General features: G+C 72.8%; 100 protein-coding genes (1 of these 100 running past the window's edge). 38 read left to right on the top strand and 62 right to left on the bottom strand.

The features are described from left to right. From ACZ4XJ_RS18025 to ACZ4XJ_RS18015, 3 genes are all read right to left on the bottom strand, one after another. Positions 1-530, bottom strand: the start of a protein-coding gene (locus ACZ4XJ_RS18025; protein WP_468496765.1) for a UvrD-helicase domain-containing protein. 3,487 nt of this gene lie to the left of the window's left edge; the window shows 530 of its 4,017 coding nt (coding positions 1-530); the start codon lies at positions 528-530; its stop codon lies off the left edge, out of view. Positions 531-713: 183 nt separating this feature from the next. Continuing rightward, a complete protein-coding gene (locus tag ACZ4XJ_RS18020) occupies positions 714-4,127 on the bottom strand; it encodes an ATP-dependent helicase (protein WP_468496716.1) in 3,414 nt (1,137 codons plus the stop codon). A 234-nt stretch (positions 4,128-4,361) separates the two neighbouring features. Beyond that, positions 4,362-4,718, bottom strand: coding sequence for an MGMT family protein (locus ACZ4XJ_RS18015; protein ID WP_468496764.1), 357 nt, complete (start codon positions 4,716-4,718; stop codon positions 4,362-4,364). A gap of 110 nt (positions 4,719-4,828) precedes the next feature. On the opposite strand from ACZ4XJ_RS18015, the gene ACZ4XJ_RS18010 reads away from it, so the two are divergent. Next, entirely contained in the window at positions 4,829-7,804 is a 2,976-nt protein-coding gene (locus ACZ4XJ_RS18010) for a lysylphosphatidylglycerol synthase transmembrane domain-containing protein (RefSeq protein WP_468496715.1), read from the top strand. 47 nt (positions 7,805-7,851) lie between these two features. On the opposite strand, the gene ACZ4XJ_RS18005 is transcribed toward ACZ4XJ_RS18010, so the two are convergent. Beyond that, positions 7,852-8,589, bottom strand: a complete 738-nt coding sequence (locus ACZ4XJ_RS18005; RefSeq protein WP_468496714.1) for a YwiC-like family protein — start codon at positions 8,587-8,589, stop codon at positions 7,852-7,854. A gap of 213 nt (positions 8,590-8,802) precedes the next feature. Here ACZ4XJ_RS18005 and ACZ4XJ_RS18000 point away from each other — a divergent pair, with 213 nt between their 5' ends. The 7 genes from ACZ4XJ_RS18000 to ACZ4XJ_RS17970 all read left to right on the top strand — a co-directional run bounded on the left by ACZ4XJ_RS18000 (position 8,803) and on the right by ACZ4XJ_RS17970 (position 19,833). Continuing rightward, complete coding sequence (locus ACZ4XJ_RS18000; protein ID WP_468496713.1) at positions 8,803-12,549, top strand: nitrate reductase subunit alpha; 3,747 nt, start codon at positions 8,803-8,805, stop codon at positions 12,547-12,549. Between the two features lie 5 nt (positions 12,550-12,554). Then, on the top strand, positions 12,555-14,084 hold the full coding sequence (gene narH, locus ACZ4XJ_RS17995; RefSeq protein WP_468496712.1) for a nitrate reductase subunit beta: 1,530 nt from the start codon (positions 12,555-12,557) through the stop codon (positions 14,082-14,084). Beyond that, positions 14,081-14,797 carry a nitrate reductase molybdenum cofactor assembly chaperone gene (gene narJ, locus ACZ4XJ_RS17990; protein WP_468496711.1) on the top strand — a complete coding sequence of 239 codons (717 nt, stop codon included), beginning with the start codon at positions 14,081-14,083 and terminating at the stop codon, positions 14,795-14,797. The genes narH and narJ overlap by 4 nt, the downstream gene beginning before the upstream one ends. Beyond that, entirely contained in the window at positions 14,797-15,522 is a 726-nt protein-coding gene (gene narI, locus ACZ4XJ_RS17985) for a respiratory nitrate reductase subunit gamma (protein WP_468496710.1), read from the top strand. Before narJ ends, narI begins: the two co-directional genes overlap by 1 nt. Continuing rightward, positions 15,519-16,736 carry a TIGR04053 family radical SAM/SPASM domain-containing protein gene (locus tag ACZ4XJ_RS17980; RefSeq protein WP_468496709.1) on the top strand — a complete coding sequence of 406 codons (1,218 nt, stop codon included), beginning with the start codon at positions 15,519-15,521 and terminating at the stop codon, positions 16,734-16,736. Before narI ends, ACZ4XJ_RS17980 begins: the two co-directional genes overlap by 4 nt. Positions 16,737-16,770: 34 nt before the next feature. Next, positions 16,771-18,150 carry a protoporphyrinogen oxidase gene (gene hemG, locus ACZ4XJ_RS17975; protein WP_468496708.1) on the top strand — a complete coding sequence of 460 codons (1,380 nt, stop codon included), beginning with the start codon at positions 16,771-16,773 and terminating at the stop codon, positions 18,148-18,150. 87 nt (positions 18,151-18,237) lie between these two features. After that, positions 18,238-19,833 carry an alpha/beta hydrolase gene (locus ACZ4XJ_RS17970; RefSeq protein ID WP_362877495.1) on the top strand — a complete coding sequence of 532 codons (1,596 nt, stop codon included), beginning with the start codon at positions 18,238-18,240 and terminating at the stop codon, positions 19,831-19,833. A gap of 98 nt (positions 19,834-19,931) precedes the next feature. On the opposite strand, the gene moeZ is transcribed toward ACZ4XJ_RS17970, so the two are convergent. From moeZ to ACZ4XJ_RS17910, 12 genes are all read right to left on the bottom strand, one after another. Beyond that, entirely contained in the window at positions 19,932-21,110 is a 1,179-nt protein-coding gene (gene moeZ / locus ACZ4XJ_RS17965) for an adenylyltransferase/sulfurtransferase MoeZ (RefSeq protein WP_281209676.1), read from the bottom strand. Positions 21,111-21,191: 81 nt separating this feature from the next. Further along, a complete protein-coding gene (locus tag ACZ4XJ_RS17960; protein WP_468496707.1) occupies positions 21,192-21,956 on the bottom strand; it encodes a spherulation-specific family 4 protein in 765 nt (254 codons plus the stop codon). Beyond that, positions 21,944-22,936, bottom strand: coding sequence for an NAD-dependent epimerase/dehydratase family protein (locus ACZ4XJ_RS17955; protein ID WP_362877493.1), 993 nt, complete (start codon positions 22,934-22,936; stop codon positions 21,944-21,946). The genes ACZ4XJ_RS17960 and ACZ4XJ_RS17955 overlap by 13 nt, the downstream gene beginning before the upstream one ends. 98 nt (positions 22,937-23,034) lie before the next feature. Next, positions 23,035-24,108: a hypothetical protein gene (locus ACZ4XJ_RS17950; RefSeq protein ID WP_468496706.1), complete on the bottom strand. Its 1,074-nt coding sequence runs from the start codon at positions 24,106-24,108 to the stop codon at positions 23,035-23,037. Further along, on the bottom strand, positions 24,105-25,733 hold the full coding sequence (pelF, locus tag ACZ4XJ_RS17945; RefSeq protein ID WP_468496705.1) for a GT4 family glycosyltransferase PelF: 1,629 nt from the start codon (positions 25,731-25,733) through the stop codon (positions 24,105-24,107). Before pelF ends, ACZ4XJ_RS17950 begins: the two co-directional genes overlap by 4 nt. Before the next feature lie 240 nt (positions 25,734-25,973). Continuing rightward, a complete protein-coding gene (locus tag ACZ4XJ_RS17940; protein ID WP_362877490.1) occupies positions 25,974-27,599 on the bottom strand; it encodes an ABC transporter ATP-binding protein in 1,626 nt (541 codons plus the stop codon). Continuing rightward, positions 27,596-28,588: an ABC transporter permease gene (locus tag ACZ4XJ_RS17935; RefSeq protein WP_362877489.1), complete on the bottom strand. Its 993-nt coding sequence runs from the start codon at positions 28,586-28,588 to the stop codon at positions 27,596-27,598. Before ACZ4XJ_RS17935 ends, ACZ4XJ_RS17940 begins: the two co-directional genes overlap by 4 nt. Further along, positions 28,585-29,568: an ABC transporter permease gene (locus ACZ4XJ_RS17930; protein WP_468496704.1), complete on the bottom strand. Its 984-nt coding sequence runs from the start codon at positions 29,566-29,568 to the stop codon at positions 28,585-28,587. Before ACZ4XJ_RS17930 ends, ACZ4XJ_RS17935 begins: the two co-directional genes overlap by 4 nt. Next, the gene (locus ACZ4XJ_RS17925; RefSeq protein ID WP_468496703.1) at positions 29,565-31,319 is read right to left on the bottom strand and encodes an ABC transporter substrate-binding protein; all 1,755 of its coding nucleotides are present in this window, start codon (positions 31,317-31,319) and stop codon (positions 29,565-29,567) included. The genes ACZ4XJ_RS17930 and ACZ4XJ_RS17925 overlap by 4 nt, the downstream gene beginning before the upstream one ends. A gap of 174 nt (positions 31,320-31,493) precedes the next feature. Continuing rightward, positions 31,494-31,589: an Ms4533A family Cys-rich leader peptide gene (locus ACZ4XJ_RS17920; RefSeq protein WP_319189154.1), complete on the bottom strand. Its 96-nt coding sequence runs from the start codon at positions 31,587-31,589 to the stop codon at positions 31,494-31,496. 70 nt (positions 31,590-31,659) lie between these two features. Beyond that, positions 31,660-33,105, bottom strand: a complete 1,446-nt coding sequence (locus ACZ4XJ_RS17915) for a DUF3152 domain-containing protein (protein ID WP_468496702.1) — start codon at positions 33,103-33,105, stop codon at positions 31,660-31,662. Between the two features lie 5 nt (positions 33,106-33,110). After that, on the bottom strand, positions 33,111-34,091 hold the full coding sequence (locus tag ACZ4XJ_RS17910; RefSeq protein WP_362877485.1) for an alpha/beta fold hydrolase: 981 nt from the start codon (positions 34,089-34,091) through the stop codon (positions 33,111-33,113). 134 nt (positions 34,092-34,225) lie between these two features. On the opposite strand from ACZ4XJ_RS17910, the gene ACZ4XJ_RS17905 reads away from it, so the two are divergent. The 4 genes from ACZ4XJ_RS17905 to ACZ4XJ_RS17890 all read left to right on the top strand — a co-directional run bounded on the left by ACZ4XJ_RS17905 (position 34,226) and on the right by ACZ4XJ_RS17890 (position 36,017). Next, on the top strand, positions 34,226-34,441 hold the full coding sequence (locus ACZ4XJ_RS17905; protein WP_362877484.1) for a hypothetical protein: 216 nt from the start codon (positions 34,226-34,228) through the stop codon (positions 34,439-34,441). A 168-nt stretch (positions 34,442-34,609) separates the two neighbouring features. Beyond that, entirely contained in the window at positions 34,610-35,248 is a 639-nt protein-coding gene (locus ACZ4XJ_RS17900; RefSeq protein WP_362877483.1) for a TetR/AcrR family transcriptional regulator, read from the top strand. A gap of 120 nt (positions 35,249-35,368) precedes the next feature. Beyond that, the gene (locus tag ACZ4XJ_RS17895) at positions 35,369-35,599 is read left to right on the top strand and encodes a DUF3107 domain-containing protein (RefSeq protein WP_362877482.1); all 231 of its coding nucleotides are present in this window, start codon (positions 35,369-35,371) and stop codon (positions 35,597-35,599) included. A 115-nt stretch (positions 35,600-35,714) separates the two neighbouring features. Continuing rightward, complete coding sequence (locus ACZ4XJ_RS17890; RefSeq protein WP_468496701.1) at positions 35,715-36,017, top strand: hypothetical protein; 303 nt, start codon at positions 35,715-35,717, stop codon at positions 36,015-36,017. Between the two features lie 145 nt (positions 36,018-36,162). Here ACZ4XJ_RS17890 and ACZ4XJ_RS17885 read toward each other — a convergent pair whose 3' ends face one another. After that, positions 36,163-36,921: a ferritin-like fold-containing protein gene (locus tag ACZ4XJ_RS17885; protein ID WP_362877480.1), complete on the bottom strand. Its 759-nt coding sequence runs from the start codon at positions 36,919-36,921 to the stop codon at positions 36,163-36,165. Positions 36,922-37,370: 449 nt separating this feature from the next. On the opposite strand from ACZ4XJ_RS17885, the gene ACZ4XJ_RS17880 reads away from it, so the two are divergent. The 3 genes from ACZ4XJ_RS17880 (at position 37,371) to ACZ4XJ_RS17870 (ending at position 40,663) form a co-directional block, all read left to right on the top strand. Beyond that, entirely contained in the window at positions 37,371-39,449 is a 2,079-nt protein-coding gene (locus ACZ4XJ_RS17880) for a DEAD/DEAH box helicase (RefSeq protein ID WP_468496700.1), read from the top strand. 89 nt (positions 39,450-39,538) lie between these two features. Beyond that, a complete protein-coding gene (locus tag ACZ4XJ_RS17875; protein ID WP_468496699.1) occupies positions 39,539-40,414 on the top strand; it encodes an alpha/beta fold hydrolase in 876 nt (291 codons plus the stop codon). 96 nt (positions 40,415-40,510) lie between these two features. Next, positions 40,511-40,663 carry a hypothetical protein gene (locus ACZ4XJ_RS17870; protein ID WP_362877477.1) on the top strand — a complete coding sequence of 51 codons (153 nt, stop codon included), beginning with the start codon at positions 40,511-40,513 and terminating at the stop codon, positions 40,661-40,663. Positions 40,664-40,748: 85 nt separating this feature from the next. Here ACZ4XJ_RS17870 and ACZ4XJ_RS17865 read toward each other — a convergent pair whose 3' ends face one another. The 4 genes from ACZ4XJ_RS17865 to ACZ4XJ_RS17850 form a co-directional block, all read right to left on the bottom strand. Continuing rightward, the gene (locus ACZ4XJ_RS17865; RefSeq protein ID WP_362877476.1) at positions 40,749-41,354 is read right to left on the bottom strand and encodes a MarC family protein; all 606 of its coding nucleotides are present in this window, start codon (positions 41,352-41,354) and stop codon (positions 40,749-40,751) included. A 62-nt stretch (positions 41,355-41,416) separates the two neighbouring features. Further along, positions 41,417-42,283, bottom strand: coding sequence for a PHP domain-containing protein (locus tag ACZ4XJ_RS17860; RefSeq protein ID WP_468496698.1), 867 nt, complete (start codon positions 42,281-42,283; stop codon positions 41,417-41,419). A gap of 109 nt (positions 42,284-42,392) precedes the next feature. Beyond that, a complete protein-coding gene (locus ACZ4XJ_RS17855) occupies positions 42,393-43,034 on the bottom strand; it encodes a DUF6758 family protein (RefSeq protein ID WP_362877474.1) in 642 nt (213 codons plus the stop codon). Between the two features lie 83 nt (positions 43,035-43,117). Continuing rightward, positions 43,118-43,702, bottom strand: a complete 585-nt coding sequence (locus tag ACZ4XJ_RS17850; protein WP_468496697.1) for a suppressor of fused domain protein — start codon at positions 43,700-43,702, stop codon at positions 43,118-43,120. Positions 43,703-44,073: 371 nt separating this feature from the next. On the opposite strand from ACZ4XJ_RS17850, the gene ACZ4XJ_RS17845 reads away from it, so the two are divergent. Both ACZ4XJ_RS17845 and ACZ4XJ_RS17840 read left to right on the top strand, forming a co-directional pair. Continuing rightward, on the top strand, positions 44,074-45,198 hold the full coding sequence (locus tag ACZ4XJ_RS17845) for a magnesium and cobalt transport protein CorA (protein ID WP_362877472.1): 1,125 nt from the start codon (positions 44,074-44,076) through the stop codon (positions 45,196-45,198). A gap of 31 nt (positions 45,199-45,229) precedes the next feature. Beyond that, on the top strand, positions 45,230-45,745 hold the full coding sequence (locus tag ACZ4XJ_RS17840; RefSeq protein ID WP_362877471.1) for a hypothetical protein: 516 nt from the start codon (positions 45,230-45,232) through the stop codon (positions 45,743-45,745). 10 nt (positions 45,746-45,755) lie between these two features. Here ACZ4XJ_RS17840 and ACZ4XJ_RS17835 read toward each other — a convergent pair whose 3' ends face one another. Then, positions 45,756-46,562 carry a hypothetical protein gene (locus ACZ4XJ_RS17835; protein ID WP_362877470.1) on the bottom strand — a complete coding sequence of 269 codons (807 nt, stop codon included), beginning with the start codon at positions 46,560-46,562 and terminating at the stop codon, positions 45,756-45,758. A gap of 168 nt (positions 46,563-46,730) precedes the next feature. On the opposite strand from ACZ4XJ_RS17835, the gene ACZ4XJ_RS17830 reads away from it, so the two are divergent. From ACZ4XJ_RS17830 to ACZ4XJ_RS17820, 3 genes are all read left to right on the top strand, one after another. Then, entirely contained in the window at positions 46,731-48,002 is a 1,272-nt protein-coding gene (locus ACZ4XJ_RS17830) for a magnesium transporter MgtE N-terminal domain-containing protein (RefSeq protein ID WP_362877469.1), read from the top strand. Between the two features lie 97 nt (positions 48,003-48,099). Beyond that, entirely contained in the window at positions 48,100-48,675 is a 576-nt protein-coding gene (locus tag ACZ4XJ_RS17825; RefSeq protein ID WP_468496763.1) for a DUF1003 domain-containing protein, read from the top strand. A 42-nt stretch (positions 48,676-48,717) separates the two neighbouring features. Then, a complete protein-coding gene (locus ACZ4XJ_RS17820; protein ID WP_453434737.1) occupies positions 48,718-49,878 on the top strand; it encodes an Mrp/NBP35 family ATP-binding protein in 1,161 nt (386 codons plus the stop codon). 118 nt (positions 49,879-49,996) lie between these two features. Here ACZ4XJ_RS17820 and ACZ4XJ_RS17815 read toward each other — a convergent pair whose 3' ends face one another. The 5 genes from ACZ4XJ_RS17815 to sigE form a co-directional block, all read right to left on the bottom strand. Continuing rightward, positions 49,997-50,731 carry a hypothetical protein gene (locus ACZ4XJ_RS17815; RefSeq protein ID WP_468496696.1) on the bottom strand — a complete coding sequence of 245 codons (735 nt, stop codon included), beginning with the start codon at positions 50,729-50,731 and terminating at the stop codon, positions 49,997-49,999. Positions 50,732-50,869: 138 nt separating this feature from the next. Next, positions 50,870-51,319, bottom strand: a complete 450-nt coding sequence (locus ACZ4XJ_RS17810; protein ID WP_362877467.1) for a sec-independent translocase — start codon at positions 51,317-51,319, stop codon at positions 50,870-50,872. Positions 51,320-51,441: 122 nt separating this feature from the next. Continuing rightward, positions 51,442-53,052, bottom strand: coding sequence for a S1C family serine protease (locus ACZ4XJ_RS17805; protein WP_468496695.1), 1,611 nt, complete (start codon positions 53,050-53,052; stop codon positions 51,442-51,444). A 104-nt stretch (positions 53,053-53,156) separates the two neighbouring features. Next, positions 53,157-53,816 carry a zf-HC2 domain-containing protein gene (locus ACZ4XJ_RS17800; RefSeq protein WP_468496694.1) on the bottom strand — a complete coding sequence of 220 codons (660 nt, stop codon included), beginning with the start codon at positions 53,814-53,816 and terminating at the stop codon, positions 53,157-53,159. Next, on the bottom strand, positions 53,813-54,592 hold the full coding sequence (gene sigE, locus ACZ4XJ_RS17795; RefSeq protein ID WP_362877464.1) for an RNA polymerase sigma factor SigE: 780 nt from the start codon (positions 54,590-54,592) through the stop codon (positions 53,813-53,815). Before sigE ends, ACZ4XJ_RS17800 begins: the two co-directional genes overlap by 4 nt. Positions 54,593-54,758: 166 nt before the next feature. Between sigE and ACZ4XJ_RS17790 the strand changes: the two genes are divergently transcribed. Further along, entirely contained in the window at positions 54,759-55,421 is a 663-nt protein-coding gene (locus ACZ4XJ_RS17790; protein WP_319189129.1) for an O-methyltransferase, read from the top strand. Positions 55,422-55,659: 238 nt separating this feature from the next. Here the strand turns inward: ACZ4XJ_RS17790 and ACZ4XJ_RS17785 are convergent, their stop codons facing one another. Then, the gene (locus ACZ4XJ_RS17785) at positions 55,660-55,827 is read right to left on the bottom strand and encodes a DUF3117 domain-containing protein (protein WP_009997451.1); all 168 of its coding nucleotides are present in this window, start codon (positions 55,825-55,827) and stop codon (positions 55,660-55,662) included. Positions 55,828-56,159: 332 nt separating this feature from the next. Here ACZ4XJ_RS17785 and chcB point away from each other — a divergent pair, with 332 nt between their 5' ends. Beyond that, positions 56,160-56,963 carry a 2-cyclohexenylcarbonyl CoA isomerase gene (chcB, locus tag ACZ4XJ_RS17780; RefSeq protein WP_468496693.1) on the top strand — a complete coding sequence of 268 codons (804 nt, stop codon included), beginning with the start codon at positions 56,160-56,162 and terminating at the stop codon, positions 56,961-56,963. A 65-nt stretch (positions 56,964-57,028) separates the two neighbouring features. On the opposite strand, the gene ACZ4XJ_RS17775 is transcribed toward chcB, so the two are convergent. Then, positions 57,029-57,610: a DNA-3-methyladenine glycosylase I gene (locus ACZ4XJ_RS17775; protein WP_362877462.1), complete on the bottom strand. Its 582-nt coding sequence runs from the start codon at positions 57,608-57,610 to the stop codon at positions 57,029-57,031. Then, positions 57,607-57,960, bottom strand: a complete 354-nt coding sequence (locus ACZ4XJ_RS17770; protein WP_362877461.1) for a DivIVA domain-containing protein — start codon at positions 57,958-57,960, stop codon at positions 57,607-57,609. The genes ACZ4XJ_RS17775 and ACZ4XJ_RS17770 overlap by 4 nt, the downstream gene beginning before the upstream one ends. A 76-nt stretch (positions 57,961-58,036) precedes the next feature. On the opposite strand from ACZ4XJ_RS17770, the gene folP reads away from it, so the two are divergent. After that, entirely contained in the window at positions 58,037-58,897 is an 861-nt protein-coding gene (folP, locus tag ACZ4XJ_RS17765; RefSeq protein ID WP_362877460.1) for a dihydropteroate synthase, read from the top strand. An 88-nt stretch (positions 58,898-58,985) separates the two neighbouring features. Here the strand turns inward: folP and ACZ4XJ_RS17760 are convergent, their stop codons facing one another. Both ACZ4XJ_RS17760 and dapE read right to left on the bottom strand, forming a co-directional pair. Further along, positions 58,986-59,753 carry an LOG family protein gene (locus ACZ4XJ_RS17760; protein ID WP_362877459.1) on the bottom strand — a complete coding sequence of 256 codons (768 nt, stop codon included), beginning with the start codon at positions 59,751-59,753 and terminating at the stop codon, positions 58,986-58,988. 64 nt (positions 59,754-59,817) lie between these two features. Then, positions 59,818-60,897: a succinyl-diaminopimelate desuccinylase gene (gene dapE / locus ACZ4XJ_RS17755; RefSeq protein ID WP_362877458.1), complete on the bottom strand. Its 1,080-nt coding sequence runs from the start codon at positions 60,895-60,897 to the stop codon at positions 59,818-59,820. An 86-nt stretch (positions 60,898-60,983) separates the two neighbouring features. Here dapE and ACZ4XJ_RS17750 point away from each other — a divergent pair, with 86 nt between their 5' ends. After that, a complete protein-coding gene (locus tag ACZ4XJ_RS17750; RefSeq protein ID WP_362877457.1) occupies positions 60,984-61,931 on the top strand; it encodes a hypothetical protein in 948 nt (315 codons plus the stop codon). 255 nt (positions 61,932-62,186) lie between these two features. Then, positions 62,187-62,510, top strand: a complete 324-nt coding sequence (locus tag ACZ4XJ_RS17745; protein ID WP_362877456.1) for an ATP-binding protein — start codon at positions 62,187-62,189, stop codon at positions 62,508-62,510. An 85-nt stretch (positions 62,511-62,595) separates the two neighbouring features. Here ACZ4XJ_RS17745 and dapC read toward each other — a convergent pair whose 3' ends face one another. Beyond that, on the bottom strand, positions 62,596-63,690 hold the full coding sequence (gene dapC / locus ACZ4XJ_RS17740; RefSeq protein WP_468496692.1) for a succinyldiaminopimelate transaminase: 1,095 nt from the start codon (positions 63,688-63,690) through the stop codon (positions 62,596-62,598). A 106-nt stretch (positions 63,691-63,796) separates the two neighbouring features. Further along, a complete protein-coding gene (fdxA, locus tag ACZ4XJ_RS17735; RefSeq protein ID WP_362877454.1) occupies positions 63,797-64,126 on the bottom strand; it encodes a ferredoxin in 330 nt (109 codons plus the stop codon). A gap of 116 nt (positions 64,127-64,242) precedes the next feature. Between fdxA and ACZ4XJ_RS17730 the strand changes: the two genes are divergently transcribed. Together ACZ4XJ_RS17730 and ACZ4XJ_RS17725 are read left to right on the top strand one after the other, a co-directional pair. Continuing rightward, positions 64,243-65,232, top strand: a complete 990-nt coding sequence (locus ACZ4XJ_RS17730; RefSeq protein ID WP_362877453.1) for a GNAT family N-acetyltransferase — start codon at positions 64,243-64,245, stop codon at positions 65,230-65,232. Then, positions 65,229-66,020 carry a transglutaminase-like domain-containing protein gene (locus ACZ4XJ_RS17725; protein WP_468496691.1) on the top strand — a complete coding sequence of 264 codons (792 nt, stop codon included), beginning with the start codon at positions 65,229-65,231 and terminating at the stop codon, positions 66,018-66,020. Before ACZ4XJ_RS17730 ends, ACZ4XJ_RS17725 begins: the two co-directional genes overlap by 4 nt. A 69-nt stretch (positions 66,021-66,089) precedes the next feature. Here ACZ4XJ_RS17725 and ACZ4XJ_RS17720 read toward each other — a convergent pair whose 3' ends face one another. From ACZ4XJ_RS17720 to ACZ4XJ_RS17640, 17 genes are all read right to left on the bottom strand, one after another. Beyond that, the gene (locus ACZ4XJ_RS17720; protein ID WP_468496690.1) at positions 66,090-68,036 is read right to left on the bottom strand and encodes a hypothetical protein; all 1,947 of its coding nucleotides are present in this window, start codon (positions 68,034-68,036) and stop codon (positions 66,090-66,092) included. A gap of 205 nt (positions 68,037-68,241) precedes the next feature. Further along, positions 68,242-68,625, bottom strand: a complete 384-nt coding sequence (locus ACZ4XJ_RS17715) for a DUF6113 family protein (RefSeq protein ID WP_468496689.1) — start codon at positions 68,623-68,625, stop codon at positions 68,242-68,244. Continuing rightward, positions 68,622-69,524, bottom strand: a complete 903-nt coding sequence (mshB, locus tag ACZ4XJ_RS17710; RefSeq protein WP_468496688.1) for an N-acetyl-1-D-myo-inositol-2-amino-2-deoxy-alpha-D-glucopyranoside deacetylase — start codon at positions 69,522-69,524, stop codon at positions 68,622-68,624. The genes ACZ4XJ_RS17715 and mshB overlap by 4 nt, the downstream gene beginning before the upstream one ends. Positions 69,525-69,546: 22 nt before the next feature. Next, positions 69,547-69,741: a hypothetical protein gene (locus tag ACZ4XJ_RS17705; protein ID WP_136213899.1), complete on the bottom strand. Its 195-nt coding sequence runs from the start codon at positions 69,739-69,741 to the stop codon at positions 69,547-69,549. Between the two features lie 417 nt (positions 69,742-70,158). Then, positions 70,159-71,217, bottom strand: a complete 1,059-nt coding sequence (locus tag ACZ4XJ_RS17700; protein WP_468496687.1) for an ABC transporter ATP-binding protein — start codon at positions 71,215-71,217, stop codon at positions 70,159-70,161. Further along, on the bottom strand, positions 71,210-72,184 hold the full coding sequence (locus ACZ4XJ_RS17695; protein WP_468496686.1) for an ABC transporter ATP-binding protein: 975 nt from the start codon (positions 72,182-72,184) through the stop codon (positions 71,210-71,212). The genes ACZ4XJ_RS17700 and ACZ4XJ_RS17695 overlap by 8 nt, the downstream gene beginning before the upstream one ends. A 15-nt stretch (positions 72,185-72,199) precedes the next feature. After that, on the bottom strand, positions 72,200-73,216 hold the full coding sequence (locus ACZ4XJ_RS17690; protein WP_468496685.1) for an ABC transporter permease: 1,017 nt from the start codon (positions 73,214-73,216) through the stop codon (positions 72,200-72,202). Next, positions 73,209-74,132: an ABC transporter permease gene (locus tag ACZ4XJ_RS17685; protein ID WP_468496684.1), complete on the bottom strand. Its 924-nt coding sequence runs from the start codon at positions 74,130-74,132 to the stop codon at positions 73,209-73,211. The genes ACZ4XJ_RS17690 and ACZ4XJ_RS17685 overlap by 8 nt, the downstream gene beginning before the upstream one ends. 85 nt (positions 74,133-74,217) lie before the next feature. Further along, entirely contained in the window at positions 74,218-75,849 is a 1,632-nt protein-coding gene (locus tag ACZ4XJ_RS17680; RefSeq protein WP_362877444.1) for a peptide ABC transporter substrate-binding protein, read from the bottom strand. 105 nt (positions 75,850-75,954) lie between these two features. After that, positions 75,955-76,923, bottom strand: a complete 969-nt coding sequence (locus ACZ4XJ_RS17675; RefSeq protein WP_468496683.1) for a GNAT family N-acetyltransferase — start codon at positions 76,921-76,923, stop codon at positions 75,955-75,957. A gap of 162 nt (positions 76,924-77,085) precedes the next feature. Further along, positions 77,086-78,132, bottom strand: a complete 1,047-nt coding sequence (locus ACZ4XJ_RS17670; RefSeq protein WP_362877436.1) for an ABC transporter ATP-binding protein — start codon at positions 78,130-78,132, stop codon at positions 77,086-77,088. Beyond that, positions 78,125-79,183, bottom strand: a complete 1,059-nt coding sequence (locus tag ACZ4XJ_RS17665; RefSeq protein ID WP_468496682.1) for an ABC transporter ATP-binding protein — start codon at positions 79,181-79,183, stop codon at positions 78,125-78,127. The genes ACZ4XJ_RS17670 and ACZ4XJ_RS17665 overlap by 8 nt, the downstream gene beginning before the upstream one ends. A 13-nt stretch (positions 79,184-79,196) precedes the next feature. Next, entirely contained in the window at positions 79,197-80,165 is a 969-nt protein-coding gene (locus ACZ4XJ_RS17660) for an ABC transporter permease (protein ID WP_468496681.1), read from the bottom strand. Further along, entirely contained in the window at positions 80,158-81,102 is a 945-nt protein-coding gene (locus ACZ4XJ_RS17655; RefSeq protein ID WP_468496680.1) for an ABC transporter permease, read from the bottom strand. The genes ACZ4XJ_RS17660 and ACZ4XJ_RS17655 overlap by 8 nt, the downstream gene beginning before the upstream one ends. Before the next feature lie 92 nt (positions 81,103-81,194). Further along, on the bottom strand, positions 81,195-82,814 hold the full coding sequence (locus tag ACZ4XJ_RS17650) for a peptide ABC transporter substrate-binding protein (RefSeq protein WP_468496679.1): 1,620 nt from the start codon (positions 82,812-82,814) through the stop codon (positions 81,195-81,197). Positions 82,815-83,347: 533 nt separating this feature from the next. Beyond that, a complete protein-coding gene (gene typA / locus ACZ4XJ_RS17645) occupies positions 83,348-85,252 on the bottom strand; it encodes a translational GTPase TypA (protein ID WP_362877431.1) in 1,905 nt (634 codons plus the stop codon). 353 nt (positions 85,253-85,605) lie between these two features. Beyond that, the gene (locus ACZ4XJ_RS17640; RefSeq protein ID WP_468496678.1) at positions 85,606-88,062 is read right to left on the bottom strand and encodes an ABC transporter family substrate-binding protein; all 2,457 of its coding nucleotides are present in this window, start codon (positions 88,060-88,062) and stop codon (positions 85,606-85,608) included. A 353-nt stretch (positions 88,063-88,415) separates the two neighbouring features. Between ACZ4XJ_RS17640 and ACZ4XJ_RS17635 the strand changes: the two genes are divergently transcribed. From ACZ4XJ_RS17635 to ACZ4XJ_RS17605, 7 genes are all read left to right on the top strand, one after another. Beyond that, complete coding sequence (locus ACZ4XJ_RS17635) at positions 88,416-88,640, top strand: hypothetical protein (protein WP_362877429.1); 225 nt, start codon at positions 88,416-88,418, stop codon at positions 88,638-88,640. A gap of 96 nt (positions 88,641-88,736) precedes the next feature. Then, complete coding sequence (locus tag ACZ4XJ_RS17630; RefSeq protein WP_468496677.1) at positions 88,737-89,561, top strand: hypothetical protein; 825 nt, start codon at positions 88,737-88,739, stop codon at positions 89,559-89,561. Position 89,562: 1 nt separating this feature from the next. Then, the gene (locus ACZ4XJ_RS17625; protein WP_468496676.1) at positions 89,563-91,473 is read left to right on the top strand and encodes a fumarate reductase/succinate dehydrogenase flavoprotein subunit; all 1,911 of its coding nucleotides are present in this window, start codon (positions 89,563-89,565) and stop codon (positions 91,471-91,473) included. Continuing rightward, complete coding sequence (locus ACZ4XJ_RS17620; RefSeq protein ID WP_362877426.1) at positions 91,470-92,243, top strand: succinate dehydrogenase/fumarate reductase iron-sulfur subunit; 774 nt, start codon at positions 91,470-91,472, stop codon at positions 92,241-92,243. The genes ACZ4XJ_RS17625 and ACZ4XJ_RS17620 overlap by 4 nt, the downstream gene beginning before the upstream one ends. A gap of 103 nt (positions 92,244-92,346) precedes the next feature. Continuing rightward, the gene (locus tag ACZ4XJ_RS17615) at positions 92,347-94,503 is read left to right on the top strand and encodes a protein kinase domain-containing protein (protein WP_468496675.1); all 2,157 of its coding nucleotides are present in this window, start codon (positions 92,347-92,349) and stop codon (positions 94,501-94,503) included. A 110-nt stretch (positions 94,504-94,613) separates the two neighbouring features. Further along, complete coding sequence (locus ACZ4XJ_RS17610; RefSeq protein WP_468496674.1) at positions 94,614-96,737, top strand: TPM domain-containing protein; 2,124 nt, start codon at positions 94,614-94,616, stop codon at positions 96,735-96,737. 70 nt (positions 96,738-96,807) lie between these two features. Next, the gene (locus ACZ4XJ_RS17605) at positions 96,808-97,536 is read left to right on the top strand and encodes a PspA/IM30 family protein (protein ID WP_468496673.1); all 729 of its coding nucleotides are present in this window, start codon (positions 96,808-96,810) and stop codon (positions 97,534-97,536) included. A gap of 95 nt (positions 97,537-97,631) precedes the next feature. On the opposite strand, the gene ACZ4XJ_RS17600 is transcribed toward ACZ4XJ_RS17605, so the two are convergent. From ACZ4XJ_RS17600 to ACZ4XJ_RS17570, 7 genes are all read right to left on the bottom strand, one after another. Next, positions 97,632-100,256 (bottom strand): SpoIIE family protein phosphatase, encoded by a 2,625-nt coding sequence (locus ACZ4XJ_RS17600; protein ID WP_468496672.1) that lies wholly within the window; start codon positions 100,254-100,256, stop codon positions 97,632-97,634. Positions 100,257-100,405: 149 nt separating this feature from the next. Further along, positions 100,406-100,834, bottom strand: a complete 429-nt coding sequence (locus ACZ4XJ_RS17595) for an ATP-binding protein (protein ID WP_362877423.1) — start codon at positions 100,832-100,834, stop codon at positions 100,406-100,408. A gap of 154 nt (positions 100,835-100,988) precedes the next feature. After that, positions 100,989-101,423, bottom strand: a complete 435-nt coding sequence (locus tag ACZ4XJ_RS17590) for a (deoxy)nucleoside triphosphate pyrophosphohydrolase (protein WP_468496671.1) — start codon at positions 101,421-101,423, stop codon at positions 100,989-100,991. Between the two features lie 40 nt (positions 101,424-101,463). After that, positions 101,464-101,658, bottom strand: a complete 195-nt coding sequence (locus ACZ4XJ_RS17585) for an SPOR domain-containing protein (protein ID WP_362877421.1) — start codon at positions 101,656-101,658, stop codon at positions 101,464-101,466. A 620-nt stretch (positions 101,659-102,278) separates the two neighbouring features. Next, positions 102,279-103,031: a GntR family transcriptional regulator gene (locus tag ACZ4XJ_RS17580; RefSeq protein ID WP_362877420.1), complete on the bottom strand. Its 753-nt coding sequence runs from the start codon at positions 103,029-103,031 to the stop codon at positions 102,279-102,281. Positions 103,032-103,239: 208 nt separating this feature from the next. Further along, positions 103,240-104,397, bottom strand: coding sequence for a DUF4190 domain-containing protein (locus ACZ4XJ_RS17575; protein ID WP_362877419.1), 1,158 nt, complete (start codon positions 104,395-104,397; stop codon positions 103,240-103,242). Between the two features lie 146 nt (positions 104,398-104,543). Continuing rightward, complete coding sequence (locus ACZ4XJ_RS17570) at positions 104,544-106,118, bottom strand: S8 family peptidase (RefSeq protein ID WP_468496670.1); 1,575 nt, start codon at positions 106,116-106,118, stop codon at positions 104,544-104,546. Positions 106,119-106,327: 209 nt separating this feature from the next. Between ACZ4XJ_RS17570 and ACZ4XJ_RS17565 the strand changes: the two genes are divergently transcribed. From ACZ4XJ_RS17565 to ACZ4XJ_RS17555, 3 genes are all read left to right on the top strand, one after another. Beyond that, complete coding sequence (locus tag ACZ4XJ_RS17565; RefSeq protein ID WP_468496669.1) at positions 106,328-107,440, top strand: pyridoxal-phosphate dependent enzyme; 1,113 nt, start codon at positions 106,328-106,330, stop codon at positions 107,438-107,440. A 96-nt stretch (positions 107,441-107,536) separates the two neighbouring features. Beyond that, on the top strand, positions 107,537-108,370 hold the full coding sequence (locus ACZ4XJ_RS17560; protein ID WP_468496668.1) for an isocitrate lyase/PEP mutase family protein: 834 nt from the start codon (positions 107,537-107,539) through the stop codon (positions 108,368-108,370). Between the two features lie 44 nt (positions 108,371-108,414). Further along, the gene (locus ACZ4XJ_RS17555) at positions 108,415-109,350 is read left to right on the top strand and encodes an EamA family transporter (RefSeq protein WP_362877415.1); all 936 of its coding nucleotides are present in this window, start codon (positions 108,415-108,417) and stop codon (positions 109,348-109,350) included. Between the two features lie 16 nt (positions 109,351-109,366). Here ACZ4XJ_RS17555 and ACZ4XJ_RS17550 read toward each other — a convergent pair whose 3' ends face one another. The 4 genes from ACZ4XJ_RS17550 to ACZ4XJ_RS17535 all read right to left on the bottom strand — a co-directional run bounded on the left by ACZ4XJ_RS17550 (position 109,367) and on the right by ACZ4XJ_RS17535 (position 113,138). Further along, positions 109,367-110,134 (bottom strand): trypsin-like serine peptidase, encoded by a 768-nt coding sequence (locus ACZ4XJ_RS17550; protein WP_468496667.1) that lies wholly within the window; start codon positions 110,132-110,134, stop codon positions 109,367-109,369. Between the two features lie 17 nt (positions 110,135-110,151). Next, the gene (locus tag ACZ4XJ_RS17545) at positions 110,152-111,246 is read right to left on the bottom strand and encodes an alpha/beta hydrolase (RefSeq protein ID WP_468496666.1); all 1,095 of its coding nucleotides are present in this window, start codon (positions 111,244-111,246) and stop codon (positions 110,152-110,154) included. A gap of 193 nt (positions 111,247-111,439) precedes the next feature. Next, positions 111,440-112,564: an alpha/beta hydrolase gene (locus tag ACZ4XJ_RS17540; RefSeq protein ID WP_362877412.1), complete on the bottom strand. Its 1,125-nt coding sequence runs from the start codon at positions 112,562-112,564 to the stop codon at positions 111,440-111,442. Between the two features lie 136 nt (positions 112,565-112,700). Beyond that, the gene (locus ACZ4XJ_RS17535) at positions 112,701-113,138 is read right to left on the bottom strand and encodes a MarR family winged helix-turn-helix transcriptional regulator (protein ID WP_362877411.1); all 438 of its coding nucleotides are present in this window, start codon (positions 113,136-113,138) and stop codon (positions 112,701-112,703) included. A 77-nt stretch (positions 113,139-113,215) separates the two neighbouring features. Between ACZ4XJ_RS17535 and ACZ4XJ_RS17530 the strand changes: the two genes are divergently transcribed. Then, positions 113,216-114,244, top strand: coding sequence for an SMP-30/gluconolactonase/LRE family protein (locus tag ACZ4XJ_RS17530; RefSeq protein ID WP_468496665.1), 1,029 nt, complete (start codon positions 113,216-113,218; stop codon positions 114,242-114,244). Positions 114,245-114,322: the final 78 nt, after the last annotated feature.

Raw genomic sequence — 114,322 nt, 5'->3', positions numbered from 1 at the left:
TCGAGCAGGGCGGTGTCGTACGCGCGGAGCCGGGCGGGGTCGACGAGGTGCTCGGAGAGTTCCCCGTCGAGCGCGAGGAGGTCCCCGACCAGGTCGGGAAGGGACTTGGTGAGGGACGGGTACGGGCCGGGGGCCTCGCGGAGCACCTTCGCGGCGAGCTGGAAGCGGGTGGCGTCGGCGAGGAGGCGGGCGCTCGGTTCCAGGCCGATGCGCAGGCCGTGGTCCTTGAGGAGCTGCCCCGCGAAGGCGTGGTAGGTGGAGATCCGGGGCTCGCCGCCGGCCGTGCCGGCCTCGACGTCGGCCGGGGAGGGGTCCGGGTCGCTGATGCCGGCGCGGGCGAGGGCCTTGCGGACGCGTTCGGCGAGTTCGCCGGCTGCCTTGTTGGTGAAGGTGAGTCCGAGGACCTGTTCGGGGGCGACCGCTCCGGTGCCGACGAGCCACACGACGCGGGCGGCCATGACGGTCGTCTTGCCCGAGCCGGCGCCCGCGACGACGACCTGGGGGGCGGGCGGGGCGGTGACGCAGGCCATCTGTTCGGGCGTGAAGGGGATCCCGAGGAGCTCCTTGAGCTGCTCGGGATCGGTGAGGACGGGCGGGCGCCCGGACTCGTACGCGGTCACCTCGAAAGGCTAGCCGCCCGCACCGACAGTCCTCGCCGCCGGCCGCCGGCCGGCCCTCGGGGTGGGCCCGTCCCGGCGGCTCGTTCCGGCGGCTCATTCCACGGTCTGGCGGCCCTCCGGGCGGGCGCTGCACGCGCTGCGGAAGGAGCAGCGGACGCAGTGTTCGCCGGTGGCGGGGGCGAAGCGTTCGTCGAGGACCCGGCCGGCGGCGGTGGCGAGCAGGTCGCCGACCCACTCGCCGGAGGTCCCGTCCTGGAGGGGCTGCTGCGCCTGGATCTTCGGGACCTCGTCGCCGCCGTCCTTCTTGCCGGCGCCCTGGCGCAGCTGGACGAGTTCGGCGCCGCCCGGTTCGGGGCGCAGGCCGTCGAAGACCTCGTCGACGGCGCCCTCGCGGACGGCGAGCTGGTAGACGGCGAGCTGGGGGTGGCGGGCGACCTCGTCCTTGGTCGGCGCGCCCTTGCCGGTCTTGAAGTCGACGACGTACGCGCGGCCCTGCGGGTCGGCCTCGACGCGGTCCATGGAGCCGCGGATCCGTACGGCGTACTCGCCCGCGTCGAGGGTGACGTCGAAGTCGTGCTCGGTGGCGACGGAGGCGCGGCCGCCGCGGTCGGTGGTGTGCCAGCGCAGGAAGCGTTCCAGGGCGGCGCGGGCGTTGTCCTTCTCCTGGCGGGACTTCCAGGGGGCGTCGAAGGCGAGGGCGTCCCAGACGGAGTCGAGGCGTTCCATCAGGACGGCGAGGTCGGCGGGGGTGCGGCCGGAGGCGACCTCGTCGGCGAGGACGTGGACGACGTTGCCGAAGCCCTGGGCGGCGGTGGAGGGGGCGTCGGCCTTGACCTCGCGGCCGAGGAACCATTGGAGGGAGCAGGTGTTGGCGAGCTGGTCCAGGGCGCTGCCGGACAGGGCGACGGGCCGGTCCCGGTCGCGGAGCGGGACGGTGCTCAGGGTGGGTTCGTACAGGCCCCACCAGCGCTGCGGGTGCGCGGCGGGGACCAGGGGCCGGTCGTCGTCGTCGGTGAGCGCGGCGAGCCGGGCGAGGCGGCGGGCGGCGGCGTCGCGCAGGGCCTCGGAGGCGTCGGGGTCGACGGTGGTGGCGCGCAGCTCGGCGACGAGGGCGGGTACGGCGAGGGGCCGGCGGGGGCGGCCGGTGACGTCCTTGGGGGTGACGCCGAGTTCGGTGAGGAAGCGGGAGGGTTGGTCGCCGTCCTCGGCGGGGGCCTTGACGGCGGTGACGACGAGGCGGTGGCGGGCGCGGGTGGCGGCGACGTAGAAGAGCCGCCGTTCCTCTGCGAGGAGCGCGCCGGGGGTGAGGGGTTCGGCGAGGCCGTCACGGCCGATGCGGTCGGCTTCGAGGAGGGAGCCGCGGCGGCGCAGGTCGGGCCAGAGTCCTTCCTGTACCCCGGCGATGACGACGAGGCCCCATTCGAGGCCCTTGGAGCGGTGGGCGGTCGTCAGGGTGACGGCGTCGCGACGTACGGCCCGGGTGGTGAGGGTGTCGGCGGCGATGTCCTCGGCTTCGAGCTGTTCGAGGAAGTTGAGCGCGCCGCGGCCGCCCGTACGTTCCTCCGCGCGGGCGGCGTTGTCGAAGAGGGCGCAGACGGCGTCGAGGTCGCGGTCGGCGTTGCGGCCGGCGGCGCCGCCGCGGCGGGCGCCGCGTTCCAGGCGCTGCGGCCAGGGGGTGCCGTCCCACAGGGCCCACAGGGCCTCTTCGGCGGTGCCGCCGCCCTGGAGGAGTTCGCGGGCCTTGCGCAGGAGCAGGCCGAGGCGCTGCGCGCCGCGGGCGTAGGCGGGGTCGTGGGCGGTGAGCCGCTCGGGTTCGGCGAGGGCGCGGGCCAGCAGGACGTCGGAGGGCGCGGGAGCGGTGACGCCGGCGGCCCGCTCCTCGTCGCGCAGCGCCCGACCGAGCCGCCGCAGGTCGGCGGCGTCCATCCCACCGAGCGGCGACCCGAGCAACGTGAGCGCGTCCTCGACCCCGACCCAGCCGTCGCCCCCGGTGGGCGGGGCGGCGACGTCGACCCCGTCGCCGGCAGCGGCACCGTCCGCTTGTGCGGCGGCCGGGCCCCCCGCCCGCGTCGGCGCATCCGGGTCGGAGTCCGGGCCCCCCGCCCGCGTCGGCGCATCCGGGTCGGAGTCCGGGCCCCCGGCCAGGTCGGCGGGGGGAGGCGTCGTGGCCGCCGTGGCGGCGAGGCGGAGGGCCGTCAGGAGGGGGGCCACGGCCGGTTCGTGGCGGAGCGCGGTCGCGGAGGCGTCGGTTTCGGCCGGGACGCCCGCCGCGATGAGCGCGCGCCGCATCGCCGGGAGGGTGCGGCCGCCGGCGCGGACGAGGACTGCCATGTCCTGCCAGGGCACCCCGTCCTCCAAGTGGGCGCGGCGCAGGACATCGGCGATGTTGTCCAGCTCGGACCCGGCCGTCGGGTACGTGCACACCTCCACGCGCCCGCCCTCCCGTACCGGCTGGAGCGCCCGGTGGGCCTTGACGGCGGCGGACGGCAGGCGCGGCACCGGCATGCGGGTGGTGAGCAGTCGGGTCGCGGCGAGCAGGGCGGAGCCCGAGCGGCGGCCGACGGTGAGGGCCCGCACGGCCGCGCCGGGGAAGGCGGACTCGAAGTCCAGGACGTTGTTGATGTCGGCGCCGCGGAAGGCGTAGATCGACTGGTCGGGGTCGCCGAAGGCGACGAGCGTGCCGGCGGGGCCGTTCAGGGCGCGCAGCAGCCGCAGCTGGGAGGCGTCGGTGTCCTGGTACTCGTCGACGAGGATCACGTCGTACGCGGAGGCGAGGGCCGGGGTGCCCTCGGCGAGCAGCACGGCCCGGTGCAGGAGTTCCGCGTAGTCGAGGGCGCCTTGGAGGTCGAGGACGTCGAGGTACTCCGAGAGGAAGGCGGCGGCGGCCTTCCAGTCGGGGCGGCCGAGCCGGGTCGCGAAGGAGTCGAGCGCGGTCGGGCCGAGGCCGAGTTCGCGGGCGCGGGCGAGCACGGCGCGGACCTCGTCGGCGAAGCCGCGGGTGGTGAGCGCGGCCCGCAGGTCGTCGGGCCAGCGGATGGACCGCGACCGGCGCTGGCCTTCGAGCAGGGTGCGGACCATGACGTCCTGCTCGGGGCCGGACAGCAGCCGCAGCGGGTCGGCGAAGAGTTCGTGGTCCTGGTGGGCGCGGACGAGGCCGTAGCAGAAGGAGTGGAAGGTGGTGGCCTGCGGGGCGCGGGCGCCGCCGAGGCGCAGGGCGGCGCGGTCGCGCAGTTCCACGGCGGCCTTGCGGCTGAAGGTGAGGATCAGGACGCGGGAAGGGTCGGTCCCGGCCTCGACGCGGGCGGCGGCGGCCTCGACGAGGGTGGTGGTCTTGCCGGTGCCCGGTCCGGCCAGGACCAGCAACGGTCCGGCGGTGTGATCAACCACCGCGCGCTGGGCTGCGTCCAGCACAGGGGGAGCCACCTGTTCCGGCCCGGTGCGCACCAGGCGGTACGCGTCGGCAGCCCGCGTACGCCGCTCTGAGCGGCCGGAGGAAGAGGTGATCACGTGAGGTGCCGGTCCTGGTGGGTCTGCGGTTGCTGCGGTCGCTGCGGTGGTGTCGGCGGCGACGAGGACTGCGGTGGCCGCACCCGTCGCGTGAGCCGAAGGGGCCACGCTACGCCAATCGCGTCGGCCGCCGCAGTCCCCCGGCCGGGGGTGGGACGTCGCCCCGGAGGCCTTGGATGTCGTCCCCCGTACGGGCCTTCGACCGCCCGTCGGCGCTCCGCATGGCCGAAGCTGTCAGATGTGAGCCTCGTCGCCTCCGCCCCGCTCGTCACTCCCGTCCCAACGGGCCCGCCGCATGGCCAGCCGCGGTTCCCCGGCGGGCGTCTCGCGCAGCGGAGTGCCCTCGGTGCGGTAGCGCTCCAGGGCCCGCCGCTCGCTGCCGGGCAGGGGTCGGCCGTCCGCGCGCACGACCCGCCACCAGGGGACGGCCCCTCCGTACAGGGCCATGACGCGCCCGACTTGGCGGGGTCCGCCTTCGCCGAGCCACTCCGCGACGTCCCCGTACGTCATCACCCGGCCGGGCGGAATCCGTTCGGCCGCTTCCAGCACCCGCTCCGCGTAGTCGGGCAGCTCCTCGCTCATCCGGCCCATGCTGCCCGATGCCACCGACATCCGGACGGAAGCTTCGGTTCCATACCGGCGCGCACCCTGCTGCCCCGGCCGACCGCCGGTCCGTGCCACCATCTTCCGGGCGGTGACTGGTGATACGTGATCAAGAAGAGACGGATGTGACGGCGAAGGAGCAGGGTGTGAGCCCTCCGGACGGCAGTACGCCGGGCGCGGGCCGGGGCGGCCGCAAGGGCCGCGGCAAGGGCCGTCGTCGCGGCGGTCGCGCCGGTGACGGCGGGGACGCGGGCACAGGCCCCGCCCCCGGTCCGGACACCGCCGCCCCCGCCGAAGCGCGCCCCGGCACGCCCGCGGACGCGGGCGCCGGCGCGGCGTCGGGCACGGAACCCGGAACGGAACCCCACGCGGGCCCCGACAGCGCCGCGGTGCGCCCGGCCGGTGCCGCGCACCCCGCCGACGCCGGCCCCAGGGCCGACACCGACGACGACACCGACGACGACGCCCACCCCGACGACCCGCCCGGTCACCACCCCACCGCCGCCGACCGCGTCGAGGTGGACGAGCCGCTGCTCGCCGCCCGCGTGCACCGGCCCTCCGACCTCGTACGCCTCCTCGCCGGCATCCTCGGCATCGCCGTCGTCCTCGGCATCGCCGCCTTCGCGCACGCCACCACCGCGGGCCTGGAGCAGGACATCACCAAGGGCACCGGTCAGGCGCCCGACCTGTTGATCAAGGTCGCGGGCCTGGTGTCCTCGATCGCCGTGCTGCTGGTCCCGGTGGCCTTCGCCATCGAGCGGCTGATCAAACGCGACGGGCTGCGGATCGCCGACGGCGTCCTCGCGGCCGTCCTCGCGCACGGCGTCACCCTCGCCACCGACCTGTGGGTCTCGCAGGCGGCCTCCGCCACCGTCCAGGACGCCCTCACCCGGCCGACCGGGGTCGCCGGGGCCCTGACCGATCCGGTGCACGGCTACCTCGCGCCGGTGATCGCGTACATGACGGCCGTCGGGATGACCCGGCGGCCGCGCTGGCGGGTCGCGCTGTGGGTGGTCCTGCTGTTGGACGCCTTCGCGATGCTGGTCAGCGGCTACACCACGCCGTTCTCGATCATCCTGACCGTGCTGATCGGCTGGAGCGTCGCGTACGGCACCCTGTACGCGGTCGGCTCGCCGAACGTGCGGCCCACCGGGCAGAACCTCCTCGCCGGACTGCGCCGCGTCGGCTTCCAGCCGGTCAGCGCGATGCGCGCGGAGGCCCCCGACGGGGACGGCGCCGAAGCCGGTGACCGGGGGCGGCGCTACCACGTCACCCTGGAGGACGGGCCCGCCCTGGACGTCACCGTCGTGGACCGCGAACAGCAGGCGCAGGGCTTCTTCTACCGGGTGTGGCGCCGGCTGACCCTGCGCGGGATCACCACGCGGCGCAGCATCCAGTCCCTGCGCCAGGCGCTGGAGCAGGAGGCCCTGCTCGCGTACGCGGCCATCGCGGCCGGGGCGAACGCGCAGAAGCTGATCGCCACCTCCGAGTTGGGGCCGGACGCCGTGATGCTCGTCTACGAGCACCTGGGCGGGCGGAGCCTGGACGCGCTGTCCGACGAGGAGATCACCGACGAGCTGTCCCGCAACGCGTGGGAGCAGGTACGGGCCCTCCAGTCGCGGCGCATCGCGCACCGCCGGCTCACCGGGGACGCGTTGGTGGTGGATCGTTCCGGCAAGGTCATCCTCACCGACCTGCGGGGCGGCGAGATCGCGGCCGGTGACCTGGTGCTGCGGATGGACATCGCGCAGCTGCTGACGACGTTGGGCCTGCGGGTCGGGCCGGAGCGGTCGGTGGCCTCGGCGGTCTCGGTGCTCGGCCCCGACGCGGTGGCGGACTGTCTGCCGCTGCTCCAGCCGATCGCGCTGAGCCGCTCCACCCGCTCGACGCTGCGCAGGCTCGCCCGGGAACGGGCGGCCCGGGAGCGGGAGGCCGTACTGGAGTCCTCGCGGGCGGCGAAGGCCGAGCGCGAGGCGGGCGCCGAGCAGGCGGCCGCGTCGACCAGCCCGGCGGCCGAGCGCAAGGCGGAGAAGCGGGCGCTGGACGAGGCGTTGGAAGAGGCGCGGGAGGAGGACCTCCTCAGCCAGATCCGCCGGCAGGTGCTGCTCATCCGCCCGCAGGCGCCGGTGGAGCCGGCCCGGCTGGAGCGGATCAGACCGCGCACGCTGGTGTCGTTCATCGCGGCGGCGTTCGCGGCGTACTTCCTGTTGTCGCAGATCGCCGACCTGCAGCTCGGGACCATCATCTCGAACGCCCAGTGGGGCTGGGTCGGGGCGGCGCTGGCGTTCTCCGTGCTCAGCTACTTCGCCGCCGCGATGAGCCTGCTGGGCTTCGTACCCGAGCGGGTGCCGTTCCTGCGGACGGTGGTCGCCCAGGTGGCGGGCTCCTTCGTGAAGCTGGTGGCGCCGGCCGCGATCGGCGGCGTCGCGCTGAACACCCGCTTCCTCCAGCGGGCCGGGATCCGGCCGGGGCTGGCGGTGGCGAGCGTCGGCGCCTCGCAGCTGTTCGGACTGGCCAGCCACGTCCTGCTGCTGCTCGCGTTCGGCTACCTGACGGGCACCGAGAAGACCCCGGAGATGACGCCGTCCCGGGCGGTCATCGCGGGGCTGTTGACGGTCGCGGTGCTGGTGCTGGTGGTGACGGCGGTCCCGTTCCTGCGGAAGTTCGTCGTGACCCGGGTACGGGCCCTGTTCGCGGGCGTCGTCCCGCGCATGCTCGATGTCCTCCAGCGGCCCCAGAAGCTGCTGACCGGCATCGGCGGCATGCTGCTGCTGACCGGCTGCTTCGTCCTGTGCCTGGACGCCTCGATCCGGGCCGTCGGCGGCGGCGAGGACATCAGCTACGCGAGCATCGCGGTGGTCTTCCTCGCCGGCAACGCCCTGGGCTCGGCGGCCCCGACCCCGGGCGGCATCGGCGCGGTGGAGGCCGCGCTCGTGGTCGGCCTGGTCGCGGCCGGCCTGGACCGCGACATCGCCATCTCGGCGGTGCTCCTGTTCCGCACGATGACCTTCTGGCTCCCGGTCCTCCCGGGCTGGATCTCGTTCAACTTCCTGACCCGCAAGGAAGCCATCTAGCCCCCGGGCAGCCGGGCCGGCCCGGCCGGAACGGCCCGTACCGCCCCTCAGAACGCCAGGAACAGGGTGGTCAGGAGGGCTGCCGAGAGGGTGAGTTCGACCGCGCCGACCAGCGGGGGCTTCAGGCCTCGGCTCGGGAGGGCGGTCGCGCGGGCGAGGCAGGCCGCGAAGGGGAGGGCCAGCCAGGGGGACAGGGCGCTCGCCGCCGCCAGGGCCACCGCGTGGTGGGCGATCGAGCCGCGCCGGTACGCCCGGGAGCGGCGTTCGCGGATCATCGTCTTCACGTACGGCACGGTCCCCGCGAAGTACAGCAGGCAGGCCAGGGCCGGCCGCCACACCGCCCCGGGGTCCGCGCCGCCGAGCCGGGCCGCGACCAGCAGCATCCCGCAGGCCGGTACCACCGCGACCAGGCCGTTGACCAGCGCCCGCTCCCGGCCCCGCACCGCGTAGCGGGTGTTCACCGCGACGCAGGGCGCAGCCGCCGCGCCCGCGAGCAGCAGCCAGGGGTGGAGCGCCACCAGGGGTAGGCCCGCAGCCCCGGCGGCGGTGCCCAGGACCACCGCCGGACGGCCGTGCCGGGCGGCCGAGCGCAGGCCGCGCGCCCTGAGGCGCAGCCACTGTTGGGCGTGGAAGACGGCGGCGTACCCGAGGAGCCAGCCGACGAGGAGCAGGACGTGTGCGGCGCCGGGTCGGGGCGCGAGGAAGGTGCCCGCGAGGAAGGGCACCGCCAGCATCGCCCAGGCCCCGTGCTGGTCCGGGATCCAGCGGTATCCGTCGGCTGCCACCGCCGCGCCCTCCTCCTGGTGCCTGGTGCTGTGGCCGATCGCCGCGCGACCCCGCGCAGTTGAGGCCCCTACCAGGGTGGACCCGCTCGGCCCGCGAAAGTGTGGAAGGAGGTCACGGGTGGACGGGACCTTTGTCACCGGGTTGGCGCGCACGGCGGGCGTAGCGTCGATTCGGGGCCCGTTCCGTCCCGTTTCCCGCCCTGGAGGATCGTTGTGCACGAGCGTCGGAAGAGCTGGGGCAGCCAGGAGAACCAGGGTCGTCCCGAGGACCGGGCGCGGCCCGACCACCCGGACCGGGCGCGGCCCGAATACCGGGAACAGGCGCGGCCGAACGCCGTCGAGTCGCTCCTCCGGGCGGGCAGCTTCTTCACCCGCGCCGAAGTGTCCGACGACCTGCGTACGGTGCACCGGACGGGCGGCCGGGCCGCCGAGGCCTTCTACCGGGACCGGTGGAGCCACGACAAGGTCGTGCACTCCACGCACGGCGTGAACTGCACGGGTTCCTGCCGCTGGAAGGTGTTCGTCAAGGACGGGATCATCACCTGGGAGACCCAGGCGACCGACTACCCGTCCGTCGGTCCGGACCGCCCCGAGTACGAGCCGCGCGGCTGCCCGCGCGGTGCCTCGTTCTCCTGGTACTCCTACTCCCCCACCCGGGTCCGCTACCCGCTCGTGCGCGGCACGCTGCTGGAGATGTACCGCGAGGCCAAGGCCCGTCTGGGCGATCCGGTCGCCGCGTGGGCGGACGTCCAGGGCGATCCGGAGCGCCGCCGGGCGTACCAGCGGGCGCGCGGCAAGGGCGGTCTGGTGCGCGCCACGTGGGAGGAGGCGACCGAGATCATCGCCGCCGCGCACGTGCACACCATCGCGGAGCACGGCCCGGACCGGGTCGCCGGCTTCTCGCCGATCCCCGCGATGTCGATGGCCTCGCACGCGGCGGGCGCCCGCTTCCACTCGCTCATCGGCGCCCCGATGCTGAGCTTCTACGACTGGTACGCGGACCTCCCGGTGGCGTCGCCGCAGGTGTTCGGCGACCAGACGGACGTGCCCGAGTCGGGCGACTGGTGGGACGCGGCGTACCTGATGATGTGGGGCTCGAACGTCCCGGTGACCCGTACTCCGGACGCGCACTGGATGACGGAGGCCCGCTACCGGGGCCAGAAGGTCGTCACCGTCTCCCCGGACTTCGCGGACAACACGAAGTTCGCCGACGAGTGGATGCACCCGCACCCCGGCACGGACGGGGCGTTGGCCCTGGCGATGGGGCACGTCATCCTCAAGGAGTTCTTCGTGGAGAGGGAGACCCCCTTCTTCACCGACTACGTCCGCACGTACACGGACCTGCCGTTCCTGGTCTCGTTGACGGAAACCGAACGGGGCCTGGTGCCGGGCAAGTTCGTCACCGCGGCCGACCTCGGGCAGGACACCGAGAACGCCGAGTGGAAGACCGTGCTCGTCGACGACGCCACCGGTGAGCCGGTGGTGCCGAACGGCACGCTCGGGCACCGCTGGGGCAAGAACGAGACGCCCGAGTGGAACCTGGACCTCGGGGACACCGTGCCCCGGTTGTCCCTCCTCGGGGAGGGCGCGAGCGCCGAGATCGTCCTGCCGCGCTTCGAGGACGACGAGCGGGGCGCCGCCGTCCGTCGCGGGGTGCCGGTGCGGCGGCTCGGCGACCGGCTCGTGACCACCGTCTTCGACCTGATGCTGGCCCAGTACGGGGTCGGCCGCCCGGGCCTGCCCGGCGAGTGGCCCACCGGGTACGAGGACGCCTCGCAGCCCGGCACCCCCGGTTGGCAGGAGTCGCTGACCTCGGTGCCGGCCGCCCAGGCGGCGCGCGTGGCAAGGGAGTTCGCGGAGACGGCCGAGCGCTCCGGGGGCCGCTGCATGATCCTGATGGGGGCGGGCACCAACCACTGGTTCCACTCCGAGACCATCTACCGGTCCTTCCTGGCGCTGCTCACCCTCACAGGCTGCCAGGGCCGCAACGGCGGCGGTTGGGGGCACTACGTCGGGCAGGAGAAGTGCCGTCCGGTCACCGGCTGGGCCACCCTCGCGGCGGCCTCCGACTGGTCGCGGCCGCCGCGCCAGATGATCGGCGCGGCGTGGTTCTACCTGCACACCGACCAGTGGCGCTACGACACCCTGCCCGCCGAGGCGTTGGCCTCGCCGCTGGCGTCGGGGGCGTTCGCGGGGATGACGGGCGCGGACTGCCTGGCGGCGAGCGCCCGCATGGGGTGGATGCCCTCGTACCCGACCTTCGACCGCAACCCGTTGGAGCTGGCGGAGGCCGAGGACCCGGTCGGCGAAGCGGTGCGCCGGCTCCAGGACGGCACCCTGGGGTTCGCCGGCGAGGACCCGGACGCCCCGCGCAACTGGCCGCGGGTGCTCAACGTGTGGCGGGCCAACCTCCTCGGCTCCAGCTCCAAGGGCAACGAGTACTTCCTCAAGCACCTGCTGGGCACCCACTCCAACCTCCCGCAGGACGGCCCGCGTTGCGAGCCGAAGGACGTCACCTACCGGGAGGCGGACGTCGAGGGGAAGCTGGACCTGCTGATGTCCATGGACTTCCGGATGACGTCCACGACGCTGCTCTCCGACGTGGTCCTCCCGGCGGCCACCTGGTACGAGAAGCACGACCTGTCCTCGACGGACATGCACCCCTTCCTGCACGCGTTCACCCCGGCCGTGGACCCGCCCTGGCAGGCCCGTTCCGACTACGACGCCTTCCTCGCGATCGCCCGCCGCTTCGGCGAGCTGGCCGGGCCCCGGCTCGGCGTCCGCAAGGACCTCGTCGCGACCGCGCTCCAACACGACACGGCGGGCGGCGAGATGGCCCAGCCGGGCGGGGTGGCCCTGGACTGGTCGAAGGGCGAGTGCCCGCCCGTACCGGGGCGGACCATGTACGACCTGACGGTCGTCGAGCGGGACTACGGGGCGGTCGGCGAGAAGTTCGCCGCGCTCGGCCCGCTCGTGGAGCGGCTCGGCGTGACGACGAAGGCCATCACCTACGACGTCGCCGAGGAGGTCACCTACCTCGGCGAGAAGAACGGCCTGGTCAGGGGTGGGGTGGCGGACGGCCGCCCGCGTCTGGACACGGCCCGGCGGGCCTGCGAGGCGATCCTCTCCCTGTCCGGCACGTCCAACGGGCGGCTGGCGACCCAGGGGTTCGAGACGCTGGAGAGGAAGGTCGGCACGCACATGGCGCACCTGGCCGCCGAGGCCGAGGGCAAGCGGATCACCTTCGCGGACACCCAGGCCCGGCCCGTCCCGGTGATCACCTCGCCCGAGTGGTCGGGTTCGGAGGCCGGCGGGCGCCGCTACACGGCCTTCACCGTGAACACCGAGCACCTCAAGCCCTGGCACACCCTCACCGGCCGCCAGCACTTCTTCCTCGACCACGACTGGCTGCACGAGGTCGGCGAGTCCCTCCCCGTCTACAAGCCGCCGCTGAACATGCACACCCTCTACGGGGAGCCCGAGTTGGGCGTCGTCGACGGCAAGACCGTCGCCGTCCGCTACCTGACCCCGCACAACAAGTGGGCGATCCACAGCCAGTACCAGGACAACCTGTACATGATGACGCTCGGTCGGGGCGGTCAGACGGTGTGGATGTCCCCGCAGGACGCCGAGGCGATCGGGGTCGCGGACAACGACTGGATCGAGGCGGTCAACCGCAACGGGGTGGTCACCGCCCGCGCGATCGTCTCCCACAAGATGCCGCCCGGCACGGTCTACATGAACCACGCGCAGGAGCGGACGGTCGGCGTCCCGAAGACGGAGAGGACCGGCCGTCGCGGCGGCATCCACAACTCGCTGACCCGGGTGATGCTCAAGCCCACCCACCTGATCGGCGGCTACGCCCAGCTGACCTGGGCCTTCAACTACCTCGGCCCGACCGGGAACCAGCGCGACGAGGTGACGGTCATCCGCCGCCGCGACCAGAACGTGGAGTACTGATCCGCATGCGCGTCATGGCACAGATCGCGATGGTGATGAACCTCGACAAGTGCATCGGCTGTCACACCTGTTCGGTCACCTGCAAGCAGGCGTGGACCAATCGGCAGGGCACCGAGTACGTCTGGTTCAACAACGTGGAGACCCTCCCCGGCCAGGGCTACCCGCGCCGCTGGGAGGACCAGGAGAAGTGGAAGGGCGGCTGGGAGCGCACCCGTTCCGGCCGGCTGCGGCTGCGGGCGGGCGGCCGGCTCGCCAAGCTCGGCAAGATCTTCGCGAACCCGGACCTGCCGGGGATCGACGACTACTACCAGCCGTGGACCTACGAGTACAAGAACCTCACCGAGGCCCCCGCCGGCGACGACATGCCCACGGCCCGGCCCGTCTCCCAGCTCACGGGCGAGCCCATCGACACGATCGAATGGGGTCCGAACTGGGACGACAACCTCGGCGGCGCCCCCGCGCACGCGCCGAAGGACCCCATGGTGGAGAAGATCCGCGACGAGGTCGGCGAGAAGATCCGCTTCGAGTTCGAACAGAGCTTCATGTTCTACCTCCCGCGGATCTGCGAGCACTGCCTGAACCCGGCGTGCGTCTCCTCCTGCCCCTCGGGCGCGATGTACAAGCGCGAGGAGGACGGCATCGTCCTCGTCGACCAGGACCGCTGCCGCGGCTGGCGGATGTGCGTGACGGGCTGCCCGTACAAGAAGGTGTACTTCAACCACCACACCGGCAAGGCCGAGAAGTGCACGTTCTGCTTCCCGCGCATCGAGGTCGGCATGCCCACCGTGTGCTCCGAGACCTGCGTGGGCCGGATGCGCTACCTCGGCGTGATGCTCTACGACGCCGACGCGGTGGCGCGGGCCGCGGCCGTCGAGGACGAGCACGACCTGTACCCCGCCCAGCTGGACTGCTTCCTGGACCCCCACGACCCGGCCGTGGCCGCGGCCGCCCGGGCGGCCGGCATCACGGACGAGTGGCTGGAGGCGGCCCGCCGGTCCCCCGTGTACGACCTGATCGCCGGCTACCAGGTCGCCCTGCCCCTGCATCCGGAGTACCGCACCCTCCCGATGGTCTGGTACGTCCCCCCGCTGTCCCCCGTCGTCGAGGCGGTCGCCGCCACCGGCAGCGACGGCGAGGACGCGGGCAACCTGTTCGGGGCGATCGACGCGCTGCGCATCCCCGTCGCGTACCTGGCGGCGATCCTCACGGCGGGCGACACGTACGCCGTCGAGGCGGTGTTGCGCCGGATGGCGGCCATGCGGGCCCACATGCGGAAGATCAACCTCGGCGAGCCGAAGGACGAGTCGATCGCCGCCGCGGTCGGGCTGACCGGCCGCGAGATGGAGGACATGTTCCGGCTGCTGGCCATCGCCAAGATCGAGGACCGGTACGTGGTCCCCACGGCCGCCCGCCCCGACGCCGACGCGCTCGCCGACACCCACCCGCTCGACGCCGGCTGCCCCGTGGCCGGGCCCGCCGAACCCGCCGAGCGCCGCGTGATGCTCAACCTCAGCCCCACCAGGAGGAGTTCGTGAACCCCCATGGCCTGGTACGCCTGGTCGCCGGCCGCGCCCTGCAGTACCCGGGCGAGCACTTCCACGACGAGCTCCCCCGGCTCCGGGCGGCCCTCGCCGGGGCACCCGCCCAACCGGCCGCGCTGCTCGGCGCGTTCCTCGACCACACCGAGCGGCTCGGCCCGATCGAGCTGTGCGCCGAGTACACCGCCACGTTCGACACCCGCAACCGGCGCTGCCTCTACCTGACCTGGTGGACCGACGGCGACACGCGCCGGCGCGGCCTGTCCCTCGTCCGCCTGAAGCGGATCTACCGGGACTTCGGGCTGGAGTTCGCCGGCGAGGAGCTGCCCGACTTCCTCCCGGTGGCGCTGGAGTTCGCGGCGCTGCGGGAGGAGGCCGGCACCGAGCTGCTCCAGGAGCACCGGGCCGGGCTGGAGCTGCTGCGCCTGGCGCTCACCGAGTCCGGGTCCCCGTACGCCCGGGTCCTGGAGGCCGTCTGCGCCGCGCTGCCCGGCACCTCGCCGCGGACCCGGGCGGCGGCCAGGGCGCTGGCGCGCAACGGGCCGCCGCAGGAGCTGGTGGGCGCGGGTTCGGCCCTCGAACCCTTCGGCCCGGGCATCGACCCGCCACAGGAGCTGCCGGCGGACTTCCCCGCGGTGCTCGCGGGCGGCCTTCCCGCGGGTCGGACCGCCGACCTGCCCTGGCCCACCACCGGAAGGAGGACGGCCTGATGGACCTCCTGCTGTGGGGCGTGCTGCCGTACGTCTCGATCGCCCTGCTCGTCGCGGGCACCGCCTGGCGGGCCCGGTACGACCAGTTCGGCTGGACCACCCGCTCCTCCCAGTCGCACGAGTCCCGGCTGCTGCGGATCGGCTCCCCGCTGTTCCACTTCGGCATGCTGTTCGTCGTCGTGGGCCACGTCGTCGGCCTGCTGATCCCGATGGACTGGACCGACGCCCTCGGGCTGAGCGACCACGCCTACCACCTCCTCGCCGTCTCCACCGGCGCCGTCGCGGGCGTCGCGGCCGCCGCGGGCATCGGGATCCTGGTGTACCGCCGGTTCACGGTCCCGGCGGTCCGCCGGGCGACCCTGCGCGGCGACCACCTGATGTACACCTTCCTGCTCGGCGCGATGGCCCTGGGGCTGACCGCCACCCTCCTCAACTCGACCGGGCAGACCGGCGGTTACAACTACCGCGAGGGCATCTCGATCTGGTTCCGCAGCCTGTTCACCCTCACGCCCGACTACGCGTTGATGGCCGGCGCCCCGCTGGTCTTCAAACTGCACGTCCTGTTCGGCCTCACCCTGTTCGCGCTGATCCCGTACTCGCGGCTGGTGCACATGTTCTCCGCGCCGCTGAAGTACCTGGTCCGGCCCTACGTGGTCTACCGGCGGCGCGATCCCCGACAGCAGGCGAACCGGCCGCCGAGGCGGGGCTGGGAGCGACTGTCGTGAAGCGGCCCACCGTCGTGCGCCGGCCCCGGCACGCGGTCGCCGAGCGTCCCTTCCTCGTCATCTGGGAGGCCACCCGGGCCTGCCCGCTGGCCTGCCAGCACTGCCGGGCCGAGGCCCTGACGGCCCGCGACCCCCGGGAGCTGGACGGGGCGGACGCCCGGCGGGTGATGGAGCAGAGCGCCGCCTTCGGCCGGCCCGGTCCGCTGTTCGTGATCACCGGCGGGGACCCCTTCCAGCGCGCCGACCTCACGGACCTGATCGCGTACGGGACCTCGCTCGGGCTGCGGGTCGCCGTCTCCCCCTCCGGGACCCCGACCCTGACCCGGGAGAACCTCGAAGCCGTCCGGGACGCCGGCGCGGTGGCCCTGTCGCTGTCCCTGGACGCCTCCACCGCCGCCCGGCACGACGCCTTCCGGGGCGTCCCCGGCGTGTACGAGCGGACCCTCCAGGGCTGGCGAACCGCCCGCGAGCTGGGCTTGAAGGTGCAGGTCAACACCACGGTCACGCGCGCGGGCCTGGAGGACCTCGCCGACATCGCGGCCCTCGTCCGGCGCGAGGGCGCGATGCTGTGGTCGGGGTTCCTGCTGGTGCCGACCGGGCGGGCGCGGAGCATGGACCCGCTGGCCCCGGCGGAGATCGAGGACGTCCTGCACTTCCTGTACGACTGCGGCGCGGTGATGGCCACCAAGACCACCGAGGGCCACCACTTCCGCCGGGTCGCGCTCCAGCGGAGCGTGCTCGACGCGCGCGGCGAGCGCCCCGCCCTCGGTCCGCTGTACGAGCGGCTGCGCGCCCGCGCCGACGACCTCGGGCTCTTCGCGGGCGCGCGACGGGCCGTGCGGCGGGCCCCGATGGACGTCTCCTCGGGGCGCGGCTTCGTCTTCGTCTCGCACACCGGCGAGGTGCACCCGAGCGGTTTCCTGCCGCTGTCCGGCGGCAACGTCAAGGACCGCGCGCTGGCCTCGGTCTACCGGGAGTCGGAGCTGTTCACCTCGCTGCGCGATCCGGCGCTGCTGCGCGGCCGGTGCGGGGCGTGCGAGTACAAGGCGGTGTGCGGGGGCTCGCGGTCGCGGGCGTACGGCGCCACCGGGGACGTGCTGGCGGCGGATCCGTACTGCGCGTACGAGCCGGGCAGCTTCCCGTACCCGCGGGACGTGGCGGCCCTGACCGAAAGCACGATGCGCCGCACCCCACCCGTCCCATATGTTCAATGAGGGAACATATCGCCCACGGCCGCAGGAGAAGACAATGCGTTCAGCGATCGTCGTCGGTGGCGGCATCAGCGGTCTCGCGGCCGCCTGGCAACTGCGCGGCCGCGCGGACGTCACCGTGCTGGAGGGCCAGGCCCGGGTCGGCGGCAAGCTGCGTACGGGCACCCTCGCCGGCGTCACCGTCGACGAGGGCGCCGAATCGTTGATGGCGCTGCGACCGGAGGCCGTGGAACTGGCCGCGGCCGTCGGCCTCGGCAACGCCCTGTGCGACCCGGCGCGGTCTCCCACCACCGTCTGGACCCACGGCGCCCTGCGCCCGCTGCCCGCCGGGCACGTCATGGGCATCCCCACCGACCCCGGCGCCCTGACCGGCACCGGCCTGCTCTCCCCGGAGGGCGTCCGGCGGGCCGAGGCGGAGGAGACCCTGCCGGCCGCCCCGCTCACCGCGGACTGCTCCGTCGGCGCCTACCTCGGCGCCCGCCTCGGCCGGGAGGCCGTCGACCGCCTGGTCGAACCCCTGCTGGGCGGGGTCTACGCCGGCCGCGCCGACCGCCTCTCGCTGCGCGCGGCCATGCCCCGCGTCGCCGCCCTCGCCGAACAGGGCACCCCGCTGCTGCCCGCCCTGCGCCGGATGCGGGCCGCGGGCGCCCCCCGCTCGGCCGCGGTGGCCGTACAGGGCGTGGCCGGCGGCACGGGCCGCTTCCCGCAGGCCGTGGCGCGGGCCTGCGGCGCGCGCATCCTCACCTCCACCACGGCCCGCTCGCTGCACCGGCTGCCGGGCGGCGGCTGGCGCGTCCACGCGATGACCTCCGACGGCCCGCTGACCATGGACGCCGACGCCGTGATCCTCGCGCTCCCCGCCTTCGCCGCCGCCAAACTGCTGCGCCCCCATTCCCCCCTCGCCGAGGAGGAGCTCGCGGGCATCGCGCACGCCTCCACCGCCGTCGTCACCATGGCCTTCTCCCGGGCGCGGTCCCACTTCCTGCCCGAGGGCAACGGCTTCCTCGTCCCGCCCGTGGACGGCCACGCCCTCAAGGCCGCCTCGTTCCTCTCCAACAAGTGGGCGTGGCCGCACGACTCGGCCCCCTCGGTGTTCGTGCTCCGCGCCTCCATCGGCCGGATCGGCGAGGACGAGGTGCTGGACCGGCCCGACCGACACCTGGTGCGCACCGCCATCGCCGAACTCCACCACGCGGTGGGCCCCATGGGCGAACCCCTGGCCGCCCGCGTCACCCGCTGGGACCGGGGCCTGCCGCAGTACGGCGTCGGCCACCGGGAGCGGGTGACGCGCATCCGCGAGGCCGTCGGCAAGCTCCCCGGCCTCACGGTGTGCGGAGCGGCGTACGAGGGCGTGGGCGTCGCGGCCTGCGTGGCGACGGGCCGCAACGCCGCGAAGGAGATCCTGGCCGACGACTGACCCCGACACGGGCAGGGCGGGGCCGTCGGACCCCCGAACGGCCCACGGCGCGGGCGGAGCCGCCACGGCCCCCGCAGGATGGGGAACATGCCGAGAAACGCCCTGCGGAACGCCGCTGCCGCCGCCCTCGCCGCCGCGCTGCTCACCACCGCCGCCTGTTCCGACGGGGGCGACGCGAAGAAACCGGGGGCCGACGGCTCCGGCGACGTGAAGCCCCTCAAGTGGGGCGAGTGCGACGCCCCCACCGCGCTCCAGGGCGGCGGTCCGACGCCCGGCAAGGACTGGCAGTGCGCCACCCTCGACGTGCCCCTGGACTACGCGGATCCCGGGGGCGAGACGATCCCGATCGCGCTGATCCGCGCCAAGGCCCGGGACCCGAAGAACCGGATCGGCTCGCTCGTCTTCAACTTCGGCGGCCCGGGCGGCTCCGGCATCGCGACGCTGCCCGGCGCGGCCAAGGAGTTCGACGCCCTGCGCGACCGCTACGACCTGGTCAGCTTCGACCCCCGGGGCGTGGGCGCCAGCGCCCCCGTCAAGTGCGAGACCGACAAGCAACTGGACGCGTACTACGCCCAGGACTCCTCCCCGGTCACCCCGGCGCAGGAGACGGCGTACCTGGACGGCATCAAGAAGTACCAGAAGGCCTGCCGGACGAACTCGGGCCAGGTCCTGCCGTACGTCGGTACCGAGAACGCCGCCCGCGACCTGGACCGGATCCGCCAGGCCCTCGGCGACGAGAAGCTGAACTACTTCGGCATCTCCTACGGCACCGAACTCGGCGGGGTCTACGCCCACCTCTTCCCCAAGAACGTCGGCCGGGCCGTCTTCGACGCCGTGGTGGACCCGACGCAGACCTCCGAGCAGGGCTCCCTCGGCCAGGCCAAGGGCTTCCAGCTCGCCCTCGGCAACTTCGCGCAGGACTGCGTGGACCGGGGCGACGCCTGCGCGCTCCAGGGCAGCACCGCCAAGGAGATCGAGGACAACGTCATCAAGCTGCAGAAGTCGCTGGCCGCCAAGCCCATCGCCGGCATCGGCGACCGGCAGCTCACGGAGAGCGCCGCGACCAACGGCATCGCGCAGGCCCTGTACTCCAAGGAGCTGTGGCCGCTGCTGGAACAGGGCCTCGACGAGGCGGAGGGCGGCCAGGGCCAGCTGCTGATGGCCCTGTCCGATTCCCTCAACGGGCGTGATCAGGAAGGGCGTTACAGCAACATCATGGCCGCCAACACGGCCATCAACTGCGCCGACTCCAAGGAGCGCCACACCCTGGAGCAGACCAGGGCCAAGCTCCCCGAGTTCCGCGCGGCCTCGCCCGTCTTCGGGGACTTCCTCGGCTGGGCCATGCTGAGCTGCACCGACTGGCCCGTGGCGGGCGCCTGGGACACCCCGGACGTCTCCGCCCCCGGCTCCGCCCCGATCCTGGTGATCGGCAACACCGGCGACCCGGCGACCCCGTACGAGGGCGCCCGCAAGATGGTGGAGCGCCTCGGTGCGGGCGTGGGCGTGGAGCTGACGTACAAGGGCGAGGGGCACGGCGCGTACAACAGCGGCGACCCCTGCGTGCAGAAGGCGGTGAACGGCTACCTGTTGGACGGGAAGGTACCGACCGCCAACTCGGTCTGCACGGCGGCCCCGGACGCCACGAAGACCCCGGACGGACCGCAGGCCTCGGAGAGCACCTGAGCCGGTGACCCCGCCGCCTCCCGGGAACCCGAACGGGGCCGTACCGCGCGGACGCGGTACGACCCCGTCGGGGCGTTCGGGGGACCGGGGGGGTCGCCCTAGTAGATCGGCTTCTCCGGCTCGATCTGGTGGACCCAGCCGATGACGCCGCCACCGACGTGCACCGCGTCCGCGAAGCCCGCGGACTTCAGGACGGCGAGGACCTCCGCACTGCGGACACCCGTCTTGCAGTGCAGGACGATGCGCTTGTCCTGGGGCAGGTCCTGGAGGGCCGTGCCCATCAGGAACTCGCCCTTGGGGATCAGCTTCGCGCCGGGGATCGAGACGATCTCGTACTCGTTGATCTCACGGACGTCGATGATCTCGATCGGCTCGTCGTTGTCGATCCACTCCTTGAGCTGCTTGGGAGTGATCGTCGAACCCGCGGCGGCCTCCTGGGCCTCCTCCGACACGACGCCGCAGAAGGCCTCGTAGTCGATGAGCTCCTTGACGGTCGCGTTCGGACCGCACACCGCGCAGTCGGGGTCCTTGCGGACCTTGACCTGGCGGTACTGCATCTCCAGGGCGTCGTAGATCATCAGGCGGCCGACCAGCGGCTCGCCCACGCCCGTGAGGACCTTGATGGCCTCGGTGACCTGGATGGACCCGATGGACGCGCAGAGCACGCCCAGCACGCCGCCCTCGGCGCAGCTCGGGACCATGCCCGGCGGCGGCGGCTCCGGGTACAGGCAGCGGTAGCACGGCCCGTGCTCGGACCAGAAGACCGAGGCCTGACCGTCGAAGCGGTAGATCGAACCCCACACGTACGGCTTGTTCAGCAGCACGCAGGCGTCGTTGACCAGGTAACGGGTGGCGAAGTTGTCCGTGCCGTCGACGATGAGGTCGTACTGGCTGAAGATCTCCATCACGTTCTCGGCTTCGAGCCGCTCTTCGTGAAGGACCACGTTGACGTACGGGTTGATGCCCAGCACGCTGTCGCGCGCCGACGCGGCCTTGGAACGGCCGATGTCCGCCTGGCTGTGGATGATCTGGCGCTGCAGGTTCGACTCGTCGACCTCGTCGAACTCCACGATGCCCAGCGTGCCGACGCCGGCCGCGGCCAGGTACATGAGGGCGGGCGAGCCGAGACCGCCGGCGCCCACCGCGAGCACCTTGGCGTTCTTCAGGCGCTTCTGCCCGTCCATCCCGACATCGGGAATGATCAGGTGACGGGAGTACCGACGGACCTCGTCAACGGTGAGCTCAGCAGCTGGCTCTACCAGGGGTGGCAGCGACACGGGGGCTCCAGGCGGGTCATCCCCGCGGTCACGGGGAGCATCAAAGGCTAGTTATGTCCCGTAACACTGCCACGCTCCACTTCATTCCGAGACACTCGTCCCGATCCGCGAGACGATTTCGTCCCAGTACCCGGGCATCGAGGCCCACGGGTCCCGGTCCCCGGCGCCCCGCCGGTCGGTGAGCCACACCGTGCCGGCGCCCTGCCAGCGGGCGATCCGGACGGCCTCCTCCAGGTGGGTGCGGGGCACCCCGTGGACGAGGTGGCAGAACCGCTCCGGCGGGTGCTCGGCCGTCCACTCCGCCACCTGCGACCACCGGTAGTCGGCCCAGGCCCCGGAGAAGGTGACCAGCTGGTCGGCGGCCTCCGCGTAGCCCGCGTACGGATGCGTGCCGTGCCCGAGGACGATCAGCAGCTGCTCGCCGAGCCCGCGCAGCGCGTGCACGACCCGGCGGACGAAGGCCAGTTCCGACCGGTCGGCGGGCGCGTCGGCGAGGTAGAAGCCGCCGACCCCGTACCAGTCGCGGAACCGGTGCGCGTCGGCGACCAGCTCCGCGAGGGGCCGCGTTCCGTCCCGCATGGCGAGATGGCCGAGCAGCCGGGGACCGCCGGCGCCGGGCGTGCGAAGCTTCGCGGCCGCGTCGCCGCAGTGCGGGTCCGGGCGGCCGCCCGGGCCCTCCGTGACGTTGAGGACCGCCCAGTGCAGGGGGGTGCCGGGCCGGGTCAGTTCGGCCCACTCCACGGGGGCGAGCAGGGGGTGGGCGTAGCCGGGGGCGCCGAGACCGAGGCGGCCGGCCTCGGTCGCGGCGGCCGCCGGGCTTCCGGGCGGCGTGGTCAGATGCGGCACGCCGCCTCCATCCAGATGTCCGCCAGGGATTCCTCCAGGTTGATCCGCGGCCGCCAGCCGAGCCGGTCGCGGGCGGTGCGTACGTCGGCCTGCTGCCAGGGGCCGCAGCCGTCCGGGTACGGATAGGGCTGCGGTGCGGTCCCGGCGATCTGCTCGGGGGTGGCCTCGGAGCGCGGCGAGCCGATGGCGGCGAGGCCCGGCGGCCGGCCGGGGTGCCCGTGCTGGGGCAGGTCCAGTTCGTGCAGGGCTCCTCCGTACCCGGCGACCCGGGCGAGGACGGCGGCGGCGTCGCGCAGCCGGACGGCGCGGCCGGTGCCGATGTTGACGACGCCCTGGGCGGCGGACAGCGAGGCGGCGTGCACGGCCCGCGCGACGTCCCGTACGTCGACGAAGTCGCGCTGCACGCCGAGGCCGCTCAGCTTGAGTTCGCCGTCCCCGGACTGCATGGCCCGCCGCATGGCCTCGGCGAGCCGGCCGAGCGGGGAGCCGGCGGGGGTGCCGGGACCGACGGGCGAGAAGATCCGCAGGACGACGGCGTCCAACCCCGACCCGAGGACGAGCTCGGTGGCGGCCAACTTGCTGACGCCGTACGGCCCCCCGGGTCTCGGCACGGCGTCCTCGGCCGTGGACGAACCGGGCTGGCTGGGCCCGTACTCGGCGGCGCAGCCGAGCTGGACGAGCCGGGCCCCGCAGCCGCTGCGGCGCAGCGACTCGCAGATGGTGGCGACGGCGACGGTGTTGTGCCGGGTCAGTTCCCGGGCGCCGCCGCGGGTGGCGCCCGCGCAGTTGATGACGACGCCCGGGTGGACGGCGTCGAGGAAGCGGGTGAGCGCGCCGGGGCTGCCCGTGGCGAGGTCGAAGCGGACGTCGGCGTCGTCCCCGCGGCCGAGCGCGGTGAGCTGGACGGCGGGGTCGGCGAGCAACCGGTCCGCGACGTAGCGGCCGAGGTACCCGTTGGCTCCGATCAGCAGCACCCTCATCGCGCCGCCCCTTGGTTGTTTGGCTGGCCGGTCATCCTGTTGCTCCTTGGTGGTGGGGTTCGGTAGGGGGTACGGCGCTCCGGCGTCGGCTCCGAAGCTCAGGGACGCGCGTGGGCCGAGGCCCGGGACAGCGCGAGGAAGGCGTGGACGAGGAGTCCCGCGGCGGCGGCCGTCACCACCGCCGGGACCGGGACCAGGGCCAGGGCCAGGGCCACGGCCGGCGGAGCGCCGCGGCTGCCGTGGCCGAGCAGCAGGCGGGCCAGGAACAGCAGCACCGCGAGCGGCACCGCCGTGGCGAGGGCGGCTCCGGTCACCGCGGCCGCCCCCGTGGCGGCCGCGGTGAACAGCAGGAGGGTCCCGGCGAGCAGGGGCCGCGCCCCGTCGGCGAAGTCCTCCAGGGCCCGGCTGGCGGCGAGCCGGCGCCGGGCCCCGGCGGCGAACAGGACCGCGGCGAGGTGCCCCGGGGCGACGGCCAGGGCGAGGGCGGCGCCGAGGGCTGGTCCGTGTCGGTGCACGGCCCAGCCGACGGCGGCGGCGCCGAGCAGGTGGGCGAGCCGGGGGAACCTGCCCCCGGCGACCCGCCCGGGCCACACCAGGGCCCCGGCGGTGACGAGCACCGCGAGGGGGCCTGCCCACGGCGTCCCGGTGGCGGCCGCACCGAGCGCGAGGGCGCCGGGCAGCAGGGAGTACCCGACGCGGCGCAGTGCCGGCCCGCTCGCCGCCCGGCCGGCCGGCGCCGGGGCGGCGGGAACGGGGCGGGCGGCCTCGTCCCGGGGGGCACGGGCGTACAGCTCCTCCGCGAGGGAGAAGACGTCGCGGTGCCGGAACCGGGCGGCGGTGCGGTCGGTGATGCCGTGCGCTTCGAGTCCGGCGGCGATCTCCAGCGGGTCGACGGCCCGCTCGCAGAGCTCCCGGTGCCGGTACAGCAGCGACTTGACGGGGTCCCCGCCGGCGGTCCGCCGCCGGGGGGCCTGCGGGGCGGTCCCGTCGGAACCCGCACCCGGGCCGGGGCCGATCCCGGGCCCGGGATCGGCGGGAGCCGGCCCGGCCGAGGCGACCGGTACGGCCGACGCGACGGAGACGACCGGCCCGACCGGGGCGACGGGTACGGCCGCCGGCCCGCCGGGGCCGTGCGCGTCGCCCGCGAGGGGGCCGTGGTCGAGGGTGGTCACGCGGTGGCCTCCGTGATCCCGGAGGCGCCGCCGGTGGGGCCGGGGGTCGCCCAGGTGGGGGTGGTCCAGTGGCCCGGGACCCGGGCTTCGGCGGGCTGCTCGAACGGGATCTCCCCGTCGGGCCGGGCGGAGCCGCGGGCCAGCAGCCGCAGGTAGATCTCCTGGAAGGCACCGACGTTCTGCTCGACGGTGAACAGTTCGAGGGCCCGGGCCCGGGCGGCCGCGCCGAGCCGCTGGGCCCGTTCGGGTTCCCCGAGCAGGGCGAGGCAGGCGTCGGCGAGGGCGCGGGGGTTGCGGGGCGGGACGACGAGCCCGGTGCCGCCGATGACCTCGCGGACGGCGCCGACGTCGGTGGAGACGGTGGCCCGGCCGCAGAACATGGCTTCGGCGAGGGTGAGGGGGAAGCCCTCGATCACCGAGGACAGCACCACGATCCGCCCCGCTCCGTACGCGTCGGCCGGCGAGGGCACCTCGGGGCCGCCGACCTCCTCGAAGGTGACCGGGCTCTCCCCCACCGTGCGGGCGTCGGCGGCCTCGTAGGGGAAGAGCTGCGCGGCCAACGAGCGGCAGTCGGCGAGGTAGTTCACGGCGGTGGCGCCGGGCGCGACGGCCGTGGCGAGGATCCGCAGCCGGGCGCGCGGGGCGGCCCTGCGGACCTCGGCGAAGGCGTGCAGCAGGGCGATCAGGTCCTTGGCCGGGTCGATCCTGCCGACCCACACCAGGGTGTCGGGGTCGCCGCGGTCCGGCTCCTCCCCGACGGCGGCGAATCGGTCCGCCTCCATTCCCGGGTAGACGGTCCGCAGCCGGTCGCGGGGGGCGCCGCAGCGCTCCTGCCAACGGCGGGCGTGGGCGTTGCCGGGGGTCAGCAGGTCGGCCCGGGCGTAGATCTCGCCGGCGAGGCGGGTCTGGAAGGCGGCGAGCAGGGCGCGCAGCGCGGGCCGGGTGTCGTCGGTGTCGGCCAGGTAGTGGGAGCGCAGTTGCACCCCGTACTCGGTGACCAGCAGCGGGACCCCGAAGAAGCGTTTGGCCAGGAGTCCGGGGAGCGCGGCGATCCCACCGGCGGCGGCGTGGCAGACGTCGACCGCGCCGAGGCCGTCGGCGCCGTCCTCGTACCAGTCCAGGGACAGCGGGCGCAGCGCCCGTTCCAGTTCGTCGACGAACTCCAGCAGGTCCGGTACCTGCGCCGTGCGCACGGCGCGGCCCGCGCCCGCGGCCCGGCAGGCGGACTCGACCGTGCGCACGGCCGTCTCGGAGCGCAGGGCGGCGTACATCCCGCCCTGTTCGCGGGCGAGTTCGGCGAGGCCGTAGAGGCCGGCGGCGAAGGGGTCGCCCTGGCCGGCGCAGACGCCCCGGACCAGGTCCCCGAAGGCTTCGGTGAAGCGGCGGCGCTCGCGGCGGGAGTGGGTGCGCCCGTCGTCGGCGGGGGCCCACAGCGGGGCGGTCCGTACGCGGGTGACGTGGTCGGGGAGCGGGACGCGGCCCGCGCTCTCCTGACCGGCGCTGCGGCTCAGCGCGTAGAGCTCGAACTCGTGCTGCGGGAGCCCGCGCACGAGCCGGTCGCACCACAGCCTCGCCTCTCCGGCCGCATACGGATATCCGCCTTCCGTGAGCAGTGCGATCCGCACGGGTGGTACCCCCGATCTCCCTTTCAGGGGGTCGCCGTTGGCCCGGCGACCCGCCGCGGAAGAACTCAAGCGGATATGCCGAAGGCGCGACGGACGGTTGTCCGTCGCGCCACCGGAAGGGGTGAAGAGTCGTAACTTTCCCGTACGGTTCGCGTTCGAGCACGCTAGGAAAGGGTGTCTCAACGGCTGCCCGCGCACTCCCCCGAACGCGCCCCGACTTCCCGGGAGCGCCCCCCACGACTACGCGATGGCCTCCTGTCGCGCGGAGCGCCGGTCGGCGGCCAGCGCGGGGTCGAGGGCCGGTACGGCGTCGAGCAGCCGGCGGGTGTACGGGTGCTCGGGCCGGTCGTAGACCCGGTCGACGGGGCCCTCCTCGACGATCAGTCCGCCGCGCATGACGGCGACCCGGTCGCTGACCTGTCGGACCACCGCGAGGTCGTGCGCGATGAAGACCAGCGCGATGCCGAGCTCCCGCTGGAGTTCCGCGAGCAGGGCCGTGACCTGGGCCTGGGTGGTGACGTCGAGGGCGGAGACCGGTTCGTCGCAGACGATGAGGCGGGGCCGGGGGGCGAGCGCGCGGGCGATGCCGACGCGCTGGCGCTGGCCGCCGCTGAACTCGTGCGGGTAGCGGTCGTGGTGCCCGGCCTCCAGTCCGACGCGGACGAGGAGTTCCCCGACCCGGGAGCGGATGGCGTCCTCGTCGCGTTCCCCGGCGGCGCGCAGCGGGTCGGCGATGGACTCCCCGACGGAGCGGCGCGGGTTGAGGGAGGACACCGGGTCCTGGAAGACCATCTGGGCCCCGGCGGAGATGCCCTTGACCTCGGCGCCCGCGCGGCGGACCTGCCCGGAGGTGGGCGCCAGCAGGCCGACGAGCATCCGGCCGAGGGTGCTCTTGCCGCTGCCGCTCTCCCCGACGATGCCCAGCGTCTCGCCTTCCCGTACGGCGAGGGACACGCCTGCGACGGCGGTGGTCCGGCGCCCGCCCCGGCCGAACTCGCGGCGCAGGTCGAGGGCCTCGACGGCGGGCGCGGACTCGGCGGGGGCGGCCCGCAGTCGGGGCGGGCGAGGGGTGTCGAGCCGGGGCACGGCGGCCAGCAGGGTCCGGGTGTACGCGGCTCGCGGCGCGGTGAGGACCTCGGCGACGGGTCCCCGTTCGACGGCGGCGCCGTCCCGCATGACGAGCAGGTCGTCGACGCTCTCCGCGGCCACGCCCACGTCGTGGGTGACGAGCAGCAGGCCGAGGCCGCGTTCCTCGCGCAGTCCGTGCAGCAGGTCGAGGATCTGCGCCTGGACGGTGACGTCGAGGGCGGTGGTCGGTTCGTCGGCGATCAGCAGGCGCGGTTCGCAGGCCAGGGCCATCGCGATGAGGGCGCGCTGACGCATGCCGCCGCTGAACTCGTGGGGTCGGGACCGGGAGCGTCGTACGGCGTCGGCGATGCCGACCCGGTCCAGGACCTGGACGGCCCGGGCCCGGGCGGCCCGGCGGGTGCCGCCCGCGTGGACCCGGTACACCTCGGCGATCTGGTCGCCCACGGCCTGGTACGGGTCCAGCGCGCTCAGCGGGTCCTGGAAGACCATCGCGGCGGTCGAGCCGCGCAGCCGGCGCAGGTCGGCGGCGGAGGCCGCGTCCACGTCGGTGCCGGCGACGCGGACGGTGCCGCCGAGGCGGGCGCCCGTACCGCGGTGCAGCCCCAACAGCGCGGCGGCGACGGTGGACTTGCCGCTGCCGGACTCGCCGACGATGGCCAGCGCGCGGCCGTGTTCCAGGGTGAACGAGACGCCGTCGACGGCCCGTAGGCGCCGGCCGGGCCCGCCGATCGGGAAGTCGACGACGAGGTCGTCGACCTCCACCAGGAGTTCCGTCATGCGAGGGCCACCCTTCGGTCGGCGACGGCATGGAGCAGGTCGGCGACGGCGCCGGCGATGACGACCGCCGCTCCGATGGTGAGGACGACGCCCACGACCACGGGCAGGTCGACGACGCGCACGCCGTCGATCAGGGTCTTGCCGAGGCCGGGGATGCCGAAGAGGGACTCGGTGAGGACCGCGCCGCCGATCATGGTGCCGAAGTCCACGGCGCTGAGCGCGATCACGGGGGCGACGGCGCCGCGCACGGCGTGCCGGGTGATGAGGGCGCGCTCGCCGACGCCGTAGGCGCGGAAGGTGCGGATGTGGTCCTCCGCGAGCGTCTCCAGCGTCGAACTGCGGCTCAGTCGGGCGTACTTGGCGCTTTCGAACAGGCCGAGGGTGAGCCAGGGCAGCAGCAGGTTCCAGGCCCATTGCTCGGGGTCCTCGCTCAGCGGGACGTACGTCGGGAAGGGCAGCCACTGGAGGTGGGCGCAGACCGTCATGAGCAGCAGCAGGCCGAGGATGAAGACGGGCGTGCCCGTTCCGGCGAGGGTCAGGACGGTCAGGGCCCGCTCGGTGAGGCCGCCGCGGCGCAGCGCGGAGAGCAGTCCGGTGCCGACGCCGACGACGAGCCAGACGACGAGCGCGCCGACGGCGAGCGAGAAGGTCGCGGGCAGCCGTTCCAGGAGCAGCTCGGTGACCTGTCGGTCGTTCTGGTAGGAGAAGCCGAGGCAGGGCGCGTCGCAGTGCAGCAGCAGTCCGGCGCCGCCGGAGTAGTCCCGACCGACCAGGATCCCTTGGACGAAGCGCAGGTACTGCACGGTCACGGAGTCGTTCAGGCCGAGTTGTTCGCGGACCTGGGCGATCTGTTGCGGGTTGCAGCGCTCGCCGCAGGCGAGGCGGGCGGGATCGCCGGGGGCGACGTAGAAGAGGGCGTAGATGACGACGGACAGGGCGAGCATGACGAGCAGGGCGCCGCCGGTCCGTTTGAGCGCGAAGGAGGTCACGCCGTGCGTTCCTTCCTGGTGCCGACCCGCAGGCGCGAGCCCTCGCGCGGGTCGAGGGCCGTGCGGACGGCGTCGCCGAGGACGGTGAAGGCCAGCACGGTGGCGAAGAGCAGCCCGGCGGGGAGCAGGACGTAGGCGGGATCGGCGCGGAACCAGGTCTGCGCGCCGGAGAGCATCTGCCCCCACGAGGGGGTCGGCGGTTTGACCCCGACGCCGAGGAAGGACAGCGAGGCCTCGGCCACCATGGCGGTGGGGACCTTGATCGCGGCGAGGGTGATGACGGGCGCGGCCAGCGCGGGCAGCAGTTCGCGGCGGGCGATCCGCAGCGTGCCGTTCCCGGAGAGCCGGGCGGACTGGACGAAGTCGAGGCCGGTCAGGGCGAGCGTCTGGGCGCGCACCATGCGGGCGGTGCCGCCCCAGTCGAACAGTCCGATGAGCAGGATCAGCAGCAGTTCGCGGGGGAAGTCGGACGGGACGACGGCGGTGAGGGCGATGCCGATGACCAGCATGGGCAGCGCGATCATCACGTCGGTGAACCGGCCGATGAACTGTCCGACGAAGCGGTTGCCGAGGGCCGCGGCGAGTCCGACGGCCACGCCGACGGCGATCTGTACGGCGGTGGCCCCGAGGGCGACGAGCAGCGAGACCCGCGCTCCGTACAGGAGGCGGGTGAAGAGGTCGCGGCCGGTGCCCGGTTCGACGCCGAGCCAGTGGTCGGCGGAGACGCCGCCGAAGGAGCCGAGGGGGACGCCGCCGCGCGCGGAGTCGACGAGGTCGTCATGGTAGGCGTTCGGGTCCTGGCCGGTGAGCTGGGCGAACAGCGGTGCGGTGAGGGCGAGCAGGACGAGCAGGGCCAGGGTCGTGGCGGCGGCGATCGCCGAGGGGCGGCGCAGCACCCGGCGCAGGACCTGGCGCGCGGCGCCCGCCGCCGGGGGGACGGCCCCGGCGGCGGAGACCGGCTTGTCGATCAGGACGCTCACTTGACGGAGACCTGCGAGATGTCGAGGACGCCGGTCCAGTCGCTGATGACGACGTTCTTGACGTCCTTGCCGACGAGGCGCTTGTACACCGGGTGGAAGAGCGGAACGTCGAGGGCCTGCTCGCCGATCTTCTTGTCGAGGGCGCCCCAGCGCTTGCCCGCGGCGGCGAGGTCGGTGAGCTTGGCGATCTCGTCGATCTCGGTGTTCACGGCCGGGTCGTCGAGTTGCGCGTGGTTGTAGTTGGAGCCGTTGGTGACGATCTGCCGGCCGTCGAAGATCGGGGCGAGGAAGGGGGCGCCGGAGGGCCAGTCGGCGCCCCAGCGGGAGAGGAAGAAGCCGGGCGTGTTCTTGACGTCCCAGCGCTTCTCGTTGAAGGCGTTGTTCTCCAGGCCCTCCAGCTTGACGGTGATGCCGGCGGCGGCGAGGGCCTGCTGGACGGCGGTGGCGACCTCGGGGCTGGTCTGCCGGTTCTGCGCGGTGGAGTGGGTCAGGGTGATGGTGAGGCCGTCGGGGTGGCCGGCTTCCCTGAGGAGCTGCTTGGCCTTCTCCGGGTTGCCGGTCTTTCCCGCCGGGAAGTGGTCGTAGGCGGTGAAGCCGAAGGCCTCGCGTTCGGGCAGGAAGGTGGTGGCGGGCTCGGCGAGGGCGGAGCCGCCGGCCGCGTTGATGACGCTGGTGCGGTTGATCGCGTACGAGATGGCCTGGCGGACCTTCGGGTTGTCGAAGGGGGCGACCTTCGGGTTGAAGGCCAGGTAGTTGATGTAGCCGAAGTGGCCGGTACCGACGCGGGAGGCCAGTTCCTCGTTGCCACCGATCTGGGCGAGTTCCGCGGGACCGAGGTTGGTATCAGTGGTGACGGCGGCCGCGTCGGGACCGGAACTGGTGGTCAGGCGCTGGTTGATGACGGCGGCGTCGAGTCCGGAGCGGACGTCGATCCTGTCCGGGTAGGCCTTGCGCTCCTCGTCGGTCTTCTCGTCCCAGTGCTCGTTGCGCTCCAGGGTGAGGTGTTCGCCGTCGCCGTCGTTCTTGACGACCTTGTACGGGCCGGAGGAGACCGGGTGTTCCTCGTACTTGACTCCGGCGTCCTTGGACTTGGGCACGGGGGCGAACTGGGTCTGGGTGGCGAGGAAGGGGAACTCGCCCTCGGGCTTGCGGAGTTTGAAGACGATCGTCCTCGCGTCCGGCACGACGATGGAGTCGAGGCCCTTCCCGCCGTCCTTGTAGGGACCCTCGTAGCTCTCCCCGCCGACCAGCCAGTCCCTCAAGTAGGGCGCGCCACCAGAGAGTTCGGCGGCGAAGGACCGTTCGATGCCGTACTTGATGTCGGCGGTGGTGATCGGGGAGCCGTCCTCGTACTTCAGCCCGTCCTTGAGGGTGTACGTCCACTCGGTGGCGTCGGCGTTGGGCTTGCCGAGGTCGGTGGCGAGGTCGGGGACGACCTTCGCGCCGGCCGGTCCGTCCTCGCGGTTGCGGGTGGTCAGGGTGCGGAAGACCAGCGAGGGAACGTTTCCGCCGCCCGAGGTGTAGAGCCGGGCGGGGTCGAAGTCGCTCTGCGGCTCGTTGTTGAGGACGGTCAGGGTGCCGCCCTTCTGCGGGGCGGCCCCGGCGGTGCCCGGCTTGCCCTCGGCGGCGGCCTTGCCGGTGGCGTCCTCGGGTCCGCACGCCGCGGCTCCCCCGGCCAGTACGAGGCTGACGGCGACCGCGGCGACGCGGCGCGCTCGGTGGGACTGACGGGCTGGACCGACGGAATGCATGGGAAATGGGACCTCTCGGCACGGAGCGGGATGCGGAAAAGGCCGCGCGAGGGGCAGCTGTCGCCGGTCGGCGAACGGAAGGGACCGTCAAGAACAGGGCAGCCGCGCCCGCGGGCAGGAAGGGCCCGGGCGCGGCGAGGCAGTCGGTGAGGAAGTCGCGCGCTCAGGCAGGCGTCAGCGACAGGAGATGTCGGCCACGCTGTGCGCGGCCACACCGAGGAGCGCCAGCTCGATGGCGGCGCTCGCGAAGAGGGTGTGGCGGTGCGACATGCGGAGAACAATGACCGATGAGCGGACGCGTTGTCAACGAAACGGCTATTGCCCGCTCCGCGCCTTTGCGTCAACTCCCGGGATATACCCAGGGATTGGGCTTGCATTGAATATTGTTGATGTTGAGGGATTTCGTCTGCTGCTGCATGATCGGCGCGAGCGCACCCGGCGTCTGGCAGTTGACGTGCCCGTGTCCGAGTCGGTGTCCGACCTCGTGGTTGATGAGCATCTGGCGGTAGGCCACCATCTGGTCCGGCCCGAAGGTCGTCGAGCCCTGAGCCCAGCGGAACGCGTTGATCATCACGCGTTCGGTGGAGGCGGAGTCGCAGGAGACGTTGTCGACGGTGGTGTCCAGCGAGGACTTGGCGCACCACACGCCGGTCGTCCCGGGACTGGCCAGGGTGATCACGAACAGCACCTCGCCGGCCGGGACCCGCTCGAAGGTCATCTGCCCGCCGTGCGCCCAGCTGCGCGGGTCGTTGAGGGTGCGCTGCACGGCTTCCGCGAAGAGCTTCTGGTCCATGCCGAGCCCCTGCTCGACGTCGACCCGGTAGCGCACCACCGTGCCCTTGCCGGGCGCCTTCTCCACGCCGGGCACGGTGTCGAAGGTGCCGGGGCCCTTCAGTTGGGCGTCGATGGGCAGTCGCAGGGCCATCTGTTGTTCGTACGTCAACGGCTGCGCGGGCGCGGCCACGACCGGCGGGGAGTCGGGGGTCGGGCGGCCCTCGGAGCGGTCCGTACGGCCGCTCATGGCCCGTTCGCCGCCGTCACCGCCGGCGACCGCCGTCCCGGCGCCGGAGTCCCCGTCGAGCGCCACCTGACCCGCGACGACGACGGCCAGCACGGTGGTGACGGCGGCGGCGGCCATCCCGGTGTACGTACGGAACTTCGCGCCGCGCCCGGAACCGGTGCGCTCGTCGGGGCCGACCGGCTCGGACTCCCGCGGCCCGGGCACCAGCGGCGCCGCCGACGGGTCGTCGGCGGCGGGCCGGCCGGTCACGAAGGGGTCGTCGGCGAAGGGGCCGGAGGGGCGGGAACCGGTGCCGAAGCGGTCGGCCGGGAACGGGTCGGCGACGGGCGGAGCGGGGGCGGGCGGCGCGGCCGAGCGCGCCGACGCAGAGGCGTACGCGGACGTTCGGGGGACGCCCCGCCGGTCCCCGTGAACGGCCTGGGCCCCGGTCTCCGTCAGCGGGTTCGCGCCCCAGGCGCCGCCCGGTTCGTGCTGCTCGGGCCGGCCGCCGGGCCGCGCGGCGGGGCCGGAGCGGGCCGGCGGTACGTACCCCTGGTGGATGACGGTGGGCTCCGGCGTCCGGAGCGGGCCGCGCGCGTCCTCGTGGGGGGCGGCGGGCCCCGCCGCGAACGCGGGGGCCGCGGACGCCTCGTGGGGCGCCGGTTCGTACAGGTCGCCGGGGAAGGATCCCCAGGGATCCTCGTACGGCGCGGGCTCCGGCCGCGGCGGGCCGTCCGCCGGAGCGGGTCCGGCGGGTGCGGCGGCCTTGCGACTATGTCGTCCCACGGTCCTCAGCCCTTGCCGTCTTCGGTATCTCGATCGGTGTCGTGCAGCAGCTCCCGGAACGCGGTGGCGACCACGTCCGGGTACTCCATCATCGCCACGTGCCCGGCCTCGGGCAGACACAGCAACCGCGAACCCCGGAAGGCGGCGGCGGCCTTGCGCGCCATACGGTACGAGACCAATTGGTCCCGGCCACCGTAGACCAACAGGGTCGGTGCGAGCACCCGCTGGGCCTGACGCCACAATCCGTGCTGCCCGCCGAGGGTGTAGGCGTCGACGATCCCCCGCGACGAGCGGGCCAACGCGTCCCAGAAGTACGGCAGCGCCATCCGCCGCTCCATCTCCTCGACGGCCCAGCCGAAGCCCTCCGGCGTCACCCGTGCGGGGTCCCCGTAACAGAGCGCCGTCACCCCCCGGGTGCGCTGCTCGGCGGTCAATCCGCGGCTCAGGCGCGTGCACAGCGCGGCCATGCCGGGCAGCGCCAGCAGGGCGGTGGGGACGGCCGACCGCTGCACGCGCAGTTCCGGCAGCGCCGGCGACACCAGCGTCAACGTGCGCACCAGGTCGGGCCGGACGGCCGCGATCCGGGTGCAGACCGCGCCGCCGAGGGAGTTCCCGAACAGGTGGACGGGACCGCGCCCGGCGGCGTCGAGGTGGCGGATGACGGCGCGGGCGAGCGCGCTCAGCGAGTAGTCCCGGTCGGCGGGGGGTGGCGACCAGCCGAAGCCGGGGAGGTCCACGGCCTCGGCGTCGACGCTGTCGGCCAGCTGCTCCATGAGCGCCGACCAGTTCTGGGAGGAACCGCCGAGTCCGTGCACGAACAGCACGGGCGGCAGACCCTCCCGTACGGGTGGCCGGAAACGTACGTTCAGCTCCAGGCCTGGCAGCGTGACGGTGCGCAGCTGCTCCCCCTCGGCCACTCGTACCGCCCCCACCTGGGGGTTCGGCTCGACGGTGGACCGCACACCCGGCAGCTCGGTCGAAGACATGCGGCAATGTTACGAGAGGATCACGCCCACCCCCCGGACTTCCCTTGTGTTGGCGGTCACAGGACCACCTGGCGGCGCATCGCCGATCCTCCTAGGCTCGTAGATGAGGTACGAGCGAAGGCGAGGGGAGCGCGATGACAGCCGACCCCGCGGAACCGGACACCTTCCGGGAAAGCGTTCCGGACATCACCGACCCCGAGGCGCCCGAGGCCGACGCCGCGGAGCAACGGACCGAACTCCAGCCGCAGGAGGACGACCCCCTGTCCGGCCTGGAGCCGGGCGAGGCACCCGAGGCGGACGCCGCCGAGCAGGCCCGCGTCGTCCCGCTCGACGAGGAGGACTACCGCTGACCGGCCCCCGGCGGCCCGCCCACGGCCCGCGCCCGCCGCTGACCAGCGTGTCCGGCCGGTCCGTACCGCGAGAAAACTCGGCTTGAACCCACCAGATCGGGTTACCGAAAAGTACGATGGCGGCGCGGCGCAGAGCGCACTGTGTACTGAAAGAAAGTGGGAGGCGGCGTGACAGCCATCGAGCAGACCGAGGCAGCGCGTCCGCGGGGCACGCGACTGCCGCGTCGCGCCCGGCGCAACCAGCTCCTGGGCGCGGCCCAGGAGGTCTTCGTCGCACAGGGTTACCACGCCGCCGCGATGGACGACATCGCGGAGCGCGCCGGAGTCAGCAAGCCGGTGCTCTACCAGCACTTCCCCGGCAAGCTCGACCTCTACCTGGCGCTGCTGGACCAGCACTGCGAGTCCCTGCTGGTCGCCGTGCGCACGGCGCTGGAGTCGACCACCGACAACAAGCTGCGCGTGGCCGCGACGATGGACGCCTACTTCGCGTACGTCCAGGACGAGGGCGGCGCCTTCCGCCTGGTCTTCGAGTCGGACCTGACGAACGAGCCGGCGGTGCGCGAGCGCGTCGACCGGGTCTCGCTCCAGTGCGCCGAGGCGATCTCCGACGTCATCGCCGAGGACACCGGCCTGTCGAAGGACGAGTCGATGCTCCTGGCCGTGGGCCTGGGCGGGGTCTCCCAGGTGGTGGCCCGCTACTGGCTGTCCAGCGCGAGCCCGGTCGCCCGGGACACCGCCGTGGACCTGCTGACGTCGCTGGCCTGGCGCGGCATCGCCGGCTTCCCGCTGCACGGTACGGACGTCTGACCGGCGCCTGTTCGCTGCGAGCGTGTCCGCCGCGAGCCGATCGTGTCCCCTCACCGGGCTAATGTGGACCGGGTACGGCGCGGCTGATCGCGCGAACCGGACCGTCGGAGGGACAAGGCCGTGGAGGTCAAGATCGGCGTGCAGCACGCACCCCGGGAGATCGTGCTGGAGAGCGACCTGAGCGCCGAGGAGCTGGAGAGCATCGTCTCCGCCGCGCTGTCGGGCACGGCGCCGCTGCTCAGCCTCACCGACATCAAGGGCCGCAAGGTCCTGGTGCCGTCGGACCGCCTGTCGTACGTCGACCTGGGCGAGCCGAGCGTGCGCAAGGTCGGCTTCGGAGCCGCGCTCTGAGGCACCGAGAACTGAGAGGAACGGCCCGGTGGTTGACTCCGCCGGGCCGTTTCCCATTGTTCCGCTTCGGGTAGGACCGCAGTGACCGCTTGCCCCGACGCATGGGAGTGACCAGATGCTGCTGATGGAGGCGCTCGGATCCGGTCTACTGGGTCTCGCCCTGGCCGGCGCGGCCGTCCGGGTGCTCGCCCCCCGGCTGCCGTCTCCCGGAACCGTCCTGGTCAGTGGCGCGGCGGGCGCGCTCTTCGGGGCCTACCTCACGCACACCGCGCTGGGCCCCGGGCACAACACCCTGGCCTACACCTTCCTCGGCGCCGCCCTGGTCTCAGCCGTCGTGCTGTCCTTGCTGCTGCGCCCCGCCCCGCAGGCGGGGAGGCAGCGCCGCCGGGCTCCGTTTTCGCTCCCGTCGCAGGGCTGAGCGGCCGCCGCCGGCCTCAGGGCCCGGTACCGGGCCCTGAGGCCGCGAGGGGCCGCGAGGGGCTGCCGGGGCTACGTGGGGATCCGGAACAGCCGAACGGGGGCCCTGCGGGCAGGACCCCCGTTCTTGCGCGCCCGGGCCGCCGTCAGGCGGCCAGGCCCAGTGCGGCCATCCGCTTGGTGTGCGCCTTGGTGATCCGGGCGAACATCTCGCCGACCGCCGCCAGGTCGAAGCCGGCCGCCATTCCGTCGACGCCGCCGACCAGCATCGTGGACAGCGCGTCGCGCTCGGCGACCACCCGCTGGGCTTGCGAGAGCGCCTCGCCCATCAGCCGGCGGGCCCACAGTGCGAGCCGGCCGCCGCAGCGCGGGTCGGCCTCGATCGCGGCGCGGACCTTCTCCACCGCGAAGCCGCCGTGGCCGGTGTCGTCGAGGACGCCGACGACGAGCGCGCGGGTGTCGGTGTCCAGGTGGGTGGCGACCTCGCGGTAGAAGTCGCTGGCGATCGAGTCGCCGACGTACGCCTTGACCAGGCCCTCCAACCAGTCCGAAGGGGCCGTCTGGCGGTGGAAGTCGTCGACGCCCTTCGCGAAGGGCTCCATCGCTGACGTCGGCTCCACGTCGATGGCCGCGAGCCGCTCGCGCAGCCGCTCGAAGTGGTGGAACTCGGCGGAGGCCATCTTCGCGAGTTCGGCCTTGTCGTCGAGAGTGGGTGCGAGCTTCGCGTCCTCCGCGAGCCGCTCGAACGCGGCGAGCTCACCGTAGGCCAGCGCGCCGAGGAGGTCCACGACGGCGGCCCGGTACTGGGGCGACGCCGAAGCCGTCGCCCAGTCCTGGGCGGCGATTCCGTGCACCTCGGCGGGGGCGCTGTCGTCGGCGGGAGATGCGTTTTCTACGGTCGACATGCTCCGCACAATAGCCGCCCGAAAGGCCGCACAAGTCACCACACCTGCACACTGTCGGTCCGTGTAAACGCGCCTACCCGGTGAATTCACCCGACACAGCTGCGCGATTCCGAGGTACAGTGGTAATGCGCCTGCCGAACACTCGGCGGGCCATCCGAATGAGGATGCCCGGTCGGTGGCCCGATCGGCTCCAACCCGACCGCCCTCGGTGTGGTGCGTACGTCCATGCGTACCGCCTCCGCACGAGGGGCCCCCTCAGCGGCAGATGCGCTTGAGCGAAGGCTAGTGGTCCCGCGCAGCTTCGTACGTAGCAGTACTGCAAGCACGGCACGGTACGACCCCCCTCGCCGCCTCGCGCCGCGTCTCACAGAAGAGGCAGCACCCTGACTACGTTCCGAGACCTCGGGATCTATCCCGAGACGGCCGAGGCCCTTGAGGCCGTCGGCATCGTGTCCCCCTTCCCGATCCAGGAGATGACCCTCCCCGTCGCCCTCTCCGGCTCGGACGTCATCGGCCAGGCGAAGACCGGCACCGGCAAGACGCTGGGCTTCGGCCTCCCCCTGCTGGAGCGCGTCACCGTTCCCGCCGACGTCGAGGCCGGCCGCGCCCGCCCCGACCAGCTGACGGACGCCCCGCAGGCCCTCGTGGTGGTTCCCACCCGCGAGCTGTGCACCCAGGTCACCAACGACCTCCTCACCGCGGGCAAGGTCCGCAACGTCCGCGTCCTCGCCATATACGGCGGCCGCGCGTACGAGCCGCAGGTCGAGGCGCTCAAGAAGGGCGTCGACATCATCGTCGGCACCCCGGGCCGCCTGCTCGACCTGGCCGGCCAGAAGAAGCTCGACCTGTCGCACGTGCGCGCCCTGGTGCTGGACGAGGCCGACGAGATGCTCGACCTGGGCTTCCTGCCCGATGTCGAGCGCATCATGAGCTACCTGCCGCCCAAGCGTCAGACGATGCTGTTCTCGGCGACCATGCCGGGCGCGGTCATCGGCCTGGCCCGCCGGTACATGACGCAGCCGACGCACATCCGCGCCGTCTCCGAGGACGGTGAGGGCGCGACCGTCGCCAACACCACGCAGCACGTCTTCCGTGCGCACAACATGGACAAGCCGGAGCTCGTCTCCCGCATCCTGCAGGCCGAGGGCCGTGGCCTCGCCATGATCTTCTGCCGCACCAAGCGCACGGCGGCCGACATCGCCGAGCAGCTGGAGAAGCGCGGCTTCGCCTCGGGCGCCGTCCACGGCGACCTGGGCCAGGGCGCCCGCGAGCAGGCGCTGCGGGCCTTCCGCAACGGCAAGGTCGACGTACTGGTCTGCACCGACGTCGCCGCCCGCGGCATCGATGTCGAGGGTGTGACCCACGTCATCAACTACCAGACGCCGGAGGACGAGAAGACCTTCCTGCACCGTGTGGGCCGCACCGGCCGCGCGGGCAAGAAGGGCATCGCCGTCACCCTGGTCGACTGGGACGACATCCCGCGCTGGCAGCTGATCAACAAGGCGCTGGAGCTGGACTTCCACGACCCGGTCGAGACGTACTCCACGTCCCCGCACCTGTACGAGCAGATGAACATCCCGGCCGGCACCAAGGGCATCCTGCCCCGCGCCGATCGCACCCGGGCCGGTCTGAAGGCCGAGAACGTCGAAGACCTCGGCGAGACCGGTGGGCGCGGTGGCCGTGGCGGTCGCGGCCCCGCCGCCGCCGCTCCCGTGGTGACCGAGGAGCGGCCCGCCCGCACCCGTACGCCGCGTCAGCGGCGCCGTACCCGCGGTGGGTCGGACCTCGGCCCCGAGGCCGTGGACGCGCCGGTGACCCCGGCCCCCGAGGCGGCCGAGGCCGCTCCGGGCGTCGACGAGCCGCGCAGGCCGCGCCGCCGCCGCACCCGGGTGGCCGCCACGGCGGCCGCCGCCGCGGTGGCCGAGGCCGCCGTCGTCGAGGCGCCGTTCGCCGAGGCCCCGGCCGTCGTCGAGGCTCCCGTCGCGACCGAGGCTCCGGCCGTGGTCGACGAGGCCCCGGTCAAGGCGCGTCGGACCCGCACCCGCAAGGCCGTGGCGTCCGCCGACGAGGTCGTCGCCGAAGCCGCCGTCATCCCGGCCCCGGCGGAGGAGGCCCCGGCCGCGCCGCGGCGCAGCCGGGCCCGCAAGGCCGTGGCGCCCGTGGCCGAGGCCGTCGTCGTCCCGGCTCCGGCCGTGGCCGAGGAGGCCCCGGTCGCCCCGCGCCGTCCCCGCGTCCGTAAGGTCGTGGCGCCGGCCGCCGACGAGCCCGACTTCCAGATGGCTCCGATGGTGGAGCCGCCGGTGAAGGTCCGCCGGACCCGGCAGCCCCGCAAGGTCGTCGAGGCCGCGCCGGTCGTCGAGGCGGCCGCGCCGGCCGAGGAGGCCGCCGCGAAGCCGAAGCGCACCCGGACCCGCAAGGCGGCCCCGGCCGCCGAGGTCGCCACCGCGGCGGCCGTCGCCGAGGAGGCCCCGGCCAAGCCGCGGCGCAGCCGCGCCCGCAAGGTCGCGGAGAGCGCCCCGGAGGCGTAGGCACCCGCCTGGAACGGCCCCGGCCCCCTTTCACGAGGGGGCCGGGGCCGTTCGCGCACCCGGGGGCTACGGGCCGGTAGCCTCGGGCCATGAGCAAGCCCTCGCGCCTCACCCTGCCGTCCGTCGCCCGCGCGTACCGCCTGAGCACCGCGCGCGGCGCGTTCGCCGTGCACGAGGCCGGGCAGCCCGTACGGGGCACCGCCCTGCTGGTCCCCGGGTACACGGGCAGCAAGGAGGACTTCGTCGGCCTGCTGGAGCCGCTTGCCGGCGCCGGGTACCGGGTCGTCGCCGTCGACGGGCGCGGCCAGTACGAGAGCCCCGGCCCGCGCGACGAGGCGGCGTACGGGCTGGAGGAGCTGGCCCGCGACGTGCTGGCCCAGGCCGCCGCGCTGGGCGGCGGCCCGCTGCACCTGGTCGGCCACTCCCTCGGTGGCCTGATCGCCCGCGCGGCGGTCCTGCGCGACGCCGCGCCGTTCACCTCGCTCACCTTGATGAGCAGCGGGCCGGGAGCGATCACCGAGGTCCAGCAGGCCCGTACGAAGCTGCTGGTCGCCGGCCTGGAGGCGCTGCGGGACGACATGCCGGCGCTGTGGGCGGCGATGCGGGCCCAGGACCCCCAGAACCCCGAGGACCCGGACGACACGGTCCCGGACGGCCCGGCGATGACGGAATTCCTGCGGGAGCGCTGGCTGGCGACCGTGCCCGAGCAGTTGATCGCGACCGGCCGGGCGCTGATCGGTGAGCCGGACCGGGTGGCGGAGCTGGCCCTGGTGCCGCTGCCCAAGCTGGTTCTGTCCGGAAAGGTCGACTACGCCTGGCCCGTCCCGTTGCTGGACGACATGGCCGTCCGCTTGAGCGCGACACGAGTGGTGGTCGAGGATGCCGAACACTCCCCCAACGCCGAGAACCCGCAGGTCACAGCAGATGCGCTGGCCTCCTTCTGGGGAACCGTCCCACAGAGGTAGTTAGCGAGGGAAAAAATTTCGTTAGCGTAGGGAATGTTTGCCGCTTACACTTCGTTAACCCTGTGCAAGGAGAAACACCGACGAAGGGAGAAGCCCATGCGCTTCGAGATTCTGCGCCTGAACGACGTCAACGGATCCGCCGTGGACAGCACCGTCGTGGACGCGGCCTCCGTCAACCGGATCGTGCAGCAGGCCGCCTCTGTGGGCCAGCGCATTCTGATCCGACCGGCCGGACCGGCGTCCTCCTGAACTTCGCGCAACGCCCCCGCACCGGGATCCGGTGCGGGGGCGTTCGTGTGTCCGGGGGCGTGCGCGCGGCCCGGCCCGCGTTTCGTCAGGCGCCGCGGACGACCTGGAGCACGCCGTTGATGATCTGCTGGACGGCGATGGCGGAGAGCATCATGCCCGCGAGCCGGGTCACGAGCACCACGCCGCCGTCCTTGATGACCCGGATGATCACCAGCGAGTAGCGCATGGTCAGCCACAGCACCACGTGCATGGCGATGATGGCGCACCACACCGAAACCTGCCCGGTCACCCCGTCGGCCTTCTGGACGGCCAGGATGACGGACACGATGGCACCGGGGCCCGCCAGCAGCGGCATGCCCAGCGGGACGAGGGCGACGTTCACGTCCTTGGTCTGCTGGGGTTCGTCGGTCTTGCCGGTGAGCAGGTCGAGCGCGATCAGCAGGAGCAGCAGACCACCCGCGATCATCAGCGCGGGCACGGAGACGTGCAGGTAGTCCAGGATCTGCTGACCGCAGATCCCGAAGACGGCGATGACGCCGAAGGCCACGCAGACGGCCTGCCAGGCCATGCGGCGCTGCACCTTGGCGGGACGCCCGGAGGTCAGCGCGAGGAAGATCGGCGTGATTCCCGGGGGGTCCATAATCACGAAAAGCGTGAGAAAGAGGGATCCGAAGACGGCGAAGTCGAGCACAGTGATGCCTTGCAGGTGAGGGGTGTGACGAAAAGGGGGAAGGGCAGCGCGGGACGCGGCGCTTACGCGCGGGGGGCTCCGCCGGCGCCGGGCACGGGGAAGGCGCCGGTCGCCCGGCGCGTGATCTCGCCGTAGATCTCGGGGTCGGTCGTGTGGTCGCCGAGCCGGCAGGTCTTGCGGCTGCCGTGGTAGTCGCTGGACCCGGTCGTCAGCAGACCGAGGTCGGCGGCCAGGCCGCGCAGCCGGACCCGGGTGTCCGGGTCGTGGTCCATGTGGTCCACCTCGACGCCGTCCAGGCCGGCGGCCGCCATCGCGGCCATCGAGGCCTCGGACACGCAGGCGCCGCGCTTGGCGGCGCCGGGGTGCGCGAGGACGGTGACCCCGCCGGCCGCCTTGACCAGGCGTATGGCGTCGAAGGGGTCGAACTCGTGTTTCTGCGCGTACGCCCGGCCGCCGTCGGCGAGCCACTCGGGCGTGAACGCGTCGGAGACCGTGGGGACCACACCCAGCTCGACGAGGGCGGTGGCGACGTGCGGGCGGCCGACCGAGCCGTCACCGGCGATCCGCGCCACCTGCTCCCAGGTGATGTCCACGCCGAGCGCCCGCAACTTGCCGATCATGGCCTGGGCCCGGGGGGTGCGGTCGTCGCGGACGAGCTCCCGCTCCCGGAAGAGCGCGGGCTCCCGCGGGTCGAAGAGGTACGCCAGCATGTGCAGGTTCACGCCGCCGAGGCGGCACGACAGCTCGGCCCCGGTGATCAGGGTCAGCCCGGCGGGGAGGGCGGCGATCGCCTCCGCGTATCCGCCGACGGTGTCGTGGTCCGTCAGCGCGACCACGTCGAGACCCGCGGCGGCGGCGTTGCGCACCAGCTCGGCGGGGGTGTCCGTACCGTCGGAGGCGGTGGAGTGGGCGTGCAGATCGATGCGCACAGCCGAACTCCAGGGCTCGCGGGGACGGGGGGACACTCCAGGATAACCGTGTCGGCCCGGTGCCCTTTACCCTGCCGGGCGCCCACTGGCAAGCCCCCGCCGGCCGCCGCTACGGAGTCAGGATGCGGGGGCTCAGGGCGCCGCAGGGCAGGAGCTCGACCTCGGAGCCCGCGTCGCGGAGGTCGGTGAGGACCAGCTCGTCGTACATGAGGAGGCCGGACTGTTCCGGCCAGACGATGGCCCACAGCCACAGTCCCCGCGCCTCGCCCGCGAAGACGGCGCGGTCGTCGGGGACCCCCTTGAGGTGCCACAGCGGCGCCGGTCGCCCCGCCGCGACGACCTTCGCGTCCGGCGGGCCCGATACGTCGATGTGCGGGCCGGGGTCCGGGCCGTCGATGCCCGCGAAGCGCGCGCCGAGTCCGACGCCGAGTTCCTCCGCGACCAGCAGCAGCTCCCCGAGGCCGCCCAGCGGCCCGGGTCCCGAACAGGCGACGGCGGTGGCGCGGCCGCCGCTGCGGTCGTCGCCGGCGGAGACGATCCCGGTGAACAGCCACCCCACCGGCAGGGGCCACGGCATCCACACCGGCACCCGCGCCCGGTGGACGACCACGCCGAGTCCCTCGACGCTGGGCGGGATGACGGGCTGCAACGGGTGGACGGCGCCGTGCGCGGCGCACTGCCAGGAGTCGGCGAAAAGACCGGGCGCACGCACCCGGCCACCGCACTTCGGGCAACTCGGTTCGCCCCTCATAGGAAGCACGCTCCTCCCCGCCCGGCGCCCCGTCAAGGCACGCTCACCCGTCCGGATGTCATCCGTACCCGCGAGCGCGGCGCTCAGTCCAGTGCGACGGCCGTACGCAGAGGGTCCCGCAGATCGGTGCCGCGCGCGAGCCAGCGCTCTTGGAGGGCGGCGGCGCCGTGGACGCGCTTCCAGGCGGCCTCGTTCGCGGTCATCGGCAGCAGGGGCAGGAAGCGGACCGGGTCCAGGGGTTCGTCCAGGTCGAGGTCCTCGACGAGGCCGCCGGACTCGGCGACCAGGACGGAGGTGAACGGGGCTCCGCCCCAGAGCGGTGCGCCCACGTCGAGGGAGACGCCGGGGGCGACGACGAGCCCCTCGACCATCGGGGAGGCCGCCAGCACCGCGAGCGGGCGAAGCAGTTCGTCGGTCGGGGCGAGCCCGGCCCGTACGGTCAGGACCAGCTCGGCGCGCGGGCCGCGCAGCGGGTCGGCGACCATGTCGGTCGGGTCGGTCATGGGGTGCGCGGACATGCCGAGGGTCGCGTACCGCAGGAGGTCGCCCTCGGCGAAGCGGAGGACCTCGATGCGGTCGGTGCCCAGGAAGGTGACGGCGGCGCGGGCGTCGGGTTCGCCGAACGCGCTGCGGAGCCGGGCTTCCACGAGTGCCGGAATTTCTGCCATGGAGCGAGCATAGAACTCGTATCGCGTGGGTAAAGCGCGGGTCCTGACCACCCGTCGGCTGTTAGTGTGGACAGCTGGTCGGGGCCGCGTACAGCAGGTCCCGTCCCAAGGCGGTTGAGGACGTCCCCCACGGGGGACCGGCCGGAGGAGGTGGGGCTGCAATGGATCGAAGTCGATCGTGCAGTACCAATCGCTCTTCCACTTCTGCGGCGGACGTTTCCCGCCCTCTGTGATCTTCTGATCAGTAGAAGAGCGACGGCAGAACTTTGTCCTCCCGTCCTGCTTCCTTCCGTTCGCCCGGGGCCTGCCCGCCCGCGCCGGAAGGTCTCCCACCCGTACGGTCCGCAGCCGTGCGCGCGAAGGAGCCTGCCATGTCGATGCTGCCCTACCTCCGTGCCGCCGTCCGTCCGGCCCTGCGCAGGTCCACGCCCGCGCAGCCCGGTTACGACACCACCCGCGACCCCTCCGCCAGTAGCGCGGTCGTCGACTGCGCCGTGTACCGCGACGGGCGCAGGGACCGGCGCGAGCCGGGGTCGGCGTGCCTGACGCCGCGTGAGGCGATCCGTCGGGTCCGCGAGGACGGCGGGTTCGCCTGGATCGGTCTGCACGAGCCGACCGAAGCCGAGTTCGCCGGGATCGCCGCCACCTTCGGCCTGCACCCGCTGGCCGTCGAGGACGCGGTGCACGCGCACCAGCGGCCGAAGCTGGAGCGCTACGACGACACCCTGTTCACCGTCTTCAAGACCATCCACTACGTCGAGCACGCCGAACTCACGGCGACCAGCGAGGTCGTGGAGACCGGCGAGGTGATGTGCTTCACCGGCCCCGACTTCGTCATCACCGTCCGGCACGGCGGCCAGGGCTCCCTCAAGGGCCTGCGCCACCGCCTCCAGGACGATCCGGACCTGCTCTCGCGCGGCCCCTCCGCGGTGCTGCACTCGATCGCCGACCACGTCGTCGACGGGTACATCGCGGTCGCGGCGGCCGTGCAGGACGACATCGACGTGGTGGAGAGCGAGGTCTTCGCCGCTCCCGCCAAGGGCGTCGCGCGCGGCGGTGACGCGGGCCGGATCTACCAGCTCAAGCGCGAGGTGCTGGAGTTCAAGCGGGCCGTCGCGCCGCTGCTGCGGCCGATGGAGCTGCTGAGCGAGCGGCCGATGCGGCTGGTGGACCCGGCCGTGCAGAAGTACTTCCGCGACGTGGCCGACCACCTGGCGCGGGTGCACGAGCAGGTCGTCGGTTTCGACGAACTGCTGAACTCGATCCTCCAGGCCAACCTCGCGCAGGCGACGGTCGCCCAGAACGAGGACATGCGCAAGATCACCTCGTGGGCGGCGATCATCGCGGTGCCGACGATGATCTGCGGGGTGTACGGGATGAACTTCGAGCACATGCCCGAGCTCCAGTGGAAGTACGGCTACCCGATGGTGATGGGCACGATCGTCGGGGTCTGCTTCACGATCCACCGCGCGCTGCGCCGTCACGGCTGGCTGTAGCGCGCCGCACGCGAAGGCCTACGCTGTGCGCATGACTCTCAGCGCGCTCGACCTGGCCCTCGTCGAGGAGGCCTCCAAGAAGTCCGGCCTGATCTGGGTCCGCGGCGACGGCGCCGACCGGGCCCTGTGGCACGCCTGGGTGGACGGCGCCGCGCACGTCCTCGGTGACGGTCCCGGTGAGCAGCCGTTCCCGGGCCTGGTCGACGGGTCGACCGCCGAGGTGACCGTGCGCAGCAAGGACAAGGGCGGGCGCCTCGTGGCCTGGACCGCGGCCGTGCGGGAGCTGGAGCCGCGCGGCGGGGCGTGGGAGGCGGCGGTGGCCGAGCTCAAGGGCAAGCGGCTGAACGCGCCCGACTCGGAGCACATGACGGACCGCTGGGCGCGCGAGTGCCGGTTGCTGCGCCTGGAGCCGGTGGCGGTGTCGGGGCAACTGCCGGACGGTTCACTGGCCGCGGTCCCGCTGCCGACGCAGGCGACGACCCGCCGGGCGATGCCGGCGGGGTTGCCGAAGCTGCTGCTGAAGCGGAAGAGGAAGAGCGGGCGCTGAGGGCGCGCGCTCAGCCCGTACCCGACCCCGAACCCGAACCGCTGCCCGAGCCGGTGCCCGCGGTGTGGGTGGGGGCCGGTGCGGAGCCGCCGCCCTGGCCGTCCTTGGTGGTCGGCAGTTCGACCGTCTGGTCGTCCTGCGGCGGGTCCAGCGGGAAGGCCTTGCCCCAGTCGGCGAGTTCCACCCGGCCCGCGCCGCCCGCGCGTTCCATCAGCAGCGGGTACGGGGTTCCCGTCAGGGAGACGGAGAGCCGGCCGCCCTTGCCGCCCCCCGCCAGCACGGGTACCACCCGGGTCGGTCCGACCGTGCTGTACGCGCCCTTGGTGAGCTTGCCGTCGAGGCCGAGCAGCCCGTCGAGCAGCACGTCCATGTCGGTGAAGCCGCGGAACTGCTTGTAGGAGGGGTCGTTCTCGGGGACCTTCACGTATTTGTCGCCGAGCTTGCCGGCCGAGTCGGACTTCCCCCAGAAGGCGGCGCTCGCCTTCAGGTAGAGCTGCTCGCCGACGCGCAGCAGTTGGAAGGTGTCCTCCTGCGACTTCACCTCGCCGGTGCCGCCCCCGGACTTCAGCCGCATGTCGAGGGTGAAGGTCTTGCCGCCGGTCACCAGGGTCCCGGACAGGTGTACCGATTCGGCCGCGCCGGCGGCCGCCTTCGCCTGTTCCTCGATCTTCTCCGGGGTCAGCTTGCCGACCCCGTTCGTGCCCTTGTCGGGGTCCTCCTTCTCGCCGCAGCCCGTACCGGTGACGGCGAGGCCCGCGCACAGGGCGCCGATGACGGCGGCTCGGCGCAGCCGTACGGCGGAGGGGTTGGCGGTCACGGGCGGGTGCCTCTCGTCGTGCGGCTGCGGGCAGCAGGCAGCGTACCCGGCCGTGGCCCGGCGGCTTCCGGACCCCCGTGCGGACGGCCCCACCAGGACGGTTGCGCGCGGCACGGGCTAGCCTGAGGCACGGCACGACTGTCGATTGACGCTCTAGGAGGCGCTCGGATGGCTGCAGGCGCCCCGCGGATCTTCGTCTCGCATCTGTCGGGTGTGCCCGTCTTCGATCCCAACGGCGATCAGGTCGGCCGGGTCCGGGACCTGGTCGCGATGCTCCGCGTGGGCGGCCGACCGCCCCGGCTGCTGGGCCTCGTCGTCGAGGTGGTCAGCCGGCGCCGGATCTTCCTGCCGATGACCCGGGTGACGGGCGTGGAGTCCGGTCAGGTCATCACGACCGGTGTGGTCAACATGCGGCGCTTCGAGCAGCGCCCCACGGAGCGGTTGATCCTCGGCGAGCTGCTGGACCGGCGGGTGACGCTGGGGGCGACCGGCGAGGAGGTCACCGTCCTCGACGTGGCCATCCAGCAGCTCCCGGCCCGCCGGGACTGGGAGATCGACCGGATCTTCGTCCGCAAGGGCAAGGCGGGCGCGCTGCGCCGCCGCGGCGAGACCCTGACGGTGGAGTGGTCCGCGGTGACCGGCTTCTCGTTGGAGGAGGACGGGCAGGGCGCCGAGAGCCTGGTGGCGACCTTCGAGCAGATGCGCCCGGCGGACCTGGCGAACGTCCTGCACCACCTGACCCCGAAGCGGCGCGCCGAGGTGGCCAACGCCCTCGACGACGACCGGCTCGCGGACGTCCTGGAGGAGCTCCCCGAGGACGACCAGGTGGAGATCCTCGGCAAGCTGAAGGAGGAGCGCGCCGCGGACGTCCTGGAGGCGATGGACCCCGACGACGCGGCCGACCTGCTGTCCGAGCTGCCGGAGGACGACAAGGAACGGCTGCTGACGCTGATGCAGCCGGACGACGCCGCCGACGTGCGGCGCCTGCTGTCGTACGAGGAGCGGACGGCGGGCGGTCTGATGACCACGGAACCGATCGTGCTGCGCCCGGACGCGACCGTCGCCGACGCGCTGGCCCGGGTACGGCAGTCGGACCTGTCGCCGGCGCTGGCGGCGCAGGTGTACGTGTGCCGGCCGCCGGACGAGACGCCGACGGGCAAGTACCTGGGCACGGTGCACTTCCAGCGGCTGCTGCGGGACCCGCCGTTCACCCTGGTCAGCTCGATCGTGGACACGGACCTGCCGCCGCTGCGGCCGGACGCCTCGCTGCCGGTGGTGACCAGCTACCTGGCCGCGTACAACATGGTCGCGGTACCGGTGGTCGACGAGAGCGGCTCGCTGCTCGGCGCGGTCACCGTCGACGACGTGCTCGACCACCTGCTGCCCGAGGACTGGCGCGAGACGGACTTCCATTCCGAGGAGGCCGTGCGTGGCCACTGAGCGGGGCCGCGGCGAAGCCGCGCGCGAACGGCGCCGGGAGCGGCGCGAGCACGCCCGGGACGGGCTGTCCGACCGGCTGGAGGAGGCGGCGGAGCGGCTGCGGCACGAGCGGCCGGAACGTTCCGCCGACCGGGCGAAGAGCGGCGCGCCGTCCGGGTCGAGCGGGCTGTCGCGTTCACGCGTACGACTGGACGTGCCGCGCCCGGCGCGCCGCCGGTTGCTGCCCGAGTACGACCCGGAGGCGTTCGGGCGGCTGTCGGAGAGGGTGGCGCGGTTCCTCGGCACGGGCCGGTTCATCGTCTGGATGACGCTGGTCATCATCGTCTGGGTGTTGTGGAACATCTTCGCGCCGGACGACCTGCGGTTCGACCAGTACCCGTTCATCTTCCTGACGCTGATGCTGTCGCTGCAGGCCTCGTACGCCGCCCCGCTGATCCTGCTCGCGCAGAACCGGCAGGACGACCGGGACCGGGTCAACCTGGAGCAGGACCGCAAGCAGAACGAGCGCTCCATCGCGGACACCGAGTACCTGACGCGGGAGATCGCGGCGCTGCGGATGGGCCTGGGCGAGGTCGCCACGCGCGACTGGATCAGGTCCGAGTTCCAGGACCTGATCAAGGAGATGGACGAGCGGCGACTGTTCCCGCCCGAACGTGACGAAGGCGACCGCTGAGGAGCTTTCCCGAGCCGTGCTACCGAGCCGTACCATCGGGGCATGGCTACCGACACAAGCTCCGCCGCCGTGCCTGAGCAGGACGCGATCCTGGACGCGCTGGCGACGGTGAACGACCCCGAGATCCACCGGCCGATCACCGAACTCGGCATGGTGAAATCGGTGGAGATCGGCGAGGGCGGCGCGGTGGCCGTCACGGTCTTCCTGACGGTGTCGGGCTGTCCGATGCGCGAGACCATCACCAAGAACGTCACCGAGGCCGTGGAGCGGGTCGCCGGCGTCACCTCCGTCGCGGTGACCCTCGACGTGATGAGCGACGAGCAGCGCAAGGACCTGGCGGCCACCCTGCGCGGCGGCACCGCCGAGCGCGAGGTGCCGTTCGCCAAGCCCGGCTCGCTGACCCGCGTGTACGCGGTCGCGTCCGGCAAGGGCGGCGTCGGCAAGTCCTCGGTGACGGTCAACCTGGCCGCGGCGATGGCGGCCGACGGCCTGAAGGTCGGCGTGGTCGACGCGGACATCTACGGGCACAGCGTGCCGCGGATGCTCGGCGTCGAGGGCCGCCCCACCCAGGTCGAGAACATGATCATGCCCCCGTCCTCGCACGGCGTGAAGGTCATCTCCATCGGCATGTTCACCCCGGGCAACGCGCCGGTCGTGTGGCGCGGTCCGATGCTGCACCGCGCGCTCCAGCAGTTCCTCGCGGACGTCTTCTGGGGCGACCTGGACGTGCTGCTGCTGGACCTGCCGCCGGGTACGGGTGACATCGCGATCTCCGTGGCGCAGCTGGTGCCGAACGCCGAGATCCTCGTGGTGACCACCCCGCAGCAGGCGGCGGCCGAGGTCGCGGAGCGGGCGGGCTCGATCGCGGTGCAGACGCACCAGAAGATCGTCGGCGTGGTCGAGAACATGTCGGGCCTGCCGTGCCCGCACTGCGACGAGATGGTCGACGTCTTCGGCTCGGGCGGTGGCCAGAAGGTCGCCGACGGCCTGACGAAGACGGTCGGCGCGTCCGTGCCGGTGCTCGGCACCATCCCGATCGACGTACGGCTGCGCGAGGGCGGCGACGACGGCACCCCGGTCGTGCTGTCCGACCCGGACTCCCCGGCCGGCGCGGCCCTGCGCGCCATCGCGGGCAAGCTGGGCGGTCGCGCCCGCGGCCTGTCGGGCATGTCGCTGGGCATCACCCCGCGCAACAAGTTCTGATCCGAAAGTTCTGATCCGACACCTCGCGCCCGTCGCGAACGAGGAGGGGGTCACCGCCGGTCGTCGGCGGTGACCCCCTCCTCGTCGTGCGCGGCCCACGCTCGTGGCCGGCCGGGTGCTACTCGTAGGCGGCCAGGTCCCCGATGACGGAGAAGCCGATCCCGTAGGCGCTCATGCCCCGCCCGTAGGCGCCCAGGTGGACGCCGCCGGGGGTGGATCCGGCGAGCACCCAGCCGAACTCGGACTCCCGGTAGTGGAAGGGCGTCGGCTCCCCGTCGACCGGCAGGGACAGCGTGGACCAGTCCTCGCCGTCGAGGTCGTCGGCGAGCTCCCAGGCGGCCTCGGTCTGCTGGTCCAGCCAGTCGCTGCGCAGGGAGTGGTCCATCTGCCCCGGCCAGCTGTACGAGAGCAGTCCGGAGCCGGCCAGCCAGGCCGCCGAGGAGACCGAGGTGGCCTCCAGGGTGCCGGTGCCGTCACCGCTGCGGCGCAACGGGTTGCTGGCGACGGTGATCACCACCGCGAAGCGTTCCTTCTCACCGGTGGCGAGCTCGCCGCGGGCGGACGGCTCGTCACCGTGCCCGGTGGAGCCGTGTTCCACGGTGCCGTCGGCGCCGGTACCCACCTGCATGAGCCAGCGGCGGCCGGTGAAGGCCGCGTCCAGGCCGTACCAGGGGAAATCCGCGCTCAGGTACCCGTCCACCGTCCTGCGGGCCGTCGGGACGGGCGCAGCGCCGTCCTGGGGCTGCCCGGGCGTCTCCCGGGGGTCCTGCTCGGTGGGCTCGGTCTGCGGTGGTGCTGCGGCGGGGATGTCGGCGGGCTGTGTGCCCACCCGGCTACTGCTCGTCGTCTCCATCTGGGCGGCCTCTCGTTCCGTCGGGTCCGGAACGGCCCTCCCCCTCGCTTCGCTGGGGGGACCCCCTCCCTCGGGCGTCTTCGGTCCGGACAGATGGAGGATAGCCATCGGACCGGGGATCGCCGGGCAGGCGGCGGCTCAGGTGGCGTCGGCGTCGTAGGGCGTACGCGGCTCCGGGGCCGGGGCGGCGGGCTTCTTCAACAGGTCCGGGCCGGTCGCCGCGGCGGGCGTGGCGGCGGCCGCCGCGGCCGGGTCCGCCGGGTCGTGCTCCTTGCCGTTCACCGCGTCCGTGACGTCGGTGAGCTCCTTGCGGAGGTCGAAACTGGTCCGCAGTTCCTTGAGGTCCTCGTTCTCCGTGAGCTGCTTGCGGATGAACGTCTTCGGGTTCAGATCCTCGAACTCGAAGTCCTTGAATTGCGGGCCGAGTTCGGAACGGATGTCCTGCTTGGCGCTGTCGGAGAACGACCGGATCTTGCGGATCACGTTCGAAACGTCCTGGATCACCTTCGGCAGCTTGTCCGGGCCGAAGACGAGGATGGCGAGAACCACGATGGTGACCAGTTCGAGTGCGCCTATGTCGTTGAACACCTTGCCGCTCCTCGGCTCTCTCCACGTCGGGCCCGGACAACGGTACCCGGCGATGACCTCGGTCCCCTACGCCGGTGCGGACCCTTTCCCGGATTCACCCCGCCGTCACCGCGCATTCGGCGTCAGGAGCCGTTCGCGGAGCCGAGCACCACCTCCAGCGTGCGCTCCCTTCCGTCGCGGAGCACGGTCAGGCGCAGCGGGTCACCGGGGCGGTGGGCCCGGATCTTGATGATCAGTTCGTCGCCACCCTGGACGCGGACCCCGTCGACCTTGGTGATCACGTCGCCCGGCTTGATGCCGGCGCGGGCGCCGGGCCCGTCGGCGACCACCGGGGGCTTGCCGTCCTCGCCCTTGGTCCCGACGCGGGCGCCGTCGCCCTTGAACTGCATGTCCAGGGTGACGCCGATGACGGGGTGGGTGGCGCGGCCGGTGCGGATCAGCTCCTCGGCGACCCGCTTGCCCTGGTTGACCGGGATGGCGAAGCCCAGGCCGATGCTGCCGCTCTGGCGGGACCCGGACTCGTCGTCCTCGCCCTGGTCCGCGCCGCGGATCGCGCTGTTGATGCCGATCACGTGCGCGCGGGAATCCAGGAGCGGGCCGCCGGAGTTGCCCGGGTTGATGGGGGCGTCGGTCTGGAGGGCATCCACGTAGCTGATGTCGCTGCCGTCGCCCTTGTCGCCGCCCGCCGTGATGGGGCGGCCGGTCGCGCTGATGATGCCCGCGGTGACGGTGTTGGAGAGGTCGAAGGGGGCGCCGATGGCCACCACCGGGTCGCCGACCTTGACGTTCTCGGAGTTGCCGAGGGCCAGCGGCCGCAGGCCCCGTACGCCGGTGACCTTGACGACGGCCAGGTCGTAGCCGCCGTCGCGGCCGACCAGGGTCGCGGGCACGCTCTCGCCGGTGCTGAAGGTGACCGTCATGTCCTTGGCGCCGGCGACCACGTGGTTGTTCGTCAGGATGTGGCCCTGGTCGTCGAGGACGAAGCCGGTGCCGGTGCCGCCGGTCGCGCCGCCGTTGACGTGCAGGGTGACCACGCCGGGCAGGGCCGTCGCGGCGATCCCCGCCACGCTGTCCGGCGCCCGGCCCTTGTTCTCCGCGGCCGCTTGCGGGAGTTCCAGCCGGGTGCTGCTGCGGCGCTCGGCGACGATCCCGAGGTAGCCGCCGAGGGCGCCCGCGAGGAGCGCGATGACCGCGCCGACGGCGGCGAGCTGCCAGAGTCGGGGCGCGCGGGGGGTGTGGCCGCCCAGGTCCGTGACCTGGAGCGGGCGGTCGGCCCAGGGGTCGTAGCGGGGGGTGCCGACCGGCGCGGCGCCGGGGAACGCGAAGGGGTCCGCGGCGTCCGGGTCGCCCGCGTCCGGCTTCGGCTCCGCCGACCGCGCCTCGTCCACCGGGGCGGCGGCGGGTCGGCTCCACCACCGCGGGGCCGACTCCTGCCGCCGATCGTCGCGCCGCGACGCGGCGTCGGAGCCCTCGCCGTCGAACCGTGGGCCGTCGCCGCCCGCCCCGGGCATGCCGCCGAAAACCTGGTCGCCGGACTCCGCGGCCTCCGGCTCCCGGACGTCGGGTCCGGCGGCGGGCTGGGGTGCGGGGGCTGCCGCGTCCGGCTTCCCGCCCTCGGGGGAACGTGCGGCGGAGGGGCGGTGGGCGGCGGTGGGCGGCGGGCCGTCTGCGGGGGGCCGGTTCGGGTGCCCGGCGGGCGGCTGTGGGCGGTCGGGCTGCTGGCTGTCGGACATGGATGCTCCCCGCGGCGTGTCGCACCGCACGGCGGCGCATCTGCCGCAGATTCAACCAGGTACCCGGGCCCACCGGGGGCCCGGGTCCGCGAGGCCCCGCCGGTTCAGCGGGAGAGCGAAACCGGCAGCGCACTGGCAGGCGGCGCGGTCGCGGTCACCGGCAGCTGACCGGACGGGCCCAGGCTGGGCACGCCGCCGGGGCTGGGCAACCGGTCCCGGACGACCGCCGTCAACGGCACCGAGGGCCCGGGCCGGGAAGCCGGAGCCTCACCCCGGGCGTTCGGCTCGACCGCTTCCAGCGGCAGCGAGCCACCCAGCGCGATCGCGGCCAGCGACACGGCTCCGGCCGCGACGAAGGCGAGCCGGCGTCTGGGCCGGCCCATCTCATGGATGCGGAAGCCGTCGCGCTGGGCGCTCGCGGCCGCGTACGCGAAACCGTCGAACGGCTCGGCTCCGGGCGGGGGCGCGAGACCCGGTCCGCGCGCGGGACCGGACGGCCCCGGTGGACCCGACGGACCGTCAACGGAACCCCCCGGCAGCCCCTGGAGCCGGGCGAGCAGCCCGGCGGACAGCGGTGGTGGCGCGCTCTGCACGAACATGGTCTTCAGACGGCGCTGGGCATCGGCCTCGGCCTTGCACTTGGCGCAGGTCGCCAGGTGGGCCAGGACCCGCTCCCGGGCGTCGTGGTTCAGCTCCCCGTCCACCAGGGCGGCGAGCCGGTCGCCCAAGTGTTGTTCCGCGGGGGACGGACTGGCTCCGCTCACTCGGCTCCGCCCTCTCCCCCGGCGCCCGGCGCGCCGACCGCCACCCCGGCCAGCGCACGCTGTTCGGCGCGCGCCTGGGGGGACCGGTGCTTGAGCGCCTTGCGCAGGTGCGAGCGGCCGCGGTGGATGCGGCTGCGGACGGTGCCGAGCTTCACCCCGAGGGTGGCGGCGATCTCCTCGTAGGACAGGCCCTCGATGTCGCACAGCACCACGGCGGCACGGAACTCCGGCGCGAGGGTGTCCAGCGCCTGCTGCACGTCCGCGTCGAAGTGGGTGTCGTGGAGGACCTGCTGGGGGGACGGTTCGCGACTCGGCAGCCGCTCCGCGGCGTCGTCGGCGAGGGCGTCGAAGCGGATCCGCTGCTTCCGGCGCACCATGTCGAGGAAGAGGTTGGTGGTGATGCGGTGCAGCCAGCCCTCGAAGGTGCCCGGCGTGTACGTCGACAGCGAGCGGAAGACCCGGACGAAGACTTCCTGCGTCAGATCCTCGGCGTCGTGCTGGTTGCCCGTCAGACGGTAGGCGAGACGGTAGACCCGCGCACTGTGCGTGCTGACGATCTCCTCCCACGTGGGAGGGGTCCACGCCTGGGAGCCCGCATCGGCGGCAAAGGTCGCGGTGGTTGCGGTGTCGGCGGTGTGGAAGCGGTCAGCAATGTCGGTCACGGATTTCGGCTCACCAGACGACCAGAAGAAGCGTCTCAGGACGCCCCCACGATCCACAGGCGCAGCCGCACCTCCCCTATCGGCTCTGGTGGTGTCCAGTGGAGCCCCTACCATAACCACCCCTCCCGTCAGCTCCGGATAAGCGTTTTTACGCTAACTTTGCACGGGCCTCGGGCCCCGGCCGCCGATCTGCCCGCTGCCGTCCCCTGCGTCCCGCGTCCACCCCTCCCAACGCCCGGTCCCATCTGCGGGTTCCCGACGCCAGCGGATACAGTCACCGTTGCGCCAACTATGGGGACAGGAGAGGGTCATTAGCGGCAACCGGCAGACGAGCTGGGCGTTCGCCGACGCGTTTGTCGCCGAGGACGACGCTCTGCGATGGGCCCGCGACCGGTCCAGGGAAGCAGGGCTGCGGTCCGTCTCCCCCGGCACCGGGGCCGCGCTGCGCCTGCTGGCCGCCACCGCGGACGCCAAAGCGGTCGCCGAGATCGGTACCGGAACCGGTGTTTCCGGCATCCACCTGCTCCACGGAATGCGCCCGGACGGCGTCCTGACCACCGTCGATCCCGAACCCGACCGGCAGGCCTTCGCCCGTCAGGCGTTCCGCGCCGCCGGCTTCGCGGGCAACCGGGCGCGCTTCATCCCCGGCCGCGCGCTGGACGTACTGCCCCGGCTCGCCGACGGCGGCTACGACCTCGTCTTCTGCGACGGCGACCCCGCGGAGTCCCTCGAATACCTCGCCGAATCGTTGCGCCTGCTGCGACCCGGGGGGCTGGTGTGCTTCGAGGGGGTCTTCTCCGACGGCCTCACGGTCGACTCCACGGCCGTTCACATAGAAGTGACCCGGGTCCGCGAGCTGCTGCGCAGCGTCCGCGAGAGCCCGGCACTGGAGGCGGCGCTGCTCCCGGTGGGCGACGGCCTGCTGTGCGCGGTCCGTCGCTGAGACCGGTACGCCTGACCGATCGCCGCCGAGACCCGCACGTCCCTGAGACCGGTCGGCACCGGAACCCGCACGTCCCCCGAGACCGGTCGTCACCGGAACCCGCACGTCCGTGGAGCCGGTCCGCCACTGGGACCCGTACGCCCCGGACGAAACCCGCACACCTCCGGAAAGACCAACACCGCCCCGGACGCAAGAGCGGCCGGGGCGGTGCGGAGATGGCTCAGATGGTGCCGACGCTTCAGCCGACAACCTTCTTCAGGGCGTCACCCAGGGCTTCCGCTTCGTCAGGAGTCAGCTCGACGACGAGCCGACCGCCGCCCTCGAGCGGTACGCGCATGACGATGCCCCGCCCCTCCTTGGTGACCTCGAGCGGGCCGTCGCCCGTCCGCGGCTTCATGGCCGCCATGCTCGTTCCCCTTCCTGAAACCAGCTCATCGTCAGCCGACGGCCCCGTTCAGGCGCCTAGTACCCGGCATCGAACACATTGCTTCCCGGCCATTATCCCGCATGTCAGGACCCGATGACCAACATCGGTGGGGAACGCTTGCGCAACGCGCTCTGCCAAAACCACTCATTTCGGGGACCCGCCTGCGATACTTCGCCGCCGCTCCTCGGGATGGGCCTCCGCATTGTTTGACGCACATCACATGTCCCAGGGTCGCGGCGTCCGCCATGCTGGCCATTGCACCGGCCGGTACCGGCCGGTAGCCAGCCCGCGACGAAGGGGGACCCCCTGCCATGGCCGACAGCGTGCTCTACGAAGTGACCGACGGACTCGCGACCATCACGATCAACCGTCCGGACGCGATGAACGCCATGAACACGGAGGCCAAGGTCGCCCTGCGCGACGCCGCCCTGGCGGCGGCCGCGGACACCGGCGTGCGGGCCGTCCTGCTCACCGCGGCGGGCACCCGGGCGTTCTGCGTGGGTCAGGACCTCAAGGAGCACATCGGGAACCTCGCGGCCGACCGCGAGAACGGCTCGTCGCTGACGATGGACACCGTCGCCGAGCACTACAACCCGATCGTCCGGGCGCTGACGGAGATGCCCAAGCCCGTGGTGGTCGGCGTCAACGGCGTCGCGGCCGGCGCCGGCTTCGGTTTCGCCCTGGCGGCGGACTACCGGGTGGTCTCCGAGGACGCGTCCTTCAACACCTCCTTCGCGGGAGTCGCGCTGACCGCGGACTCCGGCGTGTCCTGGACGCTGCCCCGCCTGATCGGCGCTTCCCGCGCCGCCGATCTGCTGCTGTTCCCCCGCTCGGTGAAGGCCCGCGAGGCCTACGAGCTGGGCATCGCGAACCGCCTCGTGCCCGCGGCCGACCTGCGCGCGGAGGCCGAGTCCGTGGCCCGCGCCCTCGCGCAGGGCCCCACGGTGGCCTACGCCGCACTGAAGGAGTCCCTGGCGTACGGGGCGTCCCGCACGCTCCCCGAGGCCCTGGAGCGCGAGGAGGCGCTCCAGGCCCGCGCCGGGGCCTCCGAGGACCACTCCATCGCCGTCCGGGCGTTCCTCGACAAGCAGCCGCCGAAGTACCTGGGCCGCTGAAGCACGCTGCCCCCGACGCGCCGACCCGGCCCGCCGACATCCCTTCCGGGTTCCTCCCGCGGGGCTCAGCGGGCCCCGCGGGAGACGCAGCCCGCCAGGTGGTCGTCGACCAGCCCGCAGGCCTGCATCAGGGCGTAGGCCGTCGTGGGACCGACGAACCGGATCCCGGCCTTCTTCAGGGCCTTGGCCAGGGCCGTGGACCCGGGGGTGACCGCCGGGACGTCCGCCACGGATTTCGGGGCCGGGCCGGGTTCCTCCGGGGCGTGGGACCAGATCAGCGCGTCCAGCTCCCCCGGCTTCCACCCGGCGAGCTCCTTCGCGTTGGCGAGGGTCGCCTCGATCTTGGCCCGGTTGCGGATGATCCCCTCGTCGGCCAGCAGCCGCAGCGCGTCCGCCTCGCCGAACCGGGCGACGGCCGCGATCTCGAAGCCGGCGAAGGCGCTGCGGAAGCCCTCGCGGCGGCGCAGGATCGTCAGCCAGGACAGGCCCGACTGGAACGCCTCCAGGCACAGCCGCTCGTACAGGGCGTCGTCGCCGTGGACCGGCCTGCCCCACTCGGTGTCGTGGTAGGCGACGTAGTCCTCGGTGGCCAGCCCCCACGGGCAGCGCCGGACGCCGTCCGGGCCGGCGACGAGCCCTCCGCTCACCGGGCGTCCTTGGTCAGGTCGATGGCGGCGGCGGGCGCCTCGTCGCGGGGCGCGGGCGCGGGCGCGGCGGCCGACAGCTCCGCGATCCGCGCGTCGCGTTCGGCCAGTTCGGCCCCGAGGCGGTCCAGTACGTCGTCCACCTCCGCCATCCGGTAGCCGCGCGGGGCGACCGGCAGCCGCAGTCCGTCGATGTCCGCCCGGACGACCGGCCGGCTCTCCGGGAGGCCGTCGGCCACCCGGTCCGGTTCGGCTTCCGGAAGCACGGCCTCCGTACCTCCGCCGACCACCGCGAGGGTGACCGCGGCCACGACCACGACCAGCGCGATCAGCAAGAACCAGAACACGATCATCTCCCCTGAGAGGCTCCGGCCACCAGGTTAAGGTCACAGACGAGGCGCGAGGGTCGCCGAAGGAGGAAAGAGCAGGATGCTGCGACTGGGCCGACGCGAGTTCGCCACCCACGAGCCGGTGATCATGGCCATCGTGAACCGGACTCCCGACTCCTTCTACGACCAGGGCGCGACGTTCCACGACGAGCCCGCGCTGGACCGGGTCGAGCGGGCGGTCGCCGAGGGCGCGGCCATCATCGACATCGGCGGGGTGAAGGCGGGCCCCGGGGAGCACGTCGACGCGGCCGAGGAGGCCCGGCGCACGGTCGGTTTCGTGGCCGAGGTACGGCGCCGCCACCCCGACGTGGTGATCAGCGTCGACACCTGGCGGCACGAGGTCGGCGAGGCCGTGTGCGAGGCCGGCGCGGACCTGCTGAACGACGCCTGGGGCGGGGTGGACCCCAAGCTCGCGGAGGTCGCGGCGCGTTTCGACGCGGGTCTGGTCTGCACCCACGCGGGCGGCGTCGAACCGCGCACGCGCCCGCACCGGACCTCGTACGGGGACGTGATGGAGGACGTCCTGGCCGTCACGGTCGGGTTGGCGGAACGCGCGGTGGCGCTCGGCGTCCGACGGGACGCGATCATGATCGACCCGGGGCACGACTTCGGGAAGAACACCCGGCACTCGCTGGAGGCCACCCGGCGGCTCGGCGAGATGACCGACACGGGCTGGCCGGTGCTGGTGTCCCTGTCGAACAAGGACTTCGTCGGCGAGAGCCTCGACAAGCCGGTCAAGGAGCGCCTGCTGGGCACCCTGGCGACCACGGCCGTGTCGGCGTGGTTGGGCGCGCGGGTCTACCGGGTCCACGAGGTGGCGGAGACCAAGCAGGTCCTCGACATGGTGGCGACGATCCAGGGACACCGTCCGCCGGCGGTCGCCCGCCGCGGCCTGGCCTGAGCCCCGCGGAGGCCGAACCCGGTCCGTGCCCTCCCCCGGCGGTCTACCGCCGGGGGGTGGGGCCGGTGGGTGGGTGGAGCGGCTCGCGCTACTTGCCGACTTCCTTCGTCACCAGGGCGATCGCCTCGTCCACGTCGTCCGTCACGTGGAAGAGGTACAGGTCCTTCTCCGAGGCCTTGCCCTGGGCGATCACCGTGTTGCGCAGCCAGTCGATCAGGCCGCTCCAGTACTCCGTGCCGAACAGCACGATCGGGAAGCGGGTGATCTTCTGGGTCTGGACCAGGGTCAGCGCCTCGAACATCTCGTCGAGGGTGCCGAGGCCGCCGGGCAGGACCACGAAGCCCTGGCTGTACTTCACGAACATCGTCTTGCGGACGAAGAAGTACCGGAAGTTCAGACCGAGGTCGACGTGCTCGTTGAGCCCCTGTTCGAAGGGCAGCTCGATGCCGAGCCCGACGGAGATGCCCCCGCCGTCGCGCGCGCCCTTGTTGGCCGCCTCCATCGCGCCGGGGCCGCCGCCGGTGATGACGGCGAAGCCGGCGTCGACGAGGGCCCGGCCGATCCGTACGCCGGAGTCGTACTCCGGCGAGTCGACCGGAGTGCGGGCCGAGCCGAACACGCTGATCGCGGGCGGCAGCTCCGCGAGCGTGCCGAAGCCCTCGATGAACTCCGACTGGATGCGCAGGACCCGCCAGGGATCGGTGTGCACCCACTCGGAGGGTCCGGCCGAGTCCAACAGCCGCTGGTCCGTCGTACTGCCCGCCTGCACCTGGCTCCGCCTGCGCAGCACGGGCCCGAGCTGCTGCTCCTCGGGCCGACGACGAGCGTCCCCTTCGGCATTGCGGTGGTTGCCCATGATGTGCTCCCTCCTGCTGATCGTTGGATCAGGTTAGGCGCACAAAGGTGACGAGAAGGGGAATTTACGAGGTCAGCCAGGCACGGAGTCGTTCTTCGCAGTGCAGGATCGCCTTCGTCCCGACGCGTTCGTCGACCTTGTGGGCCAGCAACGCGTCCCCCGGACCGTAGTTGACCGCCGGCACGCCGAGGGCGCTGAAGCGGGCCACGTCGGTCCAGCCGAACTTCGGCATGGCGCGGCCGCCGACCGCCTCCATGAAGGCCGCGGCGGCCGGGTGGGACAGGCCGGGCAGGGCGCCGCCGGAGAAGTCGTCGATCACGAACTCGGCGATCCCGCAGTCCGCGAACACCTCCTTCACGTGGGCCAGGGCGTCCTCGGCGCTGCGGTCGGGGGCGTAGCGGAAGTTCACGGTGACCGTGCACGCGTCGGGGATGACGTTGTTGGCGACGCCGCCCTCGATGCGGACCGCGTTGAGCCCTTCGTGGTACTCCAGGCCGTCGATGAGCGGCTTGCGGGGCTCGTACGCCGCCAGCTTCGCCAGGATCGGGGCGGCGGAGTGGATGGCGTTGGAGCCCATCCAGCTGCGCGCGGAGTGCGCGCGCTCGCCGGCCGTGCGGAGCAGGACGCGCAGGGTGCCCTGGCAGCCGCCCTCGACCTCGGCGTTGGAGGGTTCCAACAGGACGGCGAAGTCCCCGGTGAGCCAGTCGGGGTGGGCCTCGGCGACCTTGCCGAGGCCGTTGAGGTCGGCGGCGACCTCTTCCTGGTCGTAGAAGACGAAGGTGAGGTCGCGGTTCGGCTCGGGCACGGTCGCGGCGATGCGCAGCTGCACGGCGACCCCGGACTTCATGTCCGTCGTGCCGCAGCCCCACAGGACGCCGTTCTCGTCGAGGCGGGAGGGCACGTTGTCGGCGATCGGCACCGTGTCGAGGTGGCCGGCGAGGACGACGCGCTCGGCACGCCCGAGGTGCGTGCGGGCGACGACGTTGTTGCCGTACCGGTCGACGGTGAGGTGCGGGATGCCGCGCAGCGCGTTCTCCACGAGGTCGGCGAGTACCTTCTCGTCGCCGCTCACGGAGGGGATGTCGACGAGCCGGGCGGTCAGCTCGGCAGCGTCCAGGGTGAGGTCCAGCTCGGATTCGGACATGGCCACGACCCTAACGCCCCGGGATGCCCCGGAACCGGGTGCGTCCGGCCGCTGGACGCGTCATATGCCTCAAGTACGGTAGCCGCGTGTCCGAGACCGATCGCTCCCGTCCCCGGCGCCGCCGCCCGCTCCGCGGGGCCGCGGCACTGTTCGCGTTGCTCGGCCTGGCCGGGTACTGCGTCCTCCAGTACGAGTCCAACGGCGGGGCCGGCGCCCCGTACTGCACGGTCCGCGACGCCCGTGACGCGGCGGCCGGAGGCGCCGGGCACAGCTACGAGCTGAGCCCCGAGCAGGCCCGGTACGCGGCGACGATAGCCGCCGTCGGGACGACGAAGGGGATGCCCGAGCGGGCGGTGACGATCGCGCTGGCCACCGCCATGCAGGAGTCGGCGCTGCGCAACCTCGACCACGGCGACCGGGACTCGCTGGGCCTCTTCCAGCAGCGCCCCTCGCAGGGCTGGGGCACCCCGGAGCAGGTCATGGACCCGGTGTACTCGGCCGGGATCTTCTACGACCGGCTGGAGGACGTCCCCGGGTACGGGGGGATGCCGCTGACGGTGGCCGCGCAGAAGGTGCAGCGCAGCGGTTTCCCGGACGCCTACGCCAAGCACGAGCCGGACGCGGCGCTCCTGACCACGGCCTTCACCGGCAAGGCCCGCGCCATGCTCGCGTGCGCCGGCCCGAAGGCCCAACCGGAGGGCGATCCGGCGCGCGTGCGCGACGCCCTCGGCCGGGACTTCGGCGCGGGCGTGCTGCCGAAGGCGGGCGCCCCGCACGGCAGTTCCGCGCCCCGGGACACGAGTGAGGTCGCGCTGCCGGTGCGGGACCAGCGGCGCGGCTGGGAGCTGGCGAACTGGGCCGTCGCGCACGCGGCCGAACTCGGCATCCAGCGCGTCTCCTACGACGGCGTGGCCTGGACCGCGGGCGAGAACCGCGGCGAGTGGGTGCCGAGCGTCCCCGGCGCGTCGGGTTCGGGCGATCCGCGCGCGGCGGGCCCGCAGGACGTACGGATCTTCCCGACCCGCCCCCGCTGACCGGAGCCGCGCGGACGGACGTGCGAACCGTCCCCCGTGCGGGGAGGGGCGCGCGGCGCCCGCACGGCGGCCGGACCGGAGCGCGGACCCGCTGGTCGGCGGGCGTGGCGGGAGGGCGTGCGGCCATCTCATGCGCTTGTCGCCGAAGCCGATAAGCGCACGCATTACCCATCCTTTACCCGGGGCATCCGCAACTCGACGCACCCCGGGAGCGGTTGTACACGGCGTACTCAGCCGCTACCGCTTAGGAGCATCATGTCCCTCCCCCTGACCCGTCGGATCGCCCGTACCGCGCTGCTCCTGGCCGCCGGTGCCGCTCCGGTGGTCGGTGCGGCCGGCGCGGCCAGTGCCGCCGGTCTGGAGTCCGTGCCGCAGCTGGGCGCGCTGACGGCGCCGGACTCCGCGGACGCGACCGCCGCCGCGGCCGGCGACGCCACGGGCGCCGTCACCGACGCCGTCCCCGCGGCCGGTCCGGCCGGCGAGCTGGCCGGTACGGCGACCAAGACGCTCGGCGGCCTGCCCGTGGGCGCCCTGCCGATCAGCACCCTGCCCGTGGGCGGTCTGCCGCTGGGTGGCTGACCCCGCCGCGGGACCCACGAACGGCCGGAGGGGCCGGGAGCGCGTGCTCCCGGCCCCTCGGGCGTTCGCGGGGCTCCCGCCCCGCTCAGCCCAGGCGCTTGACCGCGGCGGCGACCCGCTCGTCGGTGGCGGTGAAGGCCACGCGGACGAACCGTGCGCCCGCCTCGCCGTAGAAGTCGCCGGGCGCTGCCAGGATGCCGAGGTCCGCGAGGTGGGCGACGGTGTCCCAGCAGGGCTCGTCCCGGGTCACCCACAGGTAGAGGCTCGCCTCGCTGTGCTCGACGCGGAAGCCGTGTGCCTCCAGGGCCGTGCGCAGCGCCTCGCGGCGGGCGGCGTAGCGCCCGCGCTGCTCGGCGACGTGGGCGTCGTCGCCCAGGGCCGCGATGACGGCGGCCTGGACGGGCGCCGCGGTCATCATCCCGCCGTGCTTGCGGATCTCCAGCAGTTCGCCGAGCACGTCGGCGTCGCCGGCGATGAAGGCGGCGCGGTAGCCCGCCAGGTTGGACCGCTTGGAGAGGGAGTGGACGGCGACGATGCCCTCGTAGGAGCCGCCGCAGACCTCGTCGTGCAGGACCGAGACGGGCTCCGCCTCCCAGCCGAGCTCCAGGTAGCACTCGTCGCTGAAGAGCAGGACGCCGTGCTCGCGCGCCCAGGCCACGATCCGGATCAGGTCCTCCTTGGGGAGGACCCTTCCGGTCGGGTTGGACGGGGAGTTGAGCCAGAGCAGCTTCACGCCGGTCGGGTCGAGGTCGGTCGGGTCGTCGTAGACCACCGCCTCGGCGCCGCACAGGCGGGCGCCGACCTCGTACGTCGGGTAGGCCAGGCGGGGGTAAGCGACCTTGTCGCCGGCGCCGAGGCCGAGCTGGGTCGGCAGCCAGGCCACGAGCTCCTTGGAGCCGACCACCGGCAGGACGTTGCGGTGACCGGCGGCGCTCGCGCCGAGCCGCCCGCGCAGCCAGCCGGTGATCGCGTCGCGCAGCGCCGGCGTCCCCCACACCGTCGGGTAGCCCGGGGAGTCGGCGGCGTCCGCCAGGGCGCGCCGGATCAGCTCCGGGACCGGGTCGACGGGCGTGCCGACCGACAGGTCGACGATGCCGTCGGGGTGGGCCTCGGCCGTCGCCTTGTACGGCTCCAGCTTGTCCCAGGGAAAGGCGGGAAGGCGGTCGGATACTGCGGCCACGGGGGTCTCTGCTCTCTCTGGGTACGTGCTGGTGCGGGGGGTGAAACGGCTCGGTCCCGCGCGGCACGAATGCCGGACGGGACCGAGGAGCTTCTGCCGTGAACGGTCAGTGCTGCGGGTTGATGTCCGCCGGCAGCGCCGCGACGAAGGGGTGGTCGCGCTCGATCAGGCCGAGCTTGGAGGCACCACCGGGCGAACCGAGCTCGTCGAAGAACTCGACGTTCGCCTTGTAGTAGTCCTTCCACTCCTCCGGGGTGTCGTCCTCGTAGAAGATGGCCTCGACCGGGCAGACCGGCTCACACGCGCCGCAGTCGACGCACTCGTCCGGGTGGATGTACAAGGACCGCCGGCCCTCGTAGATGCAGTCGACGGGGCACTCTTCGATGCATGCCTTGTCCTTGACGTCGACACAAGGCTCCGCGATGACGTAGGTCACGCTCTCGTTCCTCCTCGGTAGGGCTGTCCATTCGCGCGGGAGCGCGGCGTCGTCGATGCCCGCACCTAGTATCTCCGTTCCCGGGCACGATCCGAACAGGAGGGGCGGACAGAGCTGTGGAAATCACTGCCGGTGGGCTGCTGGAGATCCGTATCACCCCGGCTGACGTGGGTAAACGAGTCTCTGTACGACGGGTGGAGGAGGAGTCGGGGCGGTCCCCCGTCTTCGCCGACGCCGTAGGGGTTCTCACATCCTGGAACGAGGGTGTGCTCACGATCACACGCAAGGACGGCGTGTCCGTCCACATCCCGGAATCCGCCCTGGTCGCGGGCAAGACGGTGCCTCCGGCGCCGGCCCGGCGCAGGGGTCCGGCGGCCTCCTTCGAGGAGCTGGCCCGGATCACGGCGCGGGCCTGGGTGCCCCTGGAGAGCGAGCCGCTCGGGGAGTGGACGCTCCGGGCCGCGGGGGGCTTCACCCGGCGGGCCAACTCCGTCCTGCCGCTCGGCGATCCCGGCATACCCCTGGACGAAGCACTCGGCCGGGTGAGCTCCTGGTACGCGGAACGCGACCTTCCGGCGTACGTGCAGGCCGCGACCGGTTCGGCGGGCACGCAGGAGCTGCTCTGCGCGGAGCTGGAACGGCGCGGCTGGGTCAACGAGGTCTCGGCGGAGGTCCGCACCGCCGGCCTGGCCCCGGTCGCCGACCTGGACGCCGACGTGACGGACGTACGCCTGACCCGCGCGCCCGACGAGGCGTGGTTGGGCCGCTACGGCCGGGTCCGGGACCCGGACCTGGCCCGCCGGACGCTCGTGGCGGGCCCCTCGGTGTGGTTCGCCTCCCTCGCGGACGGCCGGGCGATCGGCCGGTGCGTGGTGGACGGGCGCTGGGCCGGCTTCGCGGCCGTCACGGTCGCCCCGGAACACCGGCGGCGGGGTCTGGCCACGGTGGTCATGACGGCGCTGGCCCGGCGGGCGTTGGAGGAGGGCGCCTCCGCGGCGTGGCTCCAGGTGGAGACGGACAACCCCGGGGCGCGGGCGCTGTACGACGGGATGGGCTTCGCGACGCACCACGCGTACCACCACTTCCGGGCCGGGGCGGCCCGATGAGCGCGCGGACCCGGGAGCTGTTCGCGGCGGAGGCCCGGGCGGAGCGGCCCGACCTGGCGCAGTTGTGCCTGTTGCTGGCGGCGGAGGCGGACCCGGAGCTGGACGAACGCGCCATGGACTGGGCGCAGATCGAACTGGACCGGCTGGCGGGGATGCTGCCGTACGGGCTGCGCGGCGGGCAGGCCTGGGCCTCGGCGCTGACGGAGCTGCTGGGCGGCCGGATGGGCTTCCACGGCACTCCGGCGGACTACGACCGGCTCTCCTCCTCCCTGCTGCACGAGGTGCTGCGGCGCCGGCGGGGGCTGCCGATCCTGCTGTCCGTCGTCTGGATGGAGGTGGCGCGGCGGGCGGGCGCGCCCGTGTACGGGCTGGCGCTGCCCGGGCACTTCGTGGTGGGCTTCGGCGACCCGGAGGACGGGCACGTCGCGGACCCCTTCGCGGGCGGGGCCTCGCTCGGTACGGGCCCGGCGGAGTTGGCCTCGGGGCCGCGGACCCCGGCCCGGACCCCGGCCATCGTGCTGCGGATCCTGAACAACATCCGGGCCTGGGCGTCGGCCCGGCCGGAGCATTCGGCGGTGGCCCTCTGGTCGTTGGACCTGGCGCTGCTGCTGCCCTCGCACCCGGCGGCGCTGCGCTACGAGCGCGCGCGGCTGCTGGTGGAGCGGGGCGCCTTCACCGAGGGCGCGGGCGAACTGGAGGCGTACGCCGAGGTGATGGACGCGGTGGACACCGAGTCGGCGGCCCGCATCCGCGGCGAGGCCGTGTCGGCGCGCGCGCTGCTGAACTGAGTCCGTACGTGCGCGAGCCCCTTCCCCGGCCGGGAAGGGGCTCGCGCACGCGTGGCCGGACGCCGCCGGTCAGCCGGCGTTGGTCTCGATGACCGCGATCCGCTCGGCGGCCGTCTTGCCCTTGAGGGCCTTGCCGAGGGCGCCCGCGACGTCCTCGGGGGTCACGGCGGTCTTCGCGCCGGTGCCCCGGGTGATCATGACTCCGTCGAAGGCGTTCCCGTAGGTGGCCTTGAGGGCCTCCAGGTCGTACTTCTCGACGAGGCGGCCGTCCACGGCCGTCATGCTCAGGATCTTGGGCAGGGACCTGGCACCGAACGGGAGGGCCTTGCCGCCCGCCTTGACCGTCGCGGGGGAGGCCATCGCCGGTTCGGCGAACTCCTTCATCGCCCGGTCCAGTTCGGCCTGGGTGATGGTGGGTTCCCGGGTGGTGACGGGCAGTTCGACGGGCGCCGCCTTGCCGCCGCCGACGAGCGCGCCGAAGGCCTTGCGGACCAGGTCGACCGAGCCGTCGACGTCGAGGCCCTGGCCCGCCTTGCCGGGGACGGCGACGGCCTTGCCGGTGTCGAACTTGATCGTCGCCTCGGTGACGCCGCCGGCGCCGCCCGCCAGTTCCTGGAGCGCGACGCGCAGCTTCTCCTCGTCGACCGGCATGACGGCCTCGGCCGTGCGCTCGACGCCGAAGAGGCTGCCGATGACGGTGACGGGGTTGTAGTCGCTGCCGGCCGCGTTGCGGACGGTGGTCTGCGCGTCGAGGGTGAGCCCGGCCTTCTCCGGCTTCAGCTCGACCTGCTTGCCGCCGACGCTGAGCTGGAGCGGGGTCGCGGCGCGGGTGCCGAAGGCCTTCTCCAGCTTGTTGACGGCCTCGTCGCGGCTGCCGCTGATGTCGACGCCGAGGACGGTGGTGCCCTTGGGGACGTCGGAGTGGTTCAGCAGCAGACCGGCGCCGTAGGCCAGGCCGACCAGCGCGATGACGCCACCGCCGAGGAGGACCAGCTTGGAGCGGCCCTTCTTGGCGGGCTTGCCGGCCGGCTTGGCGCCCTTGGTCTGCTTGCCCGCCGGGGGCGCGGGCGGCGTCGGCCGGGTCTGCTTCGGCGGCTGCGGTCCGGGCGGGGGCACCGGCGCCACGGGCCCGGGCGGCGGGGTCGGCACGCCGCCGGCCTCGGGGCCCGGCCAGCGCGGAGCCTCGTCGGCGTGTACGGGGACGGTCCCCATCGCGGGCCCGCCCGTCGGCCCGGCGGGCTCCGTGTAGGCGGGGAAGGCCTCCGTGACGGGCCCGGCGTCGTACGCCGGGTAGCCCTGCGGCGGCGTCCCGACGCCGGGGCCGCCGATGTTCGGGGGCGGCGCGAAGCCCGCCCCGTTGCCGTGCGTCAGGGGCGGTTGCGGCATGCCCTGGGCGGCGGGGGGCGCGAATCCGGCGCCGGGACCCGGCGTGCCGGGTCCGCCGTGTCCGGCGGGGACGCCGGGGGCGCCCGGACCGGCGGGACGTCCCGGCTCGGAGCCGTAGCTCGCGCCCGGCGCGGGTCCCTGGCCGGTGGCGGGCGGCGGCGGGCCGGCCTTGCGCGGCGCGAACCAGTTGCTGTTGGCCGCCTCCTGCGGCTCGGCGGGCCCGGGGGCCGGGGGCGCCGGCGGGGTCGGGGCCGGCGCGGCCGGCGGCAGGGCCGAGCGCACGGGCGGCGCGGACCGCGCCGGGGCCGGCGCGGGCTCGGGCGCGGCCTGGACGGGCTCGGGGCCGGCGGGCCGGCCGGTGTCCCGCACCGGCTTGCGCACGACCACGGGCGGGATCGGCCGCGAACCCGGAATGTTGATCCGGATACGGGTCGTCAGGGTGGTTTCGGTCTTCGGCCCGTCATTGTCGGGCGTGGACGGGTTCGACGTCACAGGGTTCTCCTCCGGGGCGGTCGCCGCGGCGTCCGTGGACGGGTAGTGGCCGGTTCCGTACGGCGGTGTACCCGAGGGGTAGACGGCTCCACCGTGCCCTTGGGGCCCGGGGGGCGAACTGTCGGTTTCACGACTCAAGGCAGGTTCTCCCGGTTGGCTCCGCCGCCCGTCATACCGTGCGCGGGCAGCTCGGCGGCCCGTCCACCATACTGGCCGTCGCCACCGCACAACTGTCCCCCAGGAATCCCAGGTTCCTCTTGGCTCTCCCCGGACAGCGTCCCGAGGGCCCGTCAAACCCCCTCAAGCCGTCCCCGATCGGAGTCCCGAGGAGTGGGACGCACCGTCAAGCGCGCGGCCGCACGGCCGAAACGGGACGCTCCGGGAGCAGCCGCATCGTGGCGCAGATCACAGCGATCGCACTACCACCCAAAAGGTATGCGTACATACCGATTCCGGATGAACCGAGCAGGAAATCACCCTCGGGACGCGGAAGGCTGAGCACCACGTACGAGACGAACCAGCCGACCGCCGCCGCGCCCACGCCGATCCCCGTGCCGGTCGAGATCCGACCGGCGAGGAAGAGTCCGAAGAGGGCGAACAGCGCGAGCAGCAGCCCGCCGGGGAACCACAGGTCCACCACGAGCCAGCCGGCCGCGCCGGTGAGCGCGCCGAGGACCAGCAGGCCGAGCAGGACGGCGATCCGGGCGGGCGTCCAGGCGGCGCTCACGCGTCCACCCCCGCGAACAGGTCGCGCTCGCGCTGCCCCGCCGGAGCGCCCGACTCACCGGCGACCAACTCGTAGTACTCGCGGGTGAACAGCGGCTGGGCCAGGTGGTTCGACAGCGCGAAGAACGGCCCGTCGACGGCCACCTGGGTGACGTGGGCCCGCATCGCGGCGGCCTTGGCCGCGGCGAACGCCTCCCCCGCGTCGTCGCCGATCTCGGTGGTGATCCGCCGGTCGGTGACCACTCCGGGGATGTCGGCGGGCGTCGCGACACCCGCGAAGGGCACCACGTCGCCGGCCTCGTGGAGCCGGGCGAAGCCCTCCTCGACGACCGAGCGCGGGACGCGGTTCCAGTAGATCTTCGCGATGGCGTGGGCGGCGCCCAGTTCGGGCCGGTAGTCGGCCTGCTCGGCGAGTTCCGCGGCGCGCACCGCGACGCGGTGGGCCTGGATGTGGTCCGGGTGGCCGTACCCGCCGTCCGGGTCGTAGGTGACGAGGACCTGCGGGCGCAGCTCGCGGATCACCTCCACGAGGTACCCGGCGGCCTCGTCCGGGTCGGCGGACCAGAAGGCGCCGGGGCGCGTGTTCTGGGGTGCGCCCATCATCCCGGAGTCCCGGAAGCGGCCCGGGCCGCCGAGGAAGCGGTGGTCGGCGACCCCGAGCTCCTTCATGGCGGCGGCGAGTTCGCCGACCCGGAAGGGGCCGAGCGCGTCCTCGCGATCGGCCGTCAGGTGGGCCAGCTCCGGCGGGATGACCTCGCCCTCCTCGCCGAGGGTGCAGGTCACCAACGCCACGTGGGCGCCCTCGGCCGCGTACTTGGCCATGGTGACGCCGTTGTTGATGGACTCGTCGTCCGGGTGCGCGTGCACGAGGAGCAGCCGGCGGGCGGGAAGACCGTTCATGGGTTCAGCCTACGAGCAGGACCTACAACTTGAGGCCACTGATCATGCTCGCCACGTTGGACGTGAGCTGGCTGAGCGTCGGAGCGATCGTCGAGCTCGCCAGGTAGAACCCGAGCAGTACGCAGACGAACGCGTGTCCCGCCTTCAGTCCCGACTTCCGGACCAGAAGGAAGACGACGATCGCCAGCAGCACCACGGCCGAGATCGAGAGTGCCACGGCGGTTCACCTCCACGTCGAGCGGACATCGGTCGCGTCATTCGCGCGCGCGGCGAAGTCGTACCCACCGTGCGCTACGGATCATAACTATCCGTACCAGCGTATCGATCGAATTCCGGCAGCACGAGGGGCGTACGGCGGCCACGGACGGGGGCACGAAAACGCCGGCCGGGGTGGCTGCGCGCCTCCCCGGCCGGCTGTCGGCACCCGCACGGCCGCACCCGCCCAGGGTGCCCAACCCAGATCTCGGGTCAGAAACGGTCAAGTTGCCCCCGTGTTAAGCGTGTTGTCGTTACGGCGGTCACGGGGGCGTCATCCTCGACCGGCGCCGACGGGTGGCCAAAAATGATCGACGGAAGGAGCCCGTCCGGGCGGTCCGCGGGGGTGTCCGGAGCGGGCTTCCCGGGACAGGCCGGGCTAAACCTCAGCCCGGGGCGGCGGGGCGGGCGGCTCCGGGGACGGCGGGACCACCTGCTTCTCGGCCGCGAAGTGACAGGCCGACGGATGGGCGGCCGGACCCGTGGGGAAGACCGCCGGCACCACCGGCAGCGGCTCCTCCTCGGCGCAGCGCGCCTCGGCCTTCCAGCAGCGGGTGCGGAAGCGGCAGCCCGAGGGCGGGTTGGCCGGCGAGGGCACGTCCCCGGACAGGATGATCCGCTCCCGGTGCGCGCGGGCCCGCGGGTCGGGGACGGGGACGGCGGAGAGCAGCGCCTGGGTGTACGGGTGGGTGGGGTGCTCGTAGATCTGGGTGTCGGAGCCGATCTCCACGATGCGCCCGAGGTACATGACGCCGACCCGGTCGGAGATGTGGCGCACGATCGAGAGGTCGTGCGCGATGAACACGTACGACAGGTCGAACTCGTCCTGGAGCCGTTCCAGCAGGTTGATCACCTGGGCCTGGACGGAGACGTCCAGCGCGGAGACGGGTTCGTCGGCGACGATGACCTCGGGTCGGAGCGCGAGGCCGCGGGCGATGCCGATGCGCTGGCGCTGGCCACCGGAGAACTGGTGCGGGTAGCGGTTGATGTACTCCGGGTTCAGGCCGACCACGTCGAGGAGGTCCTGGACCTTGCGGCGGCGGTCGCCCTTGGGGGCCACCTCGGGGTGGATCTCGTAGGGCTCGCCGATGATGTCGCCGACCGTCATGCGCGGGTTGAGCGAGGTGTACGGGTCCTGGAAGACCATCTGGATGTTGCGGCGGACGGCCTTGAGGGCCTTGCCGGACAGCCGGGTCAGGTCCTCGCCCTTGTACGAGATCGCGCCGGCGGTCGGCCGCTCCAGGTTGACCAGCATCCGGGCGACGGTGGACTTGCCGCAGCCGGACTCGCCGACGATGCCGAGGGTCTCGCCGCGGGCCAGCGCGAAGGAGACCCCGTCGACGGCCTTGACGGCGCCGACCTGCTTGCGGAAGAGGACGCCCTGGGTCAGCGGGTAGTGCTTGACGAGGTCGCGGACCTCCAGGATGGCTTCAGGCACCGAGGCACTCCTTCCAGAAGAAGCACGCGCTCGTCCGGTCCGGGCCCACCTCGGCCAGCGGCGGCACCTCGGCCCGGCACAGCGGCCGGGCCATCGGGCAGCGCGGGTTGAAGGCGCAACCGGGCGGGATGGCCAGCAGGTTGGGCGGCAACCCCTTGATCGCGTACAGCTCCTGGCCCTTCTGGTCCAGGCGCGGGATCGAGTCGAGCAGGCCGCGGGTGTACGGATGGGCGGGGGCGCCGTAGATCGCGTGGACGGGTGCGGCCTCGACGATCCGGCCCGCGTACATGACGGCGATCTTGTCGGCCACGTCGGCGACGACGCCGAGGTCGTGGGTGATCAGGATCAGGCCCATGTTGAGTTCGCGCTGGAGCTCGGCGAGCAGGTCCATGACCTGGGCCTGCACGGTGACGTCCAGGGCGGTGGTCGGCTCGTCGGCGATGATCAGGGAGGGTTCCAGGGCCATCGCCATGGCGATCATGATGCGTTGGCGCATGCCGCCGGAGAACTGGTGCGGGTAGTCCCCCACCCGCTGCTTCGCGGCGGGGATCCGGACCCGGTCCATCAGCTCGACGGCCTTGGCGCGGGAGGCCTTGCGGGACATCCCGCGGTGGACCTCGTACATCTCGCCGAGCTGGGCGCCCACGCTGACCACGGGGTTGAGGGAGGACAGCGCGTCCTGGAAGATCATGGCCATGCGGGCGCCGCGGATCCGGCGGCGTTCGTCCTCCTTCATCTTCAGCAGGTCCTGGCCCTGGAAGAAGATCTCGCCGCCCGCGATCCGGCCGGGCGGGGTGTCGAGGATGCCCATGATGGCCTGCGCCGTCACGGACTTGCCGGAGCCGGACTCGCCGAGCACGGCGAGGGTCTCGCCCTCGTCGACCGAGTAGTTCACGCCGTTGACGGCCTTCGCGACGCCGTCGCGGGTCTTGAACTCCACGTGCAGGTCGCGGACTTCGAGCAGCATCTGACGGCTCACTCCTCAGCGCAGCTTGGGGTCGAGGGCGTCGCGCACCGCGTCGCCGAGCATGATGAAGGCGAGCACGGTGATGCTGAGCGCGCCCGCCGGATAGAGCAGCATGTGCGGGGCGTTGCGGATCTGCGAGGCGGCGTTGGAGATGTCGATGCCCCAGGAGACCGTCGGCGGGCGCAGCCCGACGCCGAGGAACGACAGGGTGGCTTCGAGGGCGATGTAGGTGCCCAACGCGATGGTGGCGACGACGATGACGGGCGCCACGGCGTTGGGGGCCACGTGCCGCAGCAGCATCCGGCCGTTGCCGGCGCCGAGGGCGCGGGCGGCCTGGACGTAGTCGTTCTGTTTGGCGGTGATGACCGAGCCGCGCGCGATGCGGGCGATCTGCGGCCAGCCGAGCAGCACGATGAATCCGACGACGGGCCACACGGTGGTGCTGGTGACCACGGACAGGAACACGAGGCCGCCGAGGACGACGGGGATGCCGAAGAAGATGTCGGCGACCCGGGAGAGCAGCGAGTCCCCCCAGCCCCCGAAGAACCCGGCGAGGCCGCCGAAGACGGAGCCGAGCAGGGCGGCTCCCACGGTCGCGCAGATGCCGACGGTGATGGAGGCGCGGGCCCCGTGGACGGTACGGGTGTAGACGTCGCAGCCCTGGGTGTCGTAGCCGAAGGGGTGGCCCGGGGAGGAGCCCTCCTGGGACTTGGACAGGTCGCACTGCAGGGGGTCGCCGCTCGCGATGAGCTGCGGCCAGATGGAGATGACGACGAGGAAGAGGATCAGCAGCGAGGAGACGACGAAGACGGGGTTGCGGCGCAGTTGGTGCCAGGCGTCGGACCACAGGGAGCGGGCCTTCTCGCCGGAGCCGCCGGGGCCGTCGGTCTTGCGGACGCCCTCGACGCTCTCGGCCTCCTCCAGCGCGAGGTCCATGGCACCGCCCTGGCCGGTGGGTGACATGGCCTCTCCCTCACGGGGACCGACGGGGTCGTACCCGCCCGGTTGGTCGGGACGCTCGGACTCAGGCATAACGGATCCTCGGGTCCAGGACCGCGTAGAGCAGGTCGACGAGCAGGTTCGCCAGCAGGAAGACGATGACGAGGATGGTCACGAAGCCGACCACGGTCGGTGAGTTGTTGCGCAGGATGCCCTGGTAGAGCTGGTAGCCGACGCCGTGGATGTTGAAGATCCGCTCGGTGACGATGGCGCCGCCCATCAGCGCGCCGATGTCGGTGCCGATGAAGGTGACGACCGGGATCAGGGAGTTGCGCAGCAGGTGCCGGGTGATGACCCGTTGGCGCGGCAGCCCCTTGGCGACGGCGGTGCGGACGTAGTCGGCCCTGACGTTCTCGGCGATGGAGGTGCGCGAGAGGCGGGTGACGTACGCCAGGGAGACCAGGGCGAGGACGATGCCGGGCAGGATCAGCTCGCTGAACGGCGCGTCCGGGGACACCGTGGGCCGCCCCCAGCCCCATTTGACGCCGAAGAGGTACTGGAGCAGGTAGCCGGTCACGAAGGTGGGCACCGAGATGACGACGAGGGTGAGGACCAGGACCGTGGAGTCGGTGGCCCGGCCGCGGCGCAGACCGCTGACGACGCCGAGGGTGATGCCGACGAGGACCTCGATGACGATGGCGACGATGGTCAGGCGCAGGGTGACGGGGAACGAGCTCGCCATCAGCTCGGTGACGGGCTGCCCGTTGAAGGCGGTGCCGAAGTCGCCGTGGAAGATCTGGCCCATGTAGTGGAGGTACTGCTTCCACAGGGGTTGGTCGAGGTAGAGGTCCTTGCGGATGCGGGCCGCGGTGGCCGGGTCCGGTGCCTTGTCGCCGAAGAGGGCGGCCACCGGATCGCCGAGCGCGTACACCATGAAGAAGATCAGGAACGTGCTGCCGATGAACACGGGGATCATCTGGAGCAGCCGCCGGATCACGTAACGTCCCATGGAATGCTCCATGCTGTCGGTGGGCGCGGCGGGCCTCCCCCGCCCCGGGGGCGGTGGGAGGCCCGGTTCGATCCGTCGGGGGCGGTCAGGCGACCTTGATCTGGTCGTACACCGGGACGCTGAACTGGTTCAGGGCCACGTCGGAGAGCCGCTCGGAGTAGCCGGCGCTGCCGTTCTGGTACCAGAGCGGGATGGACGGCATCTGCTCGGCGAGGATCTTCTCCGCGTCCCGGAAGATCGCGGTCGCCTTGGTGGCGTCGTTCTCCTTGTTGGCGTCGTCGATGAGCCTGTCGAAGTCCGGGTTGCTGAACTTCCCGTAGTTGGAGGAGGCGCCGGTGTAGTAGAGCGGCTCCAGGAAGTTCTGGATCAGCGGGTAGTCGGCCTGCCAGCCGGAGCGGAAGGGCCCGGTGAGCTTGAAGGAGCTCTGCTGGTTGCGGAAGTCCGCGAAGGTGCCGACCGGGTTGACCGTGCAGACGGGGCCCTCGCCGAGCGCGTTGTTGACGCTGTTGCAGACGGCGTCCATCCAGTCGCGGTGCGAGCCGGTGTCCACGTTGGAGGTCAGCGTGACCTTGCCGCCGGGCAGCCCGCCGCCCTCCTGGATGAGCTTCTTGGCCTGCGCCGGGTCGTAGGCGCAGCCGTCCCCGCAGGCGGTGGAGGAGAAGCCGCCCGCCTCGCCGAGCGCCGGGGAGGTCCAGTCCTTGGCCGGGGTGCGGGTCTCGCGGAAGATCTGCTTGGTGATCTCGTCGCGGTTGATCGCCATGGAGATGCCGCGGCGGACCTTCTCCATGCCCTCCTTGCCCCACTGCGGGTCGTACAGCGGGAAGGTGAGGGTCTGGATGATCAGCGCCGGCTGGTTGATGTACCGGTCGCCGAGGTCGTCCTTGACCTTCTTGAGCTGCTGCGCCGGGACGTCGTCGACGAGGTCGAGGTTGCCGGAGATCAGGTCGGTGTAGGCCGTGTTGTTGTCGGTGTACACCTTGAGGTCGACGCCGCTGTTCTGCGCCTTGTCCGCGCCCGGGTACCCCTCCCACGTGCGCAGCTTCATGCCGGTGCCCTTGGTGTACGAGTCCACCGTGTACGGGCCGTTGCCGACGGGCTTGGCGAGCCAGCCGGAGTGGTCGGTGAAGAAGGACTTCGGCAGCGGGGAGAAGGCCTGGTAGCCGAGGGTCTCGGGCCAGGTGGAGAACTTCTCCTTGAGGGCGACGGTGAAGGTCTTGGGATCCTTGACGACCAGACCGGACATGGTCTTCGTCTTCGGCTCGCCGGCGGCCGGGTGGACGTCGTCGTAGCCGACGATGTCGGAGAAGAACGGCGAGTTGTTCTGCTTGTTGCGGACGTCGGCCCCGTAGTTCCAGGCGTCCACGAAGGACTGGGCGGTGACCGGCTCGTCGTTGCTGAACTTCCAGCCGTCCTTCAGCGTGACGGTGAAGTTCTGGCTGTCGGTGGTCTCGATCTTCTCGGCGAGCATGTCCTTGGCCTCGCCGGTCTTCGCGTCGTACCGCTTGAGACCGCGGAACAGCATGTCGAGGACCTTGCCGCCCTGCACCTCGTTGGTGTTGGCGGGCTCCAGCGGGTTCTGCGGGTCACCCCACGAGGAACTGACGATCCCCGCGCCACCGCCCGCGTCCCCGCCGTCGCTGCCACCGCCGCAGGCCGTCACCGTGAGGGCGACGGCCGCCGCGCATGCGGCCCACTTGACGTGGGTGGCTCCGCGCATGGAGTGCCTCCTATGGGTCCCGGACTCGCTTAGGGCCCACTGTCACCCTCCGCACGGCCCCCTACACTCCCGTTCGACCGATTGCACCCGCACGTCCCGCCGCTGTCACCCCTGCGGGTGCACGGGCAGCTCCCAGGTGTCGACCGCGTAGTGCAGCGCCATGCCGTGCGCCTCGTACAGCGCGAGGGCGCCCGTCTCGTTGTGGGTGTCGACGCCGAGGCCCACCGTGCGCCGGCCGCGGGCCGCGTAGGCGGCGAAGCCGTGGCGCAGCAGGTGGCCGCCGATGCCGCGGCCGCGGAGGTCGGCGCGGACGCCGATGTGGCTGAGCCAGCCCATGCTGGTGCGGTCGTCGCGGGTGAGGAGCACGCCGACGTCGCCCTCAGCGGGCAGCGAGGCGATCCAGACCAGGGACCAGTCGAGGTCGCGGGCGTCGAGGTGGTCCAACCAGGGCTCGTACGCCCGCCGCACGTGGCCGAAGTGCGCGGCGAAGGTCTCCTCGACGAGGGCGTGGGCCCGGCGCCGGTCGGCCTCGTCGGCGGCGCAGTCGCGCAGCGCGAGCCCGGCGGGCGGGGCGGGCCGCGGGCCGGCGCCCGCGTCCGGGCCGGTGCCCGGGCCGGTGCCGGGGCCGAGGGCGCGCGTCATCACCTGGTAGCGGCGGACCGTGCGGTAGCCGCGCTTCCCGAGGAGGGCGAGGTCGAGTGTGGGTGCCACGTTGAGCTGGATCCGCAGCCGGGCCCCCGGTGCGCCGGCGGCCAGCACGGCGGCGCGGGCCTCCATCAGGGTCAGCAGCCGCTCGGCGGCCTCGTCCTCGCCCGGCAGCACGTAGTGATCGCCGTCGACGCGGCCGGGGCCGGAGTCGTTCCAGACCAGGGCCCAGGCGACGAGCCGGCCGCCGCGGAAGGCCAGCCAGGAGTCGGTGGCCAGGTCCACGCCGGGGTGGTTCAGGTCGGCCTCGACGGTGCCGAGGTCCGTCTCGGGTCTGCCGATCTCGATGACGTCGACGGCGTTGAGCAGTGCGCAGATGTCGGACGCGTCCCCGGGCCCCGCCGGACGGACGGTCAGCAAGTCGGTCATCCGCCCACTCTCGGCGCCAACGGGGGCCCGCCGCAACCGGCTTTGCCCGACCACGGCGACGGCCCGGCCGTCAGGAGCCCGGGCCGAACGCCGGAGCGCCCGGCACCGGAGTATTCCGGTGCCGGGCGCCTGGGCGTTCGCGGCCGTGGCCGCCCCGCGGGGTCAGACGGGAAGGACCGCCCGCTCCTCCGCGAAGTGGCACGCCGACTCGTGCGCGGCCGGGGTGTCCACGCCGGTGAACCGGGTCGGGATCGCCAGCAGCGGCTCCTCCTCGGCGCAGCGCGCCTCGGCCTTCCAGCAGCGGGTGCGGAAGCGGCAGCCCGACGGCGGGTTGGCCGGCGAGGGGACGTCACCGGTGAGGATGATCCGGTCGCGGCCCTCGCGGGCCTCCGGGTCCGGCACGGGCACGGCGGAGAGCAGTGCCTGCGTGTACGGGTGGGTCGGGTGCTCGTAGATCTCGGCGTCGGAGCCGATCTCGGCCATCTTGCCCAGGTACATGACGCCCACGCGGTCCGAGATGTGCCGGACGATCGAGAGGTCGTGCGCGATGAACACGTAGGACAGGTTGAACTCGTCCTGCAACTTGCCCATCAGGTTGATGACCTGCGCCTGCACCGACACGTCGAGCGCGGAGACCGGCTCGTCGCAGATGATGATCTCCGGGTTGAGCGCGAGGCCGCGGGCGATGCCGATGCGCTGGCGCTGGCCGCCGGAGAACTGGTGCGGGTAGCGGTTGATGTACTCCGGGTTCAGACCCACGACGTCCAGGAGTTCCTGGACCTTGCGGCGCCGGTCGCCCTTGGGAGCCACCTCGGGGTGGATCTCGTAGGGCTCGCCGATGATGTCGCCGACCGTCATGCGCGGGTTGAGCGAGGTGTACGGGTCCTGGAAGACCATCTGGATGTTGCGGCGGACGGCCTTGAGGGCCTTGCCGGACAGCCGGGTGATGTCCTGGCCCTTGTAGAAGACCTCGCCCGCGGTGGCCTTCTCCAGGCTCATCAGCAGCTTGGCGACGGTGGACTTGCCACAGCCGGACTCGCCGACGATGCCGAGGGTCTCGCCCTGGTACAGGTCGAAGGAGACGCCGTCCACGGCCTTGACCGCGCCGACCTGCTTCTTGAACAGGATGCCCTGGGTCAGCGGGAAGTGCTTGACCAGGTTGCGCACCTGAAGGATCGGCTCGCCCTTGGGCTTGGTGAGGTCAGCCATGGATCTGCTCCTTCCAGAAGTGGCACGCGCTGCCGCGGCCGGGCAGCTCGGTGCCGTCCTGCTCGGTCACCTGGTGCAGCACGGGAACCTCCGTGCGGCAGATGTCCTGAGCCTTGGGGCAGCGCGGGTTGAAGGCGCAGCCCGAGGGGATGGCGAGCAGGTTGGGCGGCAGGCCCTTGATCGCGTAGAGCTCCTGGCCCTTCTGGTCCAGGCGCGGGATCGAGTCGAGCAGGCCGCGGGTGTACGGGTGCGCGGGGCGCTTGTAGATCTCGTGGACCGGGGCGTTCTCGACGATCCGACCGCCGTACATGACGGCGATCTTGTCCGCGACGTCGGCGACGACGCCGAGGTCGTGGGTGATCAGGATCAGGCCCATGTTCATCTCGCGCTGAAGTTCCGCGAGGAGGTCCATGACCTGGGCCTGGACCGTCACGTCGAGGGCCGTGGTCGGCTCGTCGGCGATGATCAGGTCGGGTTCCAGGGCCATCGCCATGGCGATCATGATGCGCTGGCGCATGCCGCCGGAGAACTGGTGCGGGTAGTCGCCCACGCGCGCCTTGGCGGCGGGGATCTTCACCCGGTCCATGAGCTCGATGGCCTTGGCCGTCGAGTCCTTCTTGGACATGCCGCGGTGCACCTGGAACATCTCGCCGAGCTGGGCGCCGACGGTGTGCACGGGGTTCAGCGAGGACAGCGCGTCCTGGAAGATCATGGCGATCTTCGAGCCGCGGACCTTGCGGAACTCCTCGGTCGACAGCTTGAGCAGGTCGGTGCCCTGGAACAGGATCTCGCCCTGCGGGATCTTGCCGGGGGGCATGTCGAGGATTCCCATGATGGCCTGCGCCGTCACGGACTTGCCCGAGCCGGACTCGCCGAGGACGGCGAGGGTCTCACCGGCGTTCACCGAGTACGAGACGCCGTTGACGGCCTTGGCCACGCCGTCGCGGGTGTGGAACTCGACGTGCAGGTTGCGCACGTCCAGCAGGGGGGTGGTGCCCTCCGGCGCCGATCGGGGCGCGGGGACGTTCGAGGTCTTGTCGATGATGGTCAACGTACGCCCTTCCTCAGCGCAGCTTCGGGTCGAGGGCGTCGCGCACCGCGTCGCCGACCATGATGAACGCGAGCACCGTGATGCTCAGCGCGACGGCCGGGAAGAGGAGCACGTGAGGTGCCTGCAGCCAGCGGACGGAGGCGTCGCTGACCATCAGGCCCCAGGAGATGCCGGGCGGCTGGACGCCGATGCCCAGGTACGACAGCGCGGACTCCGCGCCGATGTACACACCGAGGCTGATCGCACCGACCACGATGACGGGCGCGATCGCGTTCGGCAGGATATGCCGCAGCGTGATGCGCATCGTGCCGGCGCCCAGTGCGCGGGCGGCGACGACGTAGTCGTTGTTCTTGTTCTGCAGCACCGAGGAACGCATGATGCGGAAGATCTGCGGCCAACCCAGGGTGGCCAGTACGACGGAGACCGTCCAGGCGTTGCCCTTGCCGAGACCCGACATGATCAGCATGCCGCCGAGGAGCAGCGGGATGGCGAAGAAGATCTCGGTGAAGCGGGACAGGATGCTGTCGACGAATCCACCGATCCAGCCGGCGATGAGGCCGAGCGCGCCGCCGACGACGACCACCAGCGTGGTGGTGACGATGCCGACGATGATCGAGTTGCGGGCGGCCCACACGGTACGCGTGTAGACGTCGCAGCCCTGGACGTCGAAGCCGAACCAGTGCTCGGCGCTCGGCTTCTTGAGCGAGTCCTGGAGCTTGCACGCGCCGGCCTCGAAGGGGCTGCCGGGCGTGAACCACTGCGGGACCGCGGAGAGCACGAGCAGGATGAGGACGAGCGCGCCACCGATCAGGAAGATCGGGTTGCGCCGGAGGTCGGAGACGGCGTCGGACCAGAGGCTGGCCTCGCGCTCCTTCTTCGGCTTGCCGTGGCCGGGCTTGCCCGCGGTCGGTCCGCTCGCGGAGGGAGCTTCGGCGGTCTGGGTGTCGGTCAACTCATCCCCCACCGTAGTTGTGTCACGCATAGCGGATCCTCGGGTCGAGCACTGCGTAGAGCAGGTCCACGATCAGGTTGGCGACGAGGTACACGATGATCAGGAGCGAGACGACGCCCACGATCACGGTGCCCTCCTTGCGGTACACCGACTCGGCCAACAGGCCGCCGATCCCGTGGATGTTGAAGATCTTCTCGGTGATGACCGCGCCGCCCATCAGGGCTCCGAGGTCGGCGCCGAGGAAGGTGACGATCGGGATGAGGGCGTTGCGCAGACCGTGGTTGACGACGACGCGGCGACGGGGCAGACCCTTCGCGGTCGCGGTGCGCACGTAGTCCGAGCGCATGGTCTCCATCATCGACGTACGGGTCAGTCGGGCCACGTACGCGAGCGAGGTCGAGGCGAGCACCAGCGCCGGGAGGAGGTAGGCGCGGATGCCGTCGTTCTCGTTGAAGGAGACGGAGAAGAAGTCGATGCCCCAGCTGTTCTTGAGCTGGACGCCCAGCGTCAGCTGAAGGACGAACCCGCTCACGAAGACCGGGACCGAGATGACGAGCAGGGTGGAGAGCAGGACGAGCTGGTCGAGGAACTTGCCCCGGCGCAGGGCGGCCATGATGCCGGCGGTGACGCCGACGGCGGCCTCGATGACGAACGCGACGACCGCGAGGTTCATCGTGTAGGGGAAGGCTTCGGTGATCTTGTCCCAAACGGAGCGTCCGGTCAGGGTCTCGCCGAAGTTGCCCTGGAACAGGTTGGTTATGTAGTTCCAGTACTGCGACAGGAACGAGTCGTCGAGGTGGTACTTCTCGCGAAGCATCGCCGCGACGATCGGGTCGGCCTTCTTCTCGCCGGCGAGTGCCTGGATGGGGTCACCGGGGAGTTTGAAGGCGAGCCAGTAGATGAGGAACGTGGCACCGATCAGGACAGGGATCGCCTGTATGAGTCGGCGGATGAGGTAGCGGCCCATCAGACCTCCAGCAAGAACAGGGGGAAAGGGCAGGCAGGCGGAGACCTGCCTCCGCCTGCCCGCCCCCGGGTTCCCCTAAGTGAAGAGGGGTGTTAGTTGAGTTCGACGTTCGCCAGGTCCATGCGGCCCTGGGCGTCGACCTGAACGTTCTTCACGGACTTGGAGTAGGCCGCAGAAGACATGTAGGTGAAGACCGGGATGTACGGGAGGTCCCGGATGATGATGTCATCGGCCTTCTGGTACAGCTTCAGACCCTCGGCCGGGTCGGTGGCCTTGTCGGCCTCCGCCATCAGGGCCTCGAACTCGTCGTTCTTGTAGTGGCCGTAGTTGGAGCCGTTGTCGATCGCGACCTTCGAGAAGATCGGACGGAGGTAGTTCTCCGCCGCCGGGTAGTCCATGGACCACGCCATGCGGAAGGCACCCTTGTACTTCGAAGCGCCCAGGTCGTCCAGCAGCTCACCGAACTTGGCGTACGGCTTGGTGGTCACCTCGACGCCGAGGTTGGCCTTCAGCTGGTTCGCGACGGCCTCGATCCACTCCTTGTGGCCGCCGTCGGCGTTGTAGCCGAGCTCCATCTTGTTGCCGGGGACCCCGCCGGCCTTCGTGAAGACCTCCTTGGCCTTGGTCGGGTTGTACGTACCGACCTCGCCCAGGGCGCCCTTGCGGTAGCCCGGGATGATCGGGCTGATGAAGTCGTCGGCCGGCTTGCGGGTGCCGTTGAAGATGGTCTTCGTGATGGCGTCCCGGTCGATGGCCATGGAGATGGCCTGACGGATCTCCACCTTGCCGTACGTCTCGGGGTTCTGCTCCAGCGGGAGACCGAGGTAGCCGACGCCCGACTCGGGCTTGTACAGGTACCGGTCGCCGAACTCCTGCGAGACGTTGGCCATCGCGGAGATCGGGAGCTTGTCGACGATCTGGAGGTTGTCGGCGCGCAGGTCGTTGTACGCCGTGTCCAGGTTGTCGTAGATCTTGAAGGTGACGCCGGACAGCTTGGCGCGACCCTCGGCCGGGAACTTGTCGTACCGCTTGACCTTGATCTGCTTGTTGTGCTCCCAGGCGCCGTCCATCTGGAAGGCGCCGTTGCCGATCGGGGCCTCGCCGAACTTCTTCGGGTCGGCCTCGAACGCCTTGGGCAGCGGGTAGAAGGCGTTGTAGCCCAGCATGGTCTTGAACTGGGAGAAGGCTTCCTTCAGCGTGACGGTGAAGGTCTTCTCGTCAACGACCTTCAGGCCCTTGAGCTCCTTGGAGGTGGGCTTCTTGTCCTTGCCCGGCGCGAGCTCGTCGGAGCCCTCGATCTTCGAGAAGAACGGCAGGCCCTCGGCCGCGTTGTCCTGGTTGGCACCCCAGTTCCAGGCGCGGACGAACGACTGCGCGTCGACCTTCTCGCCGTTGTGGAAGGTGTAGCCGTCCTTGATCTTGACGGTCCAGGTCTTCGAGTCCGTGGTGTCGATGGACTCCGCGACCGCGAGCTTCGGCTCGTTGGTCTTGTTGTCGTAGTCGACCAGACCGACGAAGAGCGCGTTGAGGACCTCGGCGCCCTCGGACTCGGCGGTGTTCTGACCCACCAGTCCGTGCTGCGGCTCGCCGAGCAGCACGGTGATGTTGCCGCCCTCGCCGCCCGCGTTGTCCTTGCTGGTGCTGCAAGCCGTGGCAGCCATCGCCACGATGACGGCACCCGCGACCCACTTGGCGCTCGTTGCTCCGCGCATGGGTAATTGCCTCCTCAGGAGTCACTGTCGATTCGTGAAGGACCCGGCTCCGCTGACACCCCTGACAGCGAAATCCGGTCCCATCGTGTGTGCTCGTGAGTCGACGCTCCCCACAGCGTGTGACCCATTGACCCGAGCTCAATGGAGCCATCCTCGGGGACACCCCGACCGTAAACCACACTTAAGTGGTCTCGTTTTCACAACATCACCTCATGCCTAAAACCCGATATCCGGACAAACGGATATGAGACAGACACGTGCGAAACGGACGGTTAGCCCACCTTCCGGAGTGTCACGGTCGGAATGCGGACACCTGAACCGAACAATCCGCTTGACAAAAGCGAACGGCCCCTCCCCTCGCCTGCTCGGCGAGGGGAGGGGCCGTTTCCAGCCGTACGACTGTTCGACGGTCGATCGGGTGGGCGCACTCCCGCTGCGGTACCGCGCTGACGGTACGACAGCACCCCGGGAACCCCTCTCGGGACCCTTCGAGGGCACCACCGCGGCCGGCTACCGCCGGCCGCGGCCGTTGACTACTTGGCGGACTTGGCGCGCGAAGCGGTGCGCGAGCGGTCCTTCTGGTCCAGGACGACCTTGCGGATGCGGACGGCCTCCGGGGTCACCTCGACGCACTCGTCGTCGCGGCAGAACTCCAGGGACTGCTCCAGGGAGAGCTTGCGCGGCGGCACCACGTTCTCGGTGTTGTCCGCCGAAGCCGCACGCATGTTGGTGAGCTTCTTCTCCTTGGTGATGTTCACGTCCATGTCGTCGGAGCGCGAGTTCTCGCCGACGATCATGCCCTCGTACACCTCGGTGCCGGGGTCGGTGAACAGGACGCCGCGCTCCTGCAGGTTGATCATCGCGAACGGCGTGACCGAACCGGAGCGGTCGGCGACCAGGGAACCGTTGTTGCGGGTCACCAGCGGGCCGAACCACGGCTCGTGGCCCTCGTGGATCGAGTGGGCGATGCCGGTGCCGCGCGTACCGGTCAGGAACTCGGTACGGAAGCCGATGAGGCCGCGCGACGGGACGACGAACTCCATGCGGACCCAGCCGGAGCCGTGGTTCGACATGTTGTCCATGCGGCCCTTGCGGACGCCCATGAGCTGCGTGACGGCGCCCATGTGCTCCTCGGGGACGTCGATGGTCATGCGCTCGACCGGCTCGTGCACCTTGCCGTCGATCTCCTGCGTGACGACCTGCGGCTTGCCGATGGTGAGCTCGAAGCCCTCGCGGCGCATCTGCTCGACCAGGATGGCGAGCGCGAGCTCACCACGGCCCTGGACCTCCCAGGCGTCGGGACGCTCGGTGTCGAGGACGCGGAGCGAGACGTTACCGATCAGCTCGCGGTCGAGACGGTCCTTGACCTGGCGGGCGGTGACCTTGCGGTCCTTGACCGCGGACTTGGCGTCCGCACCCTTGCCGCTGCCGCCGCGACCGACCATCGGGGAGGTGTTCGTACCGATCGTCATGGAGATCGCCGGCTCGTCGACCGAGATCAGCGGCAGTGCGATCGGGTTCTCCGGGTCGGCCAGCGTCTCGCCGATCATGATGTCGGGGAAACCGGCGACGGCGCAGATGTCACCGGGGCCCGCCACCTCGGCCGGCTTGCGGGTGAGCGCCTCGGTCATCATCAGCTCGGTGATGCGGACGTTGGAGATCGTGCCGTCACGCTTGATCCACGCGACGGTCTGACCCTTGCGGAGCTCACCCTGCTCGACGCGGACCAGGGCGATGCGGCCCAGGAAGTTGTCGGCGTCCAGGTTGGTGACGTGGGCCTGGAGGGGGGCCTCCTCGTCGTACACCGGGGCGGGGACGTGCTCCAGGATGGTGGAGAAGAACGGCTCCAGGCTGTCGCTGTCCGCGGGGACGGTGCCGTCCTCCGGCTTGGTCAGCGACGCGACGCCGTCACGGCCGCAGGCGTAGACGATCGGGAACTCGATCTGGTCCTCGTCCGCGTCCAGGTCCAGGAACAGGTCGTACGTCTCGTTGACGACCTCGTCGATCCGGGAGTCCGGGCGGTCCGTCTTGTTGATGCACAGGATGACCGGCATCTTCGCCTGCAGGGCCTTGCGCAGGACGAAGCGCGTCTGCGGCAGCGGGCCCTCGGACGCGTCCACCAGCAGGACGACCGCGTCCACCATCGACAGACCGCGCTCGACCTCACCACCGAAGTCGGCGTGGCCGGGGGTGTCGATGATGTTGATCGTGATGGGCGCCCCGCCGGACTTGGGGTGGTACTTCACCGCCGTGTTCTTGGCGAGGATCGTGATGCCCTTCTCACGCTCCAGGTCGTTCGAGTCCATCATGCGGTCGTCGAGGTGCTGGTGGGCGGCGAAGGCACCGGCCTGCTTGAGCATGGCATCGACGATGGTCGTCTTGCCATGGTCGACGTGGGCGACGATGGCGACGTTACGGATGTCGTGGCGCGTGGGCACTTCGGCGCTTCTCCCGGGATCGTGGATGGCGTCGCGTACGGCCTGGCACGCGCGCCTCGACCGGGCGAAAACCTGCCACGGCCTTACCCCATCGTACGTCGGTTGGCGGGAACCGGCTGCCGGGGGGTCTGTCAAGAGGCCGGACGAGCGAGGACGACCGGGTGTGGGGTGGGGTGTCCCGGTCATCGGTGGAGCCTGTGTTCATGCGGGTCAACGGGTATGAACGACCTTGCCCGCCGGGTGTCCGGCGGGCAAGGGACTTGAGTCACTTCTGAGCTTGTGACCCGCGGGTCACCCGCCGGCGCACCCGTTTGTCACCACTTCTCCTCCGGCGGTACGCCCGCCGGCCGCCCCTACTTCTTCTTGTCCTTCGCCTGGACGGCCTTCTTCCACCCGATGTCCTGGAAGCGGGGCGCTCCGAGGCCGAAGGCGCCGGCGTTCACCAGCCCGGGCTTGGCCGCCACCAGCTCGGGGCGCTGGTAGAGCGGGACGGATCCGGCGGCGGCCCAGATCCGGGCGTCCGCCTTGCGCATCAGTTCGCGGGCCTGCTTCTCGTCGAGCTCACCGAGGGCCTCGTCGAAGAGCTGGTCGATGTGGTCGGTGCCGACGCGGGTGTAGTTCTGTTCGACGAGCAGCGAGCCGTCGGCGGCCGGCTCCGGCTTGGCGAAGATCGGCCGGGCGTCGGTGGCCGGGTAGGCCGTCGCGGGCCAGGAGTAGAGGGCCAGGTCGTACTGGCCCGAGGCGATGTGGTCCTTGAAGAAGCTCTCGTCCGCGACCTTGGTGATCTCGGTGCCGATGCCGATCTCGCGGAGCATCACGGCGATCCGCTCGCCGACCGAGCGCAGGGCCTCCGAGCCCGGGCCGGCGGGGAGCACGAAGCGCAGGGTGAGCTGCTTGCCGTCCTTGGCGAGCATGGTGCCGGAGGTGCGGGTCGTCTGCTTGGCGGGGGCGGGGGCGGGGCTGGCCTCCGCGGGCTCCTTGGCGTCGTCCTCGTCCGCCGGCGCCTTGCCCTCGGCGTCCGCCGCGCCCTCGGCGCGCTTGCCGTCGTCCACGGCCTCGGCCTGCGCCAGCAGGACGTCCTCCTGCTGGGCGGCGAGGGAGGCGGGGGCCAGCGCGCCGGGCCGGTCCTGCCGGGCGCCGGGTCCGCCCGGCAGGAAGGCGTCGGCGTCGACGATCTCCCCGTCGAGGCCGTACGCGGACCCGTCCGGGAGCGGCGGCAGGGCGTCGTGCCCCGGCGCCCCCTCGTGGTCGCCCGGAGCCGCGGCGGGGCGGCCGGGGAGGGCTCGGGTGCGGGCGGTCAGCTGGGCGGTGGCCGAGCGCAGGTCGCCGTTGCGGCCGTCGTCCTCGCCCACGATGTACAGGCCGTCGTTGCCGGTGCCCGGGCCCGCGGCGGCCGAGGGGGTCTTCGAGTCGTCCTTCGCGGCGCCCTCCGGGCCCGCCTTGGTGCCGGCGGGGTCGGTCAGCCGGCCGCCCCGGCGCCAGCCCGCGTCGGCGAGGAGCGCCTGGGAGGCCTTGGGGTCCTGGCCGCCGAGGGCGTCGCTGTTGTCGGCGTACGCCTGCTGCCCGGCCAGCGCCAGGTGGCTGCCGACGGGCTCGGCGGGCAGGCCGAGCGGCTTGAGCACGATCTCGGCCAGTGCCTTGCGGTCCAGGGCCCGCGCGACGGCGCGCCGGACCCGTTCGTCGGCCAGCGGGCCGGAGGCGCCGTTCATGGCGAGCTGGGTGTAGGCGGGCTCCAGCGACTTGCGGACGGCGAAGGTGCGCAGGGCCGCCTGCTCGTCGGCGTACTTCTTGACGGCGTCGGCGTTCTTCTGCCGCAGCTCCTGCTCCTCCCGGGCCTTGCCCTCGTCCGCGCCGTGGGCCAGTGCCCAGGACAGGGTGGCCTGCGCGGGCGTCAGGGCGGCGGCGGGGCCGTGCGCCCCGTTGGCGCCCCGGTCGCGCCCGGCGTCGCGGTGGGCGAGGGCGATCCGGTCGGCGCCCGCCCGGTCGAGCTCGCCGAGGTCGATCTTCCCGGCGGCCAGCGCGGCGGGCCGCTGCGCGCGCGGCACCGCCGTCAGGACCAGGGTGTCGAGCTTCGCGGGGTGGCCCCACCAGCGCGGGTTGCGGGTCAGCGCCGCGGTGCCGGTCTGCTTGTCGACGGCCCCGAGGGAGAAGGGTCCGGCGGTGACCTTGAGGGTGCCGCGGGCGCCCTCGTTGAAGGCGTCCGGGGTGCCGGTGACCTGCTTGGGGTACAGCGGGCTGAACAGCGAGCGCCAGTCCGCGTAGGGCTTGGAGAAGGTGACCTTGACCTCCAGGTCGGTCTTGCCCTTCTCGATCTTCTCGATCCGGTCGTAGCCCGCGTTGCGCGCCGTCCAGTACGCCGAGTCCTTGCCGTTCAGGGCCCGCCACTGGGCGACGAAGTCGGCGGCCCCGATCTCGCGGCCGTCGCTCCAGACCGCCTGCTGGTGCAGCTTGTAGAGGACGACCTGCTTGGGCTCGCGGTCGACGACCTCGGCCTTCTCCAGGTAGTCGGGATTGGCCACGGGCCGCCCCTTGCCGTCCAGGACGAACAGGTGCGGCAGGACGGCGCCGGCGATGCGGGAGGTGGTGGCGTCCGCGTCGGCCTGGAACGTGTTCAGCGTGTTCGGCACGCTGTCCACCGCCCAGCGCAGGACGCCGCCGTCGGTGACCCGGTCGCGGGCCGTCGTCGCGATGTCCGGACCCGCTGCGGCCCGTCCACCTTCCTCGTCGCCCGCGCCGCAGCCCGCGAGGAGCGGCAGTGCGAGGACTCCCGAGGTCAGGAGCGCCAAGGACCTGCGCGTTCGCTGGGACATGGGTGGTACCTCCGGAGCGGGGCGTGATGGGACGCGAGAGGGGGGTCAAGATCACGTTCGGCGGTATATGGAGCTGATCACACTGGTGTTGAAACCCACTGAAATAGACAGCCCCCCGGGCGCCCCGGAGCCGGACCGCGCCACGCCGCGAACCCCACCCGGGCGGACCAATCCGGCTCGCGAACGGGGCCGTCGCTGCGCCGATCGAGGGACGGGACGGGGCGGGAGGGGCGCGCGTTTCGGCCTGCGCGCCCGCAATCGCCGCACGCGTCTTCACAACCGGGGACGGCAGGGGCGACACTCGCAGGCGCCCATGAGCACGGTCACCGCACCCGCGGAAGTGAGGGCACGTCATGTCCCTGCAAGACGATCTGACCGCCGTACGACGCAACCTGGACGAGCTGGTCCGCTCGGTGGAGCGGCTGGAGCGCGACGTTGCCCGGCAGGCGTCGGGCGACGCACCGCAGCCGCCCGGTCAGGCCCCGATGATCACCGTCCCGGACACGCCGTACGACAGCTCGCTCTGGACGGACTCCGACGACGAGGGCCTCGGAGCCCGCGACCGCCGCGCCCCCTGAGGCGCCGTCGGACCGTCCGCACCCACCCCATCTGGCCCGGCGCCCGCGGCGCCGGGTCTCCTGGGCCACCCCTCGACACTCCACCCGGAGTTCTCCTTGGCCACAGGCACGGAACCATCCCAGCAGCGGCCCGGCGGCGTCCACGGGCCCTCCCGGGCCGCCATCGCGGCCCGACACCTGCGCACCGACCGGTGGTGGCTCTCGCCCGCCGGCACCGCGGCCGGGCTGCTCGCCTTCATCGCGTACTCGACCTGGCGGGCGTTCGCCAACGCCCACTACTACGCGGCCCCGTACGTCTCCCCGTTCTACTCCCCCTGCCTGGCGGAGAACTGCGAGCGGATGCGCGGCGGCCCCAACCTGGACCTGTTCGGCAGCTGGTGGGGCCTGTCCCCCGCGCTGCTGATCCTGATCTTCCCGCTCGGCTTCCGGTTGACCTGCTACTACTACCGCAAGGCCTATTACCGGGGCTTCTGGGCGTCGCCGCCCGCCTGCGCCGTCGCCGAGCCGCACGCCTCGTACACGGGTGAGACGCGCTTCCCGCTGATCCTGCAGAACGCGCACCGCTACTTCTTCTACGCGGCGGTCCCGGTCGCCGGGATCCTCACCTACGACACCGCGCTGACCTTTCGCGACGCGCACTACGACTGGGGCCACGCGGGCCTGGGCACCTTGATCTTCCTGGCCAACACCGTGCTGATCTGGGCGTACACCCTGTCCTGCCACTCCTGTCGGCACATCATGGGCGGCCGCCTGAAGCACTTCTCGAAGCACCCGGTGCGCTACCGGCTGTGGGGCCGGGTCAGCCGGCTCAACGCCCGCCACATGCAGTTGGCGTGGGCCTCGCTGATCAGCGTCGCCCTGTGCGACCTCTACGTGTACCTGCTGGCCACCGGCACCTTCGACGACCCGAGGATCTTCTGACATGGCGCAAGTCGACCGGCAGCAGTGGGACGTGGTCGTGGTCGGCGCCGGCGGCGCCGGACTGCGGGCCGCCATCGAGGCCCGGGAGCGGGGCGCGCGGACAGCCGTGATCTGCAAGTCCCTCTTCGGCAAGGCCCACACGGTGATGGCCGAGGGCGGCATCGCCGCCTCCATGGGAAACGTCAACGGGGGCGACAACTGGCAGGTCCACTTCCGCGACACCATGCGCGGCGGGAAGTTCCTCAACCAGTGGCGGATGGCCGAGCTGCACGCCAAGGAGGCCCCGGACCGGGTCTGGGAACTGGAGACCTGGGGGGCGCTGTTCGACCGCACGCCCGACGGGAGGATCTCCCAGCGCAACTTCGGCGGCCACGAGTACCCGCGCCTCGCGCACGTCGGCGACCGCACCGGCCTGGAGTTGATCCGTACCCTCCAGCAGAAGATCGTCGCCCTCCAGCAGGAGGACTTCAAGGAGCACGGGGACCACGAGGCCCGGCTCAAGGTCTTCCAGGAGTGCACGGTGACCCGGATCCTGAAGGACGGCGACGCCGTCTCGGGGGCGTTCTGCTACGAGCGCGAGTCGGGCCGCTTCTTCGTCCTGGAGGCGCCGGCGGTGGTGCTGGCCACGGGCGGGATCGGCAAGTCCTTCAAGACCACCTCCAACTCCTGGGAGTACACCGGCGACGGGCACGCGCTCGCGCTGCTAGCCGGAGCGCCCCTGCTGAACATGGAGTTCGTGCAGTTCCATCCGACCGGCATGGTCTGGCCGCCCTCGGTCAAGGGCATCCTCGTCACCGAATCGGTGCGCGGCGACGGCGGGGTACTGCGCAACAGCGAGGGCGAGCGGTTCATGTTCGACTACGTCCCGGACGTCTTCAAGGAGAAGTACGCCGAGTCGGAGGAGGAGGGCGACCGCTGGTACGAGGACCCGGACCACAACCGGCGTCCGCCCGAACTGCTCCCCCGCGACGAGGTGGCCCGGGCGATCAACTCCGAGGTCAAGGCGGGCCGCGGTTCCCCGCACGGCGGGGTGTTCCTCGACGTGTCGACCCGGATGCCGGCCGAGCGGATCCGGCGACGGCTGCCCTCGATGTACCACCAGTTCAAGGAGCTGGCGGACGTGGACATCACCGCCGAGGCGATGGAGGTCGGCCCGACCTGCCACTACGTGATGGGCGGGATCGCGGTCGACTCCGACACCGCGGCGACGGTGGGGGTGCCCGGGCTGTTCGCCGCCGGTGAGGTCGCCGGCGGCATGCACGGCTCGAACCGGCTCGGCGGCAACTCCCTCTCCGACCTGCTGGTGTTCGGCCGCCGGGCCGGCCTGCACGCGGCGGAGCACGCCGCGGCGGCCGGGCCCGCCCGGCCGGCCGTCTCCCCGGGACAGGTCGACGCGGCGGCGGAGGAGGCCCTGGCCCCCTTCCACGCCGCCGAGGGCGCGGAGAACCCGTACACGCTCCACCAGGAGCTCCAGACGACCATGAACGACCTGGTCGGCATCATCCGCCGGGACGCGGAGATGGCCGAGGCGCTGGAGAAGCTCGCGGGGCTGCGCGTACGGGCCGCCCGGGCCGGGGTCGAGGGGCACCGGCAGTTCAACCCGGGCTGGCACCTGGCGCTGGACCTGCGCAACATGCTGCTGGTCAGCGAGTGCGTGGCCCGGGCGGCGCTGGAGCGCACCGAGAGCCGGGGCGGCCACACCCGCGAGGACCGCCCGACGATGGAGCGGGACTGGCGTGCGGTGAACCTGCTGTGCGTCCCGGCGGAGCCCGGGCCGGACCCGGCCGACCCGGCGGCCGACCGGATCGCGCTCGTGCGGACCCGGACCGAACCCATCCGCCCCGACCTGCTCGCGCTGTTCGAGAAGGACGAGCTGGTCAAGTACCTCGCCGAAGAGGAGCTCTACGGATGACCACCTACGATGCCGCCTTCCGGGTCTGGCGCGGCGACGCCGAGGGCGGCGAACTGCGGGACTTCACCGTCGAGGTGCACGACGGCGAGGTGGTGCTCGACATCGTGCACCGGCTCCAGGCGACGCAGACCCCGGACCTGGCGGTGCGCTGGAACTGCAAGGCGGGCAAGTGCGGTTCGTGCAGCGCCGAGGTCAACGGGCGACCGCGGCTGCTGTGCATGACGCGGATGTCCGTCTTCGACCGGGAGGAGACCGTCACGATCACCCCGCTGCGGGCGTTCCCCGTGGTCCGGGACCTGGTCACGGACGTGTCCTTCAACTACGCGAAGGCGCGGGAGGTGCCCGCGTTCGTCCCGCCGGAGGGGGTGCCGGCGGGCGCGTACCGGATGGACCAGGTGGACGTGGAACGCTCGCAGGAGTTCCGCAAGTGCATCGAGTGCTTCCTGTGCCAGGACACCTGTCACGTGGTCCGCGACCACGAGGAGAACAAGGGCGCCTTCGCCGGTCCGCGCTTCCTGATGCGGGTCGCCGAGCTCGACATGCACCCGCTGGACGCGGCGGCCGAGGCCGGACTGGACCGCGGGCGCGCGGCCCAGGAGGAGCACGGGCTGGGGCTGTGCAACATCACCAAGTGCTGTACGGAGGTCTGTCCCGAGGGCATCCGGATCACCGACAACGCCCTGATCCCGCTGAAGGAGCGGGCCGTGGACCGCAAGTACGACCCGCTGGTGTGGCTGGGGAGCCGGATCCGCAGGCGCGGCGCCCCGTAGGAACGCCGTGCCCCCCCATCGACCCGACCCCCTGCCGTTCACTTCGCGGTACACAATGCCCCCTGGGGAAACGCCATTGACGTGGAGTCAGGGGGCATGCGCGGTGCGGGTGGGGGATGAACTGGCGGGCCGGTACCGGCTGGACGAGCGGCTCGGTCGGGGCGGGATGGGCGAGGTGTGGCGCGGGCACGACCTGAACCTGGACCGGTCGGTCGCGGTGAAGGTGTTGCTGGAGGCCGCCACCGGCGACGAGCCGGTCGCGCGGTTCCGGCGCGAGGCGACGATCGGGGCGCGGCTCCAGCACCCCGGGATCACCGTGGTGCACGACGTGGGCCGGCAGGACGGCCGGCTGTTCCTCGTCATGGAGCTGCTGTCCGGCGAGGACCTGGCGGCGGTCCTGGCCCGCTCACCGGGCGGGCTACCGGTGGCGACGGCCCTCGACCTGGCCGCGCAGACGGCCGAGGCCCTGTCCGCGGCGCACGCGCAGGCCGTGGTGCACCGGGACCTCAAGCCCGGGAACCTGTTCCTGCTGCCCGGCGGCCGACTCAAGATCTGCGACTTCGGCATAGCCCACTCCTCGGACGCGACGCCGGGCTGGACGGTCACGGGCCGGATGTTCGGCACCCCCGCGTACATGGCGCCCGAGCAGTGGCGGGGCGAGCGGGTCGACGCCCGGTGCGACCTGTACGCGCTGGGGTGCGTGCTGTACGCCCTGCTGAGCGGGGAGCCGCCGTTCGGCTCCGCCGGGAGCCCGTACGCGCTCATGCTGCGCCACGTCGAGGAGGTCCCGGCGGCGCTGCCGGTGGCGCCGGACCTGGCCGCGCTGCTGGCGACGCTGTTGGAGAAGGCCCCGGACGACCGCCCCGCGTCGGCGGCGCGGACCGCGACGGCGCTGCGCGCGCTGGAGCGGGCGTCGGCGGCGGAAGCCGCGGCGGCGGCCGGGGCGACCGGCGCCGGGGCGACCGCGGCGGGCCGGGCGGCGGGGGCGGGGGCCGGGAGCGCCGAGCCGGGGGGCGGGCCCGGGACGGGACGGGCCGGGCGCGCGGACCCCGACGCCGGCCGTGACCCGTCACCCGGCTCCCCGGCCCGGGGCCCCGGGTCCGGGACGGGCCGGACCGCCGGCGGGGGTCCGGCCGCCGGCGGGCCGGCCCGGACGCGGGACGCGGCCCCGCCCGGGGAGGTGCTGTGGCGCTCCCGCGTCCGGCCGCAGGCCCTGCACGCGGCCGGGGACAGCGTGGTGTGGCGTACCGGGCCGGAGGTGGGCTCGGTGTGGGCCGCCACCGGGGCCGCGCTGTGGACGGCCCGCGCCGACGAGGGCGTGCCCGCGTCGGAGCTGCCCGCGGTCTCGGCCGTGTCCTCGGCGGCGGACCCCGGGGCGGTGTACGTGGCCGTGTCGGGCCGGGACGGCGAGGGCGTGCGCGTACTGGCCCGGGAGGCCGGCGACGGCCGGGTCCGCTGGTGGCGCGACCTGCCGGAACCGCCGGCCAGGACCCCGGTGCTGACCGCGCCCGGCGGGCTGGTCCTGTACGGGGCGGGCGGCGGGCTCACCGCCCTGGACGCGGCGAGCGGGGAGACCGTGTGGCGGTACGGGGTCCAGGGCACCGTCTCCCGCCGGCCGACCGTCTCCGGGAACTGCCTGGTCCTGGCGGACGGCCTGCTGCTCACCGCCCTGCACCTGCCCACGGGGAAGCCGCTGTGGCACTGGCCGCGCAACACCCACCGCGGCGGACCGAGACTGCCCGGCGGCCCGGTGCACGTGACGGACGGGAAGACCGTACGGGCACTGCACCGGCGCGAGGGGCACGTCGTCTGGCACTTCGACGCCGGCACTCCGGCTCCGACCGGGCTGCTGTCCCTCGACGACACCGTCCACGTGGCCGCGCACCGGGCGCAGGAGGGCTGGGACACGGTGTGCGCGCTGGACGCGGAGAGCGGCGCGGTGCGCTGGCGGCGGCCGCTGGTCCGCCGTCAGGGCCCGGACTGCGCGGTCGAGCTGCTGGGCGCCGGCCCGGATCCGCGCGGCGTGCGGGACGCGCCCGGCGCGCCCGGCGCGCGGGACCTGCTGTACGTGAAGGCCGCGGACGGCGGCCGCGGCGGGCTGCTCGGGCGCACCCCCCGGCCCCCGTTCCTGGCCGCTCTGGACCTGCTGACGGGGGAACTCCACTGGCGGTGGGAGCACGCCGGCATCGGCAGCGCGGTACGGACCGGCGCCGGCGTCGCGCTCGCCCTGCCGGAGCTGACGACCATCGCGGTCCCGTAGCCGGAGCCGGCCGGTCGCGGCCGGCCCGTCGGGACCGGGTCGCCGCCGGGAGCACGGCAGGCGGTCCACTCCGGGTGCGGGCGGGGCGAACCGACCATAATCTCCGAAATGTGACTCGGCCCCCCTGGACGAAGAGGCGCTCCGCCGCCCGGATATCCCTGCGCACCGGATCGGCCCTGGCCGCCGCGCTGCTGGCGTTCGGCGGGTGGGGGGTGGTCGGGGCGCCCGCGGCCCGCGCCGAGGATCCCGTCACCCTGTCGCGGCAGGGGCAGGTCACCGACCGCGTCGGGGCGCTGGGCGACCGGCTGCCGGCGGTGACGGCGGCGCTCGACCAGTTGTACGCCGACCGTCGGATCCAACTCTTCGTCACCTACGTCAACGACTTCTCCGGGCGCTCCGCGCAGAGCTGGGCGGACGCCACGGCCCAGAAGAACGGGCTGGGGCAGAACGACGTCCTGCTCGCGGTGGCGACCGGGGACCGGCAGTACGCCTATTCGGCCGATACCGAGTCCGGTTTCACGGAGCGGCAGCTGGCGGACGTCGCCCGGACCGCCATCGAGCCCGCCCTGCGGGAGAACGACTGGGCGGGCGCCGCGATCGGCGCGGCGAACGGCTACGGCGCGGTGCTCGGCGGACTGCCGGTGCCGGTCCCGGCCATCACCCCCGGCGCGGCCGATCCGGGGGGCGGCGCGGGCGGCGGGAGCGGCGCGGGCGACTTCGTCCTGCCGGTCGTCGCGGTCGGCGCGGCCGGCGCGCTCGGCGCGTACGCGTACAGCCGCCGCAAGCGCGGCAGGGCCGGCGGCGGCCGCGGTGCGGCGACCTCGCACGCGGGCTGGGACGGGCAGCGCGCGGAGATGCCGCTGCCGGAGCTGGACGCCCGGGCCAAGGCGCTGCTGGTCGGGACGGACGACGCGGTCCGCACCAGCACGGAGGAACTCGGCTTCGCCTCGGCACAGTTCGGCGACGAGGCCGTCGGCACCTTCACGGAGGCCGTGGCCCACGCGAAGGACGAGCTGACGCACGCCTTCCGGCTGCGCCAACAGCTCGATGACGCCTACCCGGAGGACGACGCGACCCGCCGCCGGATGCTGGACGAGATCGTGGCCCGCTGCACGGAGGCCAACCGTCGGCTCGACGCGGAGTCGGAGGCCTTCGACCGGCTCCGGGACCTGGAGAAGAACGCCCCGGGGGCGGTGGAGACCGTCGAGGCGCACTTGCGGGAGCTGACCGGCCGGACGACGACGGCGGTGGCCACGCTGACGGCGTTGGCCGGACGGTACGCGGACTCCGCGTCGGCCCCGGTGGCCTCCAACCCGGAACAGGCCAAGGACCGGCTGCTGTTCGCGACGACCCATCTCGGGGAGGCCCGGGCCGCGCTCCACGAGGAGCAGAACGGCCGGGCGGCCGTGCACGTACGGGCGGCCGAGGGCGCGGTGGACCAGGCGGCGACCCTGGTGGACGCGGTGGAGCGGCGGGCCCAGGAGCTGGCGGAGGCGGCCGGGAAACTGCCGGGCGCGCTGACCGAGACGGAGTCCGACCTCGCCGACGCCGCCGGGCTGCTGACCGGCACCGCGGAGGGCGTCTCGACGGCGGACCTGCGCGGCCGGATCGGCCGGGCGCAGGCCGTACTGGCGGACGTGCGCCGGGAGCAGGAGGCCGGACGGTACGACCCGATCGACGCGCTGCGGCGCGTGGAGGAGGCCGACGCGGCCCTCGACGGGGCGTTGGCCGGGGCGCGGGAGCAGGAGACGGGCCGGCGCCGCGCGGCGGGCCTGCTGGACCAGGCCCTGCTGTCGGCCCGCAGCGCGATCGGCGCGGCGACGGACTACATCACCACCAGCCGGGGCGCGGTCGCCAGCCAGGCCCGGACCCGGCTCGCGGAGGCGCAGCGGCACCTGGAGCGTTCGGTGTCGCTGGCCGCGACGGACCCGGCGGGCGCGCTGACGGAGGCGCAGCAGGCGGATTCGATGGCCCGGCAGGCGCAGCAACTGGCGGAGCAGGACGTACGGGCGTACCAGAACCCGTACGCCGGTTCCCGCGCCGGCGGCGGCCGGGGCGGCGCCGTGCTCGGCGGCATCATCCTCGGCGAGATCCTGCGCGGCGGCGGGGGCTTCGGCGGGGGCGGGTACGGCGGCCGGGGCGGTTTCGGCGGGGGCGGCGGCGGGAGCCGCGGTCCGGGCTCCTTCGGCGGCGGCGGGACGCGCGGCCGGATGGGCGGTGGCGGCCGCTTCTGACCGACCGGCGCGACCGTGGCCACGGCGACCCGGCCACCGGATGTTGACGTTCCCTCACCAGGAGAGACCCATGAGCAAGCAGACCATCCTCGGCCGCGTCACCCAGCTCGCGAAGGCCAACATCAACGCGCTGCTGGACCAGGCGGAGGATCCGCAGAAGATGCTGGACCAGCTGATCCGCGACTACACGAACAACATCTCGGAGGCCGAGCAGGCGGTGGCCACCACCATCGGCAACCTGCGGATGCTGGAGGCGGACCACAAGGAGGACCGGGACGCGGCGGCCGAGTGGGGCGACAAGGCGCTGGCGGCCAGCCGGAAGGCGGACGAGCTGCGGGCGGCGGGGAGCGCCGCGGACGCCGACAGGTTCGACAACCTCGCGAAGGTGGCCCTCGGCCGGCAGATGCAGTCGGAGCGGGAGGCGAAGACGGCGGAGCCGACGATCGCCGCCCAGAGCGAGGTCGTCGACAAGCTGAAGTCGGGCCTGGCGTCGATGAGGGACAAGCTGACGGAGCTCCAGGCGAAGCGGGACGAGCTGGTGGCCCGGGCCAGGACCGCGCAGGCGCAGAACACGATGATGGACGCGGTGAAGAACATCGACGTCATGGACCCGACCAGCGACCTGAACCGGTTCGAGGAGAAGGTCCGCCGGGAGGAGGCCATGGCGATGGGCAAGCAGGAGCTGGCGGCGTCCTCCCTGGACGCGCAGTTCGAGTCCCTGGAGGACCTCGGCAGGAGCGCGGAGATCGAGGACCGCCTCGCCGCCCTCAAGGCGGGCCGGCCGGGCCGGGCGGCCTGACCCGGATCCGGACCGACCCCCGGCCCGGGCGGCGGGGGGTGCGACGGCGGTGCGCGGTGGCGCGCCCCCGCGCCCCCCGGCGCCCCCGCGCCCGGCTATCCGTACAGGCCGAGGAGCTGTTCCGCCGTCAGTTCGGTGACGGACTCGCCCGGGCCGCCTGGCATGGGCAGCGGGAGTTCGAACCAGACGGTCTTTCCCCGGTGGGTGCGGCGGGTGCCCCAGCCCGCGGAGAGCAGGCCGACGAGTTGCAGGCCGCGGCCGCCCTCGTCGGTGTCCCGGGCCCGGCGGCGGCGGGGTTGGGCCAGGTTCGCGTCCCACACCTCGCACACCAGGGTCCGGTCCAGCAGCAGTCGGAGCCGGATCTCGCCCTCGCCGTACCGCAGCGCGTTCGTCACCAGCTCACTGACCAGCAGTTCCGTGGTGTCGAGCAGGCCTTCGAGCCCCCAGGCGGGCAGCTTGCCCCGGGCCAGTTCGCGGGCGCGACCGACCGAACGGGCCTCGCGGGGCAGTTGCCAGTCGCCGACCGCGTCCAGGGGCAGTCCCTGGACGCGGGCCATGAGCAGGGCGATGTCGTCCTCCCCGTGCCGGGTGTCGAGGGTGTTCAGTACGTGGTCGCAGACGTCCTCCAGCGGGCGCACCGGGTCCGCGAGGGCTTCGCGCAGTCCGCGCAACCCCTCCTCCAGCGGGTGGTCGCGGGATTCGACCAATCCGTCGGTGTAGAGCGCGAGCAGGGCGCCCTCGGGCAGTTCCACCTCGACCTCCTCGAAGGGCTCGCCGCCCACGCCGAGCGGCATCCCGGTGGGGATCTCCAGGAGCAGGCCGGGGCGGGGGGCGCCGCCCTCCTCGGCCGGTTCGACCAGCACGGGCGGCATGTGGCCCGCGTTGGCGATGGTGCAGCGCCGGGTGACCGGGTCGTAGACGGCGTACACGCAGGTGGCGAGGTACACCTCGGAGCGGTCGGCGTCCCGCGAGTGCAGGGCGGCGCGGGACGCCTGCTGGGAGCCGCCGGGGGCGCCGAGACCGCGCGCGACCTCGTCGAGGGCGGTGAGGACCTCCGCCGGTTCGAGGTCCAGCAGGGCCAGGGTGCGGACGGCGGTCCGCAGCTCGCCCATGGCGACGGCGGCGCGCAGGCCGCGCCCCATCACGTCGCCGACGACGAGCGCCGTGCGGTGTCCGGGCAGCTCGATGACGTCGAACCAGTCCCCGCCGACCTCGGTCGCCGCGTTCCCCGGCAGGTACCGGCAGGCGATGTCGAGGCCGGCGGCCTCCGGGTCGCCGGGGGGCAGCAGGCTGCGTTGCAGTATCAGGGCCCTTTCGTGTTCCCGCCGGTAGAGGCGGGCGTTGTCGATGCAGACGGCCGCCCGCGCGGCCAGTTCGACGGCGACGGCCCGGTCCCGCTCGCCGAAGGGCTCGCTGCCCTTCGTACGGGAGAACTGGGCGAGGCCGACCACCGTGTCGTGGGCCACCATCGGCACGAGCAGCGTGGACTGCACGAGGTCGTCCGATCCCCCGGCGGGGGTGAGCCGGGGCCGCGCCGTGCGCAGGGCGAGCGCCCCGGGCGAGGCGGCCGGATAGCGGTGGATCTCCCCTACGGATACCAGCGCGCCGGGCCCCGACAGCGGGGCGTCCGACACGGCCGAGGCGAACGCGACCCGCCGCAGCGGCGCGGACGGGGCGCGGCCGGCCCCCTGGCCGGGCAGCGAGGGCACTCCGGGCCCCTGCGGGCGGGCGGGGCGGTCGTCGTCGCCGAGCAGCAGCCCCTGGTACAGGTCGACGGCGGCCAGGTCGCAGAAGCCGGGGACGGTGACGTCGAGCAGTTCCCGGGCGGTGGTCTCCAGGTCGAGGGAGTTCCCGATCCGGTGCCCGGCCTCGTTGAGGAGCGCGAGGTTGCGGCGCACCCCGGCGGCCTCCCGGGCGGCGAGGTGCCGGCGGGTGACGTCGGTGCCGAGGCCGGCGATGCCGATGGGCAGGCCGGTGCCGCCGTGGACCCGGTAGAGGTTGATGGACCAGTGGCGCTTCTCGCGGCTGCCCGGCGCCGCGCCGGTGATCCTCAGGTCGGTGACGGACTGACCGGTCTCCAGGACCCGGCGCAGGGCGTCGGCCATCCGGTCGGCCTCGTGGGCGGGCAGGTAGTCGTGCACGGTCCGGCCGCGGTGTTCCTCCACGGCTCCCCCGAACACCGTCGCGAAGCGGCGGTTGGCGCGCTGCACCGTGAGGTCCGTACCGAAGAGCAGGAACCCGAAAGGAGATTGGCCGAATATCGCCTGCGAAGCCGCGAGATCGGATTCGATCCGCCGCAGCGCGCGCACGTCGACCACGACGCACAGCGCCGCCCGCTCGGCGGCCTCGGTCAGCGTCGGCATCACATAGATCTCGGCCACCCCGTGCGCCCCGTCGCCCTCGGGCAGCCGGAAGGGGACCAGACCGGTCCACTCCTTGCCGTCGAGGATCTCCGCGACCTTGCGGTGCCCGCCGGCCCGCAGCTCCGGGGGCATGAAGGCCTCGACCGGATCGCGCCCGACCGCCTGGGCGGCGGTGAGCCCGAACAGCTCCTCGGCGCGCAGGCTCCATTGGTCGACGAGCCCGTCCGGACCGATCGAGAAAGAAGCGACCTTTATGTAGTCATATATCGAGCCAGGCGGACTGCTGTGCCACAAGGAGTCGTGCCACGTCTCCCTGGGCACTCGGCCCTGATGTGCCTGCGCAGGTATCTCGCTCACGCGACCGTCCCCTCCAGCTCACCGCAACCGGACCGGCCATGACCGAAGTATTCAGCACCACGGCCCCGGACGGCACGGCGTTCACGATCACAAAAAGGTCCCGTTGTTTTCGAGCCATGTCCGGTGATCGTTGGCCACCCTTCACCTTGTTACTCACCAGGAAGAGCCAACTCGAACCACACAGTCTTGCCCGATTTCCCGTGACGGGTTCCCCAGCGCTGTGCCGAGACGGCCACGAGGTGGAGTCCCCGGCCCCCTTCGTCGTCCGGCTGGGCGACCTTCGCGCGGGGCGGATCCGGAAGCGGATCGGAAACTTCCACGAGCAGCGCGTCGCCGCCCGCGAGATCCCCGGCGGCCGGTTTGCGCCGTACCAGACGGACCCCGATGGGGCCGGAGGCGTAGCGCAGGGAGTTCGTCACCAGCTCACTGACCAGCAGGACGGTCACATCGCCGACGGAGTCCAGGCCCCAGGAGCGCAGGGTGCCGCGGACGGCGTGGCGGGCGGTGCGGACGGCACCGGGTTCGGCGGGGAAGGCCCATTCGGCACGTTCACCGTCTGCGTCGATCACGCCGATCACTTCCCGGGCCAGCGGTGACCCCAGTCCGGTTCGTCGGGGACGAAAGGGGGACGAGATAGGGATTAATAGCGACATACCCGATATTCGGGGCGTCGTACCACTCGATCCCCCACGCACCGGCGCACGGTGGCGCAGACGGCCTACCGCGTGAGCTTCACGCGCCCCGGTGCGCCCCGTCGTGCGGCTCCGGGAGCGCGGCGGCGCGCAGCCGGCGCCCGGCCTCGGCGACCGCGGGCCGGTCCTGGTCGAGCCAGTCGACGGAGTCCAGTTCCGCGGGCCCCAGCCAGCGCAGCTCGTCGTGGTCCTCCAGCGGGGCGGGCTCCCCGGACACCAGCCGGGCCGTCCACACGTGCAGCACGAGACCCGGCTTGAGCGGCCACTCCCCCGGGATCCGCTCCAGCGCCTCGGTCTCGACGCCGAGCTCCTCGCGCAGTTCGCGCACCAGCGCCTCGGGTACGGATTCGCCGGGCTCGGCCTTGCCCCCGGGCAGCTCCCACCGTCCGGCCAGCTCGGGCGGGGCGCTGCGCCGGGCGGCCAGCAGGCGCCCGTCATGACAAAGGGCTCCGCCCACGACCACGCGTTCAGTCATGGACGGAGCCTATGCCAGTGCCGTCGGGGTTCCGGCGGCCTCAGTTCGTGGTGGCGGTCTGGCTGCCCTGTCCGATCCGCTCGACCCAGTAGAGCTGCTTGTGTCCCCGGTCGTCGAGGCTGTCGACCACCTTCTGGGCCTCGACCCGGGTGGGGTACCGACCCACCCGGTAGCGGTTGCCGTTGTCGTCCTGACGTATGACCAGCCACTGGAGCAGGGCACCGCTGTCGTTCATCGCGCTTCACCCTCCGCCGATGTACCTGCCCAGGAAACCGCATTGCGCATATGCCCGAGCTTACGCCCGACCTTTACTGTGCGGATACGGTTTTTCACGAAGAGGTACCTCGGGGGCGTACGCATCCGGCCAGGCGTACGAATGACATGCGCGCCGGAGCGTCCTCGCAGGTGCGTGGAGGTGGCGGCCCGGCGAACGGGTCGGCCCGGGCCGGGCCGGGCGGTCCGCGGTGCCCGGGGGCTCGTACGCCGTCCCCGAGGCGGAGCGGATGCGCGGGCGGCGCCGTCCGCGACCTCCGCGCCGGAGCGGTTCACGACGTTCGGCCCGGCCGGACCGTTGCTTCCCCCGGTCGCCCGCGCGGTCAACGGACACGACGCGAGCGCCGGTCCGGCGGCGACCCTGGCGGAGGAGGGCCCCGGCACCGCTACCGCCGAGCCCGCCGGGGGCATGGCTCGACACCGCGAAGCCGATCACCATCGCGCCGAAACCCACCGGGTGGACGGCGCCCAGGAAACGCCGATCGCGCCGACCGCGGGGGTCGGCGCCCCCACCCGGCGCACGCCACCGCGCGCCCCGCCGGGGTCGGGGGCGGCGTTCGCGCGGGGTCGGTTGTCGTGCGGCTACCTCACCGGTAGGTGGTACGCGAGGCGGTAGCGGTCCGCCGGGACGACGACGTCGGCCGTTTCCACCGCCCGCCCGGACGCGAAGTACGTACGGCTGACGACGAGGACCACGTGGCCCGGTACCCCGCCGAGCGACATGATCTCCTCCGCCAGACCGGGTCTCGCGCCGACCTCCTCGACCACGTTGTCGACGACCACGTCGATCGCGGCCATCCGGTCGACCACCCCGGAGCCGCCCAACGGCCCCTCCTCCGGCAGCATCACCGGGGTGCGGCCGGTCACGGCGAGCGGCTCCCAGGAGGTGGAGAGCATCATCGCCTCCCCCGCGTCGCGGAACACGTACCGCGTGCGCATGACCCGGTCGCCCGGTTCGATGCCGAGCCGCTCCGCGATCTCGGCCGGCGCCTGCGCCTGCTCGCTGTTCGACTCCCACGTGCCGCGCGCGCCCGTCTCCGCCTGCTCCTGCCGGAACGGCGTCGACGTCCCGCCCGTGCGGTAGCCGGAACGCGCGACCCGGCGCGGTACGGGTTGCTCGCGGACGTAGGTGCCGGAGCCCGAGCGGCCCTCGACCAGCCCCTCGGCCATGAGGACCTTGCGCGCCTCCAGGGCGACGGTGTCGGAGACCCCGTACTCCTCGCGGATCCGGGCCTGTGAAGGGAGCCGGGCGTGCGGGGGCAGGGACCCATCGACGATCTTCCGTCGCAGATCACCGGCGACGCGAAGATAGGCCGGCTGCTCACCGAAAGTCACTGGCCACTCCCATCAGGTTGACAGACAGCTACACCCTGGCAACCGACGGTTGTACTGCGCAAGCACGGGCCAGAGTTTCACCCGAAGTGATGAAGCCAGGTCACCCAAACCCGTGACCACCCGTTACCCACGAGGCCCCGGACCGATCCGACCGCCGTTGCGCGTACCGACCCCGCGAAGGACCCCGCCCGCCCCGGCGCCCGCACCCTCAGACCGACTCCGCGGAGGGCGCGCCCCCCGCATCCTCGCCCGCGTCACCCGGGTGGTCCTCAAGCCACTCCGGAACCTCGGTCGACAACCCGTAGGCGCCGCGCAACGCCCGCTCCGTGTCGACGGAGACCGCCGCCAGCGCCTGGTCCCACGCGGCCTGGAAATCGGCCGGGCGCGACGCACCCGACGCCTTCTGCCACGCCCGGCGCGCCGCCTCGATCTCCCCCAGCTGCGCGGCCGCCGCCGGACCCGTCCCCGGCCGCCGCGTCACGTCCTGGAGCATCCGGACCTCCGCGCCCAGCGCCTCCTCGACCTCCCGCGCCCACGTCCGGTACCGCGGCAGCGCGTCGGCGACCTCCGCGTCGGGACCGCGCCCCAGCGCCTGGTCCGCCGTGTTCAGCGAACGCAGCAGGGTCACCTGCTCCGGCGTCAGCATCCCCTCGTCCCGGCGCAGGCTGCCCCGGTGCTCCTCCCCCGAGGTGCCGATCACGCAGATCAGGCGCCGGTCGCCCTCCCGCCAGGACTCGCGCGTGGGCGCGAAGTAGAACATCTCCGCGTAGCCGGGCAGGGCCCAGGTGTCCATCGCGTACGCGTCCTGCGCCTTCCAGCACAGGTCCGTGACCGTCTGCTGGAGCTGCTGCGTACCCGGGAAGGAGGCGATGTCGAGCAGGGTCGTGGAGGTCACCTCGGCGTCGTGCACCTGCCCGCAGCCGATGCGGTGGGCGAGCGGGTCCTCGTCGAGGAGGTCGCCGCCGGGGACGTTGAAGCACTCGCCCGCCCGCAGCTCCTCCAGGACGGCCGGCTCGCCCTCGGCCCGCTCGTACGCGGGTGACGGGCCCATCCGGTCGAGGAAGGCCCTCCCGTAGGCGTCGACGCCCACCGCCGCGACGACGGTCATCACCAGCGAGAGGACCAGGCCCACGACGGCCAACGTCCGACCCCGCTCCCCCTTGCGCGCGATCTGCACCAGCGCCACGACCCCGAACACGATCCCGAGCGGCGGGAAGCACAGCAGCCCGACCAGCAGGGAGGCGAGGGCGAACCCGTTGAGCGCCGGCGGGTACGCGTGGGCCGGCGGCCCCCACGCCGGCTGCGGGGGCGGCGGAGGCCAGTGGTGGCCGGGACCGGGGGCCTGCGGCGGGGGCGGGGTGCTCACAGGGTGAGGGGCTCCATCACGGGGGGCGCGAACGAATGCGCGAAATAGTACGCAGCGGGGGCGACCGGTCATCCGGTCGCCCCCGCGTTCATCGCGCGATCCAGCCTGTTATCGCGCCCCTTGCCACCCGGTCGCCCGGGAGGTCATCAGAACTGCAGCGCCCACGAGTCGATCTTGCCGACGTCGGCGCCCGCCAGGTCGGCGACCCGCAGCTTCCAGACCCCGTTGGCGACCTCGGAGGAGGCGTTCACGGTGAAGGTCTGGATGATGTTGTCCGCGCTGCCGCCGGTGCGGTTGCGCAGGTTGTAGACGGACCCGTCGGGGGCGACCAGGTCGACCTTCAGGTCACCGACGTAGGTGTGCTTGATGTCGACCGGCACGCTCAGCGTGGCCGGGGCGTTGCCGGAGATCCCGCTGACGGTGATCGGCGACTCGACGGTGGCGTTGTCGTTGATCGCGTAGTCGTTGAGGTTCTCGAAGCGGGTGCCCGGGCCGGGCGGGGTGGTCCCCGCGCCGACGTTCAGCAGCCGGTTCGGGGAGCCGGCGCCGGGACCGGTGACCACGTTCGGGGTGGCCGCGGCGACCAGGCCCGCGGAGACCTGAGCCGGGGTACTGGCCGGGTTCTGCGAGAGGTGGATCGCCGCAGCGCCCGCGACGTGCGGGGAGGCCATGGACGTGCCCGAGATGGTGTTCGTCGCGGTGTCCCCGGTGCCCCACGTCGAGGTGATGTTGGAGCCCGGCGCGAAGATGTCCAGGATGCTGCCGTAGTTGGAGAAGCTGGACTTGGCGTCGGTGTTGGTGGTGGAACCGACGGTGATGGCCTCGCCGACGCGCGCCGGGGACTTGGTGCTCGCGTCCGTCGACTCGTTGCCCGCCGCGACCGCGTACGTGATGCCGGCGGCTATGGAGTTGCGTACGGCCGTGTCGAGCGCGGAGTCCGCGCCGCCGCCGAGCGACATGTTGGCGACGGCCGGCTTGACGGCGTTGCGCGTCACCCAGTCGATGCCCGCGACGACCTGGGCCGTGGTGCCCGAGCCCTGGTTGTTGAGCACGCGGACCCCGACGATCTTGGCCTTCTTGGCCACGCCGTGCGCCGTGCCGCCGACGGTGCCCGCCACGTGGGTGCCGTGGCCGTGGCCGTCCTGGGCGGTGTTGTCGTTGTCGATCGCGTCGTAGCCGTAGGAGGCGCGCCCGCCGAAGTCCTGGTGGGTGATCCGGACGCCGGTGTCGATGATGTAGGCGGTGACGCCCTCGCCGGCCTTGTCCGGGTAGGTGTAGCTGTTGTCCAGCGGGAGCGCGCGCTGGTCGATGCGGTCCAGACCCCAGGACGGCGGGTTGGGCTGGGTGGCGTCGACGGTGAAGAGGCGGTTCTGCACGACCGACTTCACGGCGGGGTCGGCGGCGAGCTTTCTGGCCTGCGCCTCGGAGACCTCGACGGAGTAGCCGTTGAGGGCGGCGCTGTAGGTCCGGTCGATCTTCGCGCCGTACCGCTTGGCGACGGCCTTGCCGCTCTCGGCGGTGGAGCGGGCGGCGGAGTCGTTCAAGGTCACGATGTAGCTGCCGGAGATCGCTCCCTCGACACCTGCGTTCTCGATGACGCCCAGTGCGCCGCGGTCGGCCGCCGAGGCGGGGAGGGCGGCGGCCGCGCCGAGAGCGAGGGCCACGACGGCGGTCGCGCTGATGCCGGCGATCTTCCGGCGGGTGTGACGCATCACGGACATGTGAGGGGTCCTCCTCATAGGTGGTGCGCTGCGGGGGGTGTGCGACGGCGCACGAAGACCCTGAAAGGCATGTCCATGACAATGAACAGCGCCCAACAGGCCGTCGCTTCCGAAAGGTTGACCCACCTGTGCGCCATCCCACAAGAGGACAACGGACGCGTAACATCCGTGCCATACAACGGCCATGATTGAGCAAAGGCGTTCCGCACATGACGCACGCACTCCCTGGTTATCTCTGCCCCGAGGACGGCACCCGCGCGGACGTGCGGACCGCCCCGTGGTGCTGCCCGGTCTGCGGTGGCCCGTGGGACCTCGACTTCGCACCGGATCCGGCCATCGCCCTGGAGCCGGCCGCCGGCCCGCATTCCCTGTGGCGTTTCGCGGCCGCGCTGCCGCTGCCGGGGGCGTTCTCGGTATCCCTGTCCGAGGGGCACACCCCGCTGGTGCCGCTGGCGGAACGCGTTCACGCCAAACTCGACTTCCTGATGCCGACCCTGTCCTTCAAGGACCGCGGCGCCGTGATGCTCGCGGAACTGGCCCGCCGGCTGGCGCCCGAGCGGGTCGTCGCGGACAGCAGCGGCAACGCCGGCACCTCCGTCGCGGCCTACTGCGCGCGGGCCGGCCTCAGTTGTGAAGTTTTCGTGCCCGAGGGCACCTCGCAGAAGAAGACCGAGCAGATGCGGGCCCACGGCGCGACCGTACGGATCGTGCCGGGCGGCCGCGAGGCCACCGCACTGGCCGCCCGGGCCGCCGCGGACGCCCCCGGGGTCTTCTACGCGAGCCACGTCTTCAACCCCTACTTCCTCCAGGGCACGAAGACCTACGTGTACGAGATCTGGGAGGCCATGGCGGGCCGGCTGCCCGAGGTCCTGGTCGTCCCGGTCGGCAACGGCACCCTGCTGCTCGGCGCCGCGCTGGCGGTGGAGGAGCTGGCCCGGCGCGGGGTGCGGCCCCCCGCCCTGATCGCGGTGCAGGCGACGGCGGTCGCCCCGCTGGCCACGGCGTTCGCCGCGGGGGCGGAGGACGCCGATCCGGTGCCCCAACTGCCGACACTGGCCGAGGGGATCGCCATTCCGGCGCCGCCGCGGGCCCGGCAGATCCTGGCGGCCGTACGGAAGTCCGGCGGCACGTTCCTGACCGTCCCGGACGACCGGCTGCGCGAGGCCCAGCGCGACCTGGCCGGCCGCGGCCTCTTCGTCGAGCCGACGGCGGCGGCCTGCTGGGCGGCGGTCCGCCCCGGCGCCCCCGACGACCCCCTCCGGGGCCGCACCGCGGTGATCCCGCTGTGCGGCGCGGGGGCGAAGACGGGCCTGGCGACGTAGTCGACCCCGCGGCCGTCGGGTCGGCGCGGCCCGGCGAGGTGACACGGTGTCGGGAATTCGCCGGCCCGGGCGGGGCCGCTCTGGTGGACTGCGTCCATGACCGACACCCGTGACCCCGCCTCCCGTGACCTCGCCTCCCGCGCCGCCGCCTTCGCCGCGCTGCACACCCCCGCCGCCCCGCTCGCCCTCGCCAACGCCTGGGACGTCGCCAGTGCCCGCGTCGTCGAGGCCGCCGGGTCCCGCGCCGTCGCCACCACCAGCGCGGGCGTGGCCTGGTCCCTCGGGTCGCCCGACGGGGACGCCCTGGCCCGCGAGCGGGCCCTCGACCTGATCGCCCGCGTCGCCGGCGCCGTCTCCGTACCCGTCACCGCGGACATCGAGGGCGGCTTCGGCGCCGACCCCGCCGGGGTCGGGGAGACCGTGACCGGGGTGCTGGCCGCCGGCGCCGTCGGCGTCAACATCGAGGACGGCGACCGCGCTCCCGCCGACCAGGCGGAGCGCCTGGCCGCGGCCCGCGCCGCCGCCGAGGCCTTCGGGGTCCCGCTCTTCATCAACGCCCGCGTCGACACCTACCTGCGCGGCCTCGGCGCACCGGAGACCCGGCTCGACGAGACCCTGGCCCGCGCCGCCGCCTACCTCGACGCCGGCGCCTCGGGGATCTTCGTGCCCGGCGTGGTCGACCCGGACACCCTCGCCGAGCTGGCCAAGGGCATCGGGGCCCCGCTCAACGTCCTCGTCGGGCCGGCCGCGCCGTCCGTCGCCGCGTTGGGCGCCCTCGGGGTGGCCCGGGTCAGCCTCGGGTCCTGGGTCGCGGAGGCCGCGTACGCCGTGGCCCGTCGCGCGACCGAGGAACTGCTCGCCGGCGGCACGTACGGCTCGCTCGCCGACTCGCTCCCCTACGGCGAGCTGAACGGCCTGCTCAAGGGCTGAGATACCCGGAAGCCCCGACGGGCCGACGACCCTAGGATCCCGGCATGCGCACCTCAGCCCCGACCGTGAGCGGCCCGGCCGCACCCCCGACCGGCAGGATCACCGGCGCGGTCTGGACCGCCCTCGCCCTGGTGTACGTCGTCTGGGGGTCGACCTACCTCGGCATCCGGATCGTCGTCGAGACGATGCCGCCGTTCCTCTCCGCAGGCGTCCGCTTCATCATCGCCGGCCTGCTGCTGGCCGGCATCGTCGCCCGGCGGTTCGGGCCGGCGGCGCTCAAGGCCACGGGCGCGCAGCTGCGTTCGTCGGTGCTGGTCGGGCTGCTGCTGATCCTGGGCGGCAACGGCCTGGTGGTGCTCGCCGAGCGGGACGTGCCGTCCGGACTGGCCGCGCTGCTGGTGGCGAGCGTGCCGATGTGGGTGGTCGTGCTGCGGGCGGGCACCGGGGACCGGCCGCCCGTGCGGACGCTGCTCGGGGTGCTGGTCGGTCTCGCCGGGCTGGCGGTGCTGACCGGTCCGGGGCTGAGCGGCGAGGTCCGGCTGTCGGGGGTGCTGCTGGTGGTGGCCGCGTCGGTGCTGTGGTCGCTGGGCTCGTTCTCGGCGTCGAAGTTGCCGCTGCCGGGCAACCCGTTCACGGGCAGCGCCTACCAGATGCTCGCGGGCGGGACGGGCGCAATCGTCGTCGGCCTGCTGCGCGGCGAGCAACGCGGCCTGGACCTCGGCGCGTTCTCCACGGCGTCCTGGGTGGCCCTGGCCTACCTGGTGCTGATCGGGTCGGTGGTCGGCTTCACCGCGTACGCGTGGCTGCTGCGGGCGGCGCCGCTGTCGCTGGTGTCGACGTACGCGTACGTCAACCCGGTCGTGGCCGTGGCGCTGGGGGCGCTGATCCTCGACGAGGCGCTGACCTGGCCGATCCTGCTCGGCGGCGGGATCGTGGTGGCGGCGGTCGGCGTGATCGTCAGCACGGAGCGCGGGAAGTAGCGGGAGGGGGGGCGCGTCAGCCGCCGGCCGCCCGCTCGTAGAGGGCCTTGGCGCGCTCGTCGTAGAGCGCGGCGGTGGAGTCCACGTCGGTGTCGCCGCCGCTCAGCACCCCGATCAGCCGGCCGGGGCTGCCCGTGCCGCCGCGGTCGGCGATCCAGGGGCTGCCGCTGGTACCCGTCCAGAATCCCGAGCAGCTGATGTACAGCATGTCGGGGTCCTCGTCGTCGTGGCGGGTCCGGGTGGTGCAGGAGACCGGCTTGTTCTGCGGGTTGTGCTCGGACTCCGGGTAGCCGATCACGGTCACCTCGCGCTCGTAGCCGGAGGTCCAGTCGGGTCGGGGGGCCTCGCCGGCGCCGACGCGCTGTTGGAGGCTGCGTCCGTCCTCGTCCGGCTCGACGGTGAGGAAGGCGAAGTCGGCGGTGTCGTCGCCCCACTTCGTCCAGCGTTCGTCCACGTGGATCGAGCGGACCTTCCACACGCCGAGCGGCTGGGTGCCCGCGCCCTCCCCGGAGAAGGCGGGGGCGAAGGCGAGCTCGCCGATGGCGAGACCGTCGTGCGCGACCTCGCCCGGGCTGCCGTCCTCGCCCGCCGGGGCCACGCAGTGCGCGGCGGTGGCGACGACGTTGCCCCGGGGGCTGTCGACGACGCTCGCGGTGCACCAGTGCTCCCCGCCCGCCATGAGCACGCCCACGGTGGGGAACGGGTGCACCGACCGGTCCTCGGACGCCTTGAGGAGGACGACGGCGGCCACCGCCGCGATCCCCGCGACGGCGGCGGCCGACACGCTCCACACCACCGGGCTCAGCCCACGGCGGGCTCGGGTGTCGGTGCTCGCAACACCTTGCTGATCCACGCCAGCGAACCCTCCCTCATGCCGCGTACGTACGACTTTCCGTTGTGCTCACCATCCTGGATCACCTGGAGCCGGGTGTGCACGGGACCCTTGCCGTACTGCTTCATGAACTTCTCGGCCTGGGCCCGGCCGCTCTCCTTGGTGCCGATCTGGAAGTTGATGTAGACGTCCGGGCCGCCGGTCCTGATCAGCTTCTCGGCGAGCTTCTCCGGGTTGTTCTCGTCCATGGCCTGCCGGTTCCCCTTCCAGAGCGGGGAATCGGGGACGAAGTCGACGCCGCTGGCGATGACCGCCTTGAAGCGTTCCGGGTACTTCAGGACGTGCTTGAAGGCCCCGAAACCGCCCGAGGAGGAGCCCATGAACGCCCAGCCGTCGCGGGAGGTGAAGGTGCGGAAATTGGCCTTCGCGAAATCCGGGACGTCATCGGCCATCCAGGTGCCCATCTTCGGCTGGCCGGGGATGTCCGAGCCGTCGAAGTGGTTCTTGGCGTCGGCGTTGATCACCGGCATGACGAGGATGAAGGGCAGGCTGGTGCCCTCCCGCACCCCGTCGATCACGGCCTGCTGGAGACCGAGGCCGGGGCCGGTGCCCCAGTAGTTCTTGGGGTAGCCGCGGCCTCCGGGCAGGGAGATCAGCACCGGGAAGGCGCTCTTGGCGTACTGCGGCTCGTCGTACTCCTTGGGGACCCACACCCACACGTCCCCGGTGAACCCGGACTTCGCCCCGGTCAGGGTGGTCACGGCGATCTGTGTGCCGTCCGGCAGCCTGCTGGTACGGCTGAAGCCGGCCTTCGGACCGGTGGGCATCAGCACCTCGGGCCGGATGTCCTCGGCGGCCGCCGACTCCTGGATCTTCCCGAAGGACACCGGATCCCCTATGTCGGAGAAGAGGCCGGCCCAGTACGCCGCCCCGCCGCCCCCGGCGACGAGGAGCAGCGCGAGGGCGCCGATCAGGAGCCGACGGCGGCGCTCGGGGCGACGACCGCCCCCGGTCGTGGGGCCCCCGGTCACGGGGTTGTCGTCGCCTTGCTGGTCTTGCTGCACGGATTGTTCCCGTTCCTTCTGCGGCGCCCCGGTGGGGCGCGAGTCGGACCGATAGGTCCCCCTTACACACCTGACAGAGGTGTGAACGACCGTATGGGTTGCCTGGGACCGGGGCGACGTGGCGAGGGCCACGCGGGGAGGACGGGAACGGGACGGGCGGCGGGGGCCGGGGCCGCGGCGGCGGCCGGACGGATCAGCCCGCTTCGGGCTTCGGGCCCTTCAGGACCTTGCTGACCTCGGCCAGGGCGCTCTCCTTCATGCCCCGGACGTAGTCCCAGCCGTTGTGGTCGCCGCCCACGATCTCGTGGATGGTGACCTTGACGGGGCCCTTGCCGAACTGCTGCTGGAACGTGTTCAGGCGCGCCCGGCCGCCCTCCTTGGTCCCGTACTGGAAGGCGACGTGGACCTCGGGGCCCTTGGCGTCGATCAGCTTCTGCGCCAGCTTCTCCGGATTGTTGGCGTCCATGTCCGCCTGGTGGCCCTTCCACAGCGGGGAGTCGGGAACGATCTCACCGCCGTTGGCGATCACGGCCTTGAACCGGTCCGGGTGCTGCATGACGTGCTTGAGGCCGACGAAGGCGCCGGAGGAGTTGCCCATGAAGGCCCAGCCGTCGCGGGACTTGTACGTACGGAAGTTGGCGCGGGCGAAGTCCGGTACGTCCTCGGACATCCAGGTGCCCATCTTCGGCTGCCCGGGTATGTCGGAGCCGTCGTAGTAGTACTTGGCGTCCGGGTTGAGGACGGGCATGACGAGGATGAAGGGCAGGCTGGTGCCGGCCTTGGCGCCCTCGCTGACGGCCTTCTGGAGGCCGAGGCTGCGGTCGGACCAGTAGTTGGCCGGGTAGCCGTTGCCCCCGGGGAGCGCGATGAGGACCGGGAAGGCGCTCTTGGCGTACTTCGGGTCGTCGTACTCCTTGGGGGCCCAGACCCAGACGTCGCCCTCGAAGCCCGACTTGGCTCCGACCAGTCGGGTCTTGGCGATGATCGTGCCGTCGTCGAGCTTGGCGGTCTGCTTGAAGGCGGCCTTGGGGCCGGAGGGCATGAGGACGTCCGGGTCGCCGCTCGGGGTGGCCGGCGCGACGGCGTCCGGGGACGTGGACTTGGCCCCGCCCTCGGCCGGCGCGCCCTGGTTGTTCTTGCCGAAGCTGACGGCCTCGCCGTTGCCGGAGAACCACTCGTACTTCCAGGCGGCGAAGCCGGCGCCGCCGAGGACCAGCGCGCAGGCGACGCCCGCGCCGATCCACATCGCGCGCCGGGACCGCCGGGGCGCGCGCTCGGGCTCGCGGCTGGACGGCGGCTGCTGCGGGTACTGGTGCACGAACTTCGCTCCGAACGATCATGGCTGCCCCGGGCGGGACAGAACGGCTGGACATCCCGTTGGTTCTGATGGACGAACGCCCGGGACAGTTCCACAACACGGGGAGAACTTGCCCCGAACCTCGGGGGCGGGGCGGTTACCTCAGGGTGTCGAGCACCTCGGCGCAACGGCCCAGCAACCCTACGAGCCGGGCCCGTTCCTCCTCGGAGAAGGCGGCGGCGAGCGCCCGCTCGACCCGTACGGCGGCCTCGTCGGCCAGGTCCAGTACGGCGCGGCCCTCCTCGGTGAGGCGGGTCTCCAGGACGTTGCGGTGCCAGGCGTGGGGGGTGCGTTCGATGAGACCGCGTTCCTGGAGGTTCTTCAGCACCGTGTTCATGGTCGGCGGGGTGACCCCGCAGAGCCGGGACAGGGCCGCCGCCGAGATGCCGGCGTTCTCGCCGAGCCAGTAGAGGGCGGCGTACTGCGGAACCGTTACTGCCGCCGGCTTGAGGGCGGCGTTCTTCGCCCCGAGGAGCGCCTGCTCGGCGCGCTTGACGTGCGAGCCGATGCGCTCCTCGGCGGGCATGGAAGTCATGGGGGCATCCTACGACCCTTGCCAATCATTAGGGTTCTAACTACTGTGCGCCTACACCTGATCGAAAGAGGACACCCATGCCCATGTGGTCGAAGTTCCTGCCCGTGCCCCTCCTGCTGGCCGCCGCGCTGTCGCTGGGGGCGGCGCCGTCCTCGGCGTCCGGGGGGTCCTCGGCGTACGGGCCACCCGGGTCCTCCGGTCCCGCCGCCCGGGTCACGACCGCCTTCACGCTGCCCGGCGCGAAGGTCTACCCCGAGGGGATAGCGGCCGACGATCGTACGGGCACGGTCTACGTCGGCTCGTACGCGGACGGCACCGTCTACCGCGCCCGCCCGGGAGCCCGCACCGCCGAGGTCTTCCTGCCGGCCGGCGCGGACGGTCGCACCACCGCGAACGGCCTGCGCGTCGACGCTCGCGGCCGCCTCTGGGTCACCGACTCCACCAAGGGCGTCACCGTCTACGACACCCGGACCGGCGCCCGCCTCGCCCGCTTCGACGTCCCCGGGGACGCCCCCCGCTTCGTCAACGACCTCACGATCACCCCGGACGGCTCCGCGTACCTCACGGACAGCCTGCGCGGGGTGATCTACCGGGTCACCCCGGGGCAGTTGGCCGCCGCGCGGTCCTCCGGCGGCGGCCCGCTGCGCGTCGCGTACGACCTGACGCCGTCCCTGCGGCCCCGTCCCGCCAGCGGCTTCAGCCTCAACGGCATCGTCTCGGACCCGGCGGGCCGCTACCTGCTCACCGTCGACATGCCGGAGGGCGAGCTGCTGCGCGTCGACCTCCGCTCCGGCGCCGTCGGCCGCGTCGCCCTGACCGGCGGGACCCTCACGTCCCCCGACGGGCTGGACCTCGCCGCCGACGGGACCCTGCGGGTCGCCCAGAACGTGCCCAACACCCTGACCCGCTGGCAGCTCTCCGCCGACGGCACCCGGGGCCGCCTGACCGGCACCCTGACGGACCCGTCGCTGCAGATCCCCACGACCCTGACCCACCGCCCGGGCCGCACCCTGGTGGTCCGCTCGCAGTTCGACAAGGACGGCCCGCTGACCCCGTCCACCGGCGCGCCGACGACGTTCACGATCGCCTCGGTCCGCGGCTTCTGACCGACGGACCACCGCTCACCGCTCGCGGGGACGGACGGTAACGGTGGGGGCCGCCGCGGGAGGGGGCCGGCGGCGGGG

It is taken from the genome of Streptomyces sp. NPDC029836 (assembly GCF_055574495.1).
Note: the sequence above shows the minus strand (reverse complement) of the source record. Positions and strands in the feature narration are given on the sequence as shown.

Bases quoted from the DNA above. Each gene is read 5' to 3' on its own strand.
- ACZ4XJ_RS17675 (WP_468496683.1), bottom strand. From the start codon at position 76,923: ATGACCGACTTGCTGACCGTCCGTCCGGCGGGGCCCGGGGACGCGTCC.
- mshB (WP_468496688.1), bottom strand. From the start codon at position 69,524: ATGAACGGTCTTCCCGCCCGCCGGCTGCTCCTCGTGCACGCGCACCCG.
- ACZ4XJ_RS17565 (WP_468496669.1), top strand. From the start codon at position 106,328: ATGACGCACGCACTCCCTGGTTATCTCTGCCCCGAGGACGGCACCCGC.
- ACZ4XJ_RS17885 (WP_362877480.1), bottom strand. From the start codon at position 36,921: ATGTCGACCGTAGAAAACGCATCTCCCGCCGACGACAGCGCCCCCGCC.
- ACZ4XJ_RS17840 (WP_362877471.1), top strand. From the start codon at position 45,230: ATGACTCTCAGCGCGCTCGACCTGGCCCTCGTCGAGGAGGCCTCCAAG.
- hemG (WP_468496708.1), top strand. From the start codon at position 16,771: ATGCGTTCAGCGATCGTCGTCGGTGGCGGCATCAGCGGTCTCGCGGCC.
- ACZ4XJ_RS17970 (WP_362877495.1), top strand. From the start codon at position 18,238: ATGCCGAGAAACGCCCTGCGGAACGCCGCTGCCGCCGCCCTCGCCGCC.
- dapE (WP_362877458.1), bottom strand. From the start codon at position 60,897: ATGTCCGAATCCGAGCTGGACCTCACCCTGGACGCTGCCGAGCTGACC.
- ACZ4XJ_RS17625 (WP_468496676.1), top strand. From the start codon at position 89,563: ATGGCGCAAGTCGACCGGCAGCAGTGGGACGTGGTCGTGGTCGGCGCC.
- ACZ4XJ_RS17530 (WP_468496665.1), top strand. From the start codon at position 113,216: ATGCCCATGTGGTCGAAGTTCCTGCCCGTGCCCCTCCTGCTGGCCGCC.
- ACZ4XJ_RS17725 (WP_468496691.1), top strand. From the start codon at position 65,229: ATGAGCGCGCGGACCCGGGAGCTGTTCGCGGCGGAGGCCCGGGCGGAG.
- ACZ4XJ_RS17570 (WP_468496670.1), bottom strand. From the start codon at position 106,118: ATGTCCGTGATGCGTCACACCCGCCGGAAGATCGCCGGCATCAGCGCG.
- ACZ4XJ_RS17590 (WP_468496671.1), bottom strand. From the start codon at position 101,423: ATGACTGAACGCGTGGTCGTGGGCGGAGCCCTTTGTCATGACGGGCGC.
- ACZ4XJ_RS17655 (WP_468496680.1), bottom strand. From the start codon at position 81,102: ATGGGCCGCTACCTCATCCGCCGACTCATACAGGCGATCCCTGTCCTG.
- ACZ4XJ_RS17620 (WP_362877426.1), top strand. From the start codon at position 91,470: ATGACCACCTACGATGCCGCCTTCCGGGTCTGGCGCGGCGACGCCGAG.
- ACZ4XJ_RS17650 (WP_468496679.1), bottom strand. From the start codon at position 82,814: ATGCGCGGAGCAACGAGCGCCAAGTGGGTCGCGGGTGCCGTCATCGTG.
- ACZ4XJ_RS17910 (WP_362877485.1), bottom strand. From the start codon at position 34,091: ATGTCTTCGACCGAGCTGCCGGGTGTGCGGTCCACCGTCGAGCCGAAC.
- narH (WP_468496712.1), top strand. From the start codon at position 12,555: ATGCGCGTCATGGCACAGATCGCGATGGTGATGAACCTCGACAAGTGC.
- sigE (WP_362877464.1), bottom strand. From the start codon at position 54,592: ATGGTAGGGGCTCCACTGGACACCACCAGAGCCGATAGGGGAGGTGCG.
- ACZ4XJ_RS17830 (WP_362877469.1), top strand. From the start codon at position 46,731: ATGGCTGCAGGCGCCCCGCGGATCTTCGTCTCGCATCTGTCGGGTGTG.
- ACZ4XJ_RS17855 (WP_362877474.1), bottom strand. From the start codon at position 43,034: ATGAGGGGCGAACCGAGTTGCCCGAAGTGCGGTGGCCGGGTGCGTGCG.
- ACZ4XJ_RS17745 (WP_362877456.1), top strand. From the start codon at position 62,187: ATGTCCCTCCCCCTGACCCGTCGGATCGCCCGTACCGCGCTGCTCCTG.
- ACZ4XJ_RS17760 (WP_362877459.1), bottom strand. From the start codon at position 59,753: ATGGGCAACCACCGCAATGCCGAAGGGGACGCTCGTCGTCGGCCCGAG.
- ACZ4XJ_RS17925 (WP_468496703.1), bottom strand. From the start codon at position 31,319: ATGCATTCCGTCGGTCCAGCCCGTCAGTCCCACCGAGCGCGCCGCGTC.
- ACZ4XJ_RS17605 (WP_468496673.1), top strand. From the start codon at position 96,808: ATGAGCAAGCAGACCATCCTCGGCCGCGTCACCCAGCTCGCGAAGGCC.
- narI (WP_468496710.1), top strand. From the start codon at position 14,797: ATGGACCTCCTGCTGTGGGGCGTGCTGCCGTACGTCTCGATCGCCCTG.
- ACZ4XJ_RS17560 (WP_468496668.1), top strand. From the start codon at position 107,537: ATGACCGACACCCGTGACCCCGCCTCCCGTGACCTCGCCTCCCGCGCC.
- ACZ4XJ_RS18015 (WP_468496764.1), bottom strand. From the start codon at position 4,718: ATGGGCCGGATGAGCGAGGAGCTGCCCGACTACGCGGAGCGGGTGCTG.
- ACZ4XJ_RS17770 (WP_362877461.1), bottom strand. From the start codon at position 57,960: ATGATCGTGTTCTGGTTCTTGCTGATCGCGCTGGTCGTGGTCGTGGCC.
- ACZ4XJ_RS17805 (WP_468496695.1), bottom strand. From the start codon at position 53,052: ATGTCCGACAGCCAGCAGCCCGACCGCCCACAGCCGCCCGCCGGGCAC.
- ACZ4XJ_RS17555 (WP_362877415.1), top strand. From the start codon at position 108,415: ATGCGCACCTCAGCCCCGACCGTGAGCGGCCCGGCCGCACCCCCGACC.
- ACZ4XJ_RS17850 (WP_468496697.1), bottom strand. From the start codon at position 43,702: ATGGCAGAAATTCCGGCACTCGTGGAAGCCCGGCTCCGCAGCGCGTTC.
- folP (WP_362877460.1), top strand. From the start codon at position 58,037: ATGCTGCGACTGGGCCGACGCGAGTTCGCCACCCACGAGCCGGTGATC.
- ACZ4XJ_RS17670 (WP_362877436.1), bottom strand. From the start codon at position 78,132: ATGGCTGACCTCACCAAGCCCAAGGGCGAGCCGATCCTTCAGGTGCGC.
- ACZ4XJ_RS17660 (WP_468496681.1), bottom strand. From the start codon at position 80,165: ATGCGTGACACAACTACGGTGGGGGATGAGTTGACCGACACCCAGACC.
- ACZ4XJ_RS17640 (WP_468496678.1), bottom strand. From the start codon at position 88,062: ATGTCCCAGCGAACGCGCAGGTCCTTGGCGCTCCTGACCTCGGGAGTC.
- ACZ4XJ_RS17905 (WP_362877484.1), top strand. From the start codon at position 34,226: ATGACAGCCGACCCCGCGGAACCGGACACCTTCCGGGAAAGCGTTCCG.
- ACZ4XJ_RS17820 (WP_453434737.1), top strand. From the start codon at position 48,718: ATGGCTACCGACACAAGCTCCGCCGCCGTGCCTGAGCAGGACGCGATC.
- ACZ4XJ_RS17680 (WP_362877444.1), bottom strand. From the start codon at position 75,849: ATGCGCGGAGCCACCCACGTCAAGTGGGCCGCATGCGCGGCGGCCGTC.
- ACZ4XJ_RS17815 (WP_468496696.1), bottom strand. From the start codon at position 50,731: ATGGAGACGACGAGCAGTAGCCGGGTGGGCACACAGCCCGCCGACATC.
- ACZ4XJ_RS17535 (WP_362877411.1), bottom strand. From the start codon at position 113,138: ATGACTTCCATGCCCGCCGAGGAGCGCATCGGCTCGCACGTCAAGCGC.
- ACZ4XJ_RS17875 (WP_468496699.1), top strand. From the start codon at position 39,539: ATGAGCAAGCCCTCGCGCCTCACCCTGCCGTCCGTCGCCCGCGCGTAC.
- ACZ4XJ_RS17695 (WP_468496686.1), bottom strand. From the start codon at position 72,184: ATGCTGCTCGAAGTCCGCGACCTGCACGTGGAGTTCAAGACCCGCGAC.
- chcB (WP_468496693.1), top strand. From the start codon at position 56,160: ATGGCCGACAGCGTGCTCTACGAAGTGACCGACGGACTCGCGACCATC.
- ACZ4XJ_RS17940 (WP_362877490.1), bottom strand. From the start codon at position 27,599: ATGACGGAACTCCTGGTGGAGGTCGACGACCTCGTCGTCGACTTCCCG.
- ACZ4XJ_RS17635 (WP_362877429.1), top strand. From the start codon at position 88,416: ATGTCCCTGCAAGACGATCTGACCGCCGTACGACGCAACCTGGACGAG.
- ACZ4XJ_RS17920 (WP_319189154.1), bottom strand. From the start codon at position 31,589: ATGTCGCACCGCCACACCCTCTTCGCGAGCGCCGCCATCGAGCTGGCG.
- ACZ4XJ_RS17890 (WP_468496701.1), top strand. From the start codon at position 35,715: ATGCTGCTGATGGAGGCGCTCGGATCCGGTCTACTGGGTCTCGCCCTG.
- ACZ4XJ_RS17870 (WP_362877477.1), top strand. From the start codon at position 40,511: ATGCGCTTCGAGATTCTGCGCCTGAACGACGTCAACGGATCCGCCGTG.
- ACZ4XJ_RS17685 (WP_468496684.1), bottom strand. From the start codon at position 74,132: ATGGGACGTTACGTGATCCGGCGGCTGCTCCAGATGATCCCCGTGTTC.
- ACZ4XJ_RS17785 (WP_009997451.1), bottom strand. From the start codon at position 55,827: ATGGCGGCCATGAAGCCGCGGACGGGCGACGGCCCGCTCGAGGTCACC.
- ACZ4XJ_RS17585 (WP_362877421.1), bottom strand. From the start codon at position 101,658: ATGAACGACAGCGGTGCCCTGCTCCAGTGGCTGGTCATACGTCAGGAC.
- ACZ4XJ_RS17845 (WP_362877472.1), top strand. From the start codon at position 44,074: ATGTCGATGCTGCCCTACCTCCGTGCCGCCGTCCGTCCGGCCCTGCGC.
- ACZ4XJ_RS17955 (WP_362877493.1), bottom strand. From the start codon at position 22,936: ATGAGGGTGCTGCTGATCGGAGCCAACGGGTACCTCGGCCGCTACGTC.
- ACZ4XJ_RS17690 (WP_468496685.1), bottom strand. From the start codon at position 73,216: ATGCCTGAGTCCGAGCGTCCCGACCAACCGGGCGGGTACGACCCCGTC.